Raw genomic sequence first — 110,552 nt, forward strand, 5'->3', positions numbered from 1 at the left:
ACAGCGGGATATGGCCGTAGGTGGTGCCATCGGCGTTGTTGTTCTGATAATCGAGGCTGGTGCGCAGGGTCAGGTCGTCATTCAGGTCGATGTCGACGGCGCCGTACATCACGCGGTTTTCCTGCTTGTACCAGTCGATGTACGAGTTTTTATGCTCATAGGCGGTGACGAAGCGCCCGCGCACATTGCCGCTGTCGGTCAGCGGGCCGGACACATCGAGCTCGGATCGGTATTTGTCCCATGAGCCCACTTCGCCGGCAACATAGCCCTGAAACTCGCGAGTTGGTCGTTTGCGCACCAGGTTGATGGTCGCCGACGGATTGCCGGTGCCGCTGAGCAAGCCGGTCGCGCCGCGGACCACTTCTACGCGGTCATAGATGGCCATGTCGGACAACGCGCCGATGTACTGCTGCGACTCGTTGGCGACCTGTGAGGGGATGCCGTCGTACTGGAAATTGTCGATCTGAAAGCCGCGCGCATAGAACGTGTAGCGCTCGCTGTCACGGTGGTTGCTGGTGATGCCGGGCGTGAACGTCAGTACTTTGTTGATGGTCGACAGACCCTGCTCGTCCATCAGTCTGCGGGTGATGACCGTGACCGATTGTGGGGTTTCGCGCAGTGACAGCGGCAGCTTGGTCGCGGTGCTGGTCGAGCCGGTGGTGTAGGAGTTGGTGTGCTCGGTGTAGGCACCCAGGCCTGCACCGTCGATACGGGTGGCGTCCAGCTGCATGGCGCCGTCAGCGGTTGCCTGCGGGCGCAATGCATAGCTGCCATTGCCTTGCAGTTCGGCTTGCAGGCCGGTGCCTTGCAGCAACAGGGCAAAGCCTTGGCTGACGCTGTAGCTGCCTTGCAAGCCAGGTGAGCGGCGGCCATCGGTGAGTGCGGCTTCGAACGACAAGGCGCTGCCAGAGGCCGAGGCAAAGGCGCTGAGGGTCTCGGTCAGGTTGCCGGCGGCGATGTGGTACGGCTGCACCGCGCTCTGTTCAGCTGCAGTGACCAGGCCAGGTAGCGTGGCGCTGCCAAGGGCGATAAAACTCAGTCGAATGGCTGCGGCCAGCGGCTTCAGCCGGCACACGATCGGATACATCATTAGTGTCCTCCCCAAAAATAAACCGCGCAAACGGTAGGTTTCTGAGGATTGGCCGAGCGACATGGAGAAACAGTGCACCGCTGCGTGAAGTTTTTTTCTGCACGGCTCAAGTTGGCTTTGGCATGACGCTGATCCAGTAGCGGCTGCGGCGCTCGATACGCAGATCAAAGCCGCTCTCCAGCGCGGCCAGGGCGCGGTCGGTGTCGTCCAGGGGGAACGCGCCGGAGACTTTCAGCGCTGCAATCGACGGGTCGCAGCGCAGCCAGCCATGGCGGTAGCGGCCCAGCTCTTCGAGCAGTTCGCCGAGAGGGCGTTTGATGGCAATCAGATTGCCTGTACGCCAGGACGCCGTCGACGCATCCGAGGGCGCGGGTTCGCTCAGTTGATGCGGGTCGAAGCGCACGTGCTGGCCGGCCTCAAGACGCAGCGACTGCGGACTTTGCGCGGGGTGGATGCGCACGGCCTTGTCGAGTACCGCGACTTCGCAGAATGACTTGTCGGCCTGCACGCTGAAGCAGGTACCCAGCGCCTCTACCTGGCCTTGCGCGCAGGTCACACAGAAGGGCCGCGATCGCACATCAGCGGCCGTCTGCACCAGCATTCGGCCGCTGTGCAGGTGCAGCAGCCGACGCTGATCATCGAAGCGCACGTCCAGCGCAGACTGGCTATCGAGCAATACCTGGCTGCCATCTGCGAGTACCAACACGCGTTGTTCACCAACCCCAGTGTGATGAGTGGCGAGCAGGCTGGTAGCCAGGTCGCTGCGGACACCGCTCCAGCCAACTGCGCCAACGCCCGCGAGTACCAGCAGCTGGCGCAGGACCTGGCGACGTGATTGCCTGGACTGTTGTAAGGCCGTGACCGCAACCTCGGCCGGCACGCCGGCAACCAACTGCCGGACTTCTTCGACCTGCTGCCAGGCCTGCTGGTGGAGCGGGTCGGCGTCGTGCCACTGCTGCCAGCGCTGCTGATCGCGGGCTTGCTGCATGCCCGAAGACAGCAACGCGTACCACTGGGCGGCGCTGCGCAAGGCATCGCGCTGGGCGGGTGCCAAGGGCTGGCCCGCGGCCATCAGAGCAAGCCCATGCGGATCAGGCAGCAGTGTTCGATAGCCTTGGCCATATGGTTGTTTACCGTGCGCAGGGATATCCCCTGGCGCTCGGCAATGCGTGGGTAACTCAAGCCCTCGAACTGCGACAGGATGAAGGTCTGGCGGACTTTGTCGCCCAGGCTGTCGAGCATGCGGTCGACCTCCATCAGGGTCTCCAGAACAATGGCTTGGGTTTCTTCCGAGGGGTACTCGTCGACGGGCAGGGCGGACAAGGCTTGCAGATAGCTTTGTTCGAGAGCACGGCGGCGGAACAGGTCGATGACCAGGCCCTTGGCGACGGTGCTCAGGTACTGCCGCGGCTCGCGAATGTCCAGCGCGCGGCGTGCCTTGATGACCCGTACGAACGTATCCTGGACCAGATCGGCGGCATCGCTGTGACACTGCAGACGCCGGCGCAGCCAGCCGAGCAGCCAGCCGCTGTGGCTACTGTAGAGATCCTGGGTGGCGCATCGAAGGGCAATGTCGTCAGCAGACATGGAATGGTCACTAATGATAACTAATTGCAATTAGACGCTGTTGCGAGAAATTTGGCAATGATTTCGCGGGGGCTGGCATGGCGGGGTGGGGGAGAGCGGTCGCGTTCAGTCAGTACGGACTTTGCAATTGGTCTGCGCGCTTGTAACAATCCCGGCCTTTTGGCGCTCATGCAGCCGCCGCAAAAGCCCTGCCCATTTTGACAAGGAGCTTCAACCGTGGAATCACGCAGTCTGGCTGCAGAGATCTTCTTCAGCATGCCATCCCATCTGTGGGTCTTGCCAGTAGCGGGCGTGGTCGCCTTTTTCGGGATGCGCCTGGCCGCACAATCGCCCGAGCGAGAGTCATTGTTCAAAGGCGTGACGTATCTGATCCTGCTGGCGTTGGCATTGTTGCCCAACGCCTACTACCTGCTGAGCCCGCCGACGCCGGACATGGCCGAACTGCTGGCACAGGGTGGGCTGCTGCCCAATTACAAAGGCCTGGTTTATCTGGACGCGTTCTACGCATTCGCCGGCTGGGCATTGAGCTGGGTCGTGCGGCAGAAATTCGACGCCTGAGGCGGCTCAGATCATTGCAGGGTCGTCGGCTTGAACGTGTCCTGCAACTGGGCGAACGTCTGCTCGATGCCGGTAATCAGCTTGTCCAGATGATCAGCTTCGGTGTGGTTGCCGACTGCGCGCTGACGATCGCGCTGCTGACGCAGGGTGAGTAGGTTTTTCTGCAGTGCTAGGGCGGACTGGTCGTAGTTTTCCATCTCGATTCTCTGGCTCATGGCGTCCCTGCCGTTGTAGGAATGAGCCGACCGTATCAGCTCATTCTGAGAGCCGGAACTGCGTTTTCGTACAGGTATTGCACTGCTGTAGGCTTAATCCTACAAGCAGATCAGAGCCGTCCTACGATGGGTGTGTGCCGATATTTCGAAGCGTTTGTATTCAATGCACTCACAGGCCAAGCGGTGCAGTGTTTCCAAAGTTTTTGTCTGCGCTCTGAAATAATTTGTTACTGCACCTGTATCCGCCTAGCTGCGCGGCTCGCGTGAAATGACCTGTTGCAATTGACCCGGCTCGGCGGCCTCCTGCTCTAGCCATTGGGTGACCAGCGCGGCTGCCGAACCAACGGCCGCAGCTTCCCCCGTAAGTATGTAGAAGCCCGCACTGGTGGGTAACTCATGGCCCGCCAAGGCCAGTACCAGCGTGCCAGCCTGCAGGGCGTTGGCTACCAGCAGTGCTGGCACCAAAGCGATGCCCATGCCTTGCTCGGCAGCCTCTATCGCCAGAATGGTTTGCGAGAATACTGGGCCGGTAAACCGGGTGCCTGGCCGGCCGTAGTGATCGAACCAGCGCTTCCAGTTGTTGTGGCTGTCGGAAACAAGCGGTGCACTGGCCAGATCGCTAGGTACCTGCCAGTCACCCGCGTTACGTAGTGACGGCGCGCACACGGGCAGAGCCTGGCCCGCCAGCAGGTGACGCGCGTGACAGCCGGCGAAAGGGGCAGTGCCCCAACGCACGGCCATGTCCACCGCGCCTTTGCCGGTCAGTTGCCGGGTACTGTCGGAGGCATCGATCATCAGCGCGATCTGCGGATGTGCTGCCGCCAGCCGGCCCAGTCGTGGGATCAACCAGCGGCTGGCAAAGGCTGGCGTGGTGCTGAGCACCACCTGGTGGGGATCGTCTGGGGCACCTTGAGCGAGGAGCTCGGTGGTGGCGTCTTCGATGATGTGCAATGCCTGCTGCACCCGCTGCAGGTACTCGCGGCCCTGGGGCGTCGTGCACAGGCCGCGTGGCAGGCGTTCGAACAGGGCCATGCCGAGCTTCTCTTCCAGCGTGCGTACCTGCTGGGCGACTGCGCCTTGGGTGACGCTCAACGCCTCGCCTGCCGCGCGAAAGCTGCCCAGCCGGGCAGCGGCCTCAAAGGCAACCAGATGATTGATCACGCTGGGCGCGGTGCGTCGCTTGGCGGTGCTCATGGGGGCGGCTTCCTGCGGCGCGTGTGGGCTGATCGGCTGATTCTGGCGTCAGTCTGTCCCGCGAGCAACAAGTTCGCCGGCAGTTGCGCTAGCATGGCGGGCTTTACCGAAATGGGGGACATTTTGATGACCACGCCAACCTTGCGCCAGGCCAGCTTGCAGGATGTGGAGCGCTGCTACCAGATCGAAACCAGCGCCTACGAGGGCGATGAGGCGGCCACTCGGGAAAAGATAGCCAAGCGCATCGAGCAGTATCCAGAGGGCTTTCTGATTCTGGAACTGGATGGCGAGATTGCTGGTTTCATCAACAGCGGTTGCGCCGAGCAGGTGGTGATGTCCGATGAGGCCTTCAAGGAGCTGGTCGGGCATGATCCGCGCGCTGCCAATGTGGTGATCATGTCGGTGGTGGTAGACCCGGCGCTGCAGGGGCGCGGCTTTGCCGGGCTGCTGATGGCGCACTTCGTCGAGCAGATGCGCGCGCGGGGCAAGGCGACGATCCATCTGATGTGCAAGCAACGCCACGTCGCCCTGTACGAAAAACTCGGCTATCGCTATGTGCAGCCATCACCCTCCGATCACGGTGGCATGAGCTGGCACGAGATGGTCATGGCGTTGTAAGGCAGTTATATGATTTCCGGCGCGCCAACGTTGGCCCGACGCACACTCAGCCAGGGAGAGGCAAGTGAAGTACGTTGTTATCCAAGCTCATCGATCCGGATACCCGCGACCTATCCGGGTCGCCAAGGGCGATCTGCTCGAGATCGGCCAGCGTTACGAAGGTAACGAGAGCTGGCTGGACTGGTACCTCTGTACCTGCGCCGGGCAGGAGCCTGGCTGGATCCCGGCGCAGCTTATCGAGCGGGTTGGCGTCGCCCAGGGTAGGGCGCTGGAGCACTACTCGGCGCATGAGCTGGATGTTGATCCGGGGCAGCAGGTGCTCGCCCTGCTGCCCATGAACGGCTGGTTGTGGTGCCGCCGTGCTGGCAATGGTGAGTTGGGCTGGCTGCCTCGCGAGAAGCTGCAACTGCTGGAGTGACGCGTTGAAAAGCTACCGGCGGCCAGCTGCCGGTCTCATCTGATCTGCTTTTTTTCCGCGAACCTGCATCTGTAACCGTATCAGCCGAAGGCGGAAAATACCTCACAAGCCCAGTCGACTGACCGTTGCACGCCAAGCTACTTGTGCCGCGATGGTCCGCCCCGGGCCAGCTACGCCAATTCGTGTTCACACTGTAGAGGTTCCAATGGGCAAGCTTGCGCTGTTCCTCGGTGGTTTTCTGCTGCTGACAATCTGTATCGGCCTTTTGGGCACCATTCCGCCGCCTTGACCGGCGATACCCCGCTGCCGGCCCGCTGCTTCCCCAGGCGGGCCAGAGCTGCGGCGCTCACCCTTGTCCAACTACCCATAGCCGAGTGGCCTACAAGCCGACTCGGCGTTGTCGTATGTGCGATAAGTCGTTCTTTGCCTTGGGAAAACTGTCCACAGAAAACGTGGGTAGGTCTGTGGATAAATCGCTGCAGGTAAGGTGGTTAGCGGCCTGCGTTAGATTGAGCAGAATTTGAGCAGCGATTATCGGCCTGGATTCAGACGGTCTGCTGTAGCGCCTGTTCGGCGAGCTCGATGCAATTGCGGCCACGTGCCTTGGCGCGATACAGCGCCTTGTCGGCGCATACCAGCAGCGCGTCCAGCGCAGGCGATGGGCCGCCCTCGGCACAACCTGCCAAACCGATGCTGACGGTCATCTGCAGGCGCGGGTCGGCGTGGTTCAGGTGTAGGTCCTGCACTGCCCGGCGCAGGCGTTCGGCAGTGAACTGGGCATGCTTGGGCGCAAGCCCGGGCAAGACCACGACAAATTCTTCGCCACCCAACCGGGCAAACAGCTCGCCATCGCGCAGCTGCTCTTGCAGGGCGTGGGCGAAGGTGCGCAGCACTTGGTCGCCGACACCGTGGCCATGGCGGTCATTGATGCTTTTGAAGTGATCGATATCGAGCATCATCAAGGTCAGCGGCATGGCCTGATCAAGCTGCTGGCGGCTGTCGAGCAGGGCATTGGCCAAACGCGTGAAAGCGCTGCGGGTGAGGGCGCCGGTCAGATGATCGATGGTTGCCTGATGTTCAAGCCGCGCCAGCAGGCTCCGGTTGGCATTGCTCACGCAGGCCACTACCAGAGGGCCCAGTACCAGCATGGTGATGCCCAGCCGTGCTGACATCAGCGTGGTCACCCCCGGCACGCTCTGCGGCACGCTGAAGTGCATGAGGTTTTGCGCCACGGCGACGATCAAGCTGCTACCCGCCATCAGCGCCAGTAGTGACACAAGGAAGGGTGAGTAAGTCCAGGCACACCAGAGCAAGGCGGCGATCGGGAACGCAATCGCGCCAGGGCCGCCAAATACGATGCTCAATGCCAACGAACCCATCAGCACCAGCAGCGGTGCCAGGCGAACGGGCTTGCCGCCGCCATGCAGCAACACGCCCCGCGAGGGCGCGGTCAGCAGGGCCGGCACGATCAATATGCAGGTGGAAAACTGTTCGCTGAACCAGGCCAGCCAGGTCGCGCGCATCGATTCCTGAAACCACGGTGACGACATCAGGCAGGCCATGCTTGCCGCCACCATGGCGCCAGCGGCGCACGCGGCAAACACGCAAAGCACGCCCTGAGGGCTGCGCATGCGCCGGTGCTGGCGCGGCAAGCGGACCAGCAGCAGCCAAACCGTAACGATCACGCTCAGATTGCACAGGTTGAACCACAGCGCCGGTTGCCAATTACTCCCGCAGGCCAGGTCGGCAGCCACCATGGCCAGCCACACCAGGGCGAAGCCAAGTGGAGTCGCCTGGCGGGGATAGCGCAGCAGGACGCCTGCCAGCACTGCGTTGACCGGCCAGAACAGCGACAACGACTCGATCGGGCGGGCGAGAACGCCGCCAAGGGTAATGACCAGGGTCAGGCTGAACAGGACAAAATAAGGCAAGAGCTGCGAGCGTACTGGAAACACCATGGGTTCTACCGGCTGGCATAGACGGATCCAGGACAACGACTGCAGGCACCTGGGTAATTAGTGTCAGTGTGTTTCGCCAGCCCGCCTGCTGTCAAATTGCCTCACTAGAGCCCAAAGAACCACGGCACCATCACCACAGTTACCAGCATCACCAGCAAGGTGAACGGCACCCCCACTTTGACGAAGTCAGCAAAGCGGTATTGGCCAGGCCCCAGGACCAAGGTGTTGACCGGTGAAGACACCGGCGTCATGAACGCCGCCGAGGCTGCCAGTGCAACAGTCATGGCGAACGGGTAGGGCGACATGCCCAGTTGATGGGCGGTGCTGATCGCCACTGGCGCCATCAGCACTGCGGTTGCGGTGTTGGAGATGAACAGGCCGATAATCGCAGTCACGGCGAACAGGCAGGCAAGAATGGCGCTGGGCCCGGCATTGCCGAGCAGGCTGACCAGGCCGCCGACCGCCAGATCGATGCCGCCGGTCTGCTGCAGGGCCAAGGCAAATGGCAACATGCCGACGATCAGCACCAGGCTCTGCCAGTGGATCGCGCGGTAGGCGCTGTTCATGTCGATGCAGCGCCCGGCGCCCATCAGCAGGCAGCCGATCAGCGCGGCGATGACGTTGGGGACCAGCCCGCTGACCATCAAGCCAACCATCACCGCCAGGCTGATCAAGGCGTATGGCGCGCGGCTTCGTGCCGGCGCCACCTGATCGATCTCGGCAGGCAGGCTCAGCACCAGAAAATCCTTGGGCTGGCTTTGCAGCTGACGCACGGCTTTCCAGGGACCGACCACCAGCAAGGTATCGCCTTGGCGCAGTTTTTCTTCCACCAGTTGCTCGTCGATGGCGGCCTGTTCGCGGCGCAGACCGACTACGTTGAGGTCGTAGCGGCTGCGGAAGGTCAGCTCAAGAATGCTTTTGCCGATCAGCTGCGAGCCAGGTGGCAGCGACACTTCGGCCATGCCCAGTTCCTGCGACTGATCGATGAAGTAGGCCGCCTTGAAGTGCAGCGGCTCAAGGCGCATCGATTGGCACAGACTGCGCAGATCATCGCGGTTGGCGAACAGATCGAGCAGCAGCACATCGCCCTGTTGCAAAACGCTGTTGGAGTCGGCGCTGATCACCCGGGTGGTGAACTTGTGCTGGCGCTCGATACCGATCACGTTGGCGCCGTGGCGGGTGCGTAATTCCAGTTCACCCAGGGTATGCCCCACCAGCGGTGAGTCAGGGCGAATGCGCAAGCGCCGTTCGCGGCCATTGAGCTTGTAGTCGAGCACCAGGTCGAGCAAGGTGCGGCGGCTTTCGGTGCGGCCATCCTTGCGTACTTCGCCGTTGAGCCAGCGTCGGGTCAGCAGCATGTAGCCGATGCCCAGCACCAGCACTACCAGGCCGAACGGGGTGAAACTGAAAAAGCCGAAGCCCTGCTCGCCATGACGCACCAGCTCGCTGTGTACAACCACGTTGGGCGGCGTGGCAACCAGGCTGAGCATGCCGCTGATCAAACCGGCAAAGCTCAACGGCATCATCAGTCGGCTGGGTGCCAGGCCAAGCCGCGCGGCAATGCTTAGCACCACCGGGATAAAGATAGCGACGACTCCAGTCGAGCTCATCACCGAACCCAGGCCGGCTACCGAAACCATCAGCAAGACCAGCAGACGCGCTTCGCTGTTGCCTGCGCGGGCGCTCATCCATTCACCGATGCGGTAGGCAATGCCGGTGCGTACCAGGCCTTCGCCGATGACGAACAGCGCCGCGATAAGGACCACGTTAGGATCGCTGAAGCCGGCCAGGGCTTGCTCTACAGTGAGGATGCCGGACAGCGGCAGAAATACGATGACCAGCAACGCAACCACGTCCATGCGTGGGCGGTTGAGGATGAATAACAGGATAACCACGGCCAGCAGGCCGAGCACCATGAGTAGCTCAGGGTTCATGACGAGGAAGTGATCCTTCACGCAGGGGGCACACAAGACATTAGCAGTCAGTGTGGCAGTTTGGCGTGATGGGGGTGTTGATGTGATGCAGGTTTTTGACGCGCTGCATTGGTGCAGTGCGGGAGCAGCCTAAGCGTTGTGAGGGTGGGGCGGCTTGCGATTGCCGGGGCTACAACGTAGCCCCGGCGTTCTGAGATTGCAATCAGTGGCGATGGCGGCGCTTGTGCTTCTTCTTGCTGCCGCCGTTGTCGCCCATGTGGTTACCCACGGCGCCACCTGCTGCGCCGCCCAGGCCAGCGCCGACGGTCGAGCCGGTCGAGCCGCCGAGGGCGCCACCGACCAGCGAGCCACCTGCCGAACCCAGGCCGCCACCCAGCGCTGCCTCGGTGCGATTGCCTTTGCGCGCGCCGACGGCGCTGCCGGCTGCGCCGCCCAGGCCCGCACCGATAGCCGCGCCGGTGCGGCCGCCCATCTGCTGACCGACCACATTACCGAGCACGCCGCCGAGGCCGCCGCCGATAGCTGCAGTGCCGTCACCGGCAAAAGCGCTTTGGCTCAGCAACAGACCCAAGGCGAGAGAAGGCAGAGTCAGACGCATAATGGTGAACCTCGAAACAAGTGGCTAAGTCAGGTCATTGATCCGTAAAGGATTACGGGGTACTCACTAGGACCGGGTTCGATCGATTTGGTTTCTTCGACAATGGAGTTTTTGTTACTCGATGGAACGCTCGGGCTCGATGGCTGCTGATCTGTCCCGTTCGGTCATGGTCGGTTTGCGTGGGGCGCCCTAGACTGGTTGGCAGGCCGCAGTGAGACGGCCACCCGCTGCCTGGTTAACCAACATGATCGCCCATACCCCTACACTGTTCGCCGCCGTCGCGCTGGTCGCCACCATCATGGCGTTCTGTCTGTTGCTGGTGGGTCAATACAATCGCCGTGACAGCCTGCTACTGACCGGCTGCGGCCTGCTCGCGCACGCCCTCGCATACATCTGCTACACGCTGTATGCCCAGGCCCCGCTGTGGGTCAGCTATGCCTTGGGCAACAGCCTGCTGTCGCTGGCGTTGGCGTTCTACTCGGCAAGCTTGTTTCGGGTGCGTGAACTGAAAGTACCGTGGCGAGTTATTTTCATCATTCCGTTATGCATGTTAGGCGGGCTGCTGCTTCTGCTGCAGACGCTCGAGCCGCGCATGCTGCTGGCCACAGTAGTGCTCATGGTTCAGTGCGGGCTGTTGCTGCATTGGGCGCGGCGTCATGCCGAACGTCCCGGTCGGGCGCATCTGCTGTTGGTGATCGGCGCTTCTATAAGCCTGGTAGGCCTGGGTATGCGGGTTATCGCGGTGCTGGCTGGGGACGCAGCCGAGATGCGCTACGACATCAGCAACCTCAAGCAGACGGTATCGGTGGCGATCGGCACGGTAACGGTGATGATGTATTCGCTCGGCCTAGTGCTGATGGCCAAAGAGCGCAGCGAGTCGCGCTTGCAGCACATGGCGCTGCACGATGTGCTGACCGGCACTTACAACCGGCGGGCCATCCTCCAGCGTTTCGACCAAGAGCTGGAGCGCGCACGTGATGAGGGCAGTCACCTGGCCGTGGCGATGATCGATATCGATCACTTCAAACGGATCAACGATCTGTATGGCCACCTGGCTGGGGATGAGGTGCTGTGCCACTGCGTTCGCCAGCTACAACGGCGCCTGCGTGCGGCTGACAGCCTGGGACGTTATGGCGGGGAGGAATTCCTGCTGCTGTTGCCACATACCGAGCGTGAGGGCGCGATGGCGGCACTGCAGGGCTTGCGCCAGGCCATCGCACAAAGCCCGGCGCAGTTCGCTGACGACACTATCGAGCTGCGCTTCAGCGTCGGCCTGTGGTGCGCAGTGCCCGGGCCTGATGACAGTGCGGCAGCGCTGCTCGGGCGAGCGGATGCGGCGCTGTATCAAGCCAAGGCGGATGGGCGCAATACTGTGCACATGGCAGCAGTGCCAGGCCCCTGCTAGATCACTTCGAGTGAATGGCCAGCACGACGCCGTTGGTGATCTGCACCAGCACGAAGCGATTGCCCATTTTTACCCAGTGGCTTTCTTTTTCCGGCGCTGGCAGGCCGTTGGCTTTCCAGTCAACCACGGCGGCATCATCGCGTTTGTATTGATCCGGGGCCTTGTCACCGACCTTCAGTTCGCGGTCGTGAGACTCCGGCGCCTTGACGCTCTCGACGTTGCTTTCGGCTGCAGTGGCAGCCAATGGCAGGCAAGGCAGGGTGGCGGTGAACAGCAGGGCGGACAGCAGTGGGCGCATTTTCATGCACAGTCTCCAAATGCAATAGGTGTGTTAATGCGACAACAGCTGAGCGTCGAGAATTCACTTGTGCAGGCACGCAAATGCTAGAGTCGCGTTCTTTTTTGCCTACGAGGATGAAACATGCGTGCAATTGTGCCGATGGCCGCAGCATTGATGCTGCTCGGGTGTGCCTCGTCGACCATGGATGCCGCGCGCGGCACTGCGCCGACTGCACAGCTGAAATCGCAAAAGGCTGCGGAACTGGTTGCCCAATGCATCCAGTTCAGTTGGCAGGATGAGGCTGTCTTTGGGGTCGACGCCAGTGGTTACCTGCAGCCGCGCAAGAGTGGCGGCTTGACGGTTTATACCCGTGAGGCAGAGTCGTTTGCCGACATCTATCCGCAAGACGGTGGCACACGCGTCGACTATTACGCGCAAAAAGCCGACACCACCGCACTGCGCCGCCGGGCTACTGCGGCGACCTGCCTGTAACCGGCCGGCTCAGGACAGGAAACCACCGTCGACATTGAGCAGGGTGCCGGTGGTGTAACTCGAGGCGTCGCTCGCCAGGTACAACACTGCGCCGGCCATCTCGCTGGGCGCCGCCACACGCTTGAGCGGTATCTGCTGCAGGGCGACGTTGAGGATGGCGTCATTCTTGACCAGTGCCGAGGCGAACTTGGTATCGGTCAGGCCTGGCAGCAAGGCGTTGCAGCGGATGCCGAACTGCGCGCACTCCTTGGCGAACACCTTGGTCATGTTGATCACCGCGGCCTTGGTCACCGAGTAGATGCCCTGGAACAGCCCCGGGGACACGCCGTTGATCGAGGCCACGTTGATGATGCTGCCACCACCGTGCTCACGCATCAGTTTGCCGGCCTCTACCGACATGAAGAAGTAACCGCGAATGTTGACGTCGACGGTTTTCTGAAAGGCGCCTGGGTCGGTGTCCAGCACGTTGCAGAACTGCGGGTTGGTGGCCGCGTTGTTGACCAGGATGTCGAGCCTGCCGAACTGCTCGCGAATGCCGGCAAACACCTGTTGGATTTGTTCCAGCTCACCGATATGGCAGGCCACTGCAGTTGCTTTGCCGCCGGCTGCGATGATCGCGTCGGCGACCTGCTGACAGCCGTCCAGCTTGCGGCTGGAGACAATCACATGCGCGCCTTGCTGCGCCAGCAAGTGGGCGATGGCTTCGCCGATGCCGCGGCTGGCGCCGGAGACGAAGGCAATCTTGCCGTCGAGGTCGAACAGTTGCGTCTTGGCCATGCTGTGTCCCTTGTTGTGTGTGGTCAAAGTGCGGACTTGCCGATCACTTGCAGCGCCATCTGCTCAAGCAGGCGGTTCATGTGAATGAACTGCGCGAAGCGTTTGTCCTGCGTCTGGCCGTAGTGGAAGCGGTAATAGATCTGCTGGACGATCCCTGCGAGGCGGAACAGTCCATAACAATAGTAGAAGTCGAAGTTGTCGATGCGGATGCCGGCGCGCTCGGCGTAGTAGGCAACGAACTGCGCCCGGCTGAGCATGCCCGGAGCGTTGCTTGGCTGGCGCCGCATCAGTTGCATGGGGGCGGGGTCGTCGGCCTCGATCCAGTAAGCCAGGCTGTTGCCCAGGTCCATCAACGGGTCACCGAGGGTGGTCATCTCCCAGTCCAGAACGCCGATGATCTGCATCGGGTTGGCTGCGTCGAGGATGACGTTGTCGAAGCGGTAGTCGTTGTGCACGATGGCTGAGCGCGGGTGGTCGGCTGGCATCTTTGCCCGCAGCCAGTCCATGACCTGCTGCCAGCGCGGTGCATCCGGGGTGGCGGCCTGCTCATAGCGGCTGATCCAGCCCTCGATCTGGCGCTGCACGTAACCCTCGGGTTTGCCCAGGTCAGCCAGGCCGCAGGCGCGGTAATCCACTTGATGCAATTGCACCAAACGGTCGATGAAGCTTTTGCACAGGGCTTCGGTGCGCTGGGCATCGAGGCCCAGCTCCAGCGGGATGTCCGAGCGCAGGATGATCCCTTCGACCCGGTCCATCAGGTAGAACTCGCTGCCGATCAGGCTTTCGTCGGTGCAGTGCAGGTACGCCTTGGGGCAGTAAGGAAAGCCGCTGTTGAGCTGATTGAGGATACGAAACTCACGGGCCATGTCGTGCGCTGACTTGGCTTTGGCGCCAAAGGGCGGACGCCGCAACACGAACTCACGCTGTGGGTAGCTGACCAGGTAGGTCAGATTGGAGGCGCCGCCCGGGAACTGACTGATCAGCGGCATGCCTTCCAGGCCAGGCAGATGAGCTTTGAGATAGGGATCGATGACGCTGGCATCGAGTTCTTCGCCGGGGCGTACCTGGGTGGACTGGTCAGTCAGCGTCATGCGTGGTCCTTATTCTCGGTATCGAGGATTATTGGCTAATCTAATCGGCTCGCTGTAATGGAACAAGCGTGCCAGTCGCCATATAGGCAGGCGTGTTGGCGCTTGATCAGTACGCTTGATGCGCGTTACCTACACTGGGCGATGAGCGCCGTAGCAGGCAAAAAAAAACCGAAGCCGGTGCCGGCTTCGGTTTCTTTCAGACAGTCGTCGTTGCCACTCAGGCAGGGAACAGCTCGCTGAGTTTCATCGACAGCATCATGTCGCCTTCAACGCGCAGCTTGCCGCCCATGAACGCTTGCATGCCATCGGTTTCGCCGCTGACGATGCCTTTGAGGGTCTCGCTGTCCAGCACCAGGGTGCAGTTGGCGTCTGGGTTTTCACCTTCCTGGATGTCGCAGGTGCCGTCTTTGACGACCAGCGCGTACTGCTTGTCTTCGTCGGTGATGTTGAAGCCGAACACCAGGTCCAGGCCTTCAGCAGCAGCGGGATTGAATTTGGCTTTCATCGCTTCGACGGCTTTAGCTACATCGCTCATGGTGTATTCCTTGTTAAGTGAAATTCGCGTCCGCAGGGACACAACAGGCCGGGCTCACCTATAGGTGATGAGCTCCGGCGCCTTCAACAGCTGCACATGGGCCTGACAGTTGAAGGAAGCCAGTGCCACGTCATGGCCGCGAAACTTCAGCTGGCTGAACGACGTGTTGATAATCTGCCAGTTCAGCGCAAACGCCTGGCTGGGGGTGATGCCGGTAGTCAGGTGGAGCAGGGCGGCGATGCTGCCGCCCGAGGTGAAAACAGCCACGTTGTCGCCGCTGTCGGCGGCGTCCAACACCCGCTGCAGGGCACTGCGCAGGCGGCCGGTAAAAGCCTCCCAGCTCTCCAGCCCATCGGCCGGATGCTGGCCGTCGTGCCAGCGCTGCACCATCAAGGCAAACAGGCGCTGAAACTCGCTGCGGTTTTGCGCAGCGTTGCTAAGCACATGCAGCGCCCGCGGCTCCTCTGGCAGCAGCGCCGGCAGCAGTGTGCGAATCACCCCGTCGGCGTCGAATTCATTGAAGCCGGCATCGGTCTCCAGCGCCGGCACCGCGCAGCCCAGGGTGCTCATGGCTTCGAGCGCGAGCAGGGCGGTGTCCTGTTGCCGGCGCAGGTCGCCGGCGATACAACGATCCAGGCGCAAGCCGAGGTTGGCCAGATGGCTGCCCAAAGCCTGGCTCTGACGCACGCCGACCGGCGACAGTACGTCGTAGTCGGTGGCACCAAACGAGGCTTGGCCATGTCGGATCAGGTAGAGGTTGCCCACATCGATATCCGGCCGAGTGAAGTTGCTGGGAGGTTAGGATGCGCCAGAGTGGCTGTCAACGAAAAAACATACAAGCGTTTGAAAAGCTTGTTTGAAAGATGTTGCCAGCGTTTTCGCCTGCTGGCAGTGCCCCGTACGCCCCGGTATGCTGGCAGCAGTTTCGCACCGTGCAGGTGCTGATTTATAAAGGAGTCAACGTGGAGTTTCTTGCAGAATACGCAAGCTTTCTCGCCAAAACCGCCACCCTGGTGATTGCTTTTCTGGTGGTGCTTTCGGCTATTGCCGGCCTGCGCGGCAAAGGCCGCGGCAAGCCCGGCGGGCAGTTGCAGGTCACCCGTCTCAACGACTTCTACAAGGCGCTGCGTGAGCGGCTCGAGGCGGGCCTGTTCGACAAGGCTCAACTCAAGGCCCTGCGCAAGCAGCAGGCCAAGGCCGACAAGCAGCAGAAGAAAGCCAAGGGCGAGGACAAGGCGAGGGTCTTCGTTCTTGATTTCGATGGTGACATCAAAGCCTCTGCCACCGAAAGTCTGCGTAATGAAATTACCGCGCTGCTGACCCTCGCCACCCCGCGTGATGAAGTCGTGCTGCGGCTCGAAAGCGGCGGTGGGCTGGTGCACAGTTATGGCCTGGCCTCGTCGCAACTGGCGCGCATCCGTCAGGCCGGTATCCCACTCACCGTGTGCATCGACAAGGTTGCTGCCAGCGGCGGTTACATGATGGCCTGCATCGGCGACAAGATCGTCAGCGCACCGTTTGCCATCCTTGGCTCGATCGGCGTGGTCGCTCAGTTGCCAAACGTCAATCGCCTGCTCAAAAAGCACGACATCGATTTTGAAGTGCTGACCGCCGGTGAGTACAAACGCACGCTGACCGTATTTGGCGAGAACACCGAGAAGGGCCGCGAGAAGTTCCAGGAAGACCTCGACGTCACCCATCAGCTGTTCAAGGACTTTGTTGGTCGTTATCGCCCGCAGCTGCATATGGACGAGGTGGCCACCGGCGAGGTCTGGCTGGGTGTTGCGGCGCTGAACATGCAGCTGGTTGATGAGCTGCGCACCAGCGACGAATACCTCAGCGACCGCGCCCGTGAAGCCAACCTTTACCACCTGCGGTTTGCCGAACGCAAAAGCTTGCAGGAGCGCATTGGTGTGGCCGCCAGCGGCGCGGTTGAGAACACCTTGGTGGGGCTGTGGAGCAAGCTCGGCCGCCTACGCTAACACCTTGAACCCCTTGAAGATTTTTTCTGAGATTGGGGTTGCAAGGCCAAGCGAATGCAGACATAATGGCGTCCATTGAAGCGCAGCAAGCTTGAAAAAGCGCTGAAGTTTCAAGGAGATAGCAGGGCGCAAGCCGCTAGATCCAACCTTTGAGGCCGAGTAGCAAAGTGGTTATGCTCCGGATTGCAAATCCGTCTACGCCGGTTCGATTCCGACCTCGGCCTCCATATTTGAAAGCCCCGCAGATTAACGTCTGCGGGGTTTTTCTTTCTGGGCCGGAAAAGTATGGAGTGAAGCAGCTGAAGTCCAATGTTTATTGGTGGGTGCCGAACAGGCAGAAATCACCGATGAGGCAGCTGCGCAACCGAGCGGGCTCGGGCGATGACTCGGCTGTAGCCGGTGCAGTCAGTGTTAGCCGCGCGGGCACGGCTACGCTGAATGCAGCAGTTTTCTGACCTCGGCGATAATTGCGTCGATATTGAAGGGCTTAGGCAATACCGCGTCAAATAAATCCGGTCGCTGCATACCGATATGTGCCTGGGCGCCGCTTATCAGAATAATCGGTACTTGATGTAGCGATGGCAGGGCTCGCACGGCGGTAGCGAATTCCAGGCCGTCCATGGCCGGCATCATGAAGTCGGTGATGATCAAGGCAGGCTTGACTCTGTCCAGAGCATCGAGTCCTTTTCGGCCATTGCTGGCCGTTACCACGGAAAACCCCTCATCCTCCAGCGCGAAGCTGAGAATGTCAGCAATTAAATATTCGTCGTCGACGACCAAGATGGTAGTCACTTTATTTTAATCCACTCAAAAACCTAAGAGATAGAACCAGGACATCACTCAGTTGGGACTGATGGTTCATGTCTTGAAGCCTTTTTGAGTAAAACATCCTGGGCTTGGATGACGACCTCGAATCGGGAGGGATCATAAGCGCTGTCTCGGACTTTAAGAACGGACAGCGTTCGCTTTAGTTCAAAGTCATTCTCGGCGAAGCGCATCAGCATCAGGTTGTCGACGATGCTCGACAGGTCGGAGTTGGGCGCGCTGACCTCGGAGCCCAGCAGATCGCGCATTTCCCACGTTGCCAGTACCGTGACACCTCGGGCGCGCAGCTCGTTCATCAGCGCGCTGAGGAAGTCAGTAATCCTTGCCGGATTGGTCGCGACTCGGGTCATGCCGCTAAGGCTGTCGACGAACACGCGCTTGATACCTTTGTCTTCGACAATGCTCAGCAGTCGAGCACCGAGCCCGTCCAGCAGACCTTCGGTTGTTGGCTGCCAGGCGATGGTCAGGGCGCCACTGTCTTCCATGCCTTTGATGTCGATGCCCAGTGAGTCGCCCTTGAGCCGTAGCCGTTGCGGGCTTTCGTAGAAACCAAAATGCAGCCCTGGGCTGTCCACCGTCGACTCCGCCAAGAACTTCAGGCCCAGCGTCGTTTTGCCGATGCCGGAAGGGCCCATGACCAAAGACACGCTGGAACTGTAAAGGCCGCCTCCCAGTATCATGTCCAGTGAGGCAATCCCACTGCCAATGCGCGTCATGTCAGCACTGTCGGGGGCGGACGGGTGGCTGTACAGGCTTTCCAGACGAGGATAAACCACCAGCCCGTTGTCGGTAATCTCACACTCGTGAAGGCCTGCCAGCGCAGCACTGCCGCGCGTTTTACGCAGTTGAATGCGCCGTACCGAGCGGGTGCCGAACAGCTCTTCGCCTATTTCAATGACGCCATCGACCATGGTGTGCTCAGGGCTACCGTCGTCCAGCCGTGAACTGGTGAGAAACAGCACGGTGCAACCGGCAAAAGCAGCGTGGCCCTGCAGCTCTGAGATGAACTTTTTGGTGTCGATGTGTGAGTCGGCTTTGGAGCGCGCATTGAGCAGGCCATCGACGACCAGTACGGTGGCTTTGCGACGGCTGATCTCGCGACGCAGCAGCTTCACTACCTCATCCAGACCTTCGTTTTCCAGCGTGTCAAATGCGCTGACGAACTGAATTTCTTCGCCAATCCTGGATGAGTCGAAAAAGCTCAGTGTGGAAAGAAACTGAAAAAGACGGTCATGTGACTCGGCCAGCAGCGTGGCAACCAAAACGCGGCCGCCATTGTTCGCATGATGGAATCCAAGTTGGTTGGCCAGGATCGTTTTGCCGGAACCTGGGCGCCCTTGGATAATGTACGAGGCACCTGCGACCAGCCCGCCCTTGAGCAGAGCGTCCAGTCCTTCTATTCCACTTTGGAGGCGTTTGAGCTTTTCCACGATGCGACCCTGATCTGAAAAACAGGCTGTTAAGCCGACTAAGGGTGTGATGCTAACGCCAAATTCGTTCAGGGGCTATTGCCGACTAGTGCGCAGCAGTCGTGGCTTTTGTTGAGCTGGCGACCTGGACCGCAAATCTGCTGCCATGGCGCGAGCCACCAGAGGCTTTTGCATGAGCCTCTACCCAGCCATGCTTGGTACATCAAGTCCGACTTTCACACGGTCCAGCGCGACGATTGTCTTGAACCAGGTAACGTTGGAGTTTTCAGCAAACAGTCGCCGCGCCAGAGTCTGGTATTCCTTCATGCTGGCAACGGTGAGTACTAGAACGAAATCCACTTCGCCGGTGACGTAGTAACACTGCTGAACTTCGGGCACCGCGAAGTGTGCCTTCATCGCCTCCAGCGCCTCGATGCTGGTGCGCTCAGCCATCACTTCCACGATGATCGTGATCGGCCGGCCTACGGCGGTGGGATCGACGATGGCTACGTTGCCCGTGATGACTCCCCCGTCTTCCATTCGTTTGATGCGGCGCTGAACGGCGGCCGTGGAAAGATTGACCTGCTCGGCCATAAGCCGCAGTGGCATGGTGTTGTCACGTTGGACCAGATCCAGGATGGCACGGTCAAATTTGTCCAGCGATTCAGGTGCAGCTTCGTTTTTCGCCATTGTAAATCCGTGAGAAATTTTCTCGAAAACTACCAGAAAACTGCGGCCCTTTATCTAGGTAAGAGCAATATTATCTTGCCAGCAGTCTGCGTACGCAGCCTATTCGGGAACACACACAGGATATTGTTGGCATGCTCGCACTGTTCCATCTTTCCCCGGTCCTGTTGGTTACAGCCATGCTCGTGGTATTGCGCCGGCCGCCCGTTCACGCCGCCGTTGCAGGCACTCTGTTAGTCATTGTGCTCTGGCTCGCCGGCGCGGCAGACGCATGGCGTCTGAGCAGTATGGTGGCCGCCGCTCAAGATACCGCCGTGCTGTTTGCAAGTACCGCTTTCGTGATCGTCCCAGGTCTGCTCTTCGTGATTTTTATCGAGCGCATGGGCGTCAATCTGGCGCTGAGCCAATGGGTGCGGTCACTGGGGCTTGGGCGCGGCGATCAAGTCGTGTTAATTGTCCTTGGGTTGGCACCGTTGCTCGAAGCGATGACTGGTTTCGGCGTGTCGTTGATCGCTACAGTGCCCCTGCTGCTCAGTCTCTTCGAGCGTCGGGTCGCGTTACGGATCGCACTGGCCGGCATGGCCATTATGCCCTGGGGAACGCTGGGCCTGGCATCTGTCATTGGTGCTTCGTTGGTTCACCTGGACGCATCCATGCTGGCATCGACCTCGGCATTGACCAGCGCCCCGGTTTTCTTCGCCCTCAGTGCACTCGCGCTCTATCTTGCAGGCGTTCGTGACTCGCGGGGATGGGGGGCGTTGGGCGTTTTCTGGCTGCTGTTTGTGGGCGTTCTTTACAGTGCAAGTCGGTGGCTGGGGCCGGAAGTAGCCGGCGTTGCTGCGGGCCTGGTGACGGCAGCAGCGATACTCTCTGTTGGGCTGTGGCGCCTGCGCCGCAACGACAGCGAGCGCGGTCCGGTGCAATGGCCGCGTCAGGCATGGCCGTATCTGGTGCTGATTGTCTGCATTGTCGGCTTGAAGATGCTGTGGGCGATCACCTCCTGGCAGGAGCACTGGGTTGTACAGGGCGCCCAGGTCAACTGGAAGCCACTCGCCTCACCAGGTCTGGCGTTGGTCATGGTGCTGATCGTGCTAGGCGCTCACGCGCGCAACATACAATCCTGGACCGCACACGACGTTAACTTGCCTGCTGCGCTGTTGGCTCGGGCGAAGCGGCCATTGCTGACTATTTTCTTCTTTCTCGCGATGTCGCAGATGATGGTTAAGGCCGGCTTCCTTGCGGGGTTGATGCAACTGCTGGCTGGGCTGTCGCCCACCGCCGCGACGTCGTTGGTTGCCCTGTTTGGCGCGTTGTCTGGCTACATGACCGGGTCGAATGTAGGCGGCAATGCGATCTTCATGCCGGCCATCGCGATGTTGCCCGAGTCCTCCCGCCTACTGCTGGCTGCCGTCCAGAACAGCTCGGCGGGGCATGCGGCGCTGGGCTCGCTATCGGTTGTCATGCTGATTCTGGGGCTTGCCAAAACCCAGGCCAAGGAGGAAGGCGAACTGATAAGGTTCGGCTTCATGCTGGTCTGCCTCAATACCGCGTTAGTCGCGTTGGGCGCCGCGATGCTGAGTGGATGGCTTGGCTAGCCTGGTGTTGGCGGATGGCACTTTTTCACACAGCCTGAACCCGAAGCAGGCGCTCACTGGTCGCTAGCTTCAACACTGGCGATCAGCAACTCGCGCAGCATGCCGCGCCACTCGCCAGCCGAATACGATCGCAGGTCCCAGCGTGGTGCCTGGGCCTGGGTAGGTGCCGCGAAAGATTGAAGCAAGGTCATTGCCGCAAGCGTATAGCCCCTCGATCACCTGGCCTTGCATGTCCAGCACCTGGCCATCGGCGTTACCACTCAAGCCTGCGCTGCAGGCGAGATCGGCCGGTTGCACTGTGACGGCATAGTAGGGCCCATCGCCCAGGGGGCGCACGCAGGGGTTGGGCAGTTGCTGCGGGTCGCCATTGTGACGGTTCATGTGGCTGCTACCGCGGTTGAATGCAGGGTCGTCACCGTTTGCAGCGGCGGCGTTGTAGGTTCTGACTGTGTTTGCCAGCCCCTCGGCATCAACCTTGAGCTTGCTGGCAAGTTCGTCCAGGGTGCTGCCTTTGATCAAGTAGCCGGCTTTGACGAACCTGGCAATATTGAGGGCGCTGCGCAGCGGCATGACCAGGCCCAGGCCGTAGCGTTGCAGGAAGGTCTGGTCACAGATCAGGTGAGCAGTGGCGCTGCCGTCGTTAAGCATGCCCATGACGAAGTCGTGGTAGGAGTCCGACTCGTTGACGAAGCGCTTGCCTTGGGCATTCACGGCGATCAATCCAGGCTTGGCGCGGTCTAGCAGGATGTGTGGCCATATGGCCTGGTAGCCGTCCTTCGCGGTGCGGATCGAGCAGGGCATCCACAGGCCTGGACTGTCATGGCCGTCGTCGAGCTGGGCATTGGCCTTCAGCGCGCGATCGATGCCGTCGCCGGTGTGGGTCAGGGGCGACAGTGAAAGGGCTTGGGCAGCGCTCGGGAACAGCTGTTTGCGTAGCGTTGGATGGCGCGTCAGGCCCCCGGTAGCCAGCACCACGCCACGACGCGCGCGGATGCGCATGGCCTCGCCGTTGTGCAGCACCACGGCGCCCATTACGTGACCGTTGTCCACAATGAGTTCGTGCAAAGGGGTTTCAAAGCGCAGCGCCACCTTGTGCTGGCGCAGGCTGTAGAACAGCCTGGCGACCAGGGCGTTGCCCATCACCAGGTTGGTGCCGCGTGGGTAGCTCAGGCGGTCGATGCAATAGCGGCCGACTGTGCTCAGGGTGCGCGTCAGGTGGTGCATCGAAGCGAAGGGCGAAAGCAGCGCATCCAGATCGGCGCGTGGCACCATCATGCCGCCCAGACCCATGAACTCGCGCCGAGGTGGGCGCACGCGGGCGAAGTCTTTGCCCAGCAGCCTGCCATCGAACGCGAGGGGCGCCAGGGCGCGGCCACCGAACGCTGCACCGGGGCCGCTGACGTAATCGGGATGAGCGGCGGCTGCAACGAATTTAACCTCGCTGATGCGCTCGAGTTCATCAATCGCTTGTGGCCCGCTGGCAAGGAAAGCTTCGCGCAACGCTTCACCGCCGCGTTCGCCAACCACCGCCTTGAGGAAGGTCGCGGCCTCTGCCGCGCTGTCCGGTACACCTGCGCGTTGGCTTTGGTGGGTGCCGGGTACCCAGGTGGTGCCGCCTGAGGTCGCACTGATGCCGCCCACCACGGCGGTCTTTTCACACAGCAGCACGTCCAGCCCGTGGTGGCTGGCCATCAATGCGCTGGTCATGCCTGCAGCGCCTGCGCCGAATACCAGCAGGTCGACTTCCTGGTCCCAGGGGAGGGGGGCGATGGTGCTCATTATGGTTGCTCCTTCATGGCGTGGTAATTCATGGGCGGTTTGGCAGCCCGCCCTTGTGCAGGTGAAGTGTCGGCAGCATTCAGCAGTTGCCTGCTGTGGTGTGCTCAAACGGATCAGAGCGGTTCGATAATTGCCTTGGCAGCGGCCAGCGCCTGTCGTGCCCAGGCTTCGACGCCCACTTGCGCAACCCTGCGGTCATGGGGGATTTCGACGCTGACCGGGACCGTAGCCGGGAGGCTGCGCCAGATCCTCGCCAGGTCGATATCGCCCTCGCCCGGCAATAGACGCTCGCCACGCGCTGCTTGAATCAGGCCGTCACGGGTGTTCGGTCGCAGCGCTGGGCCGTCGCATATCTGCGCGTAGTTCAGCCATTGCGTGGGGATACGTTGCAAGTCCTCGAAGCGACTGTCAGAACGGTCGAAATGCAGCGCGTCAACCAGGATGCCGCCGTTGGCGCGGTCGGCCTGTTCAACGATGTGCAGTGCACTGGCCAGGTCGCGGACAGCCGTCCACGGCATGAACTCCAGGTCTGCCGACAGGCCGAAGGGCTGCATGGCGTCGCATAGCCGCGCATAGTGTTCGATCAGCCGGTTGGGTTCCGGGTCGTCGCCTGCCACCAGTACGGCCTTGGCGCCGAGCTGCGCGCCGACTTCGAGGAAGGGCAGATAACGCTGCACGTCGAATTGCACGTCGAGGCGGATCAATTCCAGATCAAAGACTTTGACCCCGGTGTCGTCGATGCGCGCGAGGGTTTCGCGCAACATCGGTTTGTCGTCCATCAAGGAATAGGCGACTGCCCCTGGCGCCACCGGCAGCAAGCGCACGCCAGCCTGGTCATAGCCGGTGCGTGCAGCCAGTTCGATCATTTCCGGCGGGGTTAACGCGAGCGCGGTCAGTTGTGCAATGGAATAGCTGGCTTGCATGGCATGTCTACCTACAGTTGGCTTCAGTTGATGGCAGCGGGGATTGCCGACGCGTCGCGCTTGCGACTTTTGATCCACAGCGCTGTAACCCCGATCAGGGAAGGGATGGCGAGGAACAGGAAGACCTGGCTGAAATTCCATTGCGAGGCCAGCATCAGTGCACCGATCCCGGCGCCGCTGATCGCGCCCAGCCGGCCAATGCCAGTGGCCCAGCAAACGCCGGTGGCGCGGATCTGAGTGGGGTAGAAGGAGGCGGCCAGCGCGTAGCCGCCGACGTTTACGCCGTTCAGAAAGTAGCCCAGTAGCAGTATCAACGGGCAGAGCACCTGCATGGTCGGCTGCTGCAAGGCGATCAGCACTGCGCAGGCCCCGCCGCAGAACACCGTGGCGCCGACCACCTTGTGGTGTTCCCAGCGGTCCATCTTCATGCCGACGGTGAAGTTGCCCAGCATGCCGCCGATCTGCAGCAACGAGCCCAGCAGCGCCGCCTGACCCATGCTCAGACCAGCATCGCGGCTGAGCAGCGGCAGCCAGCTCGACAGCAGGTACATGGTCAGCAGACCCATGAACAGAGTGACCCAGATCATGCAGGTGCCCAGGGTGAAACCGGGCGCGAAGAGGGCACTGACCTTGCCTGTCGCCTTGATCGCCGCTTCGCTGCTATGGAAACGCGTCTGGGCGTTGGCCAGGCCCGGAGCAACCTTGTTGATTTCCTTGATCAGGCGGTCCTTCAAGGCACTGTTCTGCGCCAGGAAGCGGATGGACTCCGGAAGGCTCAAGAGCAGCAGAAGGGCGAACGCAATCGGCAGCACGCCGCCGGCCACCAACACTGACCGCCAGCCGAAGTTTTCGATCAGCCACTCACTGCCCAAACCACCCAGTGCCGCACCAAAGGCAAAGCCGCAGTAGATGAACGAGACCATGTGAGAGCGGTAGCGCTTGGGGGCGTATTCCGAGATCAGCGTCGCCGTATTGGGCATCGAGGCACCCAGCCCAACCCCGGTCAGAAAGCGCAGTATCGTCAGGCTGGTGATCCCGGTCGACCAGGCGGAGGCCAGGCTCCAGAAACCGAACAACAGCACCGAGCCGATGATGACTGGCCTGCGGCCGAAGCGGTCGGCCAATGGCCCGGCAGTCAACGAACCGAATGCCAGCCCGAGCAGCCCGCTCATCATTACCGGGCCGAGGTCCTGGCGCAGCACGCCCCAGTCGTCGACCAGCGCCGGGGCAATGAAGCCGATCGCGGTGGTGTCGAAGCCGTCAAACACCAGCACCATGAAACCGAGGAACAGCACCAGCCACTGTCGGGTGCTCATCTTTCGAGCATCCATGAAGGTGCTCACATCTACATCTGGAGGGTTCGCCATGGATAACTCCTGCTTTTTGTTTTTATGAAAATGCCTTTTCCGGGTGATGGGCTGGCAGGTTGGCGCCAAGGCATTACCAGGGTCGGTAAGCCGATATTATCATAATTGGAAATCCATTCCATATTCATATTTGATTCCAATTCGTTTTTGGCGCTGGCAATCCACGGCCTGTGAAGGGCCTGCTGTCGAGCAATTGCTAGGGAGCGGCGGCCAGGTCAGTAAGCCAGGCCGCGGTCAAGCGAGGTGCCGATCAGGCGGTGTGTTCGCTGATGTGGGAGGTCATCAGCGACAGCTTTGGGAGGCTGTCCAGGTTGATCGCGGTGATCTCTTCTACGGCGTCCAGCAACGCTGCCTTCAGCGCTTGCATGCGCTCGGCAGGGAGGCGGACGCTGGGGCCGGCGATACTGATCACGCCGACGACCTGCTGCTGCGCATCGCGAATTGCTGCAGCCATCGAGGCGGCGCCAATTTCAAAGCTCTCGTCGACGCTGGCATAGCCCTGCTCACGGGCGATCTTCAGGTTGTCGAGCAGGTGTTCGATGGTGGTGGCCGCATTGGGGCCATATTCGCCCGGTTTAGCCAGGCCTTGCCGGTAGACCAACTCCAGCGCGCGCTCGTTGCTGAGGCAGCTCAACCAGGCCAGGCCAGACGCCGTGCAGCAGAGCTTGGCCTCGGCACCCGCATCGGGATCGTAGCGCAGACCGGAGCGGCTGCCCTGGGCCTTGGAGATCCAGATCAGGTTATCGCCATCTACAATGCTCAAGCGCACAAGCTCGCCGGACGCTTGCGCCAGGCGCTCGAGTATCGGCCGGGCTAGGTCGACCATGTCGCTCTTGGACAGATGCTTGAGCGCCAGTGAAACCAGCTTCAGGGCAAGCACGTAATTGCCGTGCTGATGCTCCTGGCGCACGAAACCCTGTTCGACAAGGCAATTGAGCATGCGGTGGGTCGCGCTCGGCGGAATGTCCAAGGCTTCCGCTACTTGTTGAAGTGCCAGCCCGGAGCTTTTGCCGGCGAGCAACTCGATGGCATGCAGGCCGCGTTCAAGCGCATTGCTCATGTTGTTTCCTTAGGTTTGCGATAGATCAGCGGCCCATGGATAGTGGCAGCCACCTCCGGACAAATGTTATCCACGTTGAATTGCCGATTCATCCGGTTTTTTGGCTCAGATCCTGAAGAACTGTCTGTAGCAGCCTAATTGCTCACTAAGCATGTGGCTACCAGGGTGCACGGGGTGCCCGGCGGCCTTTGCAGTGCGTAACAGACGAGTCTCTGCAGGTTGCATGATGATATCTGCAACCAAGGCCCCGGCAGGCACGGCGGCAAGCTCTAGCGGAAGTGGATCATCCTCCGAGAGGCCTAGCGGCGTTGCGTTGATAGCGATATCGGCCACCTCAAGGTGGTGTGGCTGAGCAAGCTCGCATCGGCCAGGCCAGTGCTGGCTTAGTCTGGCGAGCAGTGCATCGGCTTTCAGGGCATCCGGTTCCTGTAGATACAATCGGCCCACCTCTGCTTGCAATAATGCGACAGCGATCGAACTACCCGCACCCCCACCACCGGCCAGTACGACGCGTTTCCCGATCAGGTCATACCCTTTGCGCTGAAGGCTCAAGGTAAATCCCGCGCCATCGAAGTTATCCGCTTCCCACCCGCCCTGTTCGTTGCGGCGCATTGCATTGGTGCTGCCAGAAACCTGCACGGCAACGCTCACCGACTCCGCGAAATCTCGAGCAGCAAACTTGTGCGGAATGGTGATCAGCATGCCGGAAAAATTATCCATCGCCTGGAGGCCACGTATCACGGTCGCGAGTTGCTCAGGCCTGGCATGCACCGCGATCATCACTGCGTCTACAGCTTCATCAGCGAACACTCTGTTGAGAAGCTCTGGAGCCTTGACCTGCTTCACTGGATCACCGATAACCGCAAAAATCCGGGTCTTGCCAGTTGGGCTGGGTATCAACAACTGTGACATCTATTCTCTCCTAGTGGGCTGTCCCAGGCTGCGTATCCCGCACCTAAGCGAAGCAGCAGGGTATGGCTCGCGAGGGTGTCAGCCCATTGCTGCGACCGAGCCACTCGATTGAGTCAGGGGCTATGATATAGAAAAAGGAATTGAATTCCAGTTGGTAAGTTGATTCCGATCTTGTCCGGCTTTTTTGAGCTAGTTTCGACTTTCGCAACTGACCGCCTTGGCTGACGAGCAAGCTCAAGGTGGTTGAGAGCGCCAGCGCGGTGAACAAGCAGCCCCCATCCAAGCCGGTTGTGCGGCCGGTCGGCCTTTACCAGGCGTTCCTGTTCTGGCTCAAGCTAGGCTTCATCAGTTTTGGTGGGCCCGCCGGGCAGATTTCGATTCAGCGGCGCATTTGACTGGCCTGCAGCGGTGGTCTCGGTTGCTGTCGCTGTTGCCCTGTTCCGCTTCAAACTAACAGTGATCCAGGTTCTATTCGCTTGCGCGGTTGCAGGTTTGACAGCCCATATGCTGCGGGTTTGATAGATGAGCGCGCTAGCGCAGTGACAGGCTAACGCTCGACTGCTTGCCAAGCATCACTGCCGCCGTTATCGCCGCTCGTGCCTGCGGGCTGTTCTTCCAGCAAGTTGACCCCAGCGCTGCCGAAGCCTGCGCCAGAATGTCGTCGACGCTCGAATCGCCCAACATCTGCAGTGACTCGATGCCCATCTGCTCAAGCCTGCTGATAACCGTCGGGCCTACGCCCTTGAGCGCCAGCAGGGCTGCGCGTTCGTCCGCTGAAAACGGCATGGGTACATCCTCTCTCCGTGAGTTTTGCCAAGCTTCACTCATATTCGAGGCCACCACAACCGAGGCAAGAGCGCGAGGTTTTACGCTTGGTAATCTTGCTGATATCTGCGCAAATTTGGCAGGGATCTCTCTTTATCTGGCTTTAAAGTCCTGCTTACGTGCTTTGCGGTGTATAGTGGCGGGCGAGTCCTCTCTCTGGGTGGCTCATCAGTGAGGTATCAGCATGTCCCAGTCTGCGACCCATCACGCTCAACTGCGCTTGAATGAGCAAATTGAGCAGTTCTTGTCCAAGGGCGGCGAGATCAAGGAAGTGCCAAGAGGCGTCAGCGGTTTCAACCCTGCCGCGCCCAAGGTGCACTGGACCAAGGCTCAGGCTGCCAAGACGCCGTGAGTCTGCTGTAACAGGTGTCCTTCGGCGCGTGCGCGTTTGCGCTGCGCTGGCTGGATGCCGAGTTGCGCGATTGCCGAATCACAGGCAAAGAAAACCCGCCAACGGTGGGCGGGTCTAAAGATCGTACGGAGCCTGTGTAGTATCTGGCCGGGCTTGTCAGTAAAACGTGAAGACGATGTAGCAAGATCATTCAGGTAATCTGCAGGCAAAAAAAAGCCCGCCGTAAGGCAGGCAAGGATTCTTGAAGGGAGCTCAGGCAGGGTGCAATGCCCTGGTTAAGTCGGGATTAACAGTTCAGCCGTTGACCTGCACCGATGATCACTTTATACAGGCGAGCTATTCAAGGAGCCTGGCATGAGCGACGAACACGACCTCCACGAACCCGAACACGATCATCTGCTTGATCACGAATTCCTCTATGAAGACTTTGCGCCCGAGGCCGATGCCCAGGGTTTGCTGGATGAGGTCGAGGATGACGAAAGCACGCTCGATGATAGCGACGACGAATACGACCATCCTGCCTGGCACGATGACGTAGACGACTGACTCACGCCAGCACGCAGATCAAGCCGAGGGCACGCACTCAGCGCCGATCCAGCGAGAATCTGCCAGCGCCCGTTACAGCGAGCAGCAGCAGACCACCGACAATGCTCATGTTCTTGAAGAACTGCGTCATGTTGGCGCTGCGTTCAGGCTCGACCATGTTCCAGAACGGGTGGCCGATCAACGCGGTGCCGACCACGAACAGCGCGAACAGCATCGCCAATGGTCGCGTGTAGAACCCGAGAATCAGCACGATTGCAACGAAGAACTCCATGATCACTGCGATGGCTGCTGCCAGTGTCGGCGCAGGTGCACCTATCGAGGTGAAGTAGCTGACGGTGCCTTCAAAGCCTGTCAGTTTGCTCCAGCCCGAGAGCACGAACAGGATCATCAGCAGGATGCGTGCGAGCAGCATGATGGCATCGCGTTGACCAGCGAACAGGGTATAGCGCATGGCGGGGTACCAGTGAAGTTGGATGATTTCACTGTAGCAGGAGTTGCGGGCAATTCTTGCGCGCAAACAAAAGGCGCCCCATGGGGCGCCCTTTACGCAATAAGTGGTGCGAGTGGCGGGACTCGAACCCGCAAGGCTCACGCCGGCAGATTTTAAGTCTGCTGTGTATACCAATTCCACCACACTCGCACGCTTGAAAGGGTCTGTGCGACCGGCACGTCGTTAAACAGGTGCTCTGCAATCAAGCGCGCTTTATAACCCATCGTTATAGATGCGTCAACAAAACACCCTCCATGCAGGAATTTCTGGTTGATCGATGAAGCCTGCAGTCCAGACGATCGACACGATAGTGTCATTAAGCCACTGTTCGCGACTTTTCAGGCGACCATGCTGCTCACTGCGAGCGAAATCACCAGCCTGAAGCGGCTCCGTCAGCTGGCTACTCGTCAAGAGTTTCGCTTAGCCTGTAAAGGGCGAGTAGACTCAACATTATGTTTATGCCTCAGCCTGTGGTGCCTGTGGAGTTTTCATGGTTTCAACCGACCACCCGGACCAATCCGAAATGACCGCCAACCGCTATGAGCAGCTCGTTCTGTCGGTGGTTGATTACGCTATCTATATGCTTGATCCCTCTGGCCACGTAGTGTCGTGGAATGCGGGTGCAGAGCGTATCAAGGGCTACAAGGCCGCCGAGATCATCGGCCAGCATTTCTCCGTGTTTTTTACGCCGGAAGATTGTGCCCAGAATCGCCCTGAGCAGATCCTGCGCAAGGCCTTGGACAATGGCGTCGCCCAGGATGAAGGCTGGCGCGTGCGTCAGGACGGCACGCAATTCTGGGCCTTGGCCGCGTTGGACGTGGTGCGTGATGAGCAGGGTCAGATCATCGGCTTGGCCAAGGTTACGCGCGATATCACCGACCGGCGCGAGTCTGCGCTGCAGCTCGACGCGGTACGCGCGCAGTTGTTCCAGGCGCAAAAGCTCGAAGCCCTGGGGCAGTTGACCGGCGGGCTGGCGCATGACTTCAACAACCTGCTGACGATTATCCTCAGCTCGGCGCGGATGGCCAGCAACAGCCAGGATCCGCAGCGGGTTCAGCGCCTGCTGGAACACATCATCGATGCAGGGCAGCGCGGCACTCAACTGACTCAACAACTGCTCAGTTTTGCCCGCCATCGCCAGTTGAGTTCGGCGAGCATTGCTCCGCTCGCGCTGATTGACTCGACCCGTGGTTTGATCGAGCACGCGCTACCCGGCAGCATCGAATTCGAGCAGCAGCTGGCGGCAGAGCTGCCGTTGATCCAGGCCGACCCTGGCCAATTGCAGATGGTTCTGCTCAATCTGCTGTTCAATGCGCGCGATGCGATCGAAGGTGCGGGGCGGATTCGCCTCGAGGTCGATTGCGTGCAACTGGCCGGTGAGGTCGAGGGCCTGCACGGGCCGTTCGTGCGGTTTAATGTGCAAGACTCCGGCGTGGGTATCGAGGCGCATGTGCTGCCGCGTATCTTCGAGCCGTTTTTCACCACCAAGCCGTTTGGCAAGGGCACCGGGCTGGGTCTTAGCCAGGTGTATGGGTTTGCCAAGCAGAGCAATGGTGCCATCTGTGTGTCCAGCAAGGTCGGGGAGGGCACCAGTATGTGCCTGTACCTGCCGGCGGTGCTGAGCCCCCCTTAACGCGAACCCGACAGGCAGCGGCCATGGTTGAAGTACTCAAGCGAGTCGAGACAGGTATCGAAGGGCTGGATGCTTTACTGCGTGGCGGCCTGGTCGCTGGCGCGTCCTACGTCGTTCAAGGCCCGCCCGGGGCCGGCAAGACCATTCTCGCCAACCAGTTGGCGTTTGGCCACGTGCGCAATGGCGGGCGGGTGCTTGTGGCCACTTTGCTTAGCGAATCCCATGAGCGGTTGTTCCAGTGCCTGTCGACGCTGGAGTTCTTCGACCCGGCGCTGGTAGGCGATCAGATCCAGTTTGTCAGCGCGTTCGACACCCTCGAACAGGAGGGCCTGGATGCCGTGGTGCGGCTGATGCGTCAGGAAATTGGCCGGCAGCAGGCCAGCCTGCTGATCGTCGATGGCCTGCTCAATGCCCGCATACGTGCCGAAACCACGCTCGACACCAAAAAATTCATCTCCGAGCTGCAAGGGCATGCCGCCTTCGCGGGCTGCACTGTGCTGCTGCTGACCAGTTCGCGTCTGCAGGAGGGCAGCCCAGAGCACACCATGGTCGATGGCGTCATCGACCTGGGCGAGACTTTGGTTGGCAGCCGTGCCGTGCGTACTATTCAGCTGCGCAAGACCCGCGGCAGCGCTGCGTTGTCTGGCTTGCACGAGTGCCAGATCGATAGCGCCGGGCTGACGGTGTTCCCGCGTCTGGAGGCGCTCTACAGCCATCCCAGCCATCCTGGCTCGGAGACAATGGAATCTATCAGCACCGGCTCGCAAGCGCTGAACGACATGCTTGGCGGTGGCGTCAGTATCGGCTCGACCACATTGGTAATGGGGCCTTCGGGGATCGGCAAAACCTCTCTGGGGCTGGCATTCGTAGCGGCTGCGTCACCTGTGCAGCCGGCGGTGCATTTTGGCTTCTACGAATCGCCTACCCGATTGCGCCAGAAGGCCAGTGCCTTTGGTTACGACTTCGCTGAGCTGGAGCGCTCAGGGGCTTTGCTGTTGAGCTGGCAGCCAACCACCGAGGGCCTGCTCGATCAGGTCGGTGCGCGCTTGCTGAAACAGGTTGATAGCCTCGGTGCCAAGCGCGTGGTGATCGACAGCCTCGGTGCATTCAGCCGGCTGGCATTCGATCCTGCACGCATCAATGGCTTCTTCCGCGCCCTGATCGGCGAGCTGCGTGCCCGCGATGTGACGATGTTGATGACCTGGGAAATGCGTGATCTGTTTGGTGCCGAAGTCAGTGCGCCGTCACCCGACCTGTCGAGCATCGTCGATAACCTGATCCTGACCCGATTCGTCGAACTCGATAGCCGGCTGCGGCGCATGCTGTCACTGCTCAAGGTGCGCGACAGTGACTACGACCCTGCGCTCCATGAGCTGTGCATGGGACCGAATGGGGTGGTTGTGCGCAAGGCTTTCGAAGGTGCCAGCGCAGTGCTTAGCGGCACGCCTACTCAGTCGGAGGGCGGCTGACAGTCCAGCGATGAAGACCATTTTGATCGTCGATGACGAATACCTGATTGCCGAGATCCTGGGTTATGCCCTGGAGGACGAGGGTTTTCTGGTGGAAAAGGCCAACAATGGCGAAAAGGCGTTGGATCTGCTACGCCAGAAGCCTATTGATCTGGTGATTACCGATTACATGATGCCGAAGAAGAATGGCCAGGAATTGGCCAAGGCGATTCGAGAGGATCCTGCGCTGGCACATTTACCGCTGATCTTGATGAGCGGCGCGCAAGCCGCGCAAGCGGATTGCAATTTGTTCGGTGCAGTATTTCAGAAACCATTTCATGCCAATGAAATGGTAGCCAAAGTGCGGGAGCTGCTGGGCGGCTGAGGGCCTGGCAAGATCCCGCATCGGCGGGCCGATCGGTCAAGCGCATCCGTGCGGCTTCAAGCGATGCAGGTTTCAGTGTTGCTCGTCGTGGGGCTTTTCCGGTGCGGGGCTGCCTGCCTGGATGCGTTTGAAAATCTCCTCGCGATGAACCTGAACATCTTTTGGCGCATCGATGCCGATCCTCACTTGCATCCCTTTGACGCCCAGAATGGTCACTTTGATATTATCGTCGATGACGATGCTTTCGCCGACCTTGCGGGTGAGTATCAGCATGTAGTTCTCCTTGGGTAATAACGAAAACCGTGCGGTCAGTTACCGCTGCGGCGGGAGCGTGTCCCTCTTCCTTCTCATTAAAGACGCTTTCGGAGGATAGTAATTCCCCCGTAAATAAAATCTGTTTCATGTCTCTAGCTGCAGGTGCCGGTTTTGCGGGTTGAAGTGCCCCGGCGGAGGTGCTCGGGGGCAAGAATAGGGGGCTTACGCGCAGATTGGAAATTTCTCTGCTTGATAGCGCATATAGACCCGCTCAATCGGACTCCTGCAGCGCCCGCAAAAAGTGCATCAAGGTCACTTCTTCGGGCTCAAGCCCCTGGCGAATGCGGGCTCGCGGCAGAGCACCGAGGCGCCCCAGCTGGAAGTGCTCAAGCACTGCCGGGTGGATGTAGCAGCGTCGGCACACTGCCGGCGTGTTGCCCAAGCGTGCGGCAACCTGACGCACAATCGCCGTGACCTGGCGCTTGGCTTCGGTTTCCGGCTCCCAGGCCAATGGCCGTAACAGATGCAGGGCCAGGCTGCTGCCGGCCCAGGTGCGGTAGTCCTTGGCGGTAAAGTCAGCGCCGGTCAGCTGTTGCAGAAACAGGTTGATATCGCTCGAGCCGATGCTGTGCCGCTCACCGTTGTCATCCAGATACTGGAATAACGTCTGCCCAGGCAGCTCCATGCAGCGTTTGACCAAGCCGGCCAGCCGCCGGTCGCGCAAGGTAACGTTGTGCTCCACGCCGCGCTTGCCCCTGAACTGGAAGCGAATGGTACTGCCCTTGACCTCAACATGATCGGAGTTGAGAGTGGTCAATCCATAGGAGTTGTTGTCGCGCATGTACTGGCGATTGCCGACGCGGATCAGGGTCGAGTCGAGCAGGCTGACCACCAGCGCCATGACCTTTTCCCGGCCCAGCCCTGGGCGGCGCAGGTGGGCGTCGAGCTGCTTGCGCAATTTGGGCAGCACCTGAGCAAAGGCCAGCATGCGTCCGTATTTATGCTGATCGCGCACTTCGCGCCATTGCGCGTGATAGCGATATTGTTTGCGTCCGCGAGCGTCGCGGCCGGTGGCTTGCAGATGGCCCTGCGGGTCGGCGCAGATCCACACGTCGGTGTAGGCCGGTGGGATGACCAGCGCCGCGATGCGCGCAAGCGTCGCCTCATCGCGCAGCCGTTCACCGTCCGCGTCCAGGTAGATAAAGCGATCACGCCATCGGCGTCGGCTCAGGCCAGGCTGGCTGTCGTCGACATAGTGCAGGGAGCGGGGCAGCGGGCAATCGAGCATGGGGCGGTATCCAGCGACCAGGTGTCTGCTCAATGGACAACGCCGTTGGCGTGGATGCTCAGAGTAAAACAGCGACCGATTTGATTTGCGCCCATAGCGCCTGGCCCGGGTGCACGCCGAGCTGGTCGGCGGAGTAACGGGTGATGCGCGCCAACAGCGTGGTGCCGGCCGCATCCAGACTGACCAGTAGATGGGCCGGGTTATCGGCGGCGCGCAGCTCACGCACGCGCACGGGCAAGCGGTTGAGAATGCTCGACTGGCTGTCTGCCGCCAAGGCCAGGCTGACATCGCGGGCCTGGATCTTCAGCCGGTGCGTGCTGCCAACTTGCAGCGAAGGATGGGCGATACGCAGCGGTTGGGCATCATTGCCGGGCAAGCGCAGGTCGAACAATTGATAGTGCGGATCATGGCCGACCACCAGCCCTTCCAGCACCACCCCGGCATCGTCGCCCTGAGCCAACGGCAGGTCCAGCCGCGCCAGTGTCTCGCTGATGGGGCCGCTTGCAAGCACCTTGCCCTGCTCCAGCAACACCAGGTAGTCGGCTAGTCGCGCCACTTCATCCTGCGCATGGCTGACGTAGACCAGTGGAATCTGCAGCTCTTCATGCAGGTGCTCCAGATACGGCAGAATCTCGCGTTTGCGTGGTCCATCCAGCGCTGCCAGGGGCTCGTCCAGCAGCAGCAAGCGCGGGCTGCTGAGCAGGGCGCGAGCGATGCCGACCCGCTGCGCTTCGCCGCCAGACAAGGTGGCTGGACGGCGCTCAAGCAAATGACCGATGCCCAGTAGCGCACACGCCTGTTCAAGGCTGACCTTGCGCTGTGCCGCCGGCACCCGGCGCCAGCCGAACTCCAGGTTGGCGCGCACTGACAGGTGGGGAAACAGGCTGGCTTCCTGGAATACATAGCCGATCGGGCGCCGATGTGGCGGGAGGAAAAACCCGCTGGCACTGTCTTGCCACACTTCACCGTTGACCTCGATGTAGGCGCTCGCCGCACGCTCCAGACCCGCCAGGCAACGCAGGCACGATGTCTTGCCCGACCCGGAATGGCCGAACAAGGCGCTGATCCCTGAACCTGGCAGTTGCAGGTCGACATCCAGGGTGAAATCGTCGCGCGCCAGGGTCAGCCGCGCCAGTATTGAAGCACTCATCTCAACTCCAGCCGGGCTTGCCACGGCGCCCCGCGTACAGCAGGAGCAACACCAGGAACGAGAACACCAGCATGGCTGCGGCCAGCCAGTGTGCTTGTGCGTAGGCCATCGACTCGACATGGTCAAAGATCTGCACCGACACCACGCGGGTCTTGTCAGGGATATTGCCGCCGATCATCAACACCACACCGAACTCGCCAACGGTGTGGGCAAAGCCAAGGATGCTGGCGGTGACGAACCCCGGCCGAGCCAGCGGCAGCACGACATGAATGAAAGTGTCCCAAGGGCTTGCACGCAGCGTGGCGGCGACTTCCAAAGGCCTTGATCCAATCGCGCTGAAGGCGTTTTGCAGGGGTTGCACCACAAACGGCATGGAGTACACCACCGAACCAATTACCAGGCCGGTGAAGCTGAATACCACGCTGCCCAGGCCCAGTGCCTGAGTGGCTTGGCCCAGCCAGCCGTGCGGGCCGAGGGCGATCAGCAGGTAAAAGCCGATCACCGTCGGCGGCAGCACCAATGGCAGAGCGACCACCGCGCCGACCGGGCCGCGCAACCACGAGCGGGTCCGCGCCAGCCACCAGGCAATCGGTGTACCTATGACGAGCAGAATCAGAGTAGTCAGGCTGGCCAGTTTGAAGGTCAGCCAGATCGCTCCGAAGTCTGCAGCATCAAGCGGCATCAGATCTGATAACCATAGGATTTGATCACGGCTGTGGCCTTGGGGCCTTTGAGGTAGTCGATAAACGCCTTGGCAGCGGGGTTGTCCTTGCCCTTGTTGAGGATTACCGCATCCTGGCGGATCGGGTCATGCAGGCTGGACGGGACGATCCAGGCCGAGCCGTTTTCGACTTTGCCATCTTTGTAGATCTGCGACAGGGCGACAAAGCCCAGCTCAGCGTTGCCGGTAGAAACGAACTGGAACGCCTGGGTGATGTTCTGGCCTTCGACGAGCTTGCCTTTGGTGGCTTCAGTCAGGTTCAGCTTGGCCAGCACCTGAGTCGCTGCCAGGCCGTAGGGAGCGGTCTTGGGGTTGGCGATTGACAGGTGCTTGTAGTCATTTTTTTTCAGCACTTCGCCTTGCGCGTCGACGTAGCCTGGCTTGGCAGACCAGAGTGCCAAGGTGCCGATGGCGTAGGTGAAGCGCGAGCCTTCAACGGTCTGCTTTTCTTGCTCAAGCTTGGCCGGAGTGCTGTCATCGGCCGCCAGGAATACTTCAAAAGGTGCGCCGTTGTTGATCTGCGCATAGAACTGGCCCGTCGCGCCGAAGGAGGCCACAAGCTTGTGTCCGGTGTCCTTCTCGAAGTCTTTGGCAATCGCCTGGATCGGCGCGGTGAAATTGGCTGCGACGGCAACTTGAACTTCATCGGCCCAGGCATTGGTGCAGGCGAGCAGGGTGGCCGCCGTTGCAGCCAGGTAGGGCAAACGCATACGCATGAGGCAACTCTCCGAGAGCAGGTTATCGTTATATACGGGACTATATAGCGAGAGTCGACTCTACGGGAAGGGCCATAATCGCGGGATCGAATCAGCGCCCTAATTGCTCCAGCGCGCGCTCGGCAATGTCTCTGGTCAGCTCTGTCGCAGGCAGGTGTCGGCCAAGGCGCAAAGCCTGGCCGGCCCACAGATTGCTGAAGTCACTGCTGCCCGCGCTATCGCTGATCGCCCGCAGCGGCATCAACGCGCCGCCTGCCAGGGGGAAGGCGGGGGCCAGATCGCTCATCGGGCCAAGTTCGCTCATGATGCGGTTGTTGATGCCACGCGCGGGCCGCCCGGTGAACAGGTTGGTCAGCGCTGTGTCACTGGCGGGGGCGGTATCCAGCGCCTGGCGGTGGGCTGCAGATACCTTCGCCTCCGGGCAGAACAGGTAGGCAGTGCCGATCTGCACCGCCGAGGCGCCAAGAGCCAGTGCGGCCACCAGGCCGCGGTGATCGGCAATGCCACCGGCGCCGATCACCGGCAGTCGCACTGCGTCGACAATTTGCGGGATCAAGGCGAAGGTGCCGATCTGGCTGGTGATGTCATCGCTAAGGAACATGCCGCGATGGCCGCCGGCTTCATAGCCCATGGCGATGATCGCATCGCAACCGTGCTGTTCCAGCCAGAGCGCCTCCTGCACCGTGGTCGCACTCGACAGCACTTTGGCGCCGGTGGCCTTGACCCGCTGCAGCAGGCTGGCAGTGGGCAGGCCGAAGTGAAAGCTGACCACCTGCGGGCGCAGTTCTTCAACCAGTTGGCAGCTGTGCTCATCGAATGGCGCACGGTTGGATACCGGCGTCGGCGCGGCGAAATCAGCGCCCAGCTCCTGATAATACGGCTGTAGGGCCTGCTTCCAGCGCAGTGCGCGGGCTGCATCAGCGGGCGGCGGTTGATGGCAGAAGAAGTTCAGGTTCAAAGGCCCTGCGCAGGCGGCGCGGAACGCTGCCACTTCACTGCGCACCTGATCCAGGCTGAGCATGGCGCAGGGCAGAGCGGCCAGGCCACCAGCCGTGCCCACAGCGATGGCCATGGGTGAGCCGGTGGCTCCGGCCATCGGTGCTTGCAGGATCGGCACATCGATGCCGAGCAGATCCAGGATACGGCGGTCTGGCCAGTTGCTCATGTGCACTCCTGTCAACTCTGTTTCAACTCGGCGCCCAGCCAGGGCCAGGTTTACAGGGCCTTGCTGACTTTGATGTCGCTGATCTTGGCGACGTCATCGCCATGGATCTGTTGCAGCGCCAGGCGCGCCTGCTCTTCGGAGTTGTCCGGCATCACGGCGAAGTCGAAGCGTTGCTCGCCATCGAGCTTGTATTTGATCACGTACTTGATGTTCTGGGTCATGGCGGGCTTATCTCAGTTGCGACGACGAGCGACGCACGATTTTGATCTTGTGCGTGAAGGTTGGCTTGCGCGTGACCGAGATCGGCCGGGGCGTGGTCGTGTCGAGGGTGATGTTCCAAAAACCGGTGCTCGGCACGACGATCTTCGCCGGGAACTGGTCGAACGCGCCGCCATGGTAGGTGTGACGCCCGCCATTCTTGAAACTGCGGAAATTGGCGTCGTTCATCAGGCGAATGTTGCAGCGCTGGGAGCACTCGATCACGACAATGTCGTCCTCGTTGAGGTGCTCGCGCTGGTGTACGAATTTCATGTGATGCTCCGCAAAGTTTATTCGTGCAAATGCGCAAGATATCACGATGTAGCGGTACACTCCCGCCCCTGATGGCCGGGGTAGGGATAAATCCGCCAAAGCAGGGAGCAAACCCGCCCGGTTGTTGTCATACACATTCTTTAAAGCAGGCAGAGGTATTCCAATGAAGTGGGCGGTGGCGGCGATGACCTTGACTCTGGGCGGCTGTGTAAGTGTCGCTGAGCTGGAGCAATCGCGAGAAACCATGGATGTGATGTCTGGCAAGGCGCCTCAGGTGTACGCCGACTGTATCAAGGCCGAGTTGGCGAGTAGCCGCGACGCACTGGTGCAGGAAAAGCGCGGCGACGGCCTGCGTTTGATCGTGCCGCAGAAGCTGACCGCGGGTGCGGGTCCTGCTGCGTTGATTGACATCGACAAGCGTGGTAGCGGCAGCAGCATCAAGCTGCGCGAGCGGCTGAACAACTTCCCGCTGCGCTTGGGTGATGTGCGCGCAGCCACGACCAAATGCATCTCCGGATCTTGATCCAGCTCAGCTAAACGGCCATTTAGCGGGCCAATTGTCATGTTCTTGTCCGGTAGGCGTTGTTGCCTGCCGGAGGATAAGCCTACTATTTTTGTGCTTATACCTTTTAAGCCTAAGCTTATAACAAGGAAATGGAGCGTCCCGTGATGAATCCGTTGAGTCGTTTTGCGATCAGCACTGCGCTGATCCTGGCCTGGCCCGCGGCGCATGCCGCCGAAGGCCAGAAAATCTTCACCCAGGGTGGGGCCAACCCCGCTGCGATGGCCTGCCTGGGCTGTCATGGTCCCGATGCCAAGGGCATCGCCGCTGCAGGGTTTCCGCGGCTGGCCGGCTTGTCGGCCGGGTATCTGAACAAGCAGCTGCAGGACTTTCGCAGTGGCAGCCGCAAGCAGCCGGTGATGGAGCCGCTGGCCAAGGCCTTGAGCGCGCAGGAAGCCAAAGCCGTCAGCGAGTACCTGGCCAGCCTGCCGAATGACCCGGCACCTGATCTGCGTCGCCAGCAGATTGCCACCGACCCGGTGTCGCGCTTGGCCCTGTACGGCGACTGGGACCGGCAAATCCCGGGTTGTGTGCAGTGCCACGGGCCAGGCGGCAGCGGTGTCGGTGAGCACTTCCCGCCACTGGCGGGGCAGCCTGCGGCGTATCTGGTGGCGCAGCTCAATGCCTGGCGCGACGGCAGCCGTAGCAATGACCCCAATCAGTTGATGGTCGGCGTGGCCAAGGCCATGACCGATGCCGAGATCACGGCAGTTGCCGAGTTCTTCGCCCATCCACTGGCCCAGGAGGTCAAGCCATGAAGCCGATCATTGCCACCCTGTTGTTGGCCATGGGTAGCGCCCAGGCTGCCACGCCGATTGCCATGGAAGATCAATCCCAGCTCAAGGTGCCCGGCACGCAGGCCACAGTGCAGTTCGCGCCGCCCGCTGAAACCCAGATCCCGGACAACGCCTTTGGCCAGATGGTCCGCGAGGGCCATGCCTTGTTTGTCGATACCCGCCGGCTGATGCCCGAGGCTGTGGGCAACGGCATGAACTGCAGCAACTGCCACCTTGATCAGGGCCGTATGGCGTTTTCTGCGCCGCTGTGGGGCGCTTATCCGATGTACCCGGCATATCGCAAGAAAAATGACAAGGTCAACACCTTCGCCGAACGCATCCAGGGCTGCTTCCAGTTCAGCATGAACGGCAAGCCGCCTGCGGCGGATAGCCCGCAGATGACCGCACTGAGCGTTTACTCATACTGGCTGTCGACCAATGCGCCGACCGCGGTCGAGACACCTGGCCGTGGTTATCCCGAAGTGCCTCAGCCCAAGGGTGGGTATGACTTCAAACGCGGCAAGCAGGTGTATCGCGAGCAATGTGCGATCTGCCACGGCGATCAAGGCGAAGGCCAGCAGGTGGCAGGTGAATACGTGATGCCACCGCTATGGGGCAAGGACTCCTACAACTGGGGCGCTGGCATGCACCGGATCAATACGGCGGCGTCGTTCATCAAGTACAACATGCCACTTGGCAAGCCCGGCAGCCTCAGTGATCAGCAGGCATGGGATGTCGCTGCATGGATCAATCGCCACGAACGGCCGCAGGACCCGCGCCTGGTGGAAGGCTCAGTCGAAAAAACCCGATTGAAGTTTCATGCCAATGACGGCGTCAACCTGTATGGGCAAAAGGTCGAAGGCATGCTGATCGGGCAGGGGATAACCCGGTAACGCTTGCGGTAGACACTTCTGATGCGCGTCTTTTTGCGTATGCACTGGCGTGAAAATGACGCGCTTCGAAGCGGGTTCAGGGTTACCAGAGCCCGCTGTCAGCGGGGCAAACCTGCCGGCAACAGGCTGAATATTTGCGATCCGTTGGAACTAACTACACTGGGGTATCTCTATCATGGCAGCGGTCGCTTCAGGCTGGGCATTGTAAGGTGCGCGCCGCCTGATTAGACTGCGCCGAATTTCGTACGCTAAGCCCTTGTTAAGGACGTATATGATCAAGAAATGCTTGTTCCCGGCAGCCGGCTATGGCACCCGCTTCCTGCCAGCTACCAAGGCCATGCCCAAGGAAATGCTGCCAGTGGTAAACAAGCCACTGATCCAGTATGGCGTCGAGGAGGCACTGGATGCCGGCCTGAGCGAGATCTCCATCGTGACCGGTCGTGGCAAGCGCGCGCTTGAAGACCACTTCGACATCAGCTATGAGCTGGAAAACCAGATCAAAGGCACCGACAAGGAAAAATACCTGGTCGGTATTCGCCGTCTGCTCGACGAGTGCTCGTTCTCGTACACCCGTCAGACCGAAATGAAAGGCCTGGGCCATGCCATCCTGACCGGCCAACCGCTGATCGGCGACGAGCCGTTTGCGGTCGTGCTGGCGGACGACCTGTGTGTCAACCTCGACGGCGATGGCGTGCTGCAGCAGATGGTCAAGCTGTACAACCAGTTCCGCTGCTCGATCGTTGCCATTCAGGAAGTCGATCCGCAGGAAACCAACAAGTACGGCGTTATCTCTGGCGAGATGATCCGCGACGATATCTACCGTGTTAACAGCATGGTAGAGAAACCAGCACCGGAAGATGCCCCGTCGAACCTGGCCATCATCGGCCGCTACATCCTGACCCCGGACATCTTCCAGAAGATCCGTGAAACCGAGCCAGGCAAAGGCGGCGAGATTCAGATCACCGACGCGCTGATGAAGCAGGCGCAGGAAGGCTGTGTGATCGCCTACAAGTTCAAGGGCAAGCGCTTTGACTGCGGTGGCGCCGAAGGTTACATCGAGGCGACCAACTTCTGCTTCGAGAACTTCTACAAGGCTGGCAAGGCTTACTAAGCCTGCAGGCTTGCAGCCCGTATGAAAAACAGCCACCCTCTTGGGTGGCTTTTTTGTGGAGTCTGGATTGTGACTTACGATTTTGATCTGTTCGTGATTGGTGCCGGTTCCGGCGGTGTGCGTGCCGCGCGATTCGCGGCGGGTTTTGGCGCCAGGGTCGCTGTGGCCGAGAGCCGCTACCTGGGCGGTACCTGTGTCAACGTGGGCTGCGTGCCGAAAAAGCTGATGGTGTATGCCGCCCACGTCGCTGACGAAATGGAGCAGGCTGCCGGCTTCGGCTGGACGCTGGAAGAGGGGAACTTCGACTGGGGCACGCTGATTGCCAACAAGAATCGCGAAATCGAGCGGCTCAATGGCATTTACCGCAACTTGCTGGTCAACAGTGGGGTGACCTTGCTTGAAGGCCATGCGCGACTGACGGGCGCCAATGAAGTCGAAATAGACGGTCAGCGCTACTCAGCCAAGCATATCCTCATCGCTACCGGCGGTTGGCCGCAGGTGCCGGACATCCCTGGCAAAGAGCTGGCGATCACATCCAACGAGGCGTTCTTCCTCAAGCAGCTGCCCAAGCGCATTCTGGTTGTCGGCGGCGGCTACATCGCGGTCGAGTTTGCCGGCATTTTCCAAGGGCTTGGCAGCGCCACCAGCCTGCTTTATCGCGGCGACTTGTTCCTGCGCGGCTTCGACGGCTCGGTGCGCACTCATCTCAAGGACGAATTGGACAAGCGCGGCGTTGACCTGCAGTTCAATAGCGACATTCAACGGATCGATCAGCAGGCAGATGGCAGCCTCAAGGCCACCCTCAAAGATGGCCGTAAGCTGCTCACCGACTGCGTGTTCTACGCGACAGGCCGCCGGCCGATGCTGGACAACCTTGGCCTGGAACACACGGGTGTGGAACTCGACGAGCGTGGCTTCGTGCGTGTCGATGATCAGTACCAGACCACTGAGCCTTCTATTCTGGCAATTGGTGATGTCATCGGTCGAGTCCAGCTCACCCCTGTGGCGCTGGCTGAAGGCATGGCCGTTGCGCGGCGTCTGTTCAAACCGGAGCAGTACCGACCGGTGGATTACCGGAACATCCCCACCGCGGTGTTCAGTCAACCGCCGATTGGTACGGTTGGGCTGACCGAGGAACAGGCCATTGAGGCGGGTCACAAGGTGCGAATTTTCGAAAGCCGCTTCCGAGCAATGAAGCTGACCCTCACCGAGATTCAGGAGAAGACCCTGATGAAGTTGGTGGTGGACGCCGATACCGACAAGGTGCTGGGTTGTCACATGGTCGGGCCAGACGCGGGAGAGATCATTCAAGGCCTGGGTATTGCGCTCAAGGCAGGCGCGACCAAGGCGCAATTCGACGACACTATTGGCGTGCACCCTACAGCGGCCGAAGAGTTTGTAACCATGCGCACGGCAATGCGCTGATCCTGCTGGTGGGGTGAGGGGCCGACCTGCCATCTGGAGGGGGCAAGCCGGCACACTCAGGTCGACCTCAGCGTGCAGTTCTGGAGCGGTTTCCGCGGCCTTGGCAGCCAGCCGGCGGCGGTCGACTTCGAGTTGCGGTTGCGCTGCCAGCCGAGCACAAAACGACGGTCAGTGCAGGTGCTAGCGCAGCTCGAAGATGCCAGCGGTGGTGGCGCAACTGATCACCTGCAACTTGCCGGCGAATCAAGTGCTACGGGCCTGGTGGTGCGTCTGATGCGCAGTGATGGCGGCTTGCTGCAGTTGGGCACCACTCGGCATAACTTGGCCAGAGTGCGACCTGGGGACGACTTTGTGCGGATAGGCCTGCGTGCGGCGTATGTGCAGATTGCGCAGAGCGTTCGGCCCGGAGTGGCTAGGGCGCGTGCCACTGTGCTGCTTTCCTATGAATGAAAGGATCTATCGGAATGAGCTGCTTATAGCCAAAACCAATCAGCAGCATGAGCTTTGCCAATGAGCCATCGCCGGTTCAGGTGGTTAGTATTCTCCCCGTCAACCACTTCTTAATCCCATGACGGAGCTTCTCTCATGCCTATCATCAACAGCCAGGTCAAACCGTTCAACGCTACTGCCTTCCACAACGGCGAATTCGTTCAGGTCAGCGAAGCCGACCTGAAAGGCAAGTGGGCTGTCGTGTTCTTCTACCCAGCTGACTTCACCTTCGTCTGCCCGACCGAACTGGGCGACCTGGCCGACAACTACGCCGAGTTCCAGAAGCTGGGCGTGGAAATCTACGGTGTGTCGACCGACACCCACTTCACCCACAAAGCCTGGCATGACACTTCGGAAACCATCGGCAAGATTAAATACCCGCTGATCGGTGACCCGACCCACGTCATCTCGCGCAACTTCGACGTGCTGATCGAAGAAGCTGGCATGGCTGATCGCGGTACCTTCGTGATCAACCCAGAAGGCCAGATCAAGATCGTCGAAATCAACGACGGTGGTGTAGGCCGCGACGCCAGCGAGCTGCTGCGCAAGGTCAAAGCTGCCCAGTACGTTGCCGCTCACCCAGGCGAAGTCTGCCCGGCCAAGTGGAAAGAAGGCGAAGCCACCCTGGCACCATCGCTGGACCTGGTTGGCAAGATCTAAGATCGTGCGCCAGTCGCGGGCGGTGAACAGCCGCCATAGCTGAAGTCATCACCGCCCCGCCAAACGCCCGGGCACTTTTGCCTGGGCGTTTTTGTTTACCCTGATTGCTCAAGGAATCGCCCGTATGTTGGACGCCACGCTTAAATCGCAACTGAAAACCTACCTGGAGCGGGTCACCCAGCCGATCGAGATCGTAGCCTCCCTCGACGACGGTGCGAAGTCACGTGAAATGCACGACCTGCTGGTGGAAATTGCCGGCCTGTCGGACCTGATTACCTTGAATAAGGACGGCAGCGACACGCGCCGGCCCTCGTTCTCGCTGAACCGCCCGGGTGCTGATATCAGCCTGCGCTTTGCCGGCATCCCCATGGGCCACGAATTTACCTCACTGGTGCTGGCACTGCTGCAAGTCGGCGGCCATCCGTCCAAGGCCAGTGCCGAAGTGATCGAGCAGATCCAGGCGCTGCAAGGCGACTTCACTTTTGAAACCTACTTCTCGCTGTCGTGCCAGAACTGCCCGGACGTAGTCCAGGCGTTGAACCTGATGGCGGTGCTCAACCCGAATGTGAAACACGTGGCCATCGATGGCGCGCTGTTCCAGGACGAGGTTGAAGCACGCAAGGTCATGGCCGTGCCGAGCATCTACCTCAACGGCGAAGTGTTTGGCCAGGGCCGCATGGGCCTGGAAGAGATTCTTGGCAAGATCGACACCAGCTCTGGCACACGCCAGGCCGAGAAGATCAACGCCAAAGACGCTTTCGATGTGCTGGTGGTGGGCGGTGGCCCCGCCGGCGCCGCAGCTGCAATCTATGCTGCGCGCAAAGGCATCCGTACCGGCGTTGCCGCCGAGCGTTTCGGCGGCCAGGTGCTCGACACCATGGCGATCGAGAACTTCATCTCGGTGCAGGAAACCGAAGGGCCAAAACTGGCCTCGGCGCTGGAAGAGCACGTCAAACAGTACGACGTCGACATCATGAACCTGCAGCGCGGTGAGGCATTGATCCCGGCTGCTGCTGGCGGCCTGCACGAAGTGCGGCTGGCCAGCGGCGCTTCGCTGAAGGCCAAGACCGTGATCCTTGCCACCGGTGCACGCTGGCGCGAGATGAACGTGCCTGGCGAGCAGCAGTACCGCGCCCGCGGTGTTGCCTACTGCCCACACTGCGATGGCCCGCTGTTCAAGGGCAAGCGCGTGGCGGTGATCGGTGGCGGCAACTCAGGTGTGGAAGCGGCCATCGACCTCGCCGGTATCGTCGCTCAGGTGACATTGATCGAGTTCGACAGCCAGCTGCGTGCCGATGCGGTGTTGCAGCGCAAACTGCACAGCCTGGCCAACGTCAAGGTGATCACCAGTGCGCTGACCACCGAAGTGTTGGGGGATGGCGAAAAGGTCAACGGCCTTCGTTACAAGGACCGCAATAGCGATGAGCTGCATGACATCGCGCTGGAAGGGATCTTTGTACAGATCGGCCTGCTGCCCAACACCGATTGGCTCAAAGGCACGGTCGAGCTGTCGCCGCGTGGCGAGATCATCGTCGACGCCAAGGGCCAGACCAACATCCCTGGTGTGTTCGCTGCCGGGGACGTCACCACCGCGCCGTACAAGCAGATCGTGATTGCGGTGGGCGAGGGTGCCAAGGCCTCGCTGTCCGCCTTCGATCACCTGATCCGCAGCTCGGCGCCGGCCTGACGTAGACGCCTGCTGCGCTGGCTGGGTTCAGCCTTCCAGCAGCGTCAGGCGTTCTTCCAGTGCTGCAATTCGTGCCTCCAGCGCGCTGATACGTTCTTCAGCGATGCTAGGGGCCGAATTGCGTTCAGCGCCGCCTTGCTGGCGCGCCGCAAGAATAGCCTCGATCTCTGCCGGATCACCCAGCGCGTGGGTATAGCGGTCTTCCCGCTGCCCAGCCTGACGCGGCAGGTGAACCGCTAGCTCACGTGAAATCAAGCGCTCGAGCTGATGCTGGACCTGTTGGTCATCCTCGAACTCATGCAAGCGGTTGCTGCGGGTCAACAACTCGTTGATCGTCTGCGGCCCGCGCAAAAACATCAAACCCATCAGCACCAGCTGCGCGGGCACCAGTTCCAGCGCCTTGTCGACGCGTTGCTCCCAGCGGTCGGCGCGACTGCCCATCTGCAGTTTGGTAAAACCACGCCCTTCGAGCGCCCGCAGCGCCTGGCCAACCTGGCCCTGAGAGAGGTTCATCACCGGTTCGCGGCTGGTTTTCTGGTTACAGGCAACCACTAGCGCGTTGAGGGTCAGGGGGTAGGTTTCAGGGCTGGTGGCCTGCTTTTCGATCAGCGATCCGAGGATGCGGATCTCGGTGCTGTTGAAGCGGCCTTCACTGGCGTTGTGTTGTTCTGACATGGCCCTGTCTCGTTGCGAGGAAAGGCCACTAGCCTAGGTAAAGCGGCGCCGTTAAGCAATTGCCAGCGGCGCCGCCTTATCACTCAGGCTGCGCGTCGCTCCTGGGCCTCACAGGCGGCGGCGGTGAAGATCACATCGGTCGAAGAATTCAGCGCCGTTTCAGCCGAGTCCTGCAGCACACCGATGATGAAACCGACGGCGACCACCTGCATGGCGATTTCACTGGGAATGCCGAACAGGCTACACGCCAGTGGGATCAGCAACAGAGAACCACCGGCTACGCCCGATGCGCCGCAGGCACACACCGCAGCCACTACGCTGAGGAGCACGGCAGTGGGCAGATCGATACTGATGCCCAAGGTATGCACGGCCGCCAGGGTCAGCACGGTGATGGTGATCGCCGCGCCGGCCATGTTGATGGTTGCGCCAAGCGGGATCGAGACCGAGTAAGTATCTTCATGCAGGCCGAGTTTTTCCGACAGTGCCAAGTTGACCGGGATGTTGGCGGCCGAGCTGCGGGTGAAGAACGCCGTGATGCCGCTCTCGCGCAGGCACATCAGCACCAGCGGGTAGGGGTTGCGGCGGATCTTCCAGAACACGATCAGCGGGTTCATCACCAGCGCGACAAACAGCATGCAGCCGATCAATACCGCCAGCAGGTGCAGGTAGCCAAGCAGGGCGCTCAGCCCCGACTGGGCCAAGGTCGCTGCGACCAGGCCGAAGATCCCCAGCGGCGCAAAACGAATGACCACGCGCACGATATAAGTCACCGCATTGGACAGGTCGTCGACTACAGTGCGGGTGGCCTCGCTGGCATGGCGCAGGGCGATCCCCAAGCCGATGGCCCAGGTCAGTACGCCGATGAAGTTGGCATTGAGCAGCGCCGCTACCGGATTATCGACAGCGCTGAGCAGCAGGTTCTGCAGCACTTCGGTGATACCGCCCGGAGCGCTCAGCGACGCCTCACTGGCGCTGAGCAGCAGGGTCGAGGGGAACAGCATGCTGGCGATCACGGCGACCACGGCTGCGCCAAAGGTGCCCAGCAGGTACAGCCACAGGATCGGCCGGATATGGGTTTGCTGGCCGTGCTTGTGGTTGGCGATCGAGGCCATCACCAACACGAACACCAGCACGGGCGCTACCGCTTTGAGCGCACTGACGAAAACCTTGCCGAGAAACGCCAGGTCCAGCGCCACGGCAGGCGCGAGCAAGGCCAGGGCGATGCCGGCGATCAGGCCGATGACGATCTGGGTAACCAGGCTGGTGCGGGTGAACAGGCGAAGAACAGGCAGCATGTGCAGCGAATCTCAGGGATTTGGACGGGCGCGACTGTACCATAGACCAGCGCTCCCGGCCGCTACCTACCAGTGGAACAACTCTTTGCGCGCACCCTCGGTAATCGCGACGATCCCCGGGTGCTTGACCTTGCGCTCTACCGAGATCGCATAGAACGACTCGTTGACCGCCTCGGTATGGCCGATCAGCACCACTGCATATTGGCGGCACACCTCATCGGCAATCACGCTGGGCGCAACGAAAATGCCGCTGCCGGACTGACCAAAGGCCTGCATCAAGGCACTGTCATCGAACTCACCGACGATCCGCGGCTGCACCTGCTGCTCGGACAGCCAGCGCAGTAAGCGGCTGCGTACCACTGTCTCCTGACCTGGGATCAGCAACGGCGCATCATTCAGACAGGCCGGAAATGCACCCGAGTATTCTGCCGCCAGAGCTGGGGTGGCAAAAAAGCTCAAGCCGCATTCGCCGAGTTTCTGGCTGTAGCCTTTGATATCCAGATGGCTGGGCATGGGGCTGTCGGAAATCACCAGGTCCAGACGCTGGATGGCCAGGTCGGCCAGCAGCCGCTCGAGCTTGTCCTCCCGGCAATTGATGCGCAGGGCACCGTCCAGCTCCATGGTCGGCGCCAGCAAGCGATAAACGATGGACTTGGGGACCACATCGGCAACGCCGACGCGGAACAGGATCTGCTCCTGCGGCCCAGCGCGCAGCATGGTCTCGAGCTCGCTGCCGATCTGGAACATCTGTTCGGCGTAGATCAGCGTCTGCCTGCCGCTCTCGGTCAGCTCAAGCTGACGCCCGACACGCTGGAACAATTCCAGACCGTGGGTCTGCTCGAACAGGCTGATCTGCCCACTGATGGTTTGCGGCGTCAGATTCAGCTGCTCACTGGCGCGGGCAATACTGCCGGTGCGTGCGACTACCCAAAAATAATGCAGCTGCCGGTAATTGAGCATGGTTGTTTCCGGATTCGTAAAAAACGAAGTATAGCCGCTAAAAAAACGAATTTTCCGGATGTTTCCGCTTCATTAGAATGCCTTTCATCAGGCGCCACGTGCTGCCCGGACATGACAAGTGAGGATCCCATGCTACAACTGAAATCCATCGGTACCCCGTTGGTGCTTGCGCTGGCGCTGTTCAGCCTGGCCGGGTGCGATCAGGCTGAGAAATCTGCCCAGCAGGTGCTCGATCAGGCGGCGCAGTCTGCCAAGCAGGCCATCGACAAGACCAATGAAGCCGCTCAGCAAGCGTTGAATGACGTCATTGGCGGCGAGGGTGAGAAATCGGCCAAGCCAGCCGATGGCGAAGGCAAGACCCAGGACATCTGACCCACAGCTGCGAACATAGCCCTAACATAGCCAGAAACAGGATTGATTCATGGAATATTTGCTGGAACTCGCCGCAAGCCCGACCGCCTGGGTAGCTTTGGCCACATTGGTGGCAATGGAAGTCGTGCTCGGTATCGACAACCTGATCTTCATCTCGATCCTGACCAACAAGCTGCCTGTCGAGTACCGCTCCAAGGCGCGCCGGATTGGTATCAGCATGGCGTTGATCATGCGCCTGGCGTTGCTCAGCACCGTGGCCTGGATCGTTCAGTTGACCGATCCGGTAATCGAGATCTTCGGCAATGCCTTCTCCTGGAAGGACATGATCCTGATCGCCGGTGGCCTGTTCCTGCTGTGGAAGGCAACCAAAGAGATCCACGAGAGTGTCGATCCGCACGGTGCCAAGCATGAGGCCACGGTCTCGTCCACCGTGACCCTGGGCTTCGCCGCAGCGATCTTCCAGATTCTGCTGCTGGATATCGTGTTCTCGGTCGACAGCATCATCACCGCAGTTGGCATGACCGAGCACTTGCCGATCATGATCATCGCTGTGGTGGCAGCTGTTATCGTGATGATGGTGGCCGCCGATCCGCTTGCCAACTTCATCAACGACAACCCGACCGTCGTGATGCTGGCCTTGGGCTTCCTGATCATGATCGGCATGACCCTGATCGCCGAAGGTTTCGGTGCCCATGTGCCTAAAGGTTATGTATATGCGGCGATGGCGTTCTCGACTGCGATCGAGATGCTCAACATCTTTGCTCGCCGCGCTCGCCTCAAGCGTGAGGCTGCACAGGAGTAAGGTGCGCGGGGCGCTTGGCGCCCCATTCGCAATGGCAGTTTCATCAAGCGACCGCGTATGCTTTCAAGCTGCGCGGTTTTTTGTTTTGCACTGATGCGATATCAGTGCGCTGCAGCGGGCTGACGGGCGCGTTGCACGGGCAAGGGCTTGGCCTTGGCCTGAACCGGCAGTGGATGATGCGAATGCCTGCGGACAATGCGCAGAACGCCCCATAACATGGCAGCGGCCACACTCAGCCACATACCTACCAACAGCAGAATTCCCATAGTCAGGCTCATGTGTGCCTCCTTCTCTCGGGCTTGCCCCAGGCTTACCTTCCAGATACTTACTTAGTCTAGCGCTACCCTCATGACGTTCAATTGAGCTTAGGTCGAACCCTTGGTCCGATTTGTTACTAGCCTGCGTCGGGCTATTCCTGCGCGCGCGTCCGCCCTATGATCAGAGACCATCGCCGGATGCCAGACCGGCTTCAGACAAGTGAGTGTCCATGTTGCAAGCTTCCCGCAAGTCGTTGCTCAACCCTTCACAGCGCCTGCTCGCTGCATGCCTGCTGGCGGCCAATCTGGTTGGCTGCGCCGGCGCGCCTCCAGCGGATGTAAAAGGCTTGCCGCAGCGGGTCGAGATCAGCAGCGTGCCGTTCTTCCGCGGCAACGCCAATCACAGCGGCGCCATGGCGCTGGCGGTCATGCTCTCGCAGCAAGGCATTCGGATCACCCCGGGCTTGCTCGACAAGCCGCTGAAGCTGCCTGAAGCAGCCGAAGCGCTGGAAACATCGATCCCGCCTGTGGCGCGTGATTACGGCATGCTGGTGTATCCGCTGGACAAGCGTCTGGATGCATTGCTCGCCCAGGTGGCGGCGGGCAACCCGGTGCTGCTGCGTTATCAAGAGGGTTCGGCGTGGTGGAGTGAGCCGCGCTATGCGGTACTGGTCGGCTATGACAGCTATAAGCAGCGGGTGCTGCTGCGTGCAGGGATGCAGCGGCGGCAGATGATGTCGTTCGACGCTTTTGCCAAGGCGTGGGCGGCGCAGGGTAGTTGGGCAGTGTTGATACAGCCACCGCAGCAACTGCCTGCACAGGTTGATCGCCAGCGCTGGTTGCAAGGCGCCGATGAACTGGCCCGGGCAGGGCAGGAAATGGCGGCCAGACAAGCCGTCAGCAGCCTCGGCCAGCCCTGAACGCAAACGGCCGGCGCTGATGGCCGGCCGTCTTCATCCGCTATGGATCAGAAGCCCAGACGATCGCGCAGGCTGTAATACCACGCACCCATGGCGCTGAATGGTACCCGCAGCAGTTGGCCACCCGGGAACGGGTAGTGCGGCAGGCCGGCGAATGCGTCAAAGCGTTCGGCCTGGCCGCGCAGCGCTTCGGCCAGGACCTTGCCCGCCAGGTGGGTGTAGGTAACGCCGTGGCCGGAGCAGCCTTGCGAGTAGTAGATGTTGTCGCCTATCCGGCCGACCTGAGGCAGACGCGACAGCGTCAGCAGGAAGTTGCCGGTCCAGGCGTAGTCGATCTTGACGTCCTTGAGCTGCGGGAATGCCTTGAGCATCTTCGGCCGGATGATCGCTTCGATGTTGGCCGGGTCGCGTGCGCCGTAGACCACGCCGCCGCCGAAGATCAGGCGCTTGTCGCCGGTCAGGCGGTAGTAGTCGAGCAGGTAGTTGCAGTCCTCGACGCAGTAGTCCTGCGGCAGCAGGGTACGTGCCAACTCATCGCTGAGTGGCTCGGTGGTGATCACCTGAGTACCGCATGGCATCGACTTCGAGGCCAGCTCCGGCACCAGGTTACCCAGATAAGCGTTGCCGGCAACGATGATGTACTTGGCGCGGATCTTACCCTGCGGGGTGTGCACGACAGGGTTGGCGCCGCGCTCGATGCGTATGGCTGGGGTTTGTTCATAGATCACGCCGCCCAGCGACTCGACCGCAGCCGCTTCGCCCAAGGCCAGGTTGAGCGGGTGAATATGGCCGCCGCTCATGTCGAGCATGCCGCCTATATAGCTTTCGCACGCGACCACTTCACGGATGCGCTTCTGGTCCATCAGCTCCAGTTGGGTGTGGCCATAGCGTTCCCACAGGCGTTTTTGCGATTCCAGGTGGGCCATCTGTTTGGGCGTGATGGCCGCGAATACGCCGCCGTCCTTGAGGTCGCACTGGATGTTGTACTTGGCTACGCGCTCGCGGATGATACGCCCGCCTTCGAAGGCCATCGCGCCCAGCAATTTTGCTTCGCGCGGGCCAACAGTGCGTTCGATCACGTCGATGTCACGGCTGTAGCTGTTGACGATCTGGCCACCGTTGCGGCCGGATGCACCAAAGCCAACCTTGGCAGCTTCGACGACGGTAACCTTGAAGCCGTTCTCCAGCAGGAACAGTGCGCTGGACAGGCCTGTATAGCCCGCACCGATTACGCAGATGTCGGTTTCCACCTCACCCAGCAGCGCCGGACGTGGCGGCACCGGGTTGGCCGAGGCGGCGTAGTAGGACTGTGGGTAGGGGGTATTAGCCATGCTCGAGAGACCTCGTGTTTTATATTTTTAACGAATGTACCGATGCTATCAATAATAATAAACACCCGCTAGTCGTACGGTGAAAATCCTTTACGCAGCGGTGGCGCGTGACTATTAGTAAATATTTTTATGATTCAGTGGCTTAGCGTGGAAAAAACAGTTGACAGGGTTTTTGGATTCCGTAGAATGCGCCCCACGACAGGCACATAGCTCAGTTGGTTAGAGCACCACCTTGACATGGTGGGGGTCGTTGGTTCGAGTCCAATTGTGCCTACCAAATCGAAAAGGGGTGATCCGTAAGGGTCACCCTTTTTTCATTTGCGCTGCCGTTGGTTGCTGATACTGGTGGTCGACCAGAGTCTCAGGGGCGTGCGCCAGAGTTCGCCGCTCGGTGGCGCAAAGGTTTTGATTTTCTTCAAAAAAAAGCTTTACAGGGGTGCGCTTCACTCGTAATATGCGCCCCACGACAGGCACATAGCTCAGTTGGTTAGAGCACCACCTTGACATGGTGGGGGTCGTTGGTTCGAGTCCAATTGTGCCTACCAAACTTGAAGAGGGCGATCCGAAAGGGTCGCCCTTTTTGCATTTGCTTCGCGCCTGAAACACCCTGCGGCAGCCTGCCCATCGGCGCTAGCCAGCCATCATGGTAGAATCCGCGCCTTCGATTCTGGAGTTAGACGCGTGCGTAAACTTGCGGTGGTAACAGCAATGCTGGCCTTGGCGGGCTGCAACAATGAAGTGGATGGCGTGCACAAACAGGTGGCCGAACACCTGAGTAATCCCAAGACCGCCAAATTCGCCAACGTGCGCTTCGATACCGATGGCTCGATCTGCGGTCAATTCCGTGGCAAGGACGCTGACGGCAAATTCGAGGCTTACCGCAGCTACGTTGCAATCAAGCGGGATGGCCAGTACCAGATCATCGTCGACGAAACCGGCGACGACCTGCGCATCCGCGAGATCTGTGGTGGTGCCGAGCTGCAGCGTCGCGCCGAAGCCCTGGCCGATCAGCCGGCGCCAGAGGGCTGGGATGTCGAGGTGGTGCAGGGGCCGAACATGGGGGCTCTGAGCGACATGACTGCGCGCCTCATAGAGAAGGGTATTCCCTCTTCGGTCGAGTACCGTGATGGCAAGCCGGTGGTGCTGCTGGGTCCATTCGCGACCAAAGAAGAGGCGCAGGCGCGCAAGGCCGATGTGATGGCGCGTCAAGGCACTGACTCTGTGGTGATCCAGCATGGCGCCCAGCGCTGATAAGTGACTGATGAGGCAGGCGGGCTGTGCCTGAACGCGATCGTTGGCTATGCTTGGCTAAGCGGGCGCTGAACAGGGAGGGGTCGCATGTCTACACTGGAACGGGCCATCGCTGTAGCCGCCAAAGCCCACGAGGGGCAGTACGACAAGGGTGGGGCGGCCTACATTCTTCATCCGCTGCGGGTGATGATGCGGGTGTCCACACCTGAGCAGCGTATTGTCGCTGTACTCCACGATGTACTCGAAGACACGTCCCTGACGGTATCAGACCTCGCTCTTGAGGGTTTCCCGCTGAAAATCCTCGCCGCCTTGCTCTCGCTGAGTCGACGTCCTGGCGAGAGCTATGAGGCGTTTGTGATTCGGGCAGGCGCTGACCCTCTGGCACGAGAGGTCAAGCTGGCTGATCTGGCCGATAACAGCGACCTTAGTCGCATCGCCTGCCCAGGTCCCGCTGACCTTGCCCGGCTCAGCCGCTATCAACATGCCAGTGCCTATCTGCAAACCTTGACTTGAACGCTGGCCTCGGTTGCGCTGTCTACTTTATCTGGCGCATTTACCCGCTTGGTCGGTAATATGCCCGACCTTGAAGCTGGGTAACTCAAGAGGTAGCAATGGATCGAGAAGGCCCTGCGGTGCGGGTCGAAGCGATGGTCAGGCCCGACCGTCTTCAGGTTTTCCCGACTGATGCCTCGGAGCGTCTGCAACTGGCTCTCGACGCTGGCGCGATTATTGGTACCTGGCTGTGGGACATTCGCAACGACTGCGTGACGGCTGACGAGCGCTTCGCCCGCTCATTCGGGCTGTCTGCAGAACGCTGCACCAGCGGCATTCCGATCTCCGAGGCGTTCGCCTCCATCCACGAGCAAGACCGCGAACGGGTTGGCCGCGACATCGAACAGGCCATGGCTCGCGGTGGGCGCTTTCGCTGTGAATATCGTGTTCGCCAAGACGACGGCTGCTATCGCTGGGTAGAGGCCAATGGTCGCGCCGAGCTCGATGAGCAGGGCATGGCTGTGCGCTTTCCAGGCGTGCTGATGGACATTGAGGGGCGGCGTGTTGCCGAAGCTGAGCGCGATCGCGCAAACGCCTTGTTGCGCACGTTCACGGCGGCAGTGCCTGGCGTGGTGTACGCCAAGGACCGCCAGGGACGGATGCTGGTCGCCAACCACGGCACTACGCAGCTGATCGGCAAGCCTCCCGAGGTTTACCTCGGCAAGACCGACCTGGAGTTTCTTGAAGACGAAGCGCAGGCGCGCCAGGTCATGGCGAACGACCAGCGCATCATGGACAGCGGTCAGGCTGAGCAGATTGAAGAGCGGGTCGACATGCCGGACGGTTCTGTAGCCGTATGGCTGTCAGTGAAGGCGCCGTTGCTGAGCGACGCCGGTGAAGTGATCGGTTTGATCGGCTCCTCGATGGATGTCACCGCGCGAAAGAACGCCGAATCCGCCTTGCTCGAGCTAAATCGTACGTTGGAAGTCCGCATCAGCGTCGCCGTTGCCGAGCGCGAGGCGGCTCAGGCTGCGCTGCGTCAGGCACAGAAGATGGAAGCTGTGGGCCAACTGACCGGGGGTATCGCTCACGATTTCAACAATCTCCTGGCCGGCATCAGCGGTAGCCTCGACTTGATCAGGCTGCGTTTGAATCAGGGGCGCACGGCCGATCTGGAGCGTTACCTGGGCGTTGCTCATGGTGCCGCCCAGCGCGCGGCTGCCCTTACCCATCGCCTGCTCGCGTTCTCCCGTCGGCAGACGCTGGTGCCGGTCGAGACTGATGTGCATGCCTTGATTGGCGGCATGGAGGAGCTGATCCGGCGTACGGTCGGGCCGGCAATCAGCCTGAAGGTGGAGTTGGCAGCGCAGGCCAGTGCTTGTCTGGTCGACCCGGCGCAGGTTGAAAACGCCTTGCTCAATCTGTGTATCAATTCGCGCGATGCCATGCCGGGTGGCGGCAGGATTCTGATAAGCACTCGCGACCAGCGGCTGACGACTGGGCCCGAGCTTGATCCAGAGTTGAGCCCCGGCAACTACCTGAGCATTTGCGTGGCGGACAGTGGTACCGGCATGAGCGCCGAAGTGCTCGGCAAGGCCTTCGAGCCGTTCTTCACGACCAAGCCGGTTGGCGCCGGTACCGGGCTTGGCTTGTCGATGATCTATGGCTTTGCCAAGCAATCCGGTGGTCAGGTGAGGATCGAGTCAGAGCCGGGCAAAGGCACGCGGGTGCTGCTGCAGTTGCCGGGCCACACCGCTGCGGTGGACGCCCCGCAGGTGCAACCTGGCGAGTGTGCCGAGCCCACGGCCGCAGCTGGCGAAACGGTTTTGGTGGTCGATGACGAGTCCTCCGTGCGCATGTTTGTCAGCGAAACCCTGGGCAGTTACGGCTATGTGGTGATCGAGGCGGCGGACAGCCTGGCAGGGTTGCAACTGCTGCGTTCGGACATCCGCATTGATCTGCTGGTGACCGACATCGGTTTACCCGGCGGGCTTGACGGGCGGCAGATGGCGGAGGCGGGCAGGCAATCGCGGCCTGACCTGCCGGTGTTGCTGATGACGGGCTATGCGCAGCCTGAAGTGCTCGATCGTCAGCCGCTGGAGTCGACCATGGCGATACTGACCAAGCCATTTGCCCTCGAGGCACTGACCTCGCAGGTCAATGCCTTGCTCAGGCCGCAAGCGGGCGATGCTACCGCCAGGGCTTGAGTCCCTGCTCAGTCTTCCTTGGGTACAGTCCAGAAGATCTGCACGCCGCCATCATCCCGGTAGGCAAGGGTGACATTGTCGTTTTCAGCGATCTCTTCGAGTAGCGTTGCCCAGTCATCCGGCAACTCGTGCTCCAGCCGAAAGATCAACGCAGACTTGCTGCGCTGGGCGGTAGGGCTGTTTATGATTTTCTGAATGCGCTCGCCCAGTTGTTGGTATGGGCTGGGGGTGGCTTGAGAGGCAGCGGCCATCGGGGTGTTCCTTGTTGTGCTGTATGTGCGTACAGTATTTCACTGCAGGCAATTTCGCAACAACCTCGTGAGCCTTGGCCCAAGTGACTGTCGCGGGCCATGCAGCCCGCGACAGCGGTGAGCAAAGCGTTGCTCGGCTCAGGCAATCAACAGATCAATATTCCCAGAAGATCCGCTGCAGCTCTTTGCTGTCTTGGGTCTTGGTCATTGCGACCATCGCCAGAATCCGTGCTTTTTGCGGGTTCAGGTCGTGGGCGACGACCCAGTCATTCTTGTCATCCGGCTGCTCGGCGTTGCGCAGTACGAAACCGCCCTGGTTGACGTGGGAAGAGCGAATGATCTGCACGCCGTTTTTACGCAGCTCCTGCAGAGCCGGTACCACACGTGACGATACCGAGCCGTTGCCGGTGCCGGCATGAATCAGCGCCTTGGCGCCGTTTTGCGCAAGGGCCTTGTACGCGGTGTCGGTAACGTTGCCGTAGCCGTAGGCGATGTCTACGGCAGGCAGGCTGCTGATTTGCTTGATGTCGAACTCGGAGTTGGAGGTGTGACGCTTGGCTGGCAGGCGGAACCAGTACGATTTGCCTTCCACGACCATGCCCATCGGGCCCCAGGCGCTCTTGAACGCTTCGGTCTTGATGTTGATCGACTTGCTGACATCACGGCCGGATTGGATTTCGTCGTTCATGGTCACCAGTACGCCTTTGCCGCGCGATTGCTTGTCGCTGGCGACGGCTACGGCGTTGTAAAGGTTGAGCATGCCGTCAGCCGACATTGCGGTGCCCGGGCGCATCGAACCGACCACTACGATTGGCTTGTCGGTCTTTTCTACCAGGTTGAGGAAGTAGGCGGTTTCTTCCAGGGTGTCGGTGCCGTGGGTGATAACGATGCCGTCGACGTCGTTGCTGTCAGCCAGCTCGGCGACGCGTTTGCCCAGCTTGAGCAGGTCGTCGTTGCTGATGCTTTCGGATGCGATCTGCATGACCTGCTCGCCGCGCACATTGGCCAGTTGAGCCAGCTCGGGTACGCCGGCGATCAATTTGTCGATGCCTACCTTGGCGGCCTGATAGGTAGCGCTGTTGGCGGCGCTGGCGCCGGCGCCGGCAATGGTGCCGCCGGTGGCGAGAATCACCACATTGGCGAGCTTTTGTTGCTGCTCGGCTTCTTTGGCAGAAACTGCAGTCGGCAGGATCAGCAGCAGGGCGAGGGCGCCCGGGGCAAATGTCTTCAGTGCGGTTTTCATCGTTATTGTTCTCTCGATCTTCCTGGTGAGATTTATATGTCGCACAGCTTAGCAGGCAGGTTTCATACCAACGCAGCGGCGTGTCTGGGTTGAGCCACTCCCGGCGGGAGTTCGCTCATATGCCGAGACAAATCCAGCGATGGGATGTATTCGGCTTACCGAACGGATACAGGTAAAGTTGTTCGGTTTTCCGTGGCCAATCCGCGTAACCTGCCGCTGGCCCTGGTTTGCCAAAACAACGTCTCAGGCAATTGACAAAATCAGGGCTTGTTTCCATAGTGGCTTAACGCAAACGTTTGCGATCCGATAAAAAACACAAGATTCGGAGTCATCTCATGAAACTGCCGTTCCCCGGTCGTCTGCTGTCCCTCGCTATCGTCTCCTCGTTGGCGCTCGCACTGCCCCTGGCAGGTCAGGCTGAAGAAAAACCCAAGGTCGCTCTGGTCATGAAGTCGTTGGCCAATGAGTTTTTCCGCACCATGGAAGACGGCGCCAAGGCCTACCAAAAAGAGCACCCTAACGACTTCGACCTGGTAGCCAACGGCATCAAGGACGAGTCCGACACCAGCAACCAGATCCGCATCGTCGAGCAGATGATCGCCACTGGCGCCAACGCGCTGGTGATCGCGCCGGCTGACTCCAAGGCGCTGGTGCCGGTGATCAAGAAAGCCATGGATGCCGGCATCACCGTCATCAACATCGATAACCGCCTCGACCCCGAAGTGCTCAAGAGCAAAAATCTCAGCGTGCCCTTCGTTGGCCCTGACAACCGCAAGGGTGCCAGGCTGGTCGGCGACTATCTGGCCCAGCAAAAGCTCAAGCCAGGTGATCAGGTGGGTATTATCGAAGGCGTCTCCACCACTACCAACGCCCAACAGCGCACGGCTGGTTTCCAGGACGCCATGCAGGCGGCACAGATCAAGGTCGTTTCGGTGCAGTCTGGCAACTGGGAAATCGACAAGGGCAACGCGGTGGCGGCGGCCATGCTCAATGAGTATCCAGAGATCAAAGCGCTGTTGGCCGGCAACGACAGCATGGCGCTTGGGGCTGTCTCGGCTGTGCGTGCCGCAGGCAAGAAAGATCAGGTTCAGGTAGTCGGCTATGACAACATCAACGCCATCAAGCCGATGCTCAAAGATGGCCGCGTGCTCGCCACGCTCGATCAGGATGCCAAGAAGCAAGCCGTATATGGCATCCAGGCTGCGCTGCAGATGATCAAGGGCGAAAAAACCGCCGTCGATGCAGACAATGTCATCCAAACCCCGGTTGAATTGATCACCAAGCCGTGATCCAGGCAGGAGACCCGGCCATGTCTGCATCGGCCACGCAAACGGTGCTCGCGGTCAGCGGGCTGGGCAAGAGCTACGCCCAGCCTGTGCTGGCTGACGTCGAGCTGGAGCTGTACGCCGGCGAAGTGCTGGCGCTGACCGGTGAGAACGGCGCCGGCAAAAGCACGCTATCGAAGTTGATCAGCGGCCTGGAAATTCCCACCGTTGGGCACATGAGCTACCTCGGCCAACCTTACAGCCCTGCCAGCCGCAGTGCGGCAGAGGGGCTTGGGGTGCGTATGGTGATGCAGGAGCTGAACCTGCTGCCCACCCTGACGGTTGCCGAGAACCTGTTTCTCGACAACCTGCCCAGCCGTCTCGGCTGGATCAATCACAAGCGCCTGCGCCAGTTGGCGGTCGCCGCTATGGCGCAGGTGGGCCTGGACGCGATTGACCCGGATACCCTGGTCGGTGAGTTGGGTATTGGCCATCAACAGATGGTCGAGATCGCCCGCAACCTGATTGGTGATTGCCGGGTGCTGATCTTCGACGAGCCTACGGCGATGCTCACTGCCCGCGAGGTCGAGCTGCTGTTTGTCCAGATCGAGCGCCTGCGTCAGCGCGGCGTGGCTATCGTGTACATATCCCATCGCCTTGAAGAGCTGCAGCGTGTGGCCCAGCGCATCGCGGTGCTGCGCGATGGCAAGCTGGTGTGCGCCGAGCCGATCCAACGTTACAACAGTGCCGAGCTGGTCAACCTGATGGTCGGTCGTGACGTGGGCGAGCATATCGACCTGGGCAGGCGCCAGATCGGCGCGCCGCTGCTCAAGGTCGACAAGCTCAGCCGTGCCGGCAAGGTGTGCGAGGTTTCATTCGAGGTGAGGGCAGGGGAGATCTTTGGTATCTCCGGCCTGATCGGCGCCGGCCGTACCGAACTGCTGCGGCTGATCTACGGCGCCGACCGCGCCGACAGCGGCAGCGTTGCCCTTGGTCAGCCGCCGCAGCCGATCACTGTCGACTCGCCCAAGGCCGCTGTGCGTGCTGGCATTGCATTGATTACCGAGGATCGCAAAGGTGAGGGGCTGCTGCTGACGCAGTCGATCAGCGCCAATATTGCCCTCGGTAACCTGGGCGCCGTGTCCCGTGCTGGGGTCATCAACAGCGCTGCCGAAACAGCCTTGGCCGAGCGCCAGATCAGCGCCATGCGCATTCGCAGCGCAAGCCCGGCGCAGGCTGTCAGTGAGTTGTCCGGTGGCAATCAGCAAAAGGTGGTGATTGGCCGCTGGCTCGAGCGCGACTGCCAGGTACTGCTGTTCGACGAGCCGACCCGCGGTATCGACGTTGGCGCCAAGTTCGACATCTATGGCCTGCTTGCTGAGTTGGCGCGCCAGGGTAAGGCGCTGGTGGTTGTTTCAAGTGACCTGCGCGAACTGATGCTGATCTGCGATCGCATCGGTGTGCTCTCGGCGGGTCGCCTGATCGACACCTTCGAGCGCGATGCCTGGAGCCAGGATCAACTGCTTGCCGCGGCTTTCGCCGGTTATCAACAACGTGATGCTCTGCTGCATGAAGCAGCTCCCAGGATGGACCCATGAACAGCTCTCCCGTCGACACTCCCGCTCGCCGCAGCGGCACCTATCTGGGCCTGGGTACTTACCTGGGACTGGCCGGCGCATTGCTGGCAATGATTGTGCTGTTCTCGTTTATGAGCAGCCATTTCTGGTCGTACGCAACCTTCAGTACCCTGGCCAACCAGATCCCCGATCTGATGGTGCTGGCAGTAGGCATGACGCTGGTGTTGATCATCGGTGGCATCGACCTGTCGGTGGGCTCGGTGCTGGCCTTGGCAGCCTCGGCGGTCAGCGTGGCAATTCTGGGGTGGGGCTGGAGCGTGTTGCCCGCTGCGCTGCTGGGCATGGCAGTCGCCGCCCTGGCTGGCAGCGTCACTGGCTGCATTACCGTGGCCTGGCGTATTCCATCCTTTATCGTCTCGCTCGGTGTGCTGGAAATGGCCCGTGGCCTGGCCTATCAGTTCACTGATTCGCGCACGGCCTATATCGGCGATGCCTACGCCTGGTTTTCCAATCCAGTAGCATTTGGCATCTCGCCAGCCTTCATCATCGCCTTGCTGGTCATCGTCGTTGCCCACCTTGTACTGACACGCACGGTGTTCGGCCGCTACCTGATCGGCATTGGTACCAATGAAGAAGCTGTACGCCTGGCCGGGATCGACCCGCGGCCCTACAAGATCATGGTGTTCACCCTGATGGGCCTGCTCGCCGGCCTCGCCGCGCTGTTCCAGATTTCTCGTCTGGAGGCCGCCGACCCGAACGCCGGTGCTGGCCTTGAACTGCAGGTGATTGCCGCCGTGGTGATCGGTGGTACCAGCCTGATGGGCGGGCGCGGCTCGGTGATCAGTACATTCTTCGGGGTGCTGATTATTTCGGTGCTGGCCGCCGGGCTGGCTCAGATCGGCGCTTCCGAACCAACCAAGCGCATTATCACCGGGGCGGTCATTGTGATTGCCGTGGTGCTCGACACTTATCGCAGCCGGCGCGCGAGCCGGCGGAACTGAAACCATGGCAACCATCAAAGATGTCGCGGCAATGGCGGGGATTTCCTACACCACCGTTTCCCATGTGCTGAACAAGACCCGTCCGGTCAGCGAACAGGTGCGCCTGAAGGTCGAGGCTGCCATCGCCGAACTCGACTACGTGCCCAGTGCCGTAGCCCGCTCGCTCAAGGCGCGCAGTACCGCCACTATCGGCCTGTTGGTGCCTAGCAGCGTCAACCCGTACTTTGCCGAGCTGGCCCGGGGTATCGAGGATGGCTGCGAGCGTAATGGCTACTGCGTGATCCTGTGCAACTCCGACGACAATCCGCAAAAGCAGCGCAGCTACCTGCGCGTATTGCTGGAAAAGCGCATTGATGGCCTGGTGGTAGCGTCAGTCGGTGAAGACACTGACCTGCTGCAGAGCCTGGCCTGTGTGCGCACGCCGATGGTCATCGTCGACCGCGCGCTGGAGGGCGTAGATGCCGACCTGGTGCGGATCGACCACGAACAAGGCGCTTACCTCGCCACCCGTCACCTGCTCGAGCTCGGCCACCGCGACATCGGCTGTATTGGCGGGCCAGCCGAGACTGGGGTCAGCCAGTTGCGCGTGGCCGGTTTTCATCGGGCGATGGCCGAGGCGCAGGCTGAGGTCAGCGCAGCACGTGTGTTGCACTGTGATTTCACCAGCCCAGGCGGCCACGCTGCTGCGGCGCAGTTGCTTGACGGCCGGCGGCCCACGGCGATTTTTGCCGGCAACGACATGATCGGCTTTGGCGTCCTGCGCGCGGCCGCCGAGCGCAATATCAGCGTGCCTGGCGAGCTGTCGGTGATCGGTTTCGATGACATCGAGCTCAGTCGCTACGTATACCCGCCGCTGACCACTGTAGGCCAGTCGATTCGCGAGCTGGGCGAGAGTGCTGCCGAATTGCTGCTGTCGCGCATCGCCAGGCCGCGGCACGACGCCCCGGCCGAGCAGCGCATCATCGCCCCGCGCATCATCATGCGCGAATCTACCGGGCCACGCCCGGACCTGTTCAATGATTACCGCTAAGGACTTCCCATGCATGCCAAGGTAGTAGTGGTCGGCAGCCTCAACATGGACCTGGTTGCCCGCGCCGAGCGCTTGCCGCGAGCCGGCGAGACGCTGACCGGCGACGGTTTTTTCACGGTGCCCGGCGGCAAGGGCGCCAACCAGGCGGTGGCCGTGGCGCGCCTCGGCGCCAGCGTGGCCATGATCGGCAATGTCGGTGATGACGCCTATGGCCCGCAGCTGCTACAAGCGCTGCAGGTCGAAGGCGTTGAGTGTCAGGCAGTGGCTAGCTGCGCGGGTGTTTCCAGCGGAGTGGCGCTGATCGTGGTGGACGCTGCCAGCCAGAACGCAATCGTGGTGATCCCCGGTGCCAACGGCCTGCTCAGCGCCGAGTCGGTGCGGCGCGCTGACAGCTTGTTGCAGGCTGCTGATATCGTCATCTGCCAACTGGAAGTGCCCCAGGCAACGGTCGCCTGGACCTTGGTCCGAGCCCGTGAGTTGGGCAAGACGGTGATTCTCAATCCTGCCCCCGCTACCGGCCCGCTGCCGGCAGACTGGTTTACCAACATCGACTACCTCGCGCCCAACGAAAGCGAGGCCCAGGCCTTGACCGGCATTGCGGTGAGCGATCAGGACAGCGCCCGCCGCGCTGCCGAGCAGTTACTCGCGTTCGGGGTCGGCAAGGTGATCATGACCCTCGGTAGCGAGGGTGCTTTGGTGGTGAGCGCGCAAGGCTGCCAGCACTATCCGGCAACGCCGGTCAAAGCGCTCGACACCACTGCGGCCGGTGACACCTTTATCGGTGGCTTTGCCGCTGGCTTGGCGCGTGGGCTGAGTGAGGCTGAGGCGATCACCCTCGGTCAGCGCGCGGCCGCCATATCGGTCACTCGTGCGGGTGCGCAGCCCTCGATTCCCTATCTGGCGGAGCTGCAGCCATGAAAAAGACCGCTCTGCTCAATATTGCTCTGTCGCGCACGATTGCCGGTCTGGGTCATGGCGACATCGTGGTGATCGGTGATGCCGGCTTGCCGGTGCCGGTTGGCGTGGAATTGATCGACCTGGCCATTACCTCGGGCTTGCCGGACTTTGCCAGTGTACTGCGGGTGGTGCTGAGCGAAATGCAGGTCGAACGGCATGTCTTGGCGGCCGAGCTGTTCGAGGTCGCGCCACCGGCGTTGGCTGAAATCCAGCAGCTCAGCGCGCTGGGCTTGCTCGGCGTTCGCGAGCAGATGCCGCACGGTGAGTTCAAGCTGCTGAGTCGTCAGGCCAAGGTCATTGTGCGCACCGGGGAGTGCAAGCCATTCAGCAATATCGCATTGGTCGCTGGCGTCACGTTTTGACCTGTTGGCTTCGATCCGCCGTGGCGCGGCCTGAATTTGCAAACTGTTGGCGCAGGAGTGCCTTATGTTGAAGAAACTGTTGCAAGGAGCCGTCCTCATGGCCGCTGTAACCACCTCGGCGCTGCACGCCGCCCCGCGCGAGTTGATCATCGACACCGACCCTGGTGCCGATGACCTGGTGGCGCTATTTTTGGCGATGGCATCACCCGGGGAGCTGAACATTCGCGCGATCACCACGGTTGCCGGCAACGTGCGCCTGGAGAAAACCGCCCGCAACGCGCGTCTGGCCCGTGAGTGGGCTGGGCGCGAAGACATACCGGTCTACGCCGGTGCTGGGCGACCTTTGGTGCGCGCGCCCATCTACGCCGCTGAGGTTCACGGCGAGGAGGGCATTACCGGCGTGCAGGTGCATGAGCCAAAGCAAAGCTTGGCCGCGGGCAATGCGGTGCAGTATCTGGTCGATACCCTGAGCGCAGCCAAGCCACACAGCATCACCATCGCCATGCTTGGGCCGCAGACCAACCTGGCCTTGGCGCTGATCCAGCAGCCAGGGATCGCCCAAGGCATCAAGGAAGTCGTGGTCATGGGCGGCGCCCACTTCAATGGCGGAAACATCACGCCAGTCGCTGAATTTAATCTGTACGCGGACCCGCATGCCGCTGAGGTGGTGTTGGCCAGTGGCGTCAAGCTCACCTATCTGCCTCTGGATGTCACCCACAAGCTGCTGACCAGCGATGCTCGGCTCAAGCAGTTGAGCGCGGTCAACAACCGCGCCAGCAAGCAGGTCGTGGACATCCTCAACGCCTACATTCAGCATGACATGCAGCTCTACGGCATGCCCGGCGGGCCGGTACATGATGCGAGCGTCATTGCTTATCTGCTCAAGCCAGAGATGTTCAGCGGGCGGCAGATCCACATGAGTGTCGACAGTCGCGAAGGCCCGACCTTCGGTCAGACCGTTGCCGACTGGTATGGCGTGCTCAAGCAGCCCGCCAACGTCATGTGGGTAGAGGAGGGCGATGCCCAGGGCTTGTTCGATCTGCTCAGCGAGCGGCTGGCTCGATTGCCATAGCTGTAGCCTGGGGCGCGTAGCGCTCCAGCACTTGCTCTATAAAGCTGCGGGAGCCTTCGTTGCCGAGTTCGTGTACCAGCAGGTCCACGGCAATCAACATTAGCTCCTCGGCGGTGCCTGGTGCGTACGAGCGATGGCCCGCGGGTAAGTGGACCTGGATGTCGGCATCGATGCTGAGGCTGCGCATTGGAAATTTCTCGTTGGTTCGGACTATAGATCGAACACCGGGCCCTGGCGTTCGTAGGGAGGCATGCTGCACTCCACTTATTGCAGTAAATCATGCCTTTGCGTCAAGAGCCCTGCGACTTAGGCATAACAGTCCGTGCGCGACAAACTATTTATTCGGTGCAAAACCCGGTGACGATTGCTGTTTCCCCTCGCGGGCGCGAGTCAGGCACACTTGGGTGTTTTGCAACGAATATTGCGCACTACTGTCGCATACAGCAGTTCCCATGATGATTAGGAGGATTCATGTTCCGTACCCGTGCTTCTCTGGCAACCGTGCTGGTAGCTATTGCGCTGGCTGGTTGCAGCACTGGCAGCGCGCCGGGCGGTGACAACAGCGCACCGGCAGCCTCGGCTGGCAACGATGGCCGCTGCAACGCCAGCGGTGCTGACTTCACCGTAGGCAAACCGGGCACACCCGAGCTGCTTGAGCAGGCGCGCAAAGCCAGCGGCTCGCAAATGGCCCGCATCCTCAAACCGCACGATATGGTCACCCTGGAGTACCGCTCCGAGCGACTCAACCTCAATGTTGACGAGCAGGGTAACGTCGTCCGCGTCAACTGCGGCTGATTTGCTCTTTAATGGTCGCTGGCGCCATGGGCGGCGGCGACCAATCTGTAAAATTCAGGCATAAAAAAACCCGCCACGAGGGCGGGTTTTTTTACAGCATCCGAATTACTCCGGACGAACCTGTGCAGCCTGCATACCCTTCTGGCCTTTTTCGGCAACGAAGGAAACAGTCTGGCCTTCTTTCAGGCTCTTGAAGCCGTCGGATTCGATGGCTTTGAAGTGTACGAACAGGTCGTCGCCGCCGCCTTGAGGAGTGATGAAGCCGAAGCCTTTTTCATCGTTGAACCACTTGACGGTGCCGGTTTGGCGATTGGACATGGGGTGAATCTCCAGAAACGTAATTTTTTATCGGTGCAGATGTAGCCGAAGCTGCGTGCGCCAGGTACATCATAGTCTAATTCTGCGCGTGTCGCGCCTTTTAACTGCGAAGAAAACTGATACAGCGCAAATAAAGGCTCGGAAGCCCGCTGTTAGGCGGTCAACCTTTCGTCGTGCACGCCTGTTTTACCACAGTTTGAGCCTTTTGCATCAATTTCGCGTCAACACCGTCCTTGCTGTCGAGGTCTTCGATCTCAGCCTTGCTGAAATTCTTCTCGATTGCCTGGGCACCACACTTGCAGTGGGTGTCGGCGTCCTTGGCGCTGACGCCTTGCTGGGTGGCCACCTGCACGCATTGCTGCATGTAGGCGTCTTTCTTGCCGGCTGGCCAGTCGGCTTGGGCCGCCATGGGCAGCAGCAGTGCCCCCGCGGCGGTCAGGGCCAGAAGAGACTGAAGTCGCATAACCAGACACTCCCTTGATATAGGTCTGATGAAAATCGGATGCATCAGCAAATCTGATAGGCTTTTTTACTCACAGTTCACCGGATTTACGCATTTACCAAATATTCGTGCCTGGCCGCTAACCTGCGTGCTAGCATGCTCGGCTTGCAGTTGCCCAGAGGCAGCCAGCAGCTATCTTTCTATTTCCAGTCACTCTGGTTCGCCCCTGACAAGTCGAAAGGCTTCTGCCACTGTGAGGCAGGCTTCCTCTATTAAGGAAGGCAGGTCGGATCTTGTACTGGCTCATCCCAACCCACGTGACCTTTGGTAGGGGTCACCACTAGGAGAGGAGGCGCCATGCCCACCATTACTCTTCCCGATGGCAGTCAACGTTCGTTCGATCACGCTGTATCCGTAGCCGAAGTCGCCGCCTCGATTGGCGCTGGCCTGGCCAAGGCCACCCTGGCCGGTAAAGTCGACGGCAAGCTGGTCGATGCCTGCGACCTGATCGAGCACGACGCCACCCTGCAGATCATCACCCCCAAAGATGAAGAGGGGCTGGAAATCATCCGTCACTCGTGCGCCCACCTGGTCGGCCACGCAGTCAAGCAGCTGTACCCGACCGCCAAGATGGTAATCGGCCCCGTCATCGATGACGGCTTCTATTACGATATCGCCTATGAGCGCCCCTTCACCCCTGATGACCTCGCTGCCATCGAAAAGCGCATGCAGCAGCTGATCGAGAAAGACTACGACGTCATCAAGAAGGTCACCCCGCGCGCCGAAGTCATCGACGTGTTCCAGGCCCGTGGCGAAGACTACAAGCTGCGCCTTGTTGAGGACATGCCGGATGAGCAGACCATGGGTCTGTACCATCACGAAGAATACGTCGACATGTGCCGCGGACCGCACGTGCCCAATACCCGCTTCCTCAAATCGTTCAAGCTGACCAAGCTGTCCGGCGCCTACTGGCGCGGCGACGCCAAGAACGAGCAGCTGCAGCGCGTGTACGGCACCGCCTGGGCTGACAAGAAGCAGCTGGCTGCCTACATTCAGCGCATCGAAGAAGCCGAGAAACGCGATCACCGCAAGATCGGCAAGCAGCTAGACCTGTTCCACCTGCAGGAAGAAGCGCCGGGCATGGTCTTCTGGCATCCGAACGGCTGGACTGTTTATCAGGTGCTCGAGCAGTACATGCGTACTGTGCAGCGTCAGAACGGCTACCTTGAGATCAAGACCCCGCAAGTGGTCGATCGAATCCTCTGGGAGCGTTCCGGTCACTGGTCCAACTACGCCGAAAACATGTTCACCACATCGTCGGAAAGCCGTGATTACGCGGTCAAGCCGATGAACTGCCCGTGCCACGTGCAGGTGTTCAATCAGGGTCTGAAGTCGTACCGCGACCTGCCACTGCGTTTGGCCGAGTTCGGTGCATGCCACCGTAACGAGCCATCTGGCGCGCTGCACGGCATCATGCGTGTGCGTGGTTTCGTTCAGGATGATGCGCACATCTTCTGCACCGAAGATCAGGTCAAGAAAGAAGCGGCCGACTTCATCAAGCTGACCCTCGATGTCTATAAAGACTTCGGTTTCGTCGACGTCGCCATGAAGCTTTCGACCCGTCCGGCCAAGCGTGTCGGTTCGGACGAGCTGTGGGATCGCGCCGAAGGCGCCCTGGCTGATGCACTTAACGAATCCGGCCTGGAGTGGGAATATCAGCCAGGCGAGGGCGCCTTCTACGGCCCGAAAATCGAGTTCACCCTGCGTGACTGCCTTGGCCGTAACTGGCAGTGTGGTACCCTGCAGTACGATCCGAACCTGCCTGAGCGTCTGGACGCCAGCTACATTGCCGAAGATAACGCGCGCAAGCGCCCGGTAATGCTGCACCGCGCCATCCTCGGTTCGTTCGAACGCTTCATCGGTATGCTGATCGAGCACTACGCTGGCGTATTCCCGGCTTGGCTGGCGCCAACCCAGGCAGTGGTCATGAACATCACTGACAAACAGGCCGATTTTGCCCTTCAGGTTGAAAAAAATCTGACCGATAGCGGTTTTCGTGCCAAGTCTGACTTGAGAAATGAGAAGATCGGCTTTAAAATCCGCGAGCATACTTTGCTCAAGGTCCCGTACCTTTTGGTTATAGGGGACCGTGAAGTCGAAACGCAAACCGTCGCTGTGCGTACTCGCGAAGGCGCAGACCTGGGCTCCATGCCCGTCGCCCAATTCGCCGAGTTCCTTGCGCATGCGGTTTCCCGGCGTGGTCGCCAAGAATCGGAGTAATGATTATTAAGCGTGATATGAGAAACGATAAACGAGCTGCACCGAAGGCCCCGATCAACGAGAATATCTCTGCACGCGAGGTTCGGTTAATTGGTGCTGACGGTGAACAGTTGGGCATCGTCTCGATCGAAGAAGCGCTTCGTATCGCTGAAGAAGCGAAGCTGGATCTGGTAGAGATTTCTGCTGACGCCGTACCTCCTGTCTGTAAAGTCATGGACTACGGCAAAAGCCTGTTCGAGAAGAAGAAGCAGCAGGCTGCAGCCAAGAAAAACCAGAAGATCATCCAGATCAAAGAAATCAAGTTTCGTCCAGGGACGGAGGAAGGGGATTACCAGGTAAAACTACGCAACCTGGTACGTTTCCTAAGTGATGGGGACAAGACCAAGATCTCTCTGAGATTCCGTGGTCGTGAGATGGCCCACCAGGAGCTGGGTATGGAACTGCTGAAGCGGATCGAAGCTGATCTCGCCGAATACGGGACCGTCGAACAGCATCCGAAGATGGAAGGACGCCAACTTTTGATGGTCATCGCCCCCAAGAAAAAGAAATAACCACCAGGGCACGGCAGGCCTTGCGGTTATGTTTATCCACCCCAATGCGGAGTTACGAACATGCCAAAAATGAAAACCAAGAGCGGTGCAGCGAAGCGTTTCCTGAAAACGGCGACCGGCTTCAAGCACAAGCACGCTTTCAAGAGCCACATCCTGACCAAAATGTCGACCAAGCGTAAGCGTCAACTGCGTGGTAGCAGCATGCTGCACCCGTCTGACGTGGCAAAAGTCGCGCGCATGCTGCGCGTTCGTTAATTCTGGTCTAGATAGAGGAAGTTACTCATGGCTCGTGTAAAGCGCGGCGTAATTGCTCGTAAGCGTCACAAAAAAATTCTGAAACTGGCTAAAGGTTACTACGGTGCACGTTCGCGCGTATTCCGTGTTGCCAAGCAGGCTGTCATCAAGGCTGGTCAATACGCCTACCGTGACCGTCGCCAGAAAAAACGTCAGTTCCGCGCTCTGTGGATCGCTCGTATCAACGCTGGTGCTCGCGTCAACGGTCTGTCTTACAGCCGCCTGATTGCTGGCCTGAAAAAAGCGTCGATCGAAATCGACCGTAAAGTTCTGGCTGACCTGGCAGTGAACGAAAAAGCGGCGTTTGCTGCGATTGTCGAGAAAGCTAAAGCCGTTCTGGCTTAAGTACCCACGACAATCATCCGGCGGCGTATGCGCCGTCGGGTGTTGAACGTCATCGATAGGGGAAGAGCCTTCAAAGCTCTTCCCCTATTTTTGTATCTGGAGTCTGTACATGGAAAACCTGGACGCGCTGGTCTCCCAAGCCCTTGAAGCTGTGGAGCGCGCTGAAGACATCAATGCCCTGGAACAGATCCGGGTTCAATTTCTCGGCAAGAAAGGCGAGCTGACCCAGGTGATGAAGACCCTGGGCAACCTGCCAGCCGAAGAGCGCCCCAAGGTTGGAGCGCTGATCAACGACGCCAAGGAACGCGTCACCGAAGTGCTCAATGCGCGCAAGGCTGGCTTTGAAGAGGCCGAGCTCAGCGCTCGCCTGGCTGCCGAATGCATTGACGTGACCCTGCCGGGCCGTGGCCAGACCACTGGCGGCCTGCACCCGATCACCCGTACCCTCGAACGCATCGAACAGTTCTTCACCCACATTGGCTACGGCATCGCCGAAGGCCCTGAGGTCGAAGACGACTATCACAACTTCGAGGCGCTCAACATCCCCGGCCACCACCCGGCCCGGGCGATGCACGACACCTTCTACTTCAATGCCAACATGCTGCTGCGCACCCACACCTCGCCGGTGCAGGTACGTACCATGGAATCGACCCAGCCGCCGATTCGCATTGTCTGCCCTGGCCGCGTCTATCGCTGCGATTCGGATATCACCCATTCGCCGATGTTCCACCAGGTGGAAGGCTTGTTGATCGATCGCGACATCAACTTTGCCGACCTCAAGGGCACCATCGAAGAATTCCTGCGGGTGTTCTTCGAGAAGCAGCTGGATGTACGTTTCCGTCCGTCGTTCTTCCCCTTCACCGAACCGTCCGCTGAAGTCGACATTCAGTGCGTGATGTGTTCCGGCAAAGGCTGCCGCGTGTGCAAGCAGACCGGCTGGCTGGAAGTGATGGGCTGCGGCATGGTCCATCCGAACGTGCTGCGCATGTCTGGCATCGACCCGGAAGAGTTCCAGGGCTTTGCCTTCGGCATGGGCGCCGAGCGTCTGGCCATGCTGCGTTATGGCGTCAACGATTTGCGTCTGTTCTTCGACAACGACCTGCGGTTCCTGGCGCAATTCCGCTAGGCCACACCTCGACCATATTCAGGAGAACAGCATGAAATTCAGTGAACAGTGGCTGCGCGGTTGGGTAAACCCGCAAGTCTCCCGCGACGAGCTGGTTGCTCGTCTGTCCATGGCCGGCCTCGAAGTCGACAGCGTCACGCCGGCGGCTGGCCAGTTCAGCGGTATCATCGTCGGCGAAGTGCTCAGCACCGAGCAGCACCCGGATGCCGACAAGCTGCGTGTGTGCCAGGTCAGCAACGGCCAGGAGACCTTCCAAGTCGTCTGCGGCGCGTCTAACGTGCGCCCGGGCCTGAAGATCCCCTTCGCCATGATCGGAGCCGAGCTGCCAGGCGACTTCAAGATCAAAAAGGCCAAACTGCGTGGCGTTGAATCCAACGGCATGCTGTGCTCGGCTGCCGAGTTGCAGATCAGCGAAGAAAACGACGGCCTGCTTGAACTGGCCGCCGATGCGCCGGTTGGTCAGGACATCCGTGAATACCTCAATCTCGACGACGCCAGCATCGAAATCGGCCTGACCCCGAACCGTGGCGACTGCCTCTCGGTGGCCGGTATGGCGCGCGATGTCAGCGCCCTGTACGACGTGCCGGTTACCCGCATCGACGTGCCGGCCGTTGCCGCCAGCCACGACGAAGTGCGCTCGGTTGAAGTCTCGGCCCCGGCCGCGTGCCCGCGTTACCTCGGCCGCGTGATCCGCAACGTCGACCTGGCCAAGCCAAGCCCGCTGTGGCTGGTAGAGCGCCTGCGCCGCAGCGACGTGCGCAGCATCGACGCTGCAGTCGACATCACCAACTACGTGATGCTCGAGCTCGGCCAGCCGATGCACGCCTTCGACCTCGCCGAAATCAACGGTGGCATCCGCGTGCGGATGGCCGAGGAAGGCGAGAAGCTGGTCCTGCTCGACGGTCAGGAAGTCGCCCTGCGTAGCGACACCCTGGTCATCGCCGACCACACCCGGGCCCTGGCCATTGCCGGCGTCATGGGTGGCGAGCACAGCGGCGTGAATACCGAGAAGACCCGCGATCTGTTCCTTGAGAGCGCCTTCTTCGAGCCGATTTCCGTCGCTGGCAAGGCCCGTTCCTATGGTCTGCACACCGATGCCTCACACCGCTACGAGCGCGGCGTCGACTCGCAATTGGCTCGCGAAGCCATGGAGCGCGCGACCGCGCTGCTGCTGGAAATCGTCGGCGGCGAAGCCGGCCCGATCGTCGAAGCAGTCAGCGAGCAGCACCTGCCGAAAGTTGCGCCGATCACTCTGCGCGCCGAACGCATCAGCCAGATGCTCGGCATGGACATGGACCCAGCCCAGGTCGAGCAACTGCTCAACGCCCTCGAGCTGACCACCAGCGCTGATGGGGCAGGGCAGTGGACGGTACAAGTGCCAAGCCATCGCTTCGATATCAGTCTTGAAGTCGACCTGATCGAAGAACTGGCCCGTCTGTATGGCTACAACCACCTGCCAGTGCGCTATCCGCAAGCCCGTCTCGCCCCCAAAGGCGCGCCGGAAGCCCGCGGTGAGCTGCCAACCCTGCGCCGCCTGCTGGTAGCTCGCGGTTATCAGGAAGCAATCACCTACAGCTTCATCGACCCGAAACTGTTCGAGCTGTTCAGCCCTGGCGTCGAGCCGCTGCTGCTGGCCAACCCGATCTCCAACGACATGGCCGCCATGCGCGCCTCGTTGTGGCCTGGCCTGGTCAAAGCGCTGCAGCACAACCTTAACCGCCAGCAAGACCGCGTGCGCCTGTTCGAGAGCGGCCAACGCTTTGTCGGCCAACTCGGCGACCTCAAGCAGCAGCCGATGCTCGCCGGCGTCGTCACCGGTACCCGCTTGCCAGAAGGCTGGGCCAATCCACGCGATGGCATCGACTTCTTCGACGTCAAAGCCGACGTTGAAGCGGTGCTGGGTTACTCTGGCGCGCTCGGTGAGTTCAAGTTCGTCGCGGGCAAGCACCCAGCCCTGCACCCAGGCCAGACCGCCCGTATCGAACGCGACGGCAAGGAAGTCGGCTACCTCGGTGCTCTGCACCCAGAGCTGGCCAAGACCCTCGACCTGGATCGCCCGGTGTTCGTCTTCGAGCTGATCCTGGAAGAAGTGGTCGAAGGTTGCCTGCCGAAATTCAGCGAACTGTCCAAGTTCCCTGAAACCCGCCGCGACCTGGCCCTGATTGCCGGCCGTGATGTGGCCGCCAGCGACGTCCTTGAAGCAATTCGTGACAATGCAGGCGAATGGCTCACAGACCTCAGGCTGTTTGACGTCTACCAGGGTAAAGGCATTGATCCTGATAGAAAAAGCCTCGCGGTCGGCTTGACCTGGCAGCATCCATCGCGCACTCTTAATGACGATGAGGTGAATGCCACCCTGCAGTTGATCCTCACCTCGCTCGAACAAAGGTTGAACACCACGTTAAGGAAATAACGGCATGGGTGCTCTGACGAAAGCTGAGATGGCCGAGAGGCTGTACGAGGAGCTTGGGCTTAACAAGCGAGAGGCGAAGGAACTCGTCGAGTTGTTTTTCGAAGAGATCCGCCACGCGCTTGAAGATAACGAGCAGGTCAAGTTGTCCGGATTCGGCAACTTTGATCTTCGCGACAAACGCCAACGGCCGGGCCGCAACCCCAAAACTGGGGAAGAAATCCCGATCACCGCACGCCGCGTCGTCACCTTTCGTCCAGGGCAGAAATTGAAAGCCCGGGTTGAGGCCTATGCTGGAACCAAGTCATAACGACGAGCTGCCCCCCATCCCGGGCAAACGCTACTTCACCATTGGTGAAGTCAGCGAACTCTGTGCGGTAAAACCGCACGTGCTGCGCTACTGGGAGCAGGAGTTTCCCCAGCTCAACCCCGTCAAGCGTCGCGGCAACCGCCGGTATTATCAGCGCCAAGACGTGCTGATGATCCGCCAGATCCGCGCGTTACTGTACGACCAAGGCTTCACCATCGGCGGTGCGCGCTTGCGCATGTCCAGCGATGAAGCCAAGGACGACACGACGCAGTACAAGCAGATGATTCGGCAGATGATTGTCGAGTTGGAAGATGTGCTGGTGGTGTTGAAGAAATAACCTGATCCGACGAGTGGAAAGTTTTTCGAAAAAAAGCTTTCATTAATCAAAAGGTTAGGGTAGATTTTGTACCGTTCTCAGCAGTATCGAGAGCAGTTCGGGGCGTAGCGCAGCCCGGTAGCGCACTTGCATGGGGTGCAAGGGGTCGAGTGTTCGAATCACTCCGTCCCGACCAAAAATCCCTAGAAATCCAGACACTTAGCGGTGGCTGGATTTTTTTATGGGCGGCCGCGCGCAAAACTTGCGCAAAATGCGCGCAAAACTATCCGGCTATTTCAACGATATCCAAGTCGGCGTCGACTTCGGACCACACCACATCCTCGTGCCCCTTCTGGTAGTTCCTGGTCATGCCTTCGGTCGCATGCCCGGCAGTCTTCTGACCGTCCTTCCCGGCTCGCTTGTACAAGTGAAGGGAGAGGGCGCGCACTTCATGAAAACCTGGCATCTCTTCCTCCTTGAGGTCGCGATAACATCCAGCGGCATCCCTCGCATCTTTGAAAGCTCGCGTGAGAAACCTCTCGTCGATCTTCGTCCAGTGATCTTTCCCCTCTCGCTTTTTCTTCCGTTCTGGCCTGCGATGCACCAGGTATGGAGACAAAACATCATCTCTGCATCTGGTGATCACCTCGCCGAGGTGTTCGGTAACTCTCAGTTTTAGCCATCCGGCGTCGGACGTCTTCTCCGTTTTGCTCTGCACAACATACAGGTGACCTTCGCGCACATCCTCGAACTTCATATCGAGAATGTCGCTGCGGCGCTGCGCAGTGATGAGCGCTAAATCGACTGCGTTCTTGAGCCAGTGCGGCGATTTTTCCCGTATGGCTTTCAAGCCTTCCACTGTGTGCCGCTTGCGCTGCTTCTTTTCCAGCTTCGGGATTGTGTTGGAGGCAGGATTGTCCGGACACAGGCCCTTTGCTGCTGCGTGGTTGAGCACATCGATCAGTATCGCGCGTGCTTGGTTCCTTACACGTGGCGTGAGGGGTTTCTAGGAACTCGGCAACCATTCTGATCGTGATCTGGTCGATCGGGCGTTCGGCAAGTTCAGCCCGAATCTGCTTGAAACGAACCGCGTACAGATCGAGCGTAGCCTCTGCGAGTTCACGTGGCGGCAGCACGTCGCGCTCGTAAGTTGAAAGGAACTCGCCCAGGGTGACAGTGGTTTCGCCGAGCACCTCGGCCACCAAATCACCGCCACGCAGGAAAGTGATATTGAGCTGGGCGGCCGCATCGATAGCCCGAGCTCGATCATTGCCGAACTGAAACCACTTTCCGTCGGTGGGGCGACGATAGCGATATGTGCCCCTCCGGGCGTCGAAATATAGATTCATGGGCAGGCCTTTGTTGGCCTTGTTCCTTGGTCAGGGGACCATCATGCCGCTCCTTTCAGCACCATATCAACTAGGTGGTATCCGGTGACTCGTTGGTATGCAGCCCAATCGACGTACCAGATGTTTCCTATCCGCTCGCCTGGGATCTTGCGGTTACGAAGGTGATTGCGAATCGCTTGAGAGCACAGCGGGGTGCCGTTCGCATCCCACTTCCTACGCTGGAACTCGCTGATCTTGATGAGCTCATTTTTCATTATGGTCTCCACGCCGCCGGTGGCGGCAGGTTGGTGGTCAGGCCTAGCCTTCGGTGATGGAATCCTCGACTGACTGGGAGCGAGCATCGGCGGCGCCCAGGTAAACCCTGTTCAGCGCGGTGTTCTGCAGAACGCAGACTGCATCGGTGTCTTCGTCGTTTTCACTGAGAAAGGGCAGCGCCTGGTGGCGGTTCAGGTCGATGCCCACACCCTCAGGGACGTCAAAGCGGGTGATGACCGTGGTGGTCACGGTGACGATTTGCATGGCAATAGCTCTCCATGTCCGCGCATGTCGGCGGGCTTGAGTTGTAGGGGGTAGGCTGTTTGAATGCTTCGAGGTCGGTGTCGATCGTCACTTGAAAGCTTTGAGGCATGTGCTCAGCGATGAGTAGAATGCAGGGTGTTGTTTTGGAGCGTTTCTCATGGATGGGCCAAGCTGTGTGCAAAACACAGAGAAAGTAGTCAAGGCGATAGGCTTCTGGCCAAGATTTCACGATGCAGAAGTCATTTCAGTGTCTGTGTCCCGAAGCGGAGTTGGGTATGCGGCTTCCTCGTCCGCTCGTTTGTGCGTCAACGTTCGTCGTTACAAAGAAATTGGCCAAGGGACAGCAGACTACGAAGTAGTTTGTTTCCAAAGCCTCCTGATCGAGCTGTTGTTCTACGATTTGCACACCTTTTCTGTTGAAGACTTCAACCATCAGAACGTCATTGATTCAATAGGATTTTCGCGAAAGGCCGAGCAATTGATTGAAGTTAACGTCAGTTCAATATTCGGCTTTGGCGGGGTGATCAGATGTGCGCGGGTTGAGGTAGGAGATGTAACGACCCTGATGTAAATGCTATCTAGCTCTTGGCCAGCGTCTCAGCCTTCAGCGAGGAGTAAGTCTAGTGGTCTACCAACCCCGGACACCCATTTAGGCGAGAATGCTCGCCACAGAGAGGTGTCTGATGACCAAGCAACGCCGTACCTTTACTCCTGAGTTCAAGCGCGAAGCAGCCTGCCTGGTGCTCGATCAAGGCTACAGCCATGCTGAAGCAGCCCGTTCACTCGGCTTGGTCGAGTCGGCCCTGCGCCGGTGGGTCAATCAGCTTCAGCAAGAGCTCGGCGGCATCACGCCGGCCAGCAAAGCGTTGACGCCAGAGCAGCAAAAAATCCAAGAGGTGGAAGCTCGCATCACGCGTCTTGAACGCGAGAAGTCGATACTAAAAAAGGCTACCGCGCTCTTGATGTCGGAAGATCTCGAGCGTACGCGCTGATCCGTCAGCTCAGCGCCCATGAGCCCGTTGATTGTTTGTGCGAAGTGTTCGATGTCATTCGCTCAAGTTATTACGCACACCGTCACAAAAGACGAACTCCGGACGTTGAGCGACTGCGCTTGCGCAGTCGAGTGAATGAGTTGTTCACGCGAGGGCGAAGTGCGCCCGGCAGCCGCAGCATCAAGGCAATGATGCAAGAAGAGGGTGAGCAAATCGGGCGATTCAAGGTACGCAGCCTGATGCGTGAGCTGGCGCTGGTCAGCATGCAGCCAAGATCACAGGCGTACAAAAAGGCCACAGTGGAGCGGCCAGATATTCCGAACACCTTGAACCGAGCGTTTGATGTCGAGGCGCCAAATCAGGTCTGGTGTGGCGACATCACTTACATTTGGGCGCAGGGCAAATGGCACTATCTGGCGGTTGTTCTGGATCTCTCTGCACGCAGAGTGGTGGGCTGGGCCTTATCAGAAAAGCCGGACGCAGACCTCGTGGTCAAAGCGCTGGCAGTGACATTAGCCATACCTGATGAACCATTACAACTGGATCCGACCCCATCAATTCAACGATGGACTGGCTCCGGCAAAAGCTGAAGAAAAACTCAAAACCGTGTCCGGGATGAGCTGACCACTACACATTCTGGCTATCCGCCATCACGCAGGCAAAGAAAGGCCCGCGATGAGTAGAGCGGATTTAGAGGAATGTTCGCGAGAAGCTGTGGTGACCATAGGCGCGCGACTGTGGAAATGTCGTGAGCGGTCGCGATCAGTAGGAAGTGACTATGCTCTGGGCGAGCTGCTGGTCGGTCATCAGAGGAGGCGTGTATGTCGTGCGGTAAAAGCGTACGGCCTGCTCAAACTGAGCGCCGCGAATATCGCCTTCTGAGCCAATGAATGCGAGGGCGTCGTCCTTCGCCTTTATCATCATCGAGGGGCCGTAGACTGTGAATGCTGTGGTTCCACCGAGGATTATCGTTGGGACCATGGTGGTGACTGTCAGGGTTCTCTCTACGGGGTTCTTGACTTCAAACGCTACAGCGCCAGCGCTGATCGATGCCATAAAGACAATCGCTAGGGTCTTCCATGACTCCATTCCTTGATGCTTCCATTGCGATCTGAGGGCGACACGATAGCAGAGAAGGGGCTCAGCAGAAACAGCATTCCCGGCGCTGGGCCGGGCTGTATAAGGGTTCTTTTGTTTTAGCTGGGAAGAGATCTGTAGGCATATTGAATTTACCGGAAACCCACTCGTTGAAAATATAGCCAAGCGAACCGCTAGCTATGGCTGCATCAGCCTGCCTTGCAGTCAAGCAGATTTTCCTATGTATAGAGTTATAGGACGTCCTATAAAGAGCGTTTGCAGTGAGCATTTACGATCAACTGGTCGACCATTTCGGTGGACAGGTCAAGACCGCTAATTCGTTAGGGGTGAAGCAGGGAACCGTGTCGGGATGGGTCTCAGGACGCCATGGGAATGAGCGCAGTAACTGCTCTGCGTGCTCAGGCAGAGACTTCCGGGCTCTTCAGCGCTGTGGAGCTGGGCCCGGCACTACTCAAAGCTGAGATGGCGGCCTACGCGCTTGAGCAGACCGCAAAGATGATCAACGCAGCCGACTGAGGTAACCATGACAACAGAGCAACCCGACTGGGAGGCGATTGAACGAGCCTTCCGGGCTGGGGCGTGTCTCTTCCAAACAAGCACGATTTGGCGCATACCAACCTAATGTTGAGCTGATCTGCTCAGTGGTGTGGATCGATATGTCAGCACCAGCTACCTTGAGGGTTCACGCAAGGAGTTAGGACATGTCAGATAAATACGTTGGAAAGTTCACGGGTGTAGGCACGGACAATGTGAAGTACGTGATTAACATCTATCAGGATGAGACAGTTGAGCGCTCATCACGAGGCATGGTTCGACATGAAGGTGTGAAGCATTTCGAAATGCAACACGGTGGTGACGTGAAAAAGATTTCTGAGACTGAGTACGAAATTGTGGCCACGGGAGTGAGGGTCACTGTGTGTGATGCCCAAAACTAACAGTGTTGGTCAGTAATGCCGCTATCTGGATGAGCGCGCTGAATGTTAGGCCGGATGAATTAATGATCATGCCTAGCCTGCGTCGAACGTCAGACCCCGTGCGAATCCCTATCCCCTGCATCGAAGCAATTCTTGCCGCGCCATTATTTCAAGCCCAAGGTGATCTATGGATAGGCCATATCCACCATCGTCACTGCTTGAGCTGTCCGATCTGTCCGACTTCGGCATCAGCCTGACCCCAGCCCCCGAAGTTTGGGAGTGGATCCAGGCCGAGATACTCGCCACCACCGGCAGCATCCACTACGAAGAGCATGGTCACCTCATCGACGCCAATGTCGGCGTGCTGTGGGCGTCCTCTGCATTCGCGAAGAAGGGCAGGACGGTGCTGGGCCAGGCCGAGCAGCTGATGATCCGCGCCGGTGGCTGGCAGAAGGCCCGGCAAGAGCAACAGATGCGTGACTGGTTCGGCGAAGAGCCAGAGTTCCTGATCACCCTTGCCGCTGACTATTGCGCCCAATACACCGAGGCTGAGTTCTGCGCCCTCGTCGAGCACGAGCTCTACCACATAGCGCACAAGCTCGATAAGTACGGCGCCCTGGCATTCACCCAAGACGGCCTGTCCAAACTTGAGATGCGTGGGCATGACGTCGAGGAGTTTGTCGGCGTGGTGCGTCGCTACGGCACCAGTCATGACGTACAGCAGCTGATTGACGCTGCAAGCCGGCCGTCTGAGGTGGCCAAGATCAACATTTCGACGGCCTGCGGAACCTGTCTGCTCAAGTCGGCCTGACTTTGACAGTACTTTGACGGATGTCCACCTACGGCCGCACTCAGAGGCGACGTGAAAGCCTTTGTGGTACCGGCGCTCGCTTGCTTTGACACGCCATCCCAAGTCGTTGCCTCTGTCAAAGCAGAATTCGGGTTTGAAGTCCGCACCTATGATCCGCCGGTGAAGCTGACGCCGAAGCAGGCGAGCATCTGTTGCTGGGGGTTTCAGCCAGAGGCGCGCTTCCGTGATGCGGTGTGTGGGCGTCGATTCGGCAAGACCTTCCTCGGCAAGGCAGAGATGCGCCGCGCGGCACGCCTGGCTGCGGGTGGGGCGTGAGCGTCGAGGACGAGATTTGGTACGGTGCTCCGACCTTCAAGCAGGCCAAGCGGGGTGTTCTGGCGCCGGCTGAAGCAGGCGATCCCCGTTGGATGTGCGACAGACCATACCTTCCGCTTTCAGTCGGCCCGGCGGTCTAATAGAAAAATTCCATATTTTTATAGGCGCATACTCGATGCAGCTCAGAGTTTCTGAGCGTTGAGAGGTGCGTATGTCCAGAGATAGATATGGGATCGATAGTGATAGGCTGGTAAGCATGCCGGCTGATAAAGATAACTATCAAGGTGATCAACAAGATCAAGCCGATAAAAATCGTTCAGAGGATCGCGCCCGTTACGTACAGAATCCGCCCTTTCGGAGTGTGAATAGGCAAGGGCCGCCGGATTTGTCAGGTTCACCCACTGTTAAACGTTACATATATCAAAAGCATCCCTGGGAATAATCTCCGTATTGGGGCTCAAGTGATCATCTGATCCTTTGGATTAAGTCGACAGAGCCCAGTCCCGCGCTGGGCTTTTTGCATTTCAAACACCGATGGTCAGCGATACTGCTGGAGGAGGGCTGACTCCATGCTGGCTAGCTCCACAGCCGCAGCGGTGAGGTGTGACCCGACCGACATACCGTAATCTTGGTCAAACCCGAATATCGACGCTGCATGAGCGCCAAGTTTCAAGGCCTTGTCGCGAGGGTTCGGGGTTTGGCCAAGTCTGTGGGTACTGACCGGCATCATGAGATCCTAGCTGCATACGGCCGCGCTCTTGCAACCTTCAACCGCGGACGGTGGCAGCATGGCTGCTTATACTTAAAACTGAATCCCCCCGGACTCTCTAGACACCTTGCAAGCTTCAAACTCTACCGGCGACAGCTGATTGTTGGTTTGCCAGGGCGGCGTCGATACCCTGTCTGAGAGCGCAGACCCTTCAAGACGCATCAGCCTTGCCACACGATGGCGACCACAGTCTTCACCTGCCTCGCGCAGATCGTCATGGATTTTGCGATACCCATAAACGCCGCCGCTCTCCAACCACCAATGCTTGATTAAGCCCAGTAGTCGCTGATCGTCTTTGGCGCGCACAGATTGCGGTTCAGACAGCCAGGCGTAGTAACCGCTGGGATGGACCTTCAGCGTCAGGCAAAGCCGTCGAATCGAATAGTCGCCCGCGTGCTGCCTGATAAAGGCGTACTTAGCCGCACTCCTTGGCAAAGTACGCGGCGGCCTTTTTTAATATGTCTCGCTCTTCAGTGACGCGCTTGAGTTCTGCTCGCAGACGACGCAGTTCAGCGTGCTGATCATCGTCCTGCTGCCGTTCTTCTTGAGGTTTGCTGTAGCGCTTTATCCAGGCATAGAGGCTATGCGTCTACACGCCGAGACGAGCCGCCACATCAGCGACAGGCAGCTTCTTTTCGGTCACTTGATTGACCGCTTGGATTTTGAATTCTTCGGGATATCGTGGGTTGCTCATGGCACCTCCTAATTGGCCTCAGTTTAAGGCAAAGAAGTGTCTGCGAAACCCGGGGCGATTCAGTCATCACCTTCTTGCGGGCATGCAGGCGCCGCCTGTGCGGGGGAGGCACTCATCGCTTGAGGGATGATATCCTCCGCTTACCAAACAAGGAGAGTGGTAATGGGCTGGCGGGAGAGGCATAAAGCGTTTCAGGAGTGGTTCACGCCGCGGCGACGTCGGCGAGCGGGCGGAACGTTGCTTGCCGTCTGGGCTGTCGGTATCTGCATTTACCCAAGCACGTATTGGGTCTACCTGATGATTCCAGGAATCATGTGGTTCATGAGCGCTTGGCCGGCTGAGCTTCATGACAAAAGTTGATGAGCAAATTCAAAAACGACACTGCATATCTTTCATCCAGTTTTGCGCTTCGCTGTTGATCAGCCTTGCAAGCGCTCAAGTCTTTGCTTTCGGGGACATGAGGCAGCTTCCCGGCTCTGAGATCGTGGTATTAAACGGGTCAGGTGTCCCTAGCAATTCTAAATTGTGATGGCTGCGATGAGCAGGGAAGGTCAATACGTGTTTCTCAAGGAGGCGAAATGCTGCTGCAACACAGGCCGGTAATGGCCCATGACATCAAAGCCATCTGTGGTTTTGCGCAAAACCACAGCGAGCTGTTCTACATGTTTCCGAAGGCTCGCTATCCTCTGACAGAGGATCAGCTGTCTGCTGCGATAGCTCAACGGTTCGACTCAACAGTTGTTGAAATGCAGGACCGCGTCGTTGGCTTTGCCAATTTTTATCGTGCCGAAAAGGGTGGGGTCTGTTGCATAGGCAATGTTGTCGTTGCCCCAGAGGCGCGCGGTAAAGGCGTGGCAAGCTTCCTCGTGGAGACGATGACTGCCCTTGCGTTCGAGCGCTACGAAGCCACGCAAGTACAGATCTCATGCTTCAACGAGAATACGGCAGGCTTGCTGCTCTATCCCAAGCTCGGCTTCTTACCCTTCGCCGTCGAAGAACGAGCATCCCTGGATGGCCGTAGACTTGCGCTCATCCATATGGCCCGGCATAGGGCATAGCGGGCGCTGGTTAAACATCGTCTGTCTGAAAGTCTAGAGCTATCTGGGCATGTAGTTCCGCTGCCAGCGACGTGGGATGGCTAGCGAGGACGCGGCGAGTGCAAACACCAGAAGCCCGTTGATCACAAAGGCTGTGATCCCGAGATACTCTTGCAGCAGCGCGCCGGCAACTGCTCCCAGCAGCATTCCCATCCAAGGCACAAGCTGCACCCGCCAGCCCGGCTTGCGCTCACCCATCAACCACCGGCCAAGCCCGCGGCCGAAGCGTGACAGGGCACCGGTGACGTAAGTCAGCCCGATCGGCAAACCATTCACTTCCTCGACCACTGCATTGATCATGCCCATGGCTATGACAGTGCACACCAGTGACAACAGCGGTATAGGGGTCAAGCCTGCCAGGCAGAGCAGGGTGCCTACGCAAAGCAGCAACGGCCAGGAGCGGCGGCCGACCAGGCGCGTGACGATCACGCCGATGGCATTGCCAGCGATGAACGCGCCGATCAGAGTGCTGATGGTGAGGATGGAGCTGTAGTCCCGCTCACCAATTGAAACGGCAAGGCGGGTGGTATTGCCGCTCATGAAGGATACGAAATCACCTGTTGCGGTGAAGCCGACTGCGTCAGTCATGCCGGCGAGGAAGGAGAGTGCTGCGACCATGCACAGCCCAACTTTGCCACGCAGTCGCGCTATGCGTCTTCCGCGTGCTGTATAGAATGCTGAGTCAGGGAGCATCAGTGCCTCAGAGGCTTTTGGAAACAACGTATTACCGGACAATAAAACCTGTTTCAGACTGCGTCAAATCATGTCCAAAGGCAGACTTTTCCGCTTCCCTGTAGTCCATTTGCCAAACATACTCCAAGCGCTTTTAAGCTCTCGCAGGCCAATCTCAGCGCATCTAGCCTCATGCCGTCGCCGCAAATGCTGCGACCGGCTTTGATATCACGCGGTTTCCGAGCGGCCTTGCCGGGGCGCCGGACCGGTCGGAAAGGGCTGCGCAGCAGCCCCAGTGGTCAGCTTCGCGACCAATATCGCCGGGCTCGCTACGCGAGCCTTTCGCGACACAAGGCCGCTCCTACAATGATTTGCCTGATGTACAGACAATCTTCAGAAGTAAGTCGTCATCCCGACAAAGTACGCCCGACCCGGCACGTAAAAGCTGGTCGACTCATCCCGTGGGTCTTCATCGAGCAGGTTCTGCACGCCGGCATTGAGTGACAGCCAGTTGGTCGCCGCCCAGTTGGCGCTCAAGTCGTAGGTGGTGTACGACTTGACGAAGTCAGTGCCCAAACCGCGCTGCTTGCCCACATGCTGCGCCGACAGCTCGGTGCCGATGCGGTCGCTGATCTGCCAGTCGATGGCGCTGAACAGCGACAGTTTCGGCGCGCTGATCAGGTCGCGGCCGGTCGACAGGTTGCGGCTTTCGAGCATGTAGGTGGCGTTGGTGCGCCAGCTGGCATTTTCCCACAGGGGGACTTTGCTACTGCCTTCCCAGCCGCGGGTGCGGGCCTTGTCGGCGTTTTCCAGCATGGTCCACCAACGGCCCTGGAAGTTGCCCAGCGGGGCGTATTCGATCTTGTCCTTGAAGTCGGTGTGGAAGTAGGTGAGTCCTGCTTCCCAGCCGTCGTGGTCAAAGGACACGCCGATTTCTTTGTTGGTGCTGATTTCCGGGCGCAGGTTTGGATTGCCGGCCATCCAGCATTCGCCGGTGACGTACCCCAGCGGCCGCAGCGACGTGCAGCCGCGACCGCCGGAGTTGGTTGCTGCACCGGCGCTGCCTTCTTTCAGGCTTGGCGCACGGAAACCTCGCGACACGCCGCCGCGAACTGTCCAGTCCGGGTGCGGGTGGTAGACAAGGTAGGCGCGCGGGCTGTTGTGGTTGCCATATTCGTCACTGTGGTCGAAGCGGTTGCCCAAGGTCAGCGAGAGGTTGTCGAGCAGGAACAGTTCGTCTTCGATGAACAGCGCCGAGTAGTCGCCCTCAAGGTCCGCACCGCTGACTGGCTTGCCCTGATAATCGACGGGGACGGTACCCAGCGTGTCGGTGTTGGTCAGTTGCTCGCGCTTCCATTGCCCGCCAACGGTGAGGCGCTGGTTGATCAGCAGATCGAACGGGATGTTGAGGCTGCCTTCGACGATCTTTTCCTCGGAACTGGCCTTGCCCCAGCTGATGTCGTTCTTGAATTTGTTCAGGTAGGCGTCGATACGCGAGGTGCCAAAGCCCCAGTCCGCGGTGTGCGAGATGATGAAGCTGTCTCGGGTCAGGCGCGCAGCACCAAAGCCTTCACCAATGGTTTCGTCCCAGTCGCCGAAGGTCTTTTTCGACGACCAGGAGCGCTCCACGCCTTGTGTGGCTTCGAATGACAGCTGGTGGTCGTCGTTGACTTGCCAGTTGAGCAAGGCGTTGACGCTGTGGTCCTTGGCCCCGCCAGCGCCGTCGTTGTAGACGAAGTCGCCGAGGGTATCGACCCGCGGTTCGACTTCGTCGGCCGCCCGCCGGGTGAGGTTGGCGCCCAGGCGCAGGCCCAGCGATTCGGTGATCGGGCCGGACAGGTTGACGCTGGTCTGGTTGGTCTGGCCGCGGTCGGAGTCTTCCGGGATGGTTGTGTTGGCGTTGAGCGAGCCGCTCCACTCACGGGAAACCTTGCGGGTGATGATGTTGATGACGCCGCCCATGGCGTCCGAGCCGTACAGCGACGACATAGGCCCGCGCACGATCTCGATCCGCTCGATCATGTTCGGCGAGATCCAGTTGATGTCCTGGCGGCCCAGGTCGCGGCGGTAGTTGGTGTCGGCGGAGCTGCCGATGCGTTTGCCGTCCACCAGAATCAGCGTGTACTTGTCGTCCAGGCCGCGCAGCTTGATCTTCGACTGCTCGCCCACCGGGCCAAAGCCGCCGGTCACACCGGGGATACGCCGCAGCAGGGTGTTGAGGTCGTACACCGGCTGGCGCTCGATCTCTTCGCGGGTGATGACACTGACGCTGGCCGGGGCATCGCGCACATTAGTGCCGCCGCCGCTAGCGGTGACGAACGAAGCTTGCAGTTCAGTGGCAGGCAGCGGCTCTAGCTCGAGGGTTTCTTCGGCCTGAACAGGGCTTGCGGCGATCAGCGCCAGGGTGAGCAGGGCACGGCAGAACGGTGGTCGTGGCATCGTGGAACAGTCCTTGTCGATCGGTTGGATTCAAGAGGCAGAATGCAATCGGGGTCGGACGGTATCGCAAATGAGAACCATTTAAAAGTAATTGCCCAATTTTGTTTACACAAAACTGACAAATACTTTACTGAGCACGTTGATGCTTCTTGCTCGCCGAAGGCGTGATCGGAGCTTCATTCAGACGTAAAAAAGCCCACTCGGCGGTGGGCTTGGCGGCAGCACGGTAACGTTACAGCAGGCGCAATGAGCGCCGTGCTCGATCTCACAGTGAGGTGGCGATCACCTGGGCAAGCTGCATGTCGGACATCATCGGCTCGCTGTGTGTCGAGCGATAATAGCGTGATGCTTGTTCAAATTGCGCGCCGCGGATGATGCCGTCAGAACCGATGAAGGTGAGGGCATCGCTTTTCGCGGTTTTGAACAGATCTGGGATCGCTGTAGTGCCCGCGAGCGCGCCTGAAACGATGATGCAGGGTGCCAGGGAAGTGATCATCAGTGCAGCCTGGAACGGGTTGTTGTTCTCGGCTGCATGTGTAGGAATGCTGATTAATGTCAGCATGGTCAGCGGTAGTGCGTTCCATAACATCATGTCTTGCTTCCCTGCGCTTCGATGGTCGCCACGATAGAAGAAGGCGAGATGTTGCAGTTGTGCTCAGTCAGCCTTATGGCCGGCTGGCTTCAGGCATGGGTACGCAACCACTCGTCGGCGACATCGCCCATGGTTGCTGGCGCGCCGCTCTTGATCCAGGCCATGAACGTACGGTCGAATTTGAAGGCTTCGCCGCATTCGGCAATCAGGAATTGGCGGACCTTCTGGGTGTTACGGTACTGAGCGTCCAATGGGGTGGCGCGGGTGATTGGTCCTGAGTGCCAGTTTAAGCTCATGGCTGATCCGGTGATGGCGACTTGAAGCGGCAGGTTAGCACTGAAGGGCGTGGCGTTGTCCATGGATTGAGTTGGCTGGGCTGCTCAATCTGAACTGCTCGGCACGTGGACTGCCCAATGACCACACACTGAGGAAACTGCGATGACCGATCCAAAAGACGACCAGAAAGACAGCCAGGTGCCGGCTCATTCCACCGAAGAGGAAAAGGCTCGGCTCAAGGACAAGAACAAGGATGGCATTCCGCCTGGTGCCGAGTGAAAGCGCGCCTCGGCGGCCAGGCCATCAAGCATGTGGGACTGGCCGCCATTTACATAGAGCCGTTTCCTGCCAAGGCGGCGAATCTGTTCAACGTTCAGACTCCCTGGCGCGATCAGCCGGCGGTCAATCCATCTGCAGATAATTGATCGAGATCGCCACCACCTCCGCCGCGGCATGCAGTAACACCGGCACCAGCAAACCGCCGCTGGCTATACGTGCAATGGCGAGGATCAAACCGACGGCAACCAGCGTTACCAAGGTGATCAGGTTGTCGTACTGGTTGTGCAGCGCAGCAAACACCAACGTGCTGACCACGATCGCGGTGCACTGCCAGAAGCGGCCACTGTCCAGCGGAAACACGCGCATCATGTAGTGCCTGAACAGCAGCTCTTCGGTGACCGGCGGGAACAGCACCAAGGTCAGGCAGAGCATGGCGATCTGCGCCGGGCCAAGGCCGTCGTAGAAGTGCACCATGAAGCTTTCGCGGGGTATCTGCAAAAGGTGCATCAGCAGCGCGCACAGCGTGTAGGTCCCGACCATGGCGATCAGACCGAACAGCAACGGGCGCCGCCAGTGCTGGCCGAGGATCACCTGCCTGAGGCCTTGCTTGCGGTACTGCAAACACAGCAGCACCAACAGGCCGATCGCGGCATAGCCTACCGAGTTGATCAGCTTCTGGCTGGTGAGGGGCGCGGACGGGTCGGGCAGGACAACCAGCAGGCTTGCGGCGAGGTAGATGATGAGCGCCAGGGCCAGCATGCCAAGCCGCTTGAAGACGTTATAGCGTGACGGCGCAGGGGCTACCGCTGAGGGCAGGGATGATGCTGAGGTTTGCACGGGGACGTTCCTTGTTTGAGCAATTCGGCGGGCATCTTGCCGTTGCCGCTATCGCCTGACAATCGACGATCGTAGATAAACAATATTTACCCAGGGCGGTGCCAGCGTGGCTAATACTCAGGCCCCGGAAACCAGCTTGCTGACACTGGTGGTCTGCTGATTCCAGATCATCTCGTAGTGGCTGGACAGCACAACGCTCGTTTCCCAACTTCCCATAGCAATGCGCCTGAATGGTGCAGGGTTGCCTTGGGATGAGTCATAAAGCACACGCCTGAGGCCGTCATGTTGAAGAAAGTGTGCTGACTGCACAGTGATCATTGTGGCAGACGCACGCTTTTTGCGAGATCAGCGGCCCCTTCGAAGCGGCCCGCATATTGCTCTAGCTGCTCCATCCACTACTCGGAGCAGCATCGATGAGCGCGCCCAGCGAATTCCCGTTATCCGAAGCCCCGCAGTCAGCCCGCAAGGGCCTGCTGCCGATCGCCATGGTTTTGTTCAGTTTCACCTTCTTCACCGGCACCATGTTCGCCGGCGGCAAGCTGGGCATGGCGTTCAATTTCGTCGACATGCTGTGGATCGCCACCATCGGCAACTCACTGCTGGCGTTGTACGCCGCGAGCCTGGCGTTCATCGCCTCGCGCAGCGGGCTCAACACGGTATTGATGGGGCGCTTTTGCTTTGGCGAGGCGGGCAGCCGGCTATCGGACTTCCTGCTGGGTTTCGCCGAGCTGGGCTGGTACGCCTGGGGCACCGCGACGGTGGCGATCGTGCTGGTGAAGATCCTGGGCCTGGCTGAGGGCTTCACTGTGCCGCTGATGGTGCTGTTCGGTCTTGGTTTCAGCATTACCGCGATCATTGGCTTCAAAGGCCTGGACCTGCTGTCGCGGGTGTCGGTGCCGTTGATGTTCGTGCTGTTGCTGGTGTCGATGTACATCGCTACCGGCGACGCCGGTGGTTTTGCTGGCCTGGCTGCGGTGGTGCCGCACCAGGCGATGACGTTTTCAGCGGCGGTGACCATGGTCTTTGGCACCTTCGCCAGCGGTGCGACTCAAGCCACCAACTGGACGCGCCTGTCGCGCAGCGGGCGGGTCGCAGTGATCGCCAGTGTGGTCAGTTTTCTGCTCGGCAATGGCTTGATGGTGGTGGCGGGAGCATGGTGCGCGATGGTCTATCAGCAGGCCGATATCGTCGAGGTGATGATCCTGCAGGGCTTGTCGTTCGCTGCAGTGATCATGCTCTGCCTGAACCTGTGGACCATCCAGGGGCCGACCATCTACAACGTCTCGGCAGCGGCCTGCCACCTGCTGCGCAGCGAACGCCGGCGCACGGCAACTCTGGTCGCGGCGGGGCTGGGCATCGTCCTGGCGATTGGCGGCATGTACGAGCTGCTGATCCCGTTTCTGGTGCTGCTGGGTTCGATCATTCCGCCGGTCGGCGGGGTGATCATGGCTGATTTCTGGTACCGCCACCGCGGCAAGTACCCGGCGCTGGCCTCGGTTCAGTTGCCACGCTACAACCTCAAGGGGCTGACTGCCTACGCCGTCGGTGCGCTGTTGGCCTACAGCTCGCCGTGGGTCGCGCCGCTGGTGGGAATTGGCGCTTCGGCGCTGTGCTATATCGTCCTGCTTGAGCTGAGCGGTCGGCGGCGGGCGCTGGCGCAGGTCGAGCCGTGAGCCTGGCATTGGAAGAAATTCTGCGCCTGCCCGGGCTTGCACAGATGACCGTGCGCGCTGGCCAACGCAACCTGCAGCGGCGGGTGCGCTGGCCCTACGTGGCCGAGAACGAGGGTATTGCCGAATGGGTGATGGGCGGTGAACTGGTGTTCGTTACGGGCATCAATCACCCGCGCGGCGAGGCCAATCTGCTGACCCTGGTCGAGGATGGCGACGCGGTGGGCATCGCCGGTCTGGTGATCCTCACTGGTGGCAGCTTCATTCAGCAGATTCCACCGAAGGTGATCGAACGCGCCGAGCAACTGGGCCTGAGCCTGATCGAGCAGCCCTACGCGCTGAAGATGGTGGTGGTGACCCATTTGATCGGTACGGCGCTGGTGCAGATGGCACAAGCGCGCCGCTCGCGGGATGACATCATCGGGCAATTGCTGACCGGCGATTATCCAAGCCTGGCCATCGCCCGGCAACGCGCCGCGCACTTGCAGCTGGCGCTGGACGAGCCGCGGCGGCTGGTGGCGCTGCGGCTGGCAGGCGATGAGGTATTCGAACAGCATGCTCCGGAGCAAGCCGAGCGCCTTTGGCAGGCCAGCCAGCAAGCGCTGGAAGACTGCCTGCAAGCATGGTGTCGCACCCAGCCGGGCGCTGTCACGGCACAGTTGCCGGGCGATCTGTTCGTGCTATTGCTGCCTGACGTGCCGAACCTGCGCGGTGGGTTGGCGCAGTTGCATCAGCAGTTGCGGGTTATTGCCGGTGACGCCGGGGTGTATCTGGGCATGTCCTGCCTGGCCGAGGACTGCGCGCACTATCGCCAGGCACTCAACGAAGCCCGTCAGGCGCTCGACGTCGCCCAGCACCTGCGCCCGGCCAGCGGCCTGTGCGACTTCAGCGAGCTGGGCGTGCTGCGCCTGTTGCAGGGGATCAGCGACCGCGGCCTGATCGACAGCTTCGTCAGCCAAACCCTCGGTCGCCTGATCGAAACCGGGCGCAAGCATCCCCATGCGTTGTTGCACACACTCGACGCCCTGCTGGGCGCCAACGGCAACGCCTTGCAGGCCGCCGCGCGCTTGGGCCTGCACCGCAACACCATCAATCAACGCATCGGCAGAATCGAACAACTGAGCGGGCAATCACTCGATGATCCGCTTTTTCGTATGAATGCTGCGGTCGCTATGCTCATATGGCGCATGACCGCAGCCCAGGGCAAGGAGTAGAACCATGAACATCATCAATGCACGCCTGCGTGGCAAGGACGGGCTGTTTCGCATCGAACTCGAAGGCGAGCGCATCGCCGCGATCCAGGCGCAGACCGGGCCGCTGGCGCTGAATAACGCCAGTGATATCGACGCCGAGCACAACCTGGTGGTGCCGCCCTTTATCGAGCCGCATATTCACCTCGATGCCACCCTCACCGCTGGCGAGCCCAACTGGAACATGAGCGGTACCTTGTTCGAGGGCATCGAGCGCTGGGCCGAGCGCAAAGAGCTCAATACCCATGAAGACACCAAGACCCGCGCCAGCAAGACCATCGGCATGCTGGTCGATCACGGCATCCAGCATGTGCGTACCCATGTCGACGTCACCGATCCCAAGCTGACCGCACTCAAGGCGATGATTGAAGTGCGCGAAGAAGTGCGCCACCTGATCGACCTGCAGATTGTCGCGTTTCCGCAGGAGGGCATCGAGTCGTACGCCAATGGTCGCGCCTTGATGACCGAGGCGGTGGCGATGGGCGCGGATGTGGTGGGCGGTATCCCGCACTTCGAGAACACCCGCGATCAGGGCGTGTCGTCGATCAAGTTTCTGATGGACCTGGCCGAACGCAGCGGCTGCCTGGTCGATGTGCATTGTGACGAGACCGACGACCCGCAGTCGCGCTTCCTCGAAGTGCTGGCCGAGGAGGCACGCGTGCGCGGCATGGGTGCGCGGGTTACCGCCAGCCACACCACGGCAATGGGTTCGTATGACAACGCCTACTGCTCGAAGCTGTTCCGCTTGCTGAAAATGTCGGGCATAAACTTTGTTTCCTGCCCGACCGAGAGCATCCACCTGCAGGGCCGGTTCGACACCTACCCCAAACGCCGTGGCCTGACCCGCGTCGCCGAAATCGACCGCGCCGGGATGAACGTGTGCTTTGGCCAGGACTCGATCGTCGACCCGTGGTACCCACTGGGCAATGGCAACATTCTGCGCATTCTCGAGGCCGGTTTGCACATCTGCCACATGCTCGGCTACGAAGACCTGCAGCGCTCGCTCGACCTGATCACCGACAACAGCGCGCGCACCCTCAATCTTGGCGAGCGCTATGGGCTGGAGGTCGGACGGCCAGCGAATCTGCTGGTGCTGTCGGCGCCGGATGATTACGAGATGGTCCGCAGCCAGGGTTACGCACTGGTTTCAGTGCGCAATGGCAAAGTGCTGATGCGCCGCACCCCGGCCCAGGTGCAGCGCCTGGCTTGATCCTGACCATCGCCCGCGCAGGCTTATCTGCGTGGGCGATGGCTGGCGATCGGTCTAATTCGCATTTGCCCCTGAGCGCGATCAGTGGCACGCTTGGCCGGCGATTTTGCATCGCCCCTACAGCGAAATAAGGAAACGCCCAGGTGAGTTGGGAAAAAGTCGGTAAAGCCCTCGTTGGCCTGCTGGTCGCTGGTGCCTGTGCAGGCGGCCTGTATCTGGCATTCAAGCAGGACCCAGCCCTGGAAGCGCGGCTTACCTACTCCTACCTGACCTACCCAAGCCAGTTCAGCGAGCGCATCAGCACGGCCAATGACATGCTGCGCTACGAGCGCTTGCACGGGCAGATGAGCGATATCAGCCAGGGCCAGTTGAGCAATCAGCAGGTCGACAAGCTGGTGGATGCGGCCCAGGCGCCGTATCTGGCGTTGTTTGCCAAGCCGTTCGAGGCAGGCCTGGTCGACCATCGTACCGGCTTGGTGATAGAGCTGAAGAACACCCGCGAAGCCCCGCTGAAGAACATTCAGATCCGCTTGCCGGCCAAGGGCCTGGTGCAGGTGCGCGACGATGACGGCAACGACATCATCCCACAGGCGGCCACCAACCTGATCGACATCGCCACCATCGGCGGGCGCGAAGACTGCAAGGTATGGGTGTACTTCGATTCGGACTACTCGCAGATCCGACAGGGCGGCCTGAGCATTCGCCACGCTGACGGCGAGGCGCAGATTCTCGCTTACCGCGAGTTCGTTGGCCTGCCAGCCACCATTGCCAGCTACAGCCAGCTGCTGCTGGCCTTGCTCGGTGCACTGGCGATCGGTGTATTGGGCCTTGGCTACGCATGCCTGAGCCGCAGCCAGCAGGCTACGGCCCAGCGCCGCGCTTAAGGCGCGACCAGCTCGAAGCGCCCCTGCGGATCTTCCAGCCCGGACATCAGGCGCAGGAACTTGATCCGCTCGCCGCTGATGCTGATATCACCCACTGTGACCTCTTTGACGAAGCCGGTCTGCTTCAAGGCGATACGATCGAGTGTGGCTTTTTTCATGCTCACCTCGACATCCGCACGGCGGTGGCGCGTGCGGTCGCGGTGGGTCAGCACGCCGTTGCGCACGGTCAGCGCATAATCTTCACCCAGGTCAGTGAAGCGCCAGTTGATGGTCAGGTCCTGCTCGGCTGCCTTTTGCGCATCGAGGCGCACGCTGAGCAGATCGAAGAACAGTGGCGCTGCCAGGGCCCGTACCATGTCATCGACGTTGCCGGGGGCTGGGCTTGCGGCAACACCGTCGCGCAGCTCCTGTGCGCCGCTCAGGTAGGCATTGCGCCAGGTAGCGTTCTCGCTCTGGTAGCCGAGTTGCTCGAACGCATCGGCCTGCAGCTGACGTGCTGCGCTGTTACCGGGCTGGGCGTAGATCAATTGCCGAGTCAGCTCGGCGACCCAGCGGTAATCACCTGAAGCAAATGCCTTGCGCGCCAGGCTCAGCACCTGGTTGGCGCCGCCCATGGCTTCGACATAGCGCCGGCCGGTGTCGCTCGGTGGCAGTGGGTCGAGGGTAGCGGGGTTGCCGTCGTAGCTTCCCATGTAGCGTTGATAGACCGCACGCACGTTGAGGCTGAGCGAGCCGTAATAATCGCGGCTGTACCAGCGCTTGGCCAGGCGCGGGGGCAGCGTGGCGAGTTGCGCGGCAATTGCGTCCGGGCTCAGGCCCTGATTGATCAGGCGTAGCGTCTGGCCATCGATATAAGCGTACAGGTCACGCTGGTCGGCAAGGTACTCGCGCACTGCCGCGCCGCTCCAGGTTGGCCAGTGATGCTGGCCGAGGACGATCTCGGCCCGCTCACCGTAACGCACCAAGGTCTGGTCGAGGTAGCGCGACCAGCTTCTGGCATCGCGCACCGGCGCGCCACGCAGGTCGAGCAAACTCAGTTGACTGTGGGCGACGTTCTCGCCCATGGCCAGCGCCTTGAAGCGCGGCAGCCATAGGTTCATCTGTGCCGGCGCGTCCTGGCCTGCGGTGAGCTGGAATTCGATGTCGATGCCATCGATGCGCACGGTCTCGACCGCTTTGCTTATCTCCCGCGTGGGGGCGATCAGGCTGATCGTGGCGTTGCTGGATATGTCTTTGCCCAGGCCTGCATCGACCTGGCCGCGAGGCCCGCGGGGCAGGGCGTTGCCATACAGGTATTCGGCGCGGCGCTGCATCGCCGGGCCCGACAGCACGTTCTCGCTGATGGCCTGCGCATAGAAACCGCGCGGTGCCAGCACCTGAACCCTGCCGGCCTTGACCTCGGCGGGGTCGACGACGCCGCGCACGCCACCATAGCTGCTCACCTGCGGGTTGCTGTAGATCACCGCCAGCACAGGCTTGCGCGGGCGATGCTTGAAGTACAGCTCCATGGCAGCGCGGGCGGTTTCTACTGAATGCAGCGGGTCGATCACGATCAGGCCGCTGTCGCCTTCGACCAGGGTCATGTTGGCGAGGTCCAGACCACGTACCTGATAGATGCCCTCGGTGACCTGGAACAGGCCAGCGATGGCGTTCAGTTGGGCTTGGCGCCACAGGCTTGGGTTGACGGTGGCAGGCGCTTCACCGTTGATGAAGGCGTAGCGCTGCAGGTCCCACACCGGTTGGCTGTCGGCATTGTCGATGCGGCCATCGAAGCGCTCGATCAAGCCGCGCTGAGCGGCGTCGAAATCGGCGCGGTCGTTGAAGGGGAGGCGCTGCAACCATTGTTGATTGTTTTGGCGGGTGAAGCTGGTGGCGTCTTTTTGCGGTGCATCGGCGGCAGAGGCGAGCGGGCACAGCAGCAATAGCGGCAGTAACAGGCGATGCGGCATAGGGATTCCTTGGCTTGAACGACGCGCAAGGGGGAACAGTAGCCTATGGCAAGGAGGTTTGGGCAGGTGGTAACGCTGTGGCTGTGAGTTTTAGGGCTGCTGAGCAGCCCTAAAACGATGCGCCGTGTTGTTCAGCGCTGGAAACCCAACCCCGACGACAAGTCAGTCTATCAAGTTGACTTGACTCGCCGCCGTTTCCGGTGACGTTTAGCGCTGGCGCCAATGATTTGTGCGGCGTTAATCGCAGATCCAGGATGCTTGCGAGCGTACTCGCAGCGCTGACTTAGCCGCTTTCGTGCAACAGCAGTGCTTGATGCAGCCTTTCGAGCAGAGCCTCACGCACGCTGTCCGGGGCACTCACCTTGATCGAGCCGGCATGCGCCAGCAGCCAGCTCAAAAGGGCCTGGTCATAGGCAACCGTGGCCACCAACCTGGCGTCGCCTTCGGCAAGCGGCTCCAGCAACATGTCGTCCGACAGCGGCTGCGCCGCCAACTGCCGCGCCAGCCCCGGCGTCACCCAGGCCCGCAAGGTGATCGGTTGCGCCATGCAACGATCGCTGGGCTGCGGCGGCTGCAGCAGCTCGGTGCTGAGCTCGGCCTGCCAGTACCAGCCATATGGGGTGCCCTTGCTGTTGCAGCGCACCGGAAACAGCTCGGTCAGCTCGTTCAGATCACGCTCGACCGTGCGCTTGCTGGTGCCATGGCCGACCTGGTGCAGGGCCTGCTGCAACTGATTAGAACTCATGCCCGGGTGGCGGTCAGGCAGCAGTTTGAGCAGCTGCCACTGGCGGGCGATGGTCTGGCGCGTGGGGTTGCTGGGCAAAGCGGGTTCCTTGGCGCGCGATCACTGCACGGCTCTAGTGGTGGCAATTGGCTATGTTCGCCTAGCATACCTTTTGCTGGGCGTGCAGCCAACGTGCCGTGACAACTGGCCTGCGTCTGCGGTATACCTGAGCGCTACCAAGGGGAGCCCGGAGACGGGCTGAGAAACCGCTGGCAAGATGCAGCGCGGTGACCCTTAGCACCTGATCCGGATCATGCCGGCGAAGGGATGGGACAGCCGACCTGCCTTTGCGCCGGCCTCACTGCGAGGCCGCACCATGCACCACCCGCCTGGCCTCGCTGCCACCTCCCAGAGGACAGCAGCATGAGCGAACGTTTTACCCATTATTTGCGCGAGCAGAGCGAACCGACCTGGTCGGCTGCCGTTGGCCACCGCTTCGTGCGACAGCTATGTGATGGTTCCCTGGCGGATCCGGTTATGGTCCGCTACCTGATTCAGGACCATCGCTTTCTCGACAGCTTTCTGACCCTGCTCGGTGCGGCGATCGCCACAGCCGATACCTTTGAAGCGCGCCTGCGTCTGGGCCGTTTTGCCGGGATGATCTCGAGTGACGAAAACACCTATTTCCTGCGTGCATTCGAGGCCCTCGATGTAAGCCCGGCGCAGCGCGACGAGCCTGCCGACAGTGCGCCCACCGCAGGCTTCAAGGCGATCATGGCCGAGGCGGCGGCAAGCCGCTCCTATGCGGCAGCGCTGGCGGTGCTGAATGTGGCCGAGGGGTTGTACCTGGACTGGGCGCAGAAGGCGCCGCAGCCACTGCCCGAGCACTTCGTCCACGCTGAGTGGATCACCTTGCATGACAACCCGTTCTTCGAGGATTTTGTCGCGTTCCTGCAAGCTGAACTTGACCGCGTCGGGCCAAAGGAGGCCGAGCTCAGCCGCGACTTCTACCTGCGCACAGTTGCGCTGGAACTGGCCTTCTTCGATGCCGTATACGATGGCGAGGCCTGACATGGATATTTTTGATCGGCTCAAGGCCGCCGCTGCGCCGCAATGGGCGAGCTACGTCGAGCATGACTTCCTGCAGCAGATGCAGACGGGCACCCTCAGTCAGGCGGCGTTTCGCGAGTATCTGGTGCAGGACTACCTGTTCCTGATCCAGTTCGCCCGCGCCTGGGCGCTGGCCGCCTACAAGAGTCGCCTGCCAAGTGACATCCGCGCCGCGCAGGCCGGGCTTGCGGCGATTCTTGACGAGACTGAACTGCACCTGCGCCTGTGCGCCCGCTGGGGCTTGTCGCAAGCCGACATTCAAGCTGCCCCCGAGCATCAGGCGACCGTGGCCTATACCCGCTATGTGCTTGACTGCGGCGCCGCCGGCGACCTGCTTGAACTGCACGTTGCGCTGGCACCGTGCGTGATCGGCTACGCCGAAATCGGCCAGCGCCTAGCCGGCGCAATCGGTGATCTGAACCAGCATCCGTACCGCGAATGGATCGGCGAGTATGCCGGTGAGGCCTATCAAGACGTGGCGGCGTCTGCCCGCAAGCACCTGGACGAGCTGGCCGCGCGGAGCATGACCGAGTCACGTTTCACCGAGCTGGCGGCGATCTTTGCCCAGGCCTCACGGCTTGAGGCGGACTTCTGGCAGATGGGATTGCAGGCTGCCGAATAATCGGCTGGTCAGCGTGCTTGAGGTGCCTGCAGGCATAGCTGTGGTACCTCGACGCTGCCTTTGGCGTCGCGGTCGTCGACAGCGGCTGTCACACTTTGTCCCATTTGCGCCAATGCATCTGATTAGGATTCTCTTTTACAGCGGAATTCACAGGTCACTTGCATGCGCGCACCACGTCGTATTTTCAGCCGTTCCTCCACGTTGGCCGTATTTCTGGCGGGTGCCGCGCACGCGCAGACAAACCCTCCAGAACCCGTCCCATTGACCCTTGAAGATGTGGTTGTGACTGCCTCGGGCTTCGAGCAGCGGGTGGAGGACGCGCCCGCGTCGATCACCGTGATCGACGGCGAAGACCTGCGTCGCAAGTCGTACCGCGACCTCGGTGACGCAGTGCGTGATGTCGAGGGGGTCACCGTCAACGGCGGCGCCAACGAAAGCGACATCTCGATGCGCGGCATGCCGGGCGACTACACCTTGATTCTGGTCGATGGCAAACGCCAGAGCGCCCGTGAATCAAGGGTCAACGGCAACGCCGGTTACGAGCAGAGCTTTGTCCCGCCGGCAGCCGCCATCGAGCGGATTGAGGTGGTGCGCGGGCCGATGTCGTCGCTGTATGGCTCGGACGCTATCGGGGGGGTGATCAACGTCATTACCCGCAAGGTCTCGCCCGAGTGGGGCGGCTCGATCGGTTACGACTATTCGGCGCGTCAGCACAGCGCAGAGGGCGACGCCGGGCAAACCACTTTCTACTTGAGCGGTCCGCTCAAGGAAGACCTGCTTGGCCTGCAAGTGTGGGGCCGCTACCTGGACCGCCAGGCCGATGCTGACCTGGAACAGACCAACGGCCACAGCAAGGCCGATCACCGCGACCTGACCACGCGCCTGGCCTTCACGCCCACGATCGACCACGACATCCTGCTCGAAGCCGGCGTTACGCGCCTGAAAAACGGTGATGGCGTCAGTGCCAACTGGGCCACCCGCGAGCAAGAGAACAACCGTGATCACTGGTCGCTGTCGCACCAGGGTCGCTGGGGCTGGGCCACCTCTGACGTCGCCCTCTATCAGGAAACCACCAGCCGCGAAGGCAAGGCCACGCCAGACCAGACCGACATCTACGGGCGCAAGCCTGAAATCCGCAACCGCGTGCTCGACGCCAAGTTGGTCGTGCCGACCACCTACAACGTCAGCACGGTTGGCCTGCAATGGCAGGAAAACCAGGTCACCGACTGGAACCAGGGCTTGGGTGACAAGGTTGATTACGAGTTCTCGGTCCAGCAAAAAGCGCTGTTTGCCGAAAACGAATGGTCGGTCACCGACACCTTCGCCTTGACCGGCGGCCTGCGCATGGACAACCACGAAGAATACGGCAACCACTTCAGCCCACGCGTGTATGGGGTCTGGCGCGCGACCGATCAGTGGACGCTCAAAGGCGGTGTTGCCCGCGGCTTCAAGACCCCTGAGCTGCGCGCCGTGGTTGAAGGCTACGCCTACCTGCGCCGCAACCGGTTCGTCATGCTCGGCAACCCTGACCTCAAGCCCGAGACCAGCACCAACTACGAAGTGTCGGCGCTGTGGTCCAACCGCAATGATCTGTCGGCAGGCGTGACGTTGTTCTACAACGACTTTCAGGACAAGCTCTCGACCGTAACCACTGACCGGCGCTGGAACGGCTACATCGTCATGGACCGGGTCAATGTCGACAAGGCGGTGATCCGTGGCGTCGAGCTGACCGGTCAATGGGACATCCGCTCCGACCTGCTGATCAAAGGCAACTACACCTACACCGACTCCGAGCAGAAGACCGGTGCCAACGCCGGTGCGCCGCTTGCCCTGACGCCGAAACAGAAAGCCAACCTGCGCGGCGAATGGCGGGTCAATGACCGCGCCCAAGCCTGGGCCGCGCTCAGCTACTACGGCGAAGAAACAGGCAACACCATCACTGCCGAATCGGCGCCGGGCTACACCACTGCCGACATCGGCGGCTCGTATGACCTGACCCATGCGCTGACTGTGAATGCCTCGCTGAACAACATTACCGACAAGCGTCTGGACGACGAGACCTACGGCACGGTGAACTATGGCCGCACGCTGTGGATGGGCGCGACCTACAACTTCTGATCAGAGCAGTAGCAAACGGGGCCGTACATCGGCCCCGTTTGCGTTTGCGCGTGTCAGCCTTGGCCGACCGGCAGCCGCACCAGCGCGCACAGCCCGCGTGGTTTGCGGTTTTCCAACAGCAGTTCACCGCCATGGGCCTGAATGCAGGCACGGGCGATCGCCAAGCCCAGACCGAGGCCGCCACCGCTGCGGGCGTCGGCACCACCGCGGCCGAGCTGGACAAAGGGTTCAAAGACTTTTTCCAACCACTGCTCAGGCAGCCCCGGACCTTGATCGGTGATCTCCAGGCGGACCTGGCCGTCAGCCTGGCTGAGCGTCACGTGGGTCGCACCGCCATGCTTCAAGGCGTTGTCGATCAGGTTGGTCAGGGCACGTTTGAGCGCCAAAGGTCGGCAGCTGAGCCAGGCCTGTTGCTGCACATCCCAGGTCAACGGTTGCCCAAGCAGGCGATAACGTCGGTCCAGCTCGTCAAGCAAGTCGTTCAGGCGCAACTGACAGGTCGCCTCCTGCACTGCATCGCCGCGCACGAACTCCAGGGTTTCGCCGACCATCGCCGTCAGCTCGCCCAGGCTTTCCAGCAAGTCGTCGCGGGTGGCGCCGGGGTCAAGCAGTTCAACCTGCAAACGTAATTCGGTCAGCGGCGTGTTGAGGTCATGGCTGATCGCTGCCAACAAGCGGGTGCGGCCTTCGACATGCCGGGCCAGGTTGGCCTGCATCGTGTTGAATGCATGGGTCAGCTCGCGTGCTTCGTGCGGGCCGGTTAACGGCAGCGGCGCAATCCACTCACCACGGCTGACCCGCTCGGTGGCTTTGGCCAGGGCCTTGATCGGGCGCAGCACACGGGCAAAGCCGAACATCATCACCAGCAAGACCGGCAGGGTGGTCATTGGCAAACTGTAAGCCAGTACAGTGCCCCACTGATAAGCACCGCTGGGGTGCTGCTCGGCATTCAGATACTGGCCGTTGCCCAGCGCCAGGCTGCTGCGCAAGCGTAGTGGCGCCCAACCGCCAGGACTGAACGGATAAGCGCGGGCGTCGGTGCCGTTGACCCGCTCCAGTTGCACGATCAGCGAGTGTTCCGGCGATAGCTGCAGGCGCTGGCGCAGGTCGCGGCTAAGCCGCTGTTCTTCAGGGCGCGCGGCGAAAGCACTGACCTCGGGGGTTGCCGCGATCCAGAAGCGGGTTTCCGGGTTGGCCATCTTGGCCAGCATCCTGTTGGCCTGCGCTGCGGGCAGGTCGCGCGCCAGGTTGAACGCAGTTGCCAGGCGCTCCAGGCTGGCTGCCCGGGACAGCGGATGAAGCAGGCTGCCGTGGCGGTGCAGCAGAATGATGCCGATCAAGTGCGAGGCCAGCAGTGCCAGGCACAGCAGCAGCAGTAACTGGTGCAGCAAGCGCTGCGGCCACAGCCGGCGCAGGCTATTCAAGCTGGACATCGGCGGCCAGCAAGTAGCCGCTGCCCCACAGGGTGCGCAGCAGCTCGGCGGTTTGCCCGTCATGGCTGAGCTTGCGCCGCAGGCGACTGACCTGGCGGTCGATGGCGCGTTCGCTGATGTCGCTGTCGTGCGCTGCCGTCAGGTCGACCAGCCGTTGCCGGGTCAGGCTGCGATGCGGGTGGGCCAGAAACACCTGCAGCAGTTTGCCCTCGGCGGTGCTCAACTGAACTGACTCGGCACCTTCGCGGCTGAGCGAGGCGCTGCTGGCGCAGAAGTGCCAGCCGGCGAAGCGATAGCGGCGTGCTGCGGGCGTAGCTGCAGGCGCCGCGTGGAGTCGCGCCTGGGTTGCCTGATGCCGGCGCAGCACGCTGTTCAGGCGCGCGACCAGCTCACGCGGCTCGAACGGCTTGGTCAGATAGTCATCGGCGCCCAGGTCGAGGCCGCGAATGCGGTCTGCAGTGGTGTCGCGGGCGGTCAGCAGGATCACCGGCAGGTTGCAGCGCCGGTGCAGTTGCTGGCACAGCTCGAAGCCATCGCCGTCGGGCAGCATGACATCGAGTACGGCCACGTCGAACGCCTGCTGCTTGAGCAATTGCCAGAGTCCGGCCGCGTCGGCGGCGGTGCGCACCTCGAAACCATGGCGGCGCAGGTAGGTCGCCAGCGGGTCGCGGATCTTGCGGTGGTCATCGACCACCAGCACTCGCGGCGCGGGCGTGGGTTGTTCAGCTGGCATTGGCTATCGCGCGTGATGTGGGAGGCAGGGCGCAATATTACTACGAGTCATTATCATTTGTGACTGCCCGCTGTGGGCAGATTGTCACAGCGGGTATCGTCACCTGCAGTCGCTGGCACTAGATAGCCGAGCGGCGCACCTGCTTGACCAGGATCTTCTCCAACAGCTCCCACATCGCCGGGTCGGTGCTGAACGCGACGTTGAAGCGCATCCACCCAGTCGCCTGGGCGTCGACCATGAACAACTGTCCGGGGCCGAGCATGATGCCTTGCTCCAGCGCGTCATCCAGCAGGGCCGCGCTGTCCGGGATGGCCCGGTGGCGCGCCCACACGTACATGCCTTCGTCCGATTCGGTGAACAGCTCGAAGCCCAGCCGGTGCAAATGCCGGCCCACTTCCTGGTGTGCTTCGGCCAGGCGCTGGCGCAGGCGTTTGAGGTGCTTGCGCCAGCGGCCATCGATGATCGCCGCGTAGACCACCCGCTCCATCACTTGGGAGGTGGTCAGCCCAGAGCGCATTTTCAGGCGCAGCAACTGCTGCATCAGTTCCGGGTTGGCGAACAGGTAACCAACCCGCACGTTCGGTGAAATGCTTTTTGAATAGCTGCCGACGTATACGACTTGCTGTAGGTGATCGAGGCTGGCCAGGCACGGCTGCGGCTCCGCGATCATATCGGCGTACAGGTTGTTTTCCACCAGCCGGAAGCCATGCTGGCTGGCCAGTTGCAGCAAGCGGTGCAGTTGCGGCAACGGCGTACGCGAGCAGGTCGGGCTGTGCAGGTGCGGCTGGGTGAAGAAGACACTTGGGCGGTGTTCGCTGAGCAGTTGCTCCAGGCGATCGAGGTCGTAGCCGGCCGGGGTGCGCGGCACGCCGATCAGGGTAGCACCCTGAAAACGCAGGATGCTCATCAGGTTGGGGTAGCCTGGGTCGTCGACCAGCACCACATCACCGGGGCGCACCAACGTGCGTACCGCCAGGTCCAGCGCCTGGCTGGCGCCGTGGGTGAGCATCAGCTGCGCCGGGTTGACTACGATCGACAGCTCTTGCTGCAGGTTCTGCGCGGTCAGCGAGCGCAGCTCCGGCAGGCCCATCGGCTCGCCATAGCCGGACAGCTCCAACGGGCTACCGGCGACCTGACGCATGCCCCGGCGCAGGCCATCTTCGTACATCCAGTCGTTGGGCAGCCAGCCGCAGCCGGGTTTGAACGGCAACTGACGGGTTTCGAAAATCTGCTGCAGGTACCACTCGGCGTTGAACGACGGCCGGTTGTTGTCGGCGCCGTGGGCCGGTCTGTCGAGTTGCTCGCTGGCCGCGCGATTGACGAAAAAGCCGGTGTTGCCGCGGCTGACCAGCAGCCCTTGCGCAACCAGACGGTCGTACGCTTCGACCACGGTGAAGGTGCTCACCGAGTAGGTGGCGGCAAAGGCGCGGATCGACGGGACCTTGGCACCGGGTTTGAGCGCCTGGCTGTCGATCAACTCGCGCAAGCCGTCGATGATCTGGTTGACCAGCGGGGTGGCGGAGTCTGGATGTAGTACGAGCATGGGTGTGCCTTCAGGTGTGCAGACGCGGGGCGTCGGCCGGGTGTCGCGCGGTGTATTGCATGGGCGGCCTGTACAGTGCAGTGCGACTTTCATGCCACTGTGCATGGCTCTATCAGCGCGACATTTTTACATTAGGTGTCTGAGATCGCCAGACACCTTTTGTTTCAGTTCGTTCGAGGCCCGCCTCGCACGACCCACAGGCCGCCAGGGAAGGCCTGCTCGTGCCCTCGCACAGCGCCTGCGCGCATCAGTATCGATGTACAGGTGAAACCGCTTGCCATCGGGGTTTCACGCAATTCCTTAGATAAAAAGAAGCACGGGGACACAACTGATGGACGCTACATCTACAACTACCGCATCCGAAAAAGGGGCGCCGGAGAGCAAGCTGAATGCTTCGCTCAAGTCGCGCCACCTGACGATGATGTCGATCGCCGGGGTTATCGGCGGCGCACTGTTCGTCGGCTCCGGCAGTGTCATTCACAGCGCCGGCCCTGCTGCGGTGCTGGCTTATCTGGCTGGCGGCATCCTGGTGGTGCTGATCATGCGCATGCTCGGTGAAATGGCGACGTCTTCGCCAGACACCGGCTCGTTCTCGACCTACGCCGACCGTGCCATTGGCCGTTGGGCCGGCTTCACCATCGGCTGGTTGTACTGGTGGTACTGGGTCATCCTGATGGCCTGGGAAGCGTATGTGGCGGGCAAGATCCTGCACGGCTTCTTCCCGGGGGTGAGCACCAATGTGTTCGTCCTGGCGACGACCCTGGTGCTGATCACCGTCAACTTCTTCAACGTCAAGCACTACGGCGAGTTCGAGTTCTGGTTTGCCTTGATCAAGGTGATTGCGATCGTCTGCTTCCTGATCGTATGTGGCTCGGCGGTGTTGAATATCTGGCAGTTCGGTGAGGTCCGCGGGATCACTCACCTGACCGCCGAAGGCTTCATGCCGAACGGCTTTACCACGGTGATTGGTGCGCTGCTTGGGGTGATGTTCGCCTTCCTCGGTGCGGAGATCGTGACCATCGCTGCCTCCGAGTCGAAAGACCCGGCCGGGCAGATCGTCAAGGCGACCAACTCGGTGGTCTGGCGGGTGTGCCTGTTCTATGTCGGCTCGATCTTCCTGATCGTCTGCCTGGTGCCGTGGAATGACCCGCACCTGGGTGAGTCGGGCTATGGCGCTTATCGCCGTACGCTGGAACTGCTGGGCGTGCCATATGCCGAGCTGCTGATGAATTTCGTCGTGTTGACCTCGGTGAGTAGCTGCCTGATCTCGGGCCATTACACTGCCTCGCGCATGCTGTTCTCGCTGGCTCAGCGTGGCGACGCGCCGTCGTTCTTCAAGATCACCCGCGCCGGCACTGGCGTACCGGTGTTCGCGATCGTCGGTTCGTGCGCGGTGGCAGTGGTGTGCGCGCTGATCAACTTCAGCGAGACGCTGCGGCCCAAGGACGTGCTCGACACCTTGATGAACACCACGGGCATGATCGCTTTGCTGGTGTACCTGGTGATCGCCTTCTCCCAACTGCGTATGCGCCGCAAATTGATTGCCGAAGGCAAGGAGATCCGCCTGCAGATGTGGCTGTTCCCTTGGCTGACCTACCTGGTGATTGCGTTTATCGTTGCTGCGCTGGTGACCATGGCGTTCATGCCTGACTACCAGATTCTGGTGGTTTCGACCGGTATTGCTGCCTGTGTGGTGGTGGCGATGGGTATTGTGCATCAGATCCGTTCGGCAAAAAAACTGCACTAAGCAACGCGCTGTATGATGTCGGCCGGTTCCCGCAAGGGGCCGGCCGCGTTTGTTTGTGCGGGTCTCACCGCGAACCCCTCGACATGGCTTATGCTAGGCGCTCAGCCGCCTACAGGAGCCGCCCATGGCCTGGTCTGCCAACCAATATTCGCTGTTTGAAGACGAACGCAGCCGCCCCGTGCGTGATCTGCTGGCGGCGGTGCCGCCGCGTCCAGTGCGTCACGCTACCGACCTTGGCTGTGGGCCGGGCAACTCCACCGAAGTGTTGTTGCAACGCTGCCCGGACGCTCAGGTGACAGCGCTCGACAGTGATCCGGACATGATCGACAAGGCCAATAAACGACCGCGTTTGAGTGTGCCGAGGGTGAGCTGCAAGATTGCCGACATCGCGACCTGGCAAGCAGCCGAACCACAGGACTTGATCCTCGCCAACGCTTCGCTGCAATGGCTCCCCGAGCACGCCACGCTGTATCCGCACCTGGTCCGCCAGCTCAGCGAAGGCGCCAGCCTTGCGGTGCAGACTCCGGACAACATCGACGAACCGGCCCACCGACAGATTCGCGAGATCGCCAAGCGCGGGCCATGGGCCGACAAGTTCGCTGACTTCTCGCTGCCGCCGCGGCATACCGCAGGGTTCTACTACGACTTGCTCAGCCCGCTGTGCAGCCGCGTCGACGTCTGGCGCACCACTTACCATCACCCCTTGGCCGGCGGTGCGCAGGCGGTGGTTGAATGGTTCAAAGGCTCGGCACTGCGACCTTACCTGGATCGTCTGAACGAAGCAGAACAGGCGGACTTTCTGCAGTTGTATCTGCAGGCGATGGAGCATGACTACCCAGCGTCCAGCGATGGCAAGCTGCTGCTGCCGTTCCCGCGCTTGTTTGTGCTTGCTACTCGCTAGCTGCGAAACCAGCGCCAGCTCAGGTAGGGCAGGGAGGGCTCAAAGCTCTTCCTGGACCAGCTGCAAAAAGGTCGCCACCACCCGGCGGGTACGTTGCTCGCTGAGGCAGACCAGTGTTTCAGTCAAATGCCGCTGGCAGTCGACGATCGGCAGCGCACATACCCGAGCGTCGGCGCCAAACTCGGCAGCCGACACCACGCCAACGCCAATCCCCACTACCACCGCCTCGCGCGCAGCTTCGCGGCCTTCGACCTGAATTGCCGCGCGGATGCGCAGCCCTGCCCGGTGCATTTCCTCTTCCAGCGTCTGCCGCGTCACCGAGCCTGGTTCACGCAGCACCAGCGGCGTGTCGTCCAGATCAGCCAGGCTGATCGAGGCGCGACTGGCCCAGGGGTGGTTGTGCGACACAAACGCCACCATCGGGTCGCGGCGCATTGGCACGCAGTACAGGCGCTCGTCATCGACATCGCGGCCGAGCAGGGCGAGGTCGGCCTGATAGCTGAACAGGCGCGCCAGTGATTCATCGGTGTTGCCAGTCTCGATCTTGACCTGAATGCCGGGGTAACGCTGGCAGAAGCGGGCAATCTGCGGCAACACATGCACCGGCGCATCCACCGCCAACACCAGGTTGCCGGTGTGCAATGCACGCGAATCCTGTAGCAACTCGACGGCTTCGGCTTCGCAGGCGAACAGGCGCTGGGTCACGCCCAGCAGCCGCTCGCCGAGGTCGGTCAGTTGCACCGAGCGTTTGTTGCGGTGAAACAGCAGCACGCCAAAGCGCTCTTCGAGCTTGCGCACCTGGTCGGACACGGCTGGCTGAGTGAGAAACAGCTTTTGCGCCGCGCGCGTGAAGCTACCGTGTTGAGCAACCGCATGAAACGCCTTGAGCTGTGCCTGAGACACCGCCATACCGCCTCCACTTACAAGCTGAGCTTATGTGTGAAATACGATAAATCGATTTTTGTTATCAGTCAGTAACTGTTTCTATGATCGACAGCTCCAGTGCGCAGCAAGACGCAGCGCGCTGGTGGCCATAGCAGCGGCGCGGTCATGTCAGCCGGCCCTGTTATCTGACCCGACGATGGCCACCGTCATGTAGTGCGACTCACAACAACAAGACAGGCGTTTTTTCACATTCTGCCGGCACACTTGAGCGAGAGGTCAGACTCCCATGAACCAAACCCTTGCTGCCATCAAACGGTGGCGTATTCAGATTTTCGCCATTACCTGGCTGGCCTACGCTGGCTTCTATTTCACCCGCAAGGCCTTCTCGGTGGCCAAGCTGGGCATCGGCGAAGACCCAAGCTTCATGCTCGACAAGGCGGCAATGGCCAACCTCGATGCCATCTATCTGGCTGCCTACGCAGTCGGCCAGTTCACCTGGGGCATGCTTGCCGACCGTTTCGGGCCGCGCGTGGTAGTGCTCGGCGGGTTGCTGATTTCAGCGGCGGCGGCGGTGGTGATGGGCAGCTACGCAACCTTCCCGATCTTTGCCACCTGCATGTTGATTCAGGGCCTGGCGCAGTCGACCGGTTGGGCGGGGTTGTGCAAGAACCTTGGCAGCTTCTTCCCTTCGTCGCAGCGCGGCCGGGTACTGGGGCTATGGAGCTCCTGCTACGCCTTTGGCGGGCTGGTGGCATCACCGTTTGCCGGTTGGTGGGCGTATACCTTGATCGGCACCTGGCACGCGGCGTTTTTCTCCAGTGCGGTGGTGGTGGCGCTGGTGGCGGTGTTGTTCTTCTTTCTGCAACGCAACAAGCCTGAAGATGTTGGCCTGCCGGCGGTCGAGCCAGAGCCGCAGAGCATGGCCCCAGGGCCAAACCTGTGCAGCGTATGGCAACCGCTGCGCGAGATCCTGCGTAATCGCACGGTGCTGACACTGGGCCTGGCTTACTTTCTGTTGAAGCCAGCGCGCTACGCCATCTTGCTCTGGGGCCCGGTGATCGTGTTTGAACAGATGCCGTCGGTGGGCAAGGTGGGTGCTGCAATCATTCCCACCGCATTCGAGCTGGCCGGGCTGCTCGGGCCGATCATCATCGGGCTGGCGTCGGACAAGCTGTTCGGCGCCCGGCGCATGCCCGCCTGCGTGATCAGCCTGCTGCTGTTGACGGTGACCCTGGCGTTGTTCATGGCAGCGATGAACAGCGGCAGCATTGCCCTGGTGGTGGGCCTGCTGTTTGTCATGGGCCTGACCTTGTACGGCCCCGATTCAATGATCAGCGGCGCCGCTGCAATTGACTTTGGCAGCGCCAAGGCCGGTGCCACCGCCGCAGGCTTCGTCAACGGTTGCGGCTCGGTGGGCGCGGTGCTGGGCGGCTTGCTGCCGGGCTACTTCGACAGCGTCACGGTATTCATCGTATTTGCTGGCTGCGCGCTGTTCTCCGCACTGGTGCTGCTGCCGCACTGGAACAGCCGCCCGGTCGCCGCCGAACAGGTGGTCGACGTTGCCCCCAATACCAGCATGGCAATCAAGCCACTGCGCAGTTAAAGGAAAGCCCAAGCGATGAGACCCTTCTGGCTGCAACAAGCCCTGGATCAGGAGCAGGACGCACTGTGCCCGCCGCTGAGCGCCGACATCCGTTGTGATGTGTGCATCGTCGGTGGTGGTTACACCGGCTTGTGGACGGCATTGATGATCAAGGAGCAGGCGCCGCAGCTGGAGGTGGTGCTGATCGAAGCCGATATCTGCGGCGCCGGGGCCAGTGGCCGCAACGGCGGTTGTGCGTTGTCCTGGTCGGCCAAGTACTTCACCCTCGAGCGCTTGTTCGGCGCGGCCGAAGCGGTGCGCCTGGTGCGCGAATCGGAGCGCAGTATTGCGGCCATCGGCGACTATTGCGCAGCCAATGACATCTATTGCGACTACCGCATGGATGGCACCCTCTACACCGCCAGCAACGCCGCGCAACTGGGCGGCACCGATGCGGTGATTGCCGCCTTGGCGCGTCAGGGCATCAATTCTTTCGAGCGACTGACGCTTGAGCAGGTGCAGCAGCGGGCGGGCTCTGCGCGCCATCTTGAAGGCTGGTTCTCGCCGGCCGCCGCGACAGTGCAGCCGGGCCGGCTGGTGCGTGGTTTGCGCCGCGTTGCGTTGCAGCGCGGGGTGCGCATATACGAAGGCACGGCCATGACCAGCCTTGAGCATGGCGCACCGGTACAGGTGCGCACTGCTCATGCAACGGTCCGTGCTGATCGAGTGGTGCTGGGCCTCAATGCCTGGATGGCGCGGGCGTTCCCGCAGTTCGAGCGCAGCGTGGCAATCGTCTCCAGCGATATGGTGATCACCGAGCCGTGCCCTGAGCTGCTCGATGAGATCGGCCTGGACAGCGGCATCAGCGTGCTCGACTCGCGCATCTTCGTGCATTACTACCACAACACTAGCGACGGCCGGCTGATGCTCGGCAAGGGCGGCAATACCTTTGCCTACGGCGGGCGCATGCTGCCGGTGTTTGACCAGCCTTCGCCGTACCAGCCGCTGCTGCGCCAGACGCTCGACGACTTCTTCCCGGCGCTGGCCGAGGTGCCGATTGCGGCGAGCTGGAACGGGCCGTCGGACCGTTCGGTAACCGGCTTGCCGTTCTTCGGGCGGTTGGACGGGCAGGGCAATGTCTTCTACGGCTTCGGCTATTCAGGCAGTGGCGTCGGCCCGTGTCATATGGGCGGGCAGATTCTCTCGTCACTGGCCTTGGGGCTGGACAACCCCTGGACCCGATCAGGGCTGGTCAAAGGCCCACTGGGGCAGTTTCCGCCGGAGCCGATCCGTTATCTGGGCTCGCTGCTGGTGCGCGATGCGATCCGCCGCAAGGAGCGGGCAGAAGACCGCGGCATGCGGCCACGGCGGCTGGACGTGCGCCTGGCCAGGTATGCCGCAGCCGCCGGCAAAGCCGACAAAGGCTGATATTGATCAAGCCTCAGTGCCGGCTGGCGCTGCAGGCGCGAGATTTTTTGCCGAGGGCCGTATAAACTGCTGCCACTTTGGCCGGTCGCTTCCTGAACCGGCCCGCTGAAACGTAGAGAGTCGACATGGGCGCACAGTGGAAAGCCAAGCACAGAGAAACCGCAGCCAATGCCAAAGGCAAGATCATGGGCAAGCTGGCCAAGGAA

115 protein-coding genes, 5 tRNA genes, 5 pseudogenes and 1 riboswitch (2 of these 126 running past the window's edge) are annotated in these 110,552 nt (G+C 60.6%); of the genes and pseudogenes, 66 read left to right on the forward strand and 59 right to left on the reverse strand.

Annotation, left to right across the window (positions count from 1 at the left end; genetic code table 11):
* The 3 genes from M2396_RS02665 to M2396_RS02675 form a co-directional block, all read right to left on the reverse strand.
* On the reverse strand, positions 1-1,090 hold the 5' end (the start) of the coding sequence (locus M2396_RS02665) for a TonB-dependent siderophore receptor (RefSeq protein ID WP_259072894.1). 1,358 nt of this gene lie to the left of the window's left edge; the window shows 1,090 of its 2,448 coding nt (coding positions 1-1,090); the start codon lies at positions 1,088-1,090; its stop codon lies beyond the left edge, outside the window.
* A 106-nt stretch (positions 1,091-1,196) separates the two neighbouring features.
* Positions 1,197-2,162 carry a FecR domain-containing protein gene (locus M2396_RS02670; protein ID WP_259072895.1) on the reverse strand — a complete coding sequence of 322 codons (966 nt, stop codon included), beginning with the start codon at positions 2,160-2,162 and terminating at the stop codon, positions 1,197-1,199.
* Positions 2,162-2,677: a sigma-70 family RNA polymerase sigma factor gene (locus M2396_RS02675; protein ID WP_181087495.1), complete on the reverse strand. Its 516-nt coding sequence runs from the start codon at positions 2,675-2,677 to the stop codon at positions 2,162-2,164. The genes M2396_RS02670 and M2396_RS02675 overlap by 1 nt, the downstream gene beginning before the upstream one ends.
* Before the next feature lie 243 nt (positions 2,678-2,920).
* Here M2396_RS02675 and M2396_RS02680 point away from each other — a divergent pair, with 243 nt between their 5' ends.
* Entirely contained in the window at positions 2,921-3,235 is a 315-nt protein-coding gene (locus tag M2396_RS02680; protein WP_101323060.1) for a hypothetical protein, read from the forward strand.
* Between the two features lie 11 nt (positions 3,236-3,246).
* Here M2396_RS02680 and M2396_RS02685 read toward each other — a convergent pair whose 3' ends face one another.
* Both M2396_RS02685 and M2396_RS02690 read right to left on the reverse strand, forming a co-directional pair.
* Entirely contained in the window at positions 3,247-3,450 is a 204-nt protein-coding gene (locus tag M2396_RS02685; RefSeq protein ID WP_224785525.1) for a hypothetical protein, read from the reverse strand.
* A gap of 246 nt (positions 3,451-3,696) precedes the next feature.
* On the reverse strand, positions 3,697-4,644 hold the full coding sequence (locus M2396_RS02690; protein WP_259072896.1) for a LysR substrate-binding domain-containing protein: 948 nt from the start codon (positions 4,642-4,644) through the stop codon (positions 3,697-3,699).
* Between the two features lie 126 nt (positions 4,645-4,770).
* Here M2396_RS02690 and M2396_RS02695 point away from each other — a divergent pair, with 126 nt between their 5' ends.
* Positions 4,771-5,262 carry a GNAT family N-acetyltransferase gene (locus M2396_RS02695; RefSeq protein WP_259072897.1) on the forward strand — a complete coding sequence of 164 codons (492 nt, stop codon included), beginning with the start codon at positions 4,771-4,773 and terminating at the stop codon, positions 5,260-5,262.
* A 64-nt stretch (positions 5,263-5,326) separates the two neighbouring features.
* Positions 5,327-5,680, forward strand: a complete 354-nt coding sequence (locus tag M2396_RS02700; RefSeq protein WP_181087492.1) for an SH3 domain-containing protein — start codon at positions 5,327-5,329, stop codon at positions 5,678-5,680.
* Between the two features lie 545 nt (positions 5,681-6,225).
* On the opposite strand, the gene M2396_RS02705 is transcribed toward M2396_RS02700, so the two are convergent.
* The 3 genes from M2396_RS02705 to M2396_RS02715 form a co-directional block, all read right to left on the reverse strand.
* Positions 6,226-7,638, reverse strand: a complete 1,413-nt coding sequence (locus tag M2396_RS02705; protein WP_259072900.1) for a sensor domain-containing diguanylate cyclase — start codon at positions 7,636-7,638, stop codon at positions 6,226-6,228.
* 104 nt (positions 7,639-7,742) lie between these two features.
* Positions 7,743-9,572, reverse strand: coding sequence for an SLC13 family permease (locus M2396_RS02710; protein WP_150569957.1), 1,830 nt, complete (start codon positions 9,570-9,572; stop codon positions 7,743-7,745).
* A gap of 202 nt (positions 9,573-9,774) precedes the next feature.
* The gene (locus M2396_RS02715; RefSeq protein ID WP_101320743.1) at positions 9,775-10,170 is read right to left on the reverse strand and encodes a bacteriocin; all 396 of its coding nucleotides are present in this window, start codon (positions 10,168-10,170) and stop codon (positions 9,775-9,777) included.
* A 244-nt stretch (positions 10,171-10,414) separates the two neighbouring features.
* On the opposite strand from M2396_RS02715, the gene M2396_RS02720 reads away from it, so the two are divergent.
* The gene (locus M2396_RS02720; protein WP_259072902.1) at positions 10,415-11,575 is read left to right on the forward strand and encodes a GGDEF domain-containing protein; all 1,161 of its coding nucleotides are present in this window, start codon (positions 10,415-10,417) and stop codon (positions 11,573-11,575) included.
* A 1-nt stretch (position 11,576) separates the two neighbouring features.
* Here M2396_RS02720 and M2396_RS02725 read toward each other — a convergent pair whose 3' ends face one another.
* Entirely contained in the window at positions 11,577-11,879 is a 303-nt protein-coding gene (locus tag M2396_RS02725; RefSeq protein WP_101320739.1) for an RcnB family protein, read from the reverse strand.
* Positions 11,880-11,996: 117 nt separating this feature from the next.
* On the opposite strand from M2396_RS02725, the gene M2396_RS02730 reads away from it, so the two are divergent.
* Entirely contained in the window at positions 11,997-12,347 is a 351-nt protein-coding gene (locus M2396_RS02730) for a hypothetical protein (protein WP_150568820.1), read from the forward strand.
* A gap of 9 nt (positions 12,348-12,356) precedes the next feature.
* Here M2396_RS02730 and M2396_RS02735 read toward each other — a convergent pair whose 3' ends face one another.
* From M2396_RS02735 to M2396_RS02750, 4 genes are all read right to left on the reverse strand, one after another.
* Entirely contained in the window at positions 12,357-13,124 is a 768-nt protein-coding gene (locus tag M2396_RS02735) for an SDR family oxidoreductase (RefSeq protein ID WP_150568821.1), read from the reverse strand.
* 23 nt (positions 13,125-13,147) lie between these two features.
* Positions 13,148-14,215 (reverse strand): phosphotransferase family protein, encoded by a 1,068-nt coding sequence (locus tag M2396_RS02740; protein ID WP_259072905.1) that lies wholly within the window; start codon positions 14,213-14,215, stop codon positions 13,148-13,150.
* A gap of 217 nt (positions 14,216-14,432) precedes the next feature.
* On the reverse strand, positions 14,433-14,750 hold the full coding sequence (locus M2396_RS02745) for an SCP2 sterol-binding domain-containing protein (protein ID WP_101320731.1): 318 nt from the start codon (positions 14,748-14,750) through the stop codon (positions 14,433-14,435).
* Positions 14,751-14,804: 54 nt separating this feature from the next.
* The gene (locus M2396_RS02750; RefSeq protein ID WP_259072910.1) at positions 14,805-15,515 is read right to left on the reverse strand and encodes a histidine phosphatase family protein; all 711 of its coding nucleotides are present in this window, start codon (positions 15,513-15,515) and stop codon (positions 14,805-14,807) included.
* Positions 15,516-15,712: 197 nt separating this feature from the next.
* Here M2396_RS02750 and sohB point away from each other — a divergent pair, with 197 nt between their 5' ends.
* Both sohB and M2396_RS02760 read left to right on the forward strand, forming a co-directional pair.
* A complete protein-coding gene (gene sohB, locus M2396_RS02755) occupies positions 15,713-16,732 on the forward strand; it encodes a protease SohB (RefSeq protein ID WP_101323058.1) in 1,020 nt (339 codons plus the stop codon).
* Between the two features lie 153 nt (positions 16,733-16,885).
* Positions 16,886-16,959 (forward strand) — tRNA-Cys (locus M2396_RS02760).
* Between the two features lie 202 nt (positions 16,960-17,161).
* On the opposite strand, the gene M2396_RS02765 is transcribed toward M2396_RS02760, so the two are convergent.
* The 3 genes from M2396_RS02765 to M2396_RS02775 form a co-directional block, all read right to left on the reverse strand.
* Positions 17,162-17,524, reverse strand: a complete 363-nt coding sequence (locus M2396_RS02765; RefSeq protein ID WP_101320727.1) for a response regulator — start codon at positions 17,522-17,524, stop codon at positions 17,162-17,164.
* A 44-nt stretch (positions 17,525-17,568) separates the two neighbouring features.
* A complete protein-coding gene (locus M2396_RS02770; RefSeq protein WP_181106802.1) occupies positions 17,569-18,987 on the reverse strand; it encodes an ATPase domain-containing protein in 1,419 nt (472 codons plus the stop codon).
* 180 nt (positions 18,988-19,167) lie between these two features.
* Positions 19,168-19,656, reverse strand: coding sequence for an Lrp/AsnC family transcriptional regulator (locus tag M2396_RS02775; protein ID WP_259072914.1), 489 nt, complete (start codon positions 19,654-19,656; stop codon positions 19,168-19,170).
* Between the two features lie 131 nt (positions 19,657-19,787).
* Here M2396_RS02775 and M2396_RS02780 point away from each other — a divergent pair, with 131 nt between their 5' ends.
* The gene (locus M2396_RS02780; protein ID WP_259072916.1) at positions 19,788-21,248 is read left to right on the forward strand and encodes an L-lactate permease; all 1,461 of its coding nucleotides are present in this window, start codon (positions 19,788-19,790) and stop codon (positions 21,246-21,248) included.
* A 69-nt stretch (positions 21,249-21,317) separates the two neighbouring features.
* Here the strand turns inward: M2396_RS02780 and M2396_RS02785 are convergent, their stop codons facing one another.
* The 5 genes from M2396_RS02785 to M2396_RS02805 all read right to left on the reverse strand — a co-directional run bounded on the left by M2396_RS02785 (position 21,318) and on the right by M2396_RS02805 (position 27,289).
* Positions 21,318-23,027, reverse strand: coding sequence for an FAD-dependent oxidoreductase (locus M2396_RS02785; RefSeq protein WP_259072917.1), 1,710 nt, complete (start codon positions 23,025-23,027; stop codon positions 21,318-21,320).
* Positions 23,028-23,140: 113 nt separating this feature from the next.
* Positions 23,141-23,950 (reverse strand): sugar phosphate isomerase/epimerase, encoded by an 810-nt coding sequence (locus M2396_RS02790; RefSeq protein ID WP_259072918.1) that lies wholly within the window; start codon positions 23,948-23,950, stop codon positions 23,141-23,143.
* A 23-nt stretch (positions 23,951-23,973) separates the two neighbouring features.
* Entirely contained in the window at positions 23,974-25,317 is a 1,344-nt protein-coding gene (locus M2396_RS02795; protein WP_101320714.1) for an aromatic acid/H+ symport family MFS transporter, read from the reverse strand.
* Between the two features lie 250 nt (positions 25,318-25,567).
* A complete protein-coding gene (locus M2396_RS02800) occupies positions 25,568-26,377 on the reverse strand; it encodes an IclR family transcriptional regulator (RefSeq protein ID WP_259072919.1) in 810 nt (269 codons plus the stop codon).
* A gap of 105 nt (positions 26,378-26,482) precedes the next feature.
* A complete protein-coding gene (locus M2396_RS02805) occupies positions 26,483-27,289 on the reverse strand; it encodes a shikimate dehydrogenase (protein ID WP_220633891.1) in 807 nt (268 codons plus the stop codon).
* Between the two features lie 239 nt (positions 27,290-27,528).
* Here M2396_RS02805 and M2396_RS24150 point away from each other — a divergent pair.
* Positions 27,529-27,678: pseudogene (locus M2396_RS24150) on the forward strand (chromate transporter); the annotation flags it as partial.
* 142 nt (positions 27,679-27,820) lie between these two features.
* Here the strand turns inward: M2396_RS24150 and M2396_RS02815 are convergent.
* Positions 27,821-28,075 carry a Pathogenicity locus gene (locus tag M2396_RS02815; protein ID WP_101320707.1) on the reverse strand — a complete coding sequence of 85 codons (255 nt, stop codon included), beginning with the start codon at positions 28,073-28,075 and terminating at the stop codon, positions 27,821-27,823.
* A 223-nt stretch (positions 28,076-28,298) separates the two neighbouring features.
* Here M2396_RS02815 and M2396_RS02820 point away from each other — a divergent pair, with 223 nt between their 5' ends.
* Together M2396_RS02820 and M2396_RS02825 are read left to right on the forward strand one after the other, a co-directional pair.
* Positions 28,299-28,466: a hypothetical protein gene (locus M2396_RS02820; protein ID WP_178080775.1), complete on the forward strand. Its 168-nt coding sequence runs from the start codon at positions 28,299-28,301 to the stop codon at positions 28,464-28,466.
* A 354-nt stretch (positions 28,467-28,820) separates the two neighbouring features.
* Positions 28,821-29,012: a hypothetical protein gene (locus M2396_RS02825; protein ID WP_101320705.1), complete on the forward strand. Its 192-nt coding sequence runs from the start codon at positions 28,821-28,823 to the stop codon at positions 29,010-29,012.
* Between the two features lie 37 nt (positions 29,013-29,049).
* Here the strand turns inward: M2396_RS02825 and M2396_RS02830 are convergent, their stop codons facing one another.
* Together M2396_RS02830 and M2396_RS02835 are read right to left on the reverse strand one after the other, a co-directional pair.
* A complete protein-coding gene (locus M2396_RS02830; protein ID WP_259072923.1) occupies positions 29,050-29,463 on the reverse strand; it encodes a DoxX family protein in 414 nt (137 codons plus the stop codon).
* A 104-nt stretch (positions 29,464-29,567) separates the two neighbouring features.
* A tRNA-Leu gene (locus M2396_RS02835) sits at positions 29,568-29,652 on the reverse strand.
* Positions 29,653-29,992: 340 nt separating this feature from the next.
* On the opposite strand from M2396_RS02835, the gene M2396_RS02840 reads away from it, so the two are divergent.
* Genes M2396_RS02840 through M2396_RS02850 form a run of 3 tightly spaced genes read left to right on the forward strand, consistent with a single transcriptional unit; the run spans position 29,993 to position 32,968 of the window.
* A complete protein-coding gene (locus M2396_RS02840; protein ID WP_259072925.1) occupies positions 29,993-31,135 on the forward strand; it encodes a nitrogen regulation protein NR(II) in 1,143 nt (380 codons plus the stop codon).
* A 23-nt stretch (positions 31,136-31,158) separates the two neighbouring features.
* On the forward strand, positions 31,159-32,604 hold the full coding sequence (locus M2396_RS02845; RefSeq protein WP_259072927.1) for an ATPase domain-containing protein: 1,446 nt from the start codon (positions 31,159-31,161) through the stop codon (positions 32,602-32,604).
* A gap of 10 nt (positions 32,605-32,614) precedes the next feature.
* Entirely contained in the window at positions 32,615-32,968 is a 354-nt protein-coding gene (locus tag M2396_RS02850; protein ID WP_101320697.1) for a response regulator, read from the forward strand.
* 72 nt (positions 32,969-33,040) lie between these two features.
* Here the strand turns inward: M2396_RS02850 and csrA are convergent, their stop codons facing one another.
* The 8 genes from csrA to M2396_RS02890 form a co-directional block, all read right to left on the reverse strand.
* On the reverse strand, positions 33,041-33,241 hold the full coding sequence (gene csrA / locus M2396_RS02855; protein WP_101320695.1) for a carbon storage regulator CsrA: 201 nt from the start codon (positions 33,239-33,241) through the stop codon (positions 33,041-33,043).
* A 253-nt stretch (positions 33,242-33,494) separates the two neighbouring features.
* Positions 33,495-34,511, reverse strand: coding sequence for a DNA topoisomerase IB (locus M2396_RS02860; RefSeq protein ID WP_259072931.1), 1,017 nt, complete (start codon positions 34,509-34,511; stop codon positions 33,495-33,497).
* 58 nt (positions 34,512-34,569) lie between these two features.
* A complete protein-coding gene (gene modC, locus M2396_RS02865; protein WP_101320691.1) occupies positions 34,570-35,661 on the reverse strand; it encodes a molybdenum ABC transporter ATP-binding protein in 1,092 nt (363 codons plus the stop codon).
* A 1-nt stretch (position 35,662) separates the two neighbouring features.
* Positions 35,663-36,343, reverse strand: a complete 681-nt coding sequence (gene modB / locus M2396_RS02870; protein WP_101320689.1) for a molybdate ABC transporter permease subunit — start codon at positions 36,341-36,343, stop codon at positions 35,663-35,665.
* Positions 36,343-37,098, reverse strand: coding sequence for a molybdate ABC transporter substrate-binding protein (modA, locus tag M2396_RS02875; RefSeq protein WP_188036264.1), 756 nt, complete (start codon positions 37,096-37,098; stop codon positions 36,343-36,345). Before modA ends, modB begins: the two co-directional genes overlap by 1 nt.
* A gap of 91 nt (positions 37,099-37,189) precedes the next feature.
* Positions 37,190-38,263, reverse strand: a complete 1,074-nt coding sequence (locus tag M2396_RS02880; RefSeq protein WP_259072932.1) for a nitronate monooxygenase family protein — start codon at positions 38,261-38,263, stop codon at positions 37,190-37,192.
* 50 nt (positions 38,264-38,313) lie between these two features.
* Positions 38,314-38,484: a hypothetical protein gene (locus M2396_RS02885; RefSeq protein WP_178080774.1), complete on the reverse strand. Its 171-nt coding sequence runs from the start codon at positions 38,482-38,484 to the stop codon at positions 38,314-38,316.
* A 7-nt stretch (positions 38,485-38,491) separates the two neighbouring features.
* Positions 38,492-38,794, reverse strand: a complete 303-nt coding sequence (locus M2396_RS02890) for a DUF1883 domain-containing protein (RefSeq protein ID WP_101320683.1) — start codon at positions 38,792-38,794, stop codon at positions 38,492-38,494.
* Between the two features lie 163 nt (positions 38,795-38,957).
* Between M2396_RS02890 and M2396_RS02895 the strand changes: the two genes are divergently transcribed.
* From M2396_RS02895 to ahpF, 8 genes are all read left to right on the forward strand, one after another.
* Positions 38,958-39,317 (forward strand): hypothetical protein, encoded by a 360-nt coding sequence (locus tag M2396_RS02895; protein ID WP_101320681.1) that lies wholly within the window; start codon positions 38,958-38,960, stop codon positions 39,315-39,317.
* A 146-nt stretch (positions 39,318-39,463) separates the two neighbouring features.
* Positions 39,464-40,114, forward strand: a complete 651-nt coding sequence (locus tag M2396_RS02900) for a cytochrome c (protein WP_259072934.1) — start codon at positions 39,464-39,466, stop codon at positions 40,112-40,114.
* Positions 40,111-41,025: a c-type cytochrome gene (locus M2396_RS02905; RefSeq protein ID WP_150571748.1), complete on the forward strand. Its 915-nt coding sequence runs from the start codon at positions 40,111-40,113 to the stop codon at positions 41,023-41,025. Before M2396_RS02900 ends, M2396_RS02905 begins: the two co-directional genes overlap by 4 nt.
* A gap of 271 nt (positions 41,026-41,296) precedes the next feature.
* Positions 41,297-42,136, forward strand: coding sequence for a UTP--glucose-1-phosphate uridylyltransferase GalU (galU, locus tag M2396_RS02910; RefSeq protein ID WP_101320675.1), 840 nt, complete (start codon positions 41,297-41,299; stop codon positions 42,134-42,136).
* A 69-nt stretch (positions 42,137-42,205) separates the two neighbouring features.
* A complete protein-coding gene (gorA, locus tag M2396_RS02915; protein ID WP_259072936.1) occupies positions 42,206-43,561 on the forward strand; it encodes a glutathione-disulfide reductase in 1,356 nt (451 codons plus the stop codon).
* Positions 43,562-43,594: 33 nt separating this feature from the next.
* Complete coding sequence (locus tag M2396_RS02920; protein WP_259074212.1) at positions 43,595-44,011, forward strand: fimbrial protein; 417 nt, start codon at positions 43,595-43,597, stop codon at positions 44,009-44,011.
* Positions 44,012-44,146: 135 nt separating this feature from the next.
* A complete protein-coding gene (gene ahpC / locus M2396_RS02925) occupies positions 44,147-44,710 on the forward strand; it encodes an alkyl hydroperoxide reductase subunit C (protein WP_101320669.1) in 564 nt (187 codons plus the stop codon).
* Positions 44,711-44,834: 124 nt separating this feature from the next.
* Entirely contained in the window at positions 44,835-46,397 is a 1,563-nt protein-coding gene (gene ahpF, locus M2396_RS02930; protein WP_259072937.1) for an alkyl hydroperoxide reductase subunit F, read from the forward strand.
* Between the two features lie 27 nt (positions 46,398-46,424).
* Here the strand turns inward: ahpF and M2396_RS02935 are convergent, their stop codons facing one another.
* The 3 genes from M2396_RS02935 to nhaR form a co-directional block, all read right to left on the reverse strand.
* Complete coding sequence (locus M2396_RS02935; protein WP_259072938.1) at positions 46,425-47,072, reverse strand: YceH family protein; 648 nt, start codon at positions 47,070-47,072, stop codon at positions 46,425-46,427.
* Positions 47,073-47,155: 83 nt separating this feature from the next.
* Positions 47,156-48,367, reverse strand: coding sequence for a serine/threonine transporter SstT (sstT, locus tag M2396_RS02940; RefSeq protein ID WP_101320663.1), 1,212 nt, complete (start codon positions 48,365-48,367; stop codon positions 47,156-47,158).
* Positions 48,368-48,433: 66 nt separating this feature from the next.
* A complete protein-coding gene (gene nhaR / locus M2396_RS02945) occupies positions 48,434-49,327 on the reverse strand; it encodes a transcriptional activator NhaR (RefSeq protein WP_150568842.1) in 894 nt (297 codons plus the stop codon).
* Positions 49,328-49,456: 129 nt separating this feature from the next.
* On the opposite strand from nhaR, the gene M2396_RS02950 reads away from it, so the two are divergent.
* Both M2396_RS02950 and M2396_RS02955 read left to right on the forward strand, forming a co-directional pair.
* Positions 49,457-49,699, forward strand: a complete 243-nt coding sequence (locus M2396_RS02950) for a hypothetical protein (RefSeq protein WP_150568843.1) — start codon at positions 49,457-49,459, stop codon at positions 49,697-49,699.
* Positions 49,700-49,748: 49 nt separating this feature from the next.
* On the forward strand, positions 49,749-50,501 hold the full coding sequence (locus tag M2396_RS02955; RefSeq protein ID WP_101320657.1) for a TerC family protein: 753 nt from the start codon (positions 49,749-49,751) through the stop codon (positions 50,499-50,501).
* 101 nt (positions 50,502-50,602) lie between these two features.
* On the opposite strand, the gene M2396_RS02960 is transcribed toward M2396_RS02955, so the two are convergent.
* A complete protein-coding gene (locus M2396_RS02960) occupies positions 50,603-50,779 on the reverse strand; it encodes a hypothetical protein (RefSeq protein WP_178080773.1) in 177 nt (58 codons plus the stop codon).
* Between the two features lie 209 nt (positions 50,780-50,988).
* Here M2396_RS02960 and M2396_RS02965 point away from each other — a divergent pair, with 209 nt between their 5' ends.
* A complete protein-coding gene (locus M2396_RS02965; RefSeq protein WP_259072943.1) occupies positions 50,989-51,678 on the forward strand; it encodes a peptidase C39 family protein in 690 nt (229 codons plus the stop codon).
* Between the two features lie 47 nt (positions 51,679-51,725).
* Here M2396_RS02965 and M2396_RS02970 read toward each other — a convergent pair whose 3' ends face one another.
* On the reverse strand, positions 51,726-53,009 hold the full coding sequence (locus M2396_RS02970; protein WP_101320652.1) for an FAD-binding oxidoreductase: 1,284 nt from the start codon (positions 53,007-53,009) through the stop codon (positions 51,726-51,728).
* A gap of 200 nt (positions 53,010-53,209) precedes the next feature.
* Here M2396_RS02970 and M2396_RS02975 point away from each other — a divergent pair.
* The 5 genes from M2396_RS02975 (at position 53,210) to M2396_RS02995 (ending at position 56,959) form a co-directional block, all read left to right on the forward strand.
* Positions 53,210-53,286: transfer RNA gene (locus M2396_RS02975), tRNA-Val, on the forward strand.
* A gap of 191 nt (positions 53,287-53,477) precedes the next feature.
* Positions 53,478-53,554 (forward strand) — tRNA-Val (locus M2396_RS02980).
* A gap of 136 nt (positions 53,555-53,690) precedes the next feature.
* Entirely contained in the window at positions 53,691-54,260 is a 570-nt protein-coding gene (locus M2396_RS02985; RefSeq protein WP_101320650.1) for an SPOR domain-containing protein, read from the forward strand.
* A gap of 87 nt (positions 54,261-54,347) precedes the next feature.
* Positions 54,348-54,773: a GTP pyrophosphokinase gene (locus M2396_RS02990; RefSeq protein ID WP_101320648.1), complete on the forward strand. Its 426-nt coding sequence runs from the start codon at positions 54,348-54,350 to the stop codon at positions 54,771-54,773.
* A gap of 134 nt (positions 54,774-54,907) precedes the next feature.
* On the forward strand, positions 54,908-56,959 hold the full coding sequence (locus tag M2396_RS02995) for a PAS domain-containing sensor histidine kinase (protein ID WP_259074213.1): 2,052 nt from the start codon (positions 54,908-54,910) through the stop codon (positions 56,957-56,959).
* A gap of 8 nt (positions 56,960-56,967) precedes the next feature.
* On the opposite strand, the gene M2396_RS03000 is transcribed toward M2396_RS02995, so the two are convergent.
* A complete protein-coding gene (locus M2396_RS03000; protein WP_101320644.1) occupies positions 56,968-57,210 on the reverse strand; it encodes a DUF1654 domain-containing protein in 243 nt (80 codons plus the stop codon).
* A 154-nt stretch (positions 57,211-57,364) separates the two neighbouring features.
* Positions 57,365-58,453 (reverse strand): asparaginase, encoded by a 1,089-nt coding sequence (locus tag M2396_RS03005; RefSeq protein ID WP_101320642.1) that lies wholly within the window; start codon positions 58,451-58,453, stop codon positions 57,365-57,367.
* 335 nt (positions 58,454-58,788) lie between these two features.
* Between M2396_RS03005 and M2396_RS03010 the strand changes: the two genes are divergently transcribed.
* The 7 genes from M2396_RS03010 (at position 58,789) to M2396_RS03040 (ending at position 65,717) form a co-directional block, all read left to right on the forward strand.
* Positions 58,789-59,742, forward strand: coding sequence for a sugar ABC transporter substrate-binding protein (locus M2396_RS03010; RefSeq protein ID WP_220633877.1), 954 nt, complete (start codon positions 58,789-58,791; stop codon positions 59,740-59,742).
* Between the two features lie 20 nt (positions 59,743-59,762).
* Positions 59,763-61,316 (forward strand): sugar ABC transporter ATP-binding protein, encoded by a 1,554-nt coding sequence (locus tag M2396_RS03015; protein WP_259072947.1) that lies wholly within the window; start codon positions 59,763-59,765, stop codon positions 61,314-61,316.
* Positions 61,313-62,296: an ABC transporter permease gene (locus tag M2396_RS03020; RefSeq protein WP_101320636.1), complete on the forward strand. Its 984-nt coding sequence runs from the start codon at positions 61,313-61,315 to the stop codon at positions 62,294-62,296. Before M2396_RS03015 ends, M2396_RS03020 begins: the two co-directional genes overlap by 4 nt.
* A gap of 4 nt (positions 62,297-62,300) precedes the next feature.
* On the forward strand, positions 62,301-63,326 hold the full coding sequence (locus M2396_RS03025) for a LacI family DNA-binding transcriptional regulator (RefSeq protein ID WP_259072949.1): 1,026 nt from the start codon (positions 62,301-62,303) through the stop codon (positions 63,324-63,326).
* A gap of 9 nt (positions 63,327-63,335) precedes the next feature.
* Positions 63,336-64,244, forward strand: coding sequence for a ribokinase (rbsK, locus tag M2396_RS03030; protein ID WP_259072951.1), 909 nt, complete (start codon positions 63,336-63,338; stop codon positions 64,242-64,244).
* A complete protein-coding gene (gene rbsD, locus M2396_RS03035) occupies positions 64,241-64,645 on the forward strand; it encodes a D-ribose pyranase (protein WP_259072952.1) in 405 nt (134 codons plus the stop codon). The genes rbsK and rbsD overlap by 4 nt, the downstream gene beginning before the upstream one ends.
* 64 nt (positions 64,646-64,709) lie before the next feature.
* Positions 64,710-65,717, forward strand: coding sequence for a nucleoside hydrolase (locus tag M2396_RS03040; protein WP_101320628.1), 1,008 nt, complete (start codon positions 64,710-64,712; stop codon positions 65,715-65,717).
* On the opposite strand, the gene M2396_RS03045 is transcribed toward M2396_RS03040, so the two are convergent.
* On the reverse strand, positions 65,689-65,904 hold the full coding sequence (locus M2396_RS03045) for a hypothetical protein (RefSeq protein WP_259072953.1): 216 nt from the start codon (positions 65,902-65,904) through the stop codon (positions 65,689-65,691). The two genes, M2396_RS03040 and M2396_RS03045, sit on opposite strands and share 29 nt — an antisense overlap.
* Before the next feature lie 284 nt (positions 65,905-66,188).
* Here M2396_RS03045 and M2396_RS03050 point away from each other — a divergent pair, with 284 nt between their 5' ends.
* A complete protein-coding gene (locus M2396_RS03050; RefSeq protein ID WP_259072954.1) occupies positions 66,189-66,512 on the forward strand; it encodes an I78 family peptidase inhibitor in 324 nt (107 codons plus the stop codon).
* Between the two features lie 105 nt (positions 66,513-66,617).
* Here M2396_RS03050 and M2396_RS03055 read toward each other — a convergent pair whose 3' ends face one another.
* Positions 66,618-66,830 carry a cold-shock protein gene (locus M2396_RS03055; protein WP_003179963.1) on the reverse strand — a complete coding sequence of 71 codons (213 nt, stop codon included), beginning with the start codon at positions 66,828-66,830 and terminating at the stop codon, positions 66,618-66,620.
* Positions 66,831-66,990: 160 nt separating this feature from the next.
* Positions 66,991-67,293 (reverse strand): hypothetical protein, encoded by a 303-nt coding sequence (locus tag M2396_RS03060; RefSeq protein WP_101320622.1) that lies wholly within the window; start codon positions 67,291-67,293, stop codon positions 66,991-66,993.
* Between the two features lie 336 nt (positions 67,294-67,629).
* On the opposite strand from M2396_RS03060, the gene thrS reads away from it, so the two are divergent.
* The 9 genes from thrS to M2396_RS03105 all read left to right on the forward strand — a co-directional run bounded on the left by thrS (position 67,630) and on the right by M2396_RS03105 (position 75,100).
* Positions 67,630-69,552 carry a threonine--tRNA ligase gene (gene thrS / locus M2396_RS03065; RefSeq protein ID WP_259072990.1) on the forward strand — a complete coding sequence of 641 codons (1,923 nt, stop codon included), beginning with the start codon at positions 67,630-67,632 and terminating at the stop codon, positions 69,550-69,552.
* The gene (infC, locus tag M2396_RS03070) at positions 69,552-70,103 is read left to right on the forward strand and encodes a translation initiation factor IF-3 (protein WP_178080772.1); all 552 of its coding nucleotides are present in this window, start codon (positions 69,552-69,554) and stop codon (positions 70,101-70,103) included. Before thrS ends, infC begins: the two co-directional genes overlap by 1 nt.
* Positions 70,104-70,163: 60 nt before the next feature.
* Positions 70,164-70,358 carry a 50S ribosomal protein L35 gene (gene rpmI / locus M2396_RS03075; protein ID WP_028696462.1) on the forward strand — a complete coding sequence of 65 codons (195 nt, stop codon included), beginning with the start codon at positions 70,164-70,166 and terminating at the stop codon, positions 70,356-70,358.
* A 27-nt stretch (positions 70,359-70,385) separates the two neighbouring features.
* Positions 70,386-70,742 carry a 50S ribosomal protein L20 gene (rplT, locus tag M2396_RS03080; protein ID WP_043860801.1) on the forward strand — a complete coding sequence of 119 codons (357 nt, stop codon included), beginning with the start codon at positions 70,386-70,388 and terminating at the stop codon, positions 70,740-70,742.
* Between the two features lie 109 nt (positions 70,743-70,851).
* Complete coding sequence (pheS, locus tag M2396_RS03085; protein ID WP_101320618.1) at positions 70,852-71,868, forward strand: phenylalanine--tRNA ligase subunit alpha; 1,017 nt, start codon at positions 70,852-70,854, stop codon at positions 71,866-71,868.
* 31 nt (positions 71,869-71,899) lie between these two features.
* A complete protein-coding gene (gene pheT / locus M2396_RS03090; RefSeq protein WP_259072997.1) occupies positions 71,900-74,281 on the forward strand; it encodes a phenylalanine--tRNA ligase subunit beta in 2,382 nt (793 codons plus the stop codon).
* Positions 74,282-74,285: 4 nt separating this feature from the next.
* On the forward strand, positions 74,286-74,588 hold the full coding sequence (ihfA, locus tag M2396_RS03095) for an integration host factor subunit alpha (RefSeq protein ID WP_002553164.1): 303 nt from the start codon (positions 74,286-74,288) through the stop codon (positions 74,586-74,588).
* Positions 74,569-74,925, forward strand: coding sequence for a MerR family transcriptional regulator (locus M2396_RS03100; protein ID WP_101320614.1), 357 nt, complete (start codon positions 74,569-74,571; stop codon positions 74,923-74,925). Before ihfA ends, M2396_RS03100 begins: the two co-directional genes overlap by 20 nt.
* 98 nt (positions 74,926-75,023) lie before the next feature.
* A tRNA-Pro gene (locus tag M2396_RS03105) sits at positions 75,024-75,100 on the forward strand.
* 87 nt (positions 75,101-75,187) lie between these two features.
* Here the strand turns inward: M2396_RS03105 and M2396_RS24235 are convergent.
* From M2396_RS24235 to M2396_RS03120, 4 genes and pseudogenes are all read right to left on the reverse strand, one after another.
* A complete protein-coding gene (locus tag M2396_RS24235; protein ID WP_401182952.1) occupies positions 75,188-75,859 on the reverse strand; it encodes a tyrosine-type recombinase/integrase in 672 nt (223 codons plus the stop codon).
* 325 nt (positions 75,860-76,184) lie between these two features.
* Positions 76,185-76,253, reverse strand: a pseudogene (locus M2396_RS24240) (hypothetical protein); the annotation flags it as partial.
* Positions 76,254-76,294: 41 nt separating this feature from the next.
* Positions 76,295-76,507 carry a hypothetical protein gene (locus M2396_RS03115; RefSeq protein ID WP_259073088.1) on the reverse strand — a complete coding sequence of 71 codons (213 nt, stop codon included), beginning with the start codon at positions 76,505-76,507 and terminating at the stop codon, positions 76,295-76,297.
* Positions 76,508-76,550: 43 nt separating this feature from the next.
* Complete coding sequence (locus M2396_RS03120; protein WP_259073090.1) at positions 76,551-76,772, reverse strand: hypothetical protein; 222 nt, start codon at positions 76,770-76,772, stop codon at positions 76,551-76,553.
* Between the two features lie 157 nt (positions 76,773-76,929).
* On the opposite strand from M2396_RS03120, the gene M2396_RS03125 reads away from it, so the two are divergent.
* Together M2396_RS03125 and M2396_RS03130 are read left to right on the forward strand one after the other, a co-directional pair.
* Positions 76,930-77,343 (forward strand): immunity 50 family protein, encoded by a 414-nt coding sequence (locus M2396_RS03125; protein WP_259073092.1) that lies wholly within the window; start codon positions 76,930-76,932, stop codon positions 77,341-77,343.
* 112 nt (positions 77,344-77,455) lie between these two features.
* A pseudogene (locus M2396_RS03130) lies at positions 77,456-78,388 on the forward strand (IS3 family transposase).
* 138 nt (positions 78,389-78,526) lie between these two features.
* Here M2396_RS03130 and M2396_RS03135 read toward each other — a convergent pair.
* Positions 78,527-78,853: a DUF2388 domain-containing protein gene (locus tag M2396_RS03135; RefSeq protein WP_259073093.1), complete on the reverse strand. Its 327-nt coding sequence runs from the start codon at positions 78,851-78,853 to the stop codon at positions 78,527-78,529.
* Between the two features lie 381 nt (positions 78,854-79,234).
* Between M2396_RS03135 and M2396_RS24155 the strand changes: the two genes are divergently transcribed.
* The 4 genes and pseudogenes from M2396_RS24155 to M2396_RS03155 form a co-directional block, all read left to right on the forward strand.
* Positions 79,235-79,378, forward strand: coding sequence for a hypothetical protein (locus M2396_RS24155; protein WP_310504215.1), 144 nt, complete (start codon positions 79,235-79,237; stop codon positions 79,376-79,378).
* Positions 79,379-79,563: 185 nt separating this feature from the next.
* Complete coding sequence (locus tag M2396_RS03145; RefSeq protein WP_259073094.1) at positions 79,564-79,797, forward strand: hypothetical protein; 234 nt, start codon at positions 79,564-79,566, stop codon at positions 79,795-79,797.
* A 166-nt stretch (positions 79,798-79,963) separates the two neighbouring features.
* Positions 79,964-80,587 (forward strand): putative metallopeptidase, encoded by a 624-nt coding sequence (locus M2396_RS03150; RefSeq protein WP_259073095.1) that lies wholly within the window; start codon positions 79,964-79,966, stop codon positions 80,585-80,587.
* Between the two features lie 33 nt (positions 80,588-80,620).
* Positions 80,621-80,728: pseudogene (locus M2396_RS03155) on the forward strand (DUF2280 domain-containing protein); the annotation flags it as partial.
* A gap of 1,050 nt (positions 80,729-81,778) precedes the next feature.
* Here the strand turns inward: M2396_RS03155 and M2396_RS03160 are convergent.
* Positions 81,779-82,365: pseudogene (locus M2396_RS03160) on the reverse strand (IS3 family transposase); the annotation flags it as partial.
* 578 nt (positions 82,366-82,943) lie between these two features.
* Here M2396_RS03160 and M2396_RS03165 point away from each other — a divergent pair.
* On the forward strand, positions 82,944-83,423 hold the full coding sequence (locus M2396_RS03165; protein WP_259073096.1) for a GNAT family N-acetyltransferase: 480 nt from the start codon (positions 82,944-82,946) through the stop codon (positions 83,421-83,423).
* 39 nt (positions 83,424-83,462) lie between these two features.
* Here the strand turns inward: M2396_RS03165 and M2396_RS03170 are convergent, their stop codons facing one another.
* The 5 genes from M2396_RS03170 to M2396_RS03190 form a co-directional block, all read right to left on the reverse strand.
* On the reverse strand, positions 83,463-84,155 hold the full coding sequence (locus M2396_RS03170; RefSeq protein ID WP_259074214.1) for a YoaK family protein: 693 nt from the start codon (positions 84,153-84,155) through the stop codon (positions 83,463-83,465).
* A 372-nt stretch (positions 84,156-84,527) separates the two neighbouring features.
* Entirely contained in the window at positions 84,528-86,573 is a 2,046-nt protein-coding gene (locus M2396_RS03175; protein WP_259073097.1) for a TonB-dependent receptor domain-containing protein, read from the reverse strand.
* A gap of 265 nt (positions 86,574-86,838) precedes the next feature.
* The gene (locus tag M2396_RS03180) at positions 86,839-87,165 is read right to left on the reverse strand and encodes a DUF2388 domain-containing protein (RefSeq protein ID WP_150571764.1); all 327 of its coding nucleotides are present in this window, start codon (positions 87,163-87,165) and stop codon (positions 86,839-86,841) included.
* A gap of 89 nt (positions 87,166-87,254) precedes the next feature.
* On the reverse strand, positions 87,255-87,461 hold the full coding sequence (locus M2396_RS03185) for a DUF6434 domain-containing protein (RefSeq protein ID WP_101320380.1): 207 nt from the start codon (positions 87,459-87,461) through the stop codon (positions 87,255-87,257).
* 382 nt (positions 87,462-87,843) lie between these two features.
* Entirely contained in the window at positions 87,844-88,557 is a 714-nt protein-coding gene (locus M2396_RS03190; protein WP_259073107.1) for a CPBP family intramembrane glutamic endopeptidase, read from the reverse strand.
* 413 nt (positions 88,558-88,970) lie between these two features.
* Here M2396_RS03190 and codB point away from each other — a divergent pair, with 413 nt between their 5' ends.
* The 4 genes from codB (at position 88,971) to M2396_RS03210 (ending at position 93,571) form a co-directional block, all read left to right on the forward strand.
* Positions 88,971-90,230: a cytosine permease gene (codB, locus tag M2396_RS03195; protein ID WP_259073110.1), complete on the forward strand. Its 1,260-nt coding sequence runs from the start codon at positions 88,971-88,973 to the stop codon at positions 90,228-90,230.
* A complete protein-coding gene (locus tag M2396_RS03200) occupies positions 90,227-91,441 on the forward strand; it encodes a PucR family transcriptional regulator (protein WP_259073112.1) in 1,215 nt (404 codons plus the stop codon). The genes codB and M2396_RS03200 overlap by 4 nt, the downstream gene beginning before the upstream one ends.
* Before the next feature lie 4 nt (positions 91,442-91,445).
* On the forward strand, positions 91,446-92,687 hold the full coding sequence (codA, locus tag M2396_RS03205) for a cytosine deaminase (protein WP_259073114.1): 1,242 nt from the start codon (positions 91,446-91,448) through the stop codon (positions 92,685-92,687).
* 143 nt (positions 92,688-92,830) lie between these two features.
* Entirely contained in the window at positions 92,831-93,571 is a 741-nt protein-coding gene (locus M2396_RS03210; protein WP_101320368.1) for a hypothetical protein, read from the forward strand.
* On the opposite strand, the gene M2396_RS03215 is transcribed toward M2396_RS03210, so the two are convergent.
* On the reverse strand, positions 93,568-95,520 hold the full coding sequence (locus M2396_RS03215) for an alkyl/aryl-sulfatase (RefSeq protein ID WP_259073117.1): 1,953 nt from the start codon (positions 95,518-95,520) through the stop codon (positions 93,568-93,570). The two genes, M2396_RS03210 and M2396_RS03215, sit on opposite strands and share 4 nt — an antisense overlap.
* A gap of 283 nt (positions 95,521-95,803) precedes the next feature.
* A complete protein-coding gene (locus M2396_RS03220; RefSeq protein WP_101320363.1) occupies positions 95,804-96,343 on the reverse strand; it encodes a WYL domain-containing protein in 540 nt (179 codons plus the stop codon).
* Positions 96,344-96,473: 130 nt separating this feature from the next.
* Positions 96,474-96,589, forward strand: a riboswitch (TPP riboswitch).
* Between the two features lie 78 nt (positions 96,590-96,667).
* On the opposite strand from M2396_RS03220, the gene M2396_RS03225 reads away from it, so the two are divergent.
* The 3 genes from M2396_RS03225 (at position 96,668) to M2396_RS03235 (ending at position 100,094) form a co-directional block, all read left to right on the forward strand.
* A complete protein-coding gene (locus M2396_RS03225; RefSeq protein ID WP_259073119.1) occupies positions 96,668-97,315 on the forward strand; it encodes a TenA family protein in 648 nt (215 codons plus the stop codon).
* A 1-nt stretch (position 97,316) separates the two neighbouring features.
* Positions 97,317-97,976 (forward strand): thiaminase II, encoded by a 660-nt coding sequence (gene tenA, locus M2396_RS03230; protein WP_101320359.1) that lies wholly within the window; start codon positions 97,317-97,319, stop codon positions 97,974-97,976.
* Positions 97,977-98,138: 162 nt separating this feature from the next.
* A complete protein-coding gene (locus M2396_RS03235) occupies positions 98,139-100,094 on the forward strand; it encodes a TonB-dependent receptor domain-containing protein (protein ID WP_259073121.1) in 1,956 nt (651 codons plus the stop codon).
* A gap of 53 nt (positions 100,095-100,147) precedes the next feature.
* Here the strand turns inward: M2396_RS03235 and M2396_RS03240 are convergent, their stop codons facing one another.
* From M2396_RS03240 to M2396_RS03250, 3 genes are all read right to left on the reverse strand, one after another.
* Complete coding sequence (locus tag M2396_RS03240) at positions 100,148-101,485, reverse strand: ATP-binding protein (RefSeq protein WP_259074215.1); 1,338 nt, start codon at positions 101,483-101,485, stop codon at positions 100,148-100,150.
* 25 nt (positions 101,486-101,510) lie between these two features.
* Positions 101,511-102,260 (reverse strand): response regulator transcription factor, encoded by a 750-nt coding sequence (locus M2396_RS03245; protein ID WP_259073122.1) that lies wholly within the window; start codon positions 102,258-102,260, stop codon positions 101,511-101,513.
* A 118-nt stretch (positions 102,261-102,378) separates the two neighbouring features.
* Positions 102,379-103,803: a PLP-dependent aminotransferase family protein gene (locus M2396_RS03250; RefSeq protein ID WP_259073124.1), complete on the reverse strand. Its 1,425-nt coding sequence runs from the start codon at positions 103,801-103,803 to the stop codon at positions 102,379-102,381.
* Between the two features lie 331 nt (positions 103,804-104,134).
* On the opposite strand from M2396_RS03250, the gene M2396_RS03255 reads away from it, so the two are divergent.
* Complete coding sequence (locus tag M2396_RS03255; RefSeq protein WP_101320351.1) at positions 104,135-105,550, forward strand: amino acid permease; 1,416 nt, start codon at positions 104,135-104,137, stop codon at positions 105,548-105,550.
* A gap of 124 nt (positions 105,551-105,674) precedes the next feature.
* Entirely contained in the window at positions 105,675-106,451 is a 777-nt protein-coding gene (gene tam, locus M2396_RS03260) for a trans-aconitate 2-methyltransferase (protein ID WP_101320349.1), read from the forward strand.
* 39 nt (positions 106,452-106,490) lie between these two features.
* Here tam and M2396_RS03265 read toward each other — a convergent pair whose 3' ends face one another.
* Positions 106,491-107,360, reverse strand: a complete 870-nt coding sequence (locus M2396_RS03265) for a LysR substrate-binding domain-containing protein (protein WP_259073127.1) — start codon at positions 107,358-107,360, stop codon at positions 106,491-106,493.
* 262 nt (positions 107,361-107,622) lie between these two features.
* Between M2396_RS03265 and M2396_RS03270 the strand changes: the two genes are divergently transcribed.
* From M2396_RS03270 to M2396_RS03280, 3 genes are all read left to right on the forward strand, one after another.
* Positions 107,623-108,939, forward strand: a complete 1,317-nt coding sequence (locus tag M2396_RS03270) for an MFS transporter (RefSeq protein ID WP_101320344.1) — start codon at positions 107,623-107,625, stop codon at positions 108,937-108,939.
* A 15-nt stretch (positions 108,940-108,954) separates the two neighbouring features.
* Complete coding sequence (locus M2396_RS03275) at positions 108,955-110,346, forward strand: FAD-dependent oxidoreductase (protein ID WP_259073130.1); 1,392 nt, start codon at positions 108,955-108,957, stop codon at positions 110,344-110,346.
* A 125-nt stretch (positions 110,347-110,471) separates the two neighbouring features.
* A protein-coding gene (locus M2396_RS03280; protein WP_101320340.1) for a YebC/PmpR family DNA-binding transcriptional regulator crosses the window boundary here: on the forward strand, positions 110,472-110,552 show its beginning. Its footprint extends 633 nt past the window's final position; only the first 81 of its 714 coding nucleotides appear in the window; its start codon is at positions 110,472-110,474; the stop codon falls past the right edge of the window.

Source organism: Pseudomonas sp. BIGb0278, assembly GCF_024809895.1.
Taxonomy (GTDB): domain Bacteria; phylum Pseudomonadota; class Gammaproteobacteria; order Pseudomonadales; family Pseudomonadaceae; genus Aquipseudomonas; species Aquipseudomonas shirazensis.

Bases quoted from the DNA above. Each gene is read 5' to 3' on its own strand.
- M2396_RS02670 (WP_259072895.1), bottom strand. From the start codon at position 2,162: ATGGCCGCGGGCCAGCCCTTGGCACCCGCCCAGCGCGATGCCTTGCGC.
- M2396_RS02675 (WP_181087495.1), bottom strand. From the start codon at position 2,677: ATGTCTGCTGACGACATTGCCCTTCGATGCGCCACCCAGGATCTCTAC.
- M2396_RS02685 (WP_224785525.1), bottom strand. From the start codon at position 3,450: ATGAGCCAGAGAATCGAGATGGAAAACTACGACCAGTCCGCCCTAGCA.
- M2396_RS02690 (WP_259072896.1), bottom strand. From the start codon at position 4,644: ATGAGCACCGCCAAGCGACGCACCGCGCCCAGCGTGATCAATCATCTG.
- M2396_RS02695 (WP_259072897.1), top strand. From the start codon at position 4,771: ATGACCACGCCAACCTTGCGCCAGGCCAGCTTGCAGGATGTGGAGCGC.
- M2396_RS02705 (WP_259072900.1), bottom strand. From the start codon at position 7,638: ATGGTGTTTCCAGTACGCTCGCAGCTCTTGCCTTATTTTGTCCTGTTC.
- M2396_RS02710 (WP_150569957.1), bottom strand. From the start codon at position 9,572: ATGAACCCTGAGCTACTCATGGTGCTCGGCCTGCTGGCCGTGGTTATC.
- M2396_RS02715 (WP_101320743.1), bottom strand. From the start codon at position 10,170: ATGCGTCTGACTCTGCCTTCTCTCGCCTTGGGTCTGTTGCTGAGCCAA.
- M2396_RS02720 (WP_259072902.1), top strand. From the start codon at position 10,415: ATGATCGCCCATACCCCTACACTGTTCGCCGCCGTCGCGCTGGTCGCC.
- M2396_RS02725 (WP_101320739.1), bottom strand. From the start codon at position 11,879: ATGAAAATGCGCCCACTGCTGTCCGCCCTGCTGTTCACCGCCACCCTG.
- M2396_RS02730 (WP_150568820.1), top strand. From the start codon at position 11,997: ATGCGTGCAATTGTGCCGATGGCCGCAGCATTGATGCTGCTCGGGTGT.
- M2396_RS02735 (WP_150568821.1), bottom strand. From the start codon at position 13,124: ATGGCCAAGACGCAACTGTTCGACCTCGACGGCAAGATTGCCTTCGTC.
- M2396_RS02740 (WP_259072905.1), bottom strand. From the start codon at position 14,215: ATGACGCTGACTGACCAGTCCACCCAGGTACGCCCCGGCGAAGAACTC.
- M2396_RS02745 (WP_101320731.1), bottom strand. From the start codon at position 14,750: ATGAGCGATGTAGCTAAAGCCGTCGAAGCGATGAAAGCCAAATTCAAT.
- M2396_RS02775 (WP_259072914.1), bottom strand. From the start codon at position 19,656: ATGGCGAAAAACGAAGCTGCACCTGAATCGCTGGACAAATTTGACCGT.
- M2396_RS02780 (WP_259072916.1), top strand. From the start codon at position 19,788: ATGCTCGCACTGTTCCATCTTTCCCCGGTCCTGTTGGTTACAGCCATG.
- M2396_RS02785 (WP_259072917.1), bottom strand. From the start codon at position 23,027: ATGAGCACCATCGCCCCCCTCCCCTGGGACCAGGAAGTCGACCTGCTG.
- M2396_RS02790 (WP_259072918.1), bottom strand. From the start codon at position 23,950: ATGCAAGCCAGCTATTCCATTGCACAACTGACCGCGCTCGCGTTAACC.
- M2396_RS02795 (WP_101320714.1), bottom strand. From the start codon at position 25,317: ATGGCGAACCCTCCAGATGTAGATGTGAGCACCTTCATGGATGCTCGA.
- M2396_RS02800 (WP_259072919.1), bottom strand. From the start codon at position 26,377: ATGAGCAATGCGCTTGAACGCGGCCTGCATGCCATCGAGTTGCTCGCC.
- M2396_RS02805 (WP_220633891.1), bottom strand. From the start codon at position 27,289: ATGTCACAGTTGTTGATACCCAGCCCAACTGGCAAGACCCGGATTTTT.
- M2396_RS02815 (WP_101320707.1), bottom strand. From the start codon at position 28,075: ATGCCGTTTTCAGCGGACGAACGCGCAGCCCTGCTGGCGCTCAAGGGC.
- M2396_RS02820 (WP_178080775.1), top strand. From the start codon at position 28,299: ATGTCCCAGTCTGCGACCCATCACGCTCAACTGCGCTTGAATGAGCAA.
- M2396_RS02825 (WP_101320705.1), top strand. From the start codon at position 28,821: ATGAGCGACGAACACGACCTCCACGAACCCGAACACGATCATCTGCTT.
- M2396_RS02830 (WP_259072923.1), bottom strand. From the start codon at position 29,463: ATGCGCTATACCCTGTTCGCTGGTCAACGCGATGCCATCATGCTGCTC.
- M2396_RS02840 (WP_259072925.1), top strand. From the start codon at position 29,993: ATGGTTTCAACCGACCACCCGGACCAATCCGAAATGACCGCCAACCGC.
- M2396_RS02845 (WP_259072927.1), top strand. From the start codon at position 31,159: ATGGTTGAAGTACTCAAGCGAGTCGAGACAGGTATCGAAGGGCTGGAT.
- M2396_RS02850 (WP_101320697.1), top strand. From the start codon at position 32,615: ATGAAGACCATTTTGATCGTCGATGACGAATACCTGATTGCCGAGATC.
- csrA (WP_101320695.1), bottom strand. From the start codon at position 33,241: ATGCTGATACTCACCCGCAAGGTCGGCGAAAGCATCGTCATCGACGAT.
- M2396_RS02860 (WP_259072931.1), bottom strand. From the start codon at position 34,511: ATGCTCGATTGCCCGCTGCCCCGCTCCCTGCACTATGTCGACGACAGC.
- modC (WP_101320691.1), bottom strand. From the start codon at position 35,661: ATGAGTGCTTCAATACTGGCGCGGCTGACCCTGGCGCGCGACGATTTC.
- modB (WP_101320689.1), bottom strand. From the start codon at position 36,343: ATGCCGCTTGATGCTGCAGACTTCGGAGCGATCTGGCTGACCTTCAAA.
- modA (WP_188036264.1), bottom strand. From the start codon at position 37,098: ATGCGTATGCGTTTGCCCTACCTGGCTGCAACGGCGGCCACCCTGCTC.
- M2396_RS02880 (WP_259072932.1), bottom strand. From the start codon at position 38,263: ATGAGCAACTGGCCAGACCGCCGTATCCTGGATCTGCTCGGCATCGAT.
- M2396_RS02885 (WP_178080774.1), bottom strand. From the start codon at position 38,484: ATGACCCAGAACATCAAGTACGTGATCAAATACAAGCTCGATGGCGAG.
- M2396_RS02890 (WP_101320683.1), bottom strand. From the start codon at position 38,794: ATGAAATTCGTACACCAGCGCGAGCACCTCAACGAGGACGACATTGTC.
- M2396_RS02895 (WP_101320681.1), top strand. From the start codon at position 38,958: ATGAAGTGGGCGGTGGCGGCGATGACCTTGACTCTGGGCGGCTGTGTA.
- M2396_RS02900 (WP_259072934.1), top strand. From the start codon at position 39,464: ATGAATCCGTTGAGTCGTTTTGCGATCAGCACTGCGCTGATCCTGGCC.
- M2396_RS02905 (WP_150571748.1), top strand. From the start codon at position 40,111: ATGAAGCCGATCATTGCCACCCTGTTGTTGGCCATGGGTAGCGCCCAG.
- galU (WP_101320675.1), top strand. From the start codon at position 41,297: ATGATCAAGAAATGCTTGTTCCCGGCAGCCGGCTATGGCACCCGCTTC.
- ahpC (WP_101320669.1), top strand. From the start codon at position 44,147: ATGCCTATCATCAACAGCCAGGTCAAACCGTTCAACGCTACTGCCTTC.
- ahpF (WP_259072937.1), top strand. From the start codon at position 44,835: ATGTTGGACGCCACGCTTAAATCGCAACTGAAAACCTACCTGGAGCGG.
- M2396_RS02935 (WP_259072938.1), bottom strand. From the start codon at position 47,072: ATGTCAGAACAACACAACGCCAGTGAAGGCCGCTTCAACAGCACCGAG.
- sstT (WP_101320663.1), bottom strand. From the start codon at position 48,367: ATGCTGCCTGTTCTTCGCCTGTTCACCCGCACCAGCCTGGTTACCCAG.
- nhaR (WP_150568842.1), bottom strand. From the start codon at position 49,327: ATGCTCAATTACCGGCAGCTGCATTATTTTTGGGTAGTCGCACGCACC.
- M2396_RS02950 (WP_150568843.1), top strand. From the start codon at position 49,457: ATGCTACAACTGAAATCCATCGGTACCCCGTTGGTGCTTGCGCTGGCG.
- M2396_RS02955 (WP_101320657.1), top strand. From the start codon at position 49,749: ATGGAATATTTGCTGGAACTCGCCGCAAGCCCGACCGCCTGGGTAGCT.
- M2396_RS02960 (WP_178080773.1), bottom strand. From the start codon at position 50,779: ATGAGCCTGACTATGGGAATTCTGCTGTTGGTAGGTATGTGGCTGAGT.
- M2396_RS02965 (WP_259072943.1), top strand. From the start codon at position 50,989: ATGTTGCAAGCTTCCCGCAAGTCGTTGCTCAACCCTTCACAGCGCCTG.
- M2396_RS02970 (WP_101320652.1), bottom strand. From the start codon at position 53,009: ATGGCTAATACCCCCTACCCACAGTCCTACTACGCCGCCTCGGCCAAC.
- M2396_RS02990 (WP_101320648.1), top strand. From the start codon at position 54,348: ATGTCTACACTGGAACGGGCCATCGCTGTAGCCGCCAAAGCCCACGAG.
- M2396_RS02995 (WP_259074213.1), top strand. From the start codon at position 54,908: ATGGTCAGGCCCGACCGTCTTCAGGTTTTCCCGACTGATGCCTCGGAG.
- M2396_RS03000 (WP_101320644.1), bottom strand. From the start codon at position 57,210: ATGGCCGCTGCCTCTCAAGCCACCCCCAGCCCATACCAACAACTGGGC.
- M2396_RS03005 (WP_101320642.1), bottom strand. From the start codon at position 58,453: ATGAAAACCGCACTGAAGACATTTGCCCCGGGCGCCCTCGCCCTGCTG.
- M2396_RS03010 (WP_220633877.1), top strand. From the start codon at position 58,789: ATGAAACTGCCGTTCCCCGGTCGTCTGCTGTCCCTCGCTATCGTCTCC.
- M2396_RS03015 (WP_259072947.1), top strand. From the start codon at position 59,763: ATGTCTGCATCGGCCACGCAAACGGTGCTCGCGGTCAGCGGGCTGGGC.
- M2396_RS03020 (WP_101320636.1), top strand. From the start codon at position 61,313: ATGAACAGCTCTCCCGTCGACACTCCCGCTCGCCGCAGCGGCACCTAT.
- M2396_RS03025 (WP_259072949.1), top strand. From the start codon at position 62,301: ATGGCAACCATCAAAGATGTCGCGGCAATGGCGGGGATTTCCTACACC.
- rbsK (WP_259072951.1), top strand. From the start codon at position 63,336: ATGCATGCCAAGGTAGTAGTGGTCGGCAGCCTCAACATGGACCTGGTT.
- rbsD (WP_259072952.1), top strand. From the start codon at position 64,241: ATGAAAAAGACCGCTCTGCTCAATATTGCTCTGTCGCGCACGATTGCC.
- M2396_RS03040 (WP_101320628.1), top strand. From the start codon at position 64,710: ATGTTGAAGAAACTGTTGCAAGGAGCCGTCCTCATGGCCGCTGTAACC.
- M2396_RS03045 (WP_259072953.1), bottom strand. From the start codon at position 65,904: ATGCGCAGCCTCAGCATCGATGCCGACATCCAGGTCCACTTACCCGCG.
- M2396_RS03050 (WP_259072954.1), top strand. From the start codon at position 66,189: ATGTTCCGTACCCGTGCTTCTCTGGCAACCGTGCTGGTAGCTATTGCG.
- M2396_RS03055 (WP_003179963.1), bottom strand. From the start codon at position 66,830: ATGTCCAATCGCCAAACCGGCACCGTCAAGTGGTTCAACGATGAAAAA.
- M2396_RS03060 (WP_101320622.1), bottom strand. From the start codon at position 67,293: ATGCGACTTCAGTCTCTTCTGGCCCTGACCGCCGCGGGGGCACTGCTG.
- thrS (WP_259072990.1), top strand. From the start codon at position 67,630: ATGCCCACCATTACTCTTCCCGATGGCAGTCAACGTTCGTTCGATCAC.
- infC (WP_178080772.1), top strand. From the start codon at position 69,552: ATGATTATTAAGCGTGATATGAGAAACGATAAACGAGCTGCACCGAAG.
- rpmI (WP_028696462.1), top strand. From the start codon at position 70,164: ATGCCAAAAATGAAAACCAAGAGCGGTGCAGCGAAGCGTTTCCTGAAA.
- rplT (WP_043860801.1), top strand. From the start codon at position 70,386: ATGGCTCGTGTAAAGCGCGGCGTAATTGCTCGTAAGCGTCACAAAAAA.
- pheS (WP_101320618.1), top strand. From the start codon at position 70,852: ATGGAAAACCTGGACGCGCTGGTCTCCCAAGCCCTTGAAGCTGTGGAG.
- pheT (WP_259072997.1), top strand. From the start codon at position 71,900: ATGAAATTCAGTGAACAGTGGCTGCGCGGTTGGGTAAACCCGCAAGTC.
- ihfA (WP_002553164.1), top strand. From the start codon at position 74,286: ATGGGTGCTCTGACGAAAGCTGAGATGGCCGAGAGGCTGTACGAGGAG.
- M2396_RS03100 (WP_101320614.1), top strand. From the start codon at position 74,569: ATGCTGGAACCAAGTCATAACGACGAGCTGCCCCCCATCCCGGGCAAA.
- M2396_RS03115 (WP_259073088.1), bottom strand. From the start codon at position 76,507: ATGAAAAATGAGCTCATCAAGATCAGCGAGTTCCAGCGTAGGAAGTGG.
- M2396_RS03120 (WP_259073090.1), bottom strand. From the start codon at position 76,772: ATGCAAATCGTCACCGTGACCACCACGGTCATCACCCGCTTTGACGTC.
- M2396_RS03125 (WP_259073092.1), top strand. From the start codon at position 76,930: ATGGATGGGCCAAGCTGTGTGCAAAACACAGAGAAAGTAGTCAAGGCG.
- M2396_RS03135 (WP_259073093.1), bottom strand. From the start codon at position 78,853: ATGGAGTCATGGAAGACCCTAGCGATTGTCTTTATGGCATCGATCAGC.
- M2396_RS24155 (WP_310504215.1), top strand. From the start codon at position 79,235: ATGAGCGCAGTAACTGCTCTGCGTGCTCAGGCAGAGACTTCCGGGCTC.
- M2396_RS03145 (WP_259073094.1), top strand. From the start codon at position 79,564: ATGTCAGATAAATACGTTGGAAAGTTCACGGGTGTAGGCACGGACAAT.
- M2396_RS03150 (WP_259073095.1), top strand. From the start codon at position 79,964: ATGGATAGGCCATATCCACCATCGTCACTGCTTGAGCTGTCCGATCTG.
- M2396_RS03165 (WP_259073096.1), top strand. From the start codon at position 82,944: ATGCTGCTGCAACACAGGCCGGTAATGGCCCATGACATCAAAGCCATC.
- M2396_RS03170 (WP_259074214.1), bottom strand. From the start codon at position 84,155: ATGCTCCCTGACTCAGCATTCTATACAGCACGCGGAAGACGCATAGCG.
- M2396_RS03175 (WP_259073097.1), bottom strand. From the start codon at position 86,573: ATGCCACGACCACCGTTCTGCCGTGCCCTGCTCACCCTGGCGCTGATC.
- M2396_RS03180 (WP_150571764.1), bottom strand. From the start codon at position 87,165: ATGATGTTATGGAACGCACTACCGCTGACCATGCTGACATTAATCAGC.
- M2396_RS03185 (WP_101320380.1), bottom strand. From the start codon at position 87,461: ATGAGCTTAAACTGGCACTCAGGACCAATCACCCGCGCCACCCCATTG.
- codB (WP_259073110.1), top strand. From the start codon at position 88,971: ATGAGCGCGCCCAGCGAATTCCCGTTATCCGAAGCCCCGCAGTCAGCC.
- codA (WP_259073114.1), top strand. From the start codon at position 91,446: ATGAACATCATCAATGCACGCCTGCGTGGCAAGGACGGGCTGTTTCGC.
- M2396_RS03215 (WP_259073117.1), bottom strand. From the start codon at position 95,520: ATGCCGCATCGCCTGTTACTGCCGCTATTGCTGCTGTGCCCGCTCGCC.
- M2396_RS03225 (WP_259073119.1), top strand. From the start codon at position 96,668: ATGAGCGAACGTTTTACCCATTATTTGCGCGAGCAGAGCGAACCGACC.
- tenA (WP_101320359.1), top strand. From the start codon at position 97,317: ATGGATATTTTTGATCGGCTCAAGGCCGCCGCTGCGCCGCAATGGGCG.
- M2396_RS03235 (WP_259073121.1), top strand. From the start codon at position 98,139: ATGCGCGCACCACGTCGTATTTTCAGCCGTTCCTCCACGTTGGCCGTA.
- M2396_RS03245 (WP_259073122.1), bottom strand. From the start codon at position 102,260: ATGCCAGCTGAACAACCCACGCCCGCGCCGCGAGTGCTGGTGGTCGAT.
- M2396_RS03250 (WP_259073124.1), bottom strand. From the start codon at position 103,803: ATGCTCGTACTACATCCAGACTCCGCCACCCCGCTGGTCAACCAGATC.
- M2396_RS03255 (WP_101320351.1), top strand. From the start codon at position 104,135: ATGGACGCTACATCTACAACTACCGCATCCGAAAAAGGGGCGCCGGAG.
- tam (WP_101320349.1), top strand. From the start codon at position 105,675: ATGGCCTGGTCTGCCAACCAATATTCGCTGTTTGAAGACGAACGCAGC.
- M2396_RS03265 (WP_259073127.1), bottom strand. From the start codon at position 107,360: ATGGCGGTGTCTCAGGCACAGCTCAAGGCGTTTCATGCGGTTGCTCAA.
- M2396_RS03270 (WP_101320344.1), top strand. From the start codon at position 107,623: ATGAACCAAACCCTTGCTGCCATCAAACGGTGGCGTATTCAGATTTTC.
- M2396_RS03275 (WP_259073130.1), top strand. From the start codon at position 108,955: ATGAGACCCTTCTGGCTGCAACAAGCCCTGGATCAGGAGCAGGACGCA.